The 115,343-nt window shown below is 59.0% G+C and carries 104 protein-coding genes and 3 pseudogenes (1 of these 107 running past the window's edge); 64 read left to right on the forward strand and 43 right to left on the reverse strand.

Annotated elements, in window-relative coordinates; all coding sequences use genetic code 11:
• The first annotated feature begins 59 nt into the window (after nt 1–59).
• From B9A95_RS00005 to tal, 12 genes are all read left to right on the forward strand, one after another.
• A complete protein-coding gene (locus B9A95_RS00005; protein ID WP_084044925.1) occupies nt 60–1,589 on the forward strand; it encodes a sugar ABC transporter ATP-binding protein in 1,530 nt (509 codons plus the stop codon).
• Nucleotides 1,576–2,592: an ABC transporter permease gene (locus tag B9A95_RS00010; RefSeq protein ID WP_084044926.1), complete on the forward strand. Its 1,017-nt coding sequence runs from the start codon at nt 1,576–1,578 to the stop codon at nt 2,590–2,592. The genes B9A95_RS00005 and B9A95_RS00010 overlap by 14 nt, the downstream gene beginning before the upstream one ends.
• A gap of 93 nt (nt 2,593–2,685) precedes the next feature.
• The gene (locus tag B9A95_RS00015; protein WP_084044927.1) at nt 2,686–3,639 is read left to right on the forward strand and encodes a substrate-binding domain-containing protein; all 954 of its coding nucleotides are present in this window, start codon (nt 2,686–2,688) and stop codon (nt 3,637–3,639) included.
• Between the two features lie 133 nt (nt 3,640–3,772).
• On the forward strand, nt 3,773–4,825 hold the full coding sequence (locus B9A95_RS00020) for a sugar phosphate isomerase/epimerase family protein (RefSeq protein WP_084044928.1): 1,053 nt from the start codon (nt 3,773–3,775) through the stop codon (nt 4,823–4,825).
• On the forward strand, nt 4,822–5,988 hold the full coding sequence (locus B9A95_RS00025; protein ID WP_084044929.1) for a 3-dehydroquinate synthase: 1,167 nt from the start codon (nt 4,822–4,824) through the stop codon (nt 5,986–5,988). The genes B9A95_RS00020 and B9A95_RS00025 overlap by 4 nt, the downstream gene beginning before the upstream one ends.
• Nucleotides 5,975–6,280 (forward strand): hypothetical protein, encoded by a 306-nt coding sequence (locus B9A95_RS00030; RefSeq protein WP_084044930.1) that lies wholly within the window; start codon nt 5,975–5,977, stop codon nt 6,278–6,280. Before B9A95_RS00025 ends, B9A95_RS00030 begins: the two co-directional genes overlap by 14 nt.
• Nucleotides 6,277–7,092 (forward strand): TatD family hydrolase, encoded by an 816-nt coding sequence (locus tag B9A95_RS00035; protein ID WP_084044931.1) that lies wholly within the window; start codon nt 6,277–6,279, stop codon nt 7,090–7,092. The genes B9A95_RS00030 and B9A95_RS00035 overlap by 4 nt, the downstream gene beginning before the upstream one ends.
• The gene (eboE, locus tag B9A95_RS00040) at nt 7,079–8,263 is read left to right on the forward strand and encodes a metabolite traffic protein EboE (RefSeq protein WP_084044932.1); all 1,185 of its coding nucleotides are present in this window, start codon (nt 7,079–7,081) and stop codon (nt 8,261–8,263) included. The genes B9A95_RS00035 and eboE overlap by 14 nt, the downstream gene beginning before the upstream one ends.
• Nucleotides 8,250–9,104, forward strand: coding sequence for a UbiA family prenyltransferase (locus B9A95_RS00045; protein WP_084044933.1), 855 nt, complete (start codon nt 8,250–8,252; stop codon nt 9,102–9,104). The genes eboE and B9A95_RS00045 overlap by 14 nt, the downstream gene beginning before the upstream one ends.
• The gene (locus tag B9A95_RS00050; RefSeq protein ID WP_084044934.1) at nt 9,105–10,487 is read left to right on the forward strand and encodes an alkaline phosphatase family protein; all 1,383 of its coding nucleotides are present in this window, start codon (nt 9,105–9,107) and stop codon (nt 10,485–10,487) included. It begins immediately after the preceding gene.
• A 264-nt stretch (nt 10,488–10,751) separates the two neighbouring features.
• Nucleotides 10,752–12,803, forward strand: a complete 2,052-nt coding sequence (gene tkt / locus B9A95_RS00055) for a transketolase (protein WP_084044935.1) — start codon at nt 10,752–10,754, stop codon at nt 12,801–12,803.
• Nucleotides 12,793–13,764: a transaldolase gene (gene tal, locus B9A95_RS00060; RefSeq protein ID WP_084044936.1), complete on the forward strand. Its 972-nt coding sequence runs from the start codon at nt 12,793–12,795 to the stop codon at nt 13,762–13,764. The genes tkt and tal overlap by 11 nt, the downstream gene beginning before the upstream one ends.
• A gap of 119 nt (nt 13,765–13,883) precedes the next feature.
• Here the strand turns inward: tal and B9A95_RS00065 are convergent, their stop codons facing one another.
• The 4 genes and pseudogenes from B9A95_RS00065 to B9A95_RS34900 all read right to left on the reverse strand — a co-directional run bounded on the left by B9A95_RS00065 (nt 13,884) and on the right by B9A95_RS34900 (nt 17,531).
• Nucleotides 13,884–14,810, reverse strand: coding sequence for an AraC family transcriptional regulator (locus B9A95_RS00065; RefSeq protein ID WP_084044937.1), 927 nt, complete (start codon nt 14,808–14,810; stop codon nt 13,884–13,886).
• A 33-nt stretch (nt 14,811–14,843) separates the two neighbouring features.
• The gene (locus B9A95_RS34370) at nt 14,844–15,044 is read right to left on the reverse strand and encodes a cyclophilin-like fold protein (protein WP_084044938.1); all 201 of its coding nucleotides are present in this window, start codon (nt 15,042–15,044) and stop codon (nt 14,844–14,846) included.
• An 82-nt stretch (nt 15,045–15,126) separates the two neighbouring features.
• Nucleotides 15,127–16,089, reverse strand: a complete 963-nt coding sequence (locus B9A95_RS00075) for an alpha/beta hydrolase (protein WP_084044939.1) — start codon at nt 16,087–16,089, stop codon at nt 15,127–15,129.
• A 662-nt stretch (nt 16,090–16,751) separates the two neighbouring features.
• Nucleotides 16,752–17,531, reverse strand: a pseudogene (locus B9A95_RS34900) (IS66 family transposase).
• A 100-nt stretch (nt 17,532–17,631) separates the two neighbouring features.
• On the opposite strand from B9A95_RS34900, the gene B9A95_RS33035 reads away from it, so the two are divergent.
• A complete protein-coding gene (locus tag B9A95_RS33035; protein WP_170928332.1) occupies nt 17,632–17,787 on the forward strand; it encodes a hypothetical protein in 156 nt (51 codons plus the stop codon).
• 233 nt (nt 17,788–18,020) lie between these two features.
• Nucleotides 18,021–19,079, forward strand: a complete 1,059-nt coding sequence (locus tag B9A95_RS00090; protein WP_084044942.1) for an NAD-dependent epimerase/dehydratase family protein — start codon at nt 18,021–18,023, stop codon at nt 19,077–19,079.
• A 467-nt stretch (nt 19,080–19,546) separates the two neighbouring features.
• On the opposite strand, the gene B9A95_RS31210 is transcribed toward B9A95_RS00090, so the two are convergent.
• The 9 genes from B9A95_RS31210 to xylA form a co-directional block, all read right to left on the reverse strand.
• Complete coding sequence (locus tag B9A95_RS31210) at nt 19,547–21,274, reverse strand: hypothetical protein (protein ID WP_139806300.1); 1,728 nt, start codon at nt 21,272–21,274, stop codon at nt 19,547–19,549.
• Between the two features lie 62 nt (nt 21,275–21,336).
• Nucleotides 21,337–22,209, reverse strand: coding sequence for a PilW family protein (locus B9A95_RS00100; protein WP_084044944.1), 873 nt, complete (start codon nt 22,207–22,209; stop codon nt 21,337–21,339).
• A complete protein-coding gene (locus B9A95_RS00105; protein ID WP_084044945.1) occupies nt 22,196–22,582 on the reverse strand; it encodes a type IV pilus modification PilV family protein in 387 nt (128 codons plus the stop codon). Before B9A95_RS00105 ends, B9A95_RS00100 begins: the two co-directional genes overlap by 14 nt.
• Nucleotides 22,579–23,070, reverse strand: a complete 492-nt coding sequence (locus B9A95_RS00110; protein WP_084044946.1) for a pilus assembly FimT family protein — start codon at nt 23,068–23,070, stop codon at nt 22,579–22,581. The genes B9A95_RS00105 and B9A95_RS00110 overlap by 4 nt, the downstream gene beginning before the upstream one ends.
• A gap of 61 nt (nt 23,071–23,131) precedes the next feature.
• Entirely contained in the window at nt 23,132–25,234 is a 2,103-nt protein-coding gene (locus B9A95_RS00115; protein ID WP_084044947.1) for an MDR family MFS transporter, read from the reverse strand.
• Nucleotides 25,235–25,298: 64 nt separating this feature from the next.
• On the reverse strand, nt 25,299–25,871 hold the full coding sequence (locus tag B9A95_RS00120; protein WP_245808074.1) for a VTT domain-containing protein: 573 nt from the start codon (nt 25,869–25,871) through the stop codon (nt 25,299–25,301).
• Between the two features lie 687 nt (nt 25,872–26,558).
• Nucleotides 26,559–27,515: a substrate-binding domain-containing protein gene (locus tag B9A95_RS00125; RefSeq protein ID WP_084044949.1), complete on the reverse strand. Its 957-nt coding sequence runs from the start codon at nt 27,513–27,515 to the stop codon at nt 26,559–26,561.
• 1,035 nt (nt 27,516–28,550) lie between these two features.
• The gene (gene xylB / locus B9A95_RS00130; RefSeq protein WP_084044950.1) at nt 28,551–30,101 is read right to left on the reverse strand and encodes a xylulokinase; all 1,551 of its coding nucleotides are present in this window, start codon (nt 30,099–30,101) and stop codon (nt 28,551–28,553) included.
• Nucleotides 30,098–31,309, reverse strand: coding sequence for a xylose isomerase (xylA, locus tag B9A95_RS00135; RefSeq protein WP_084044951.1), 1,212 nt, complete (start codon nt 31,307–31,309; stop codon nt 30,098–30,100). Before xylA ends, xylB begins: the two co-directional genes overlap by 4 nt.
• Nucleotides 31,310–32,260: 951 nt before the next feature.
• On the opposite strand from xylA, the gene B9A95_RS00140 reads away from it, so the two are divergent.
• The 4 genes and pseudogenes from B9A95_RS00140 to B9A95_RS36640 all read left to right on the forward strand — a co-directional run.
• On the forward strand, nt 32,261–33,445 hold the full coding sequence (locus tag B9A95_RS00140) for an ROK family transcriptional regulator (protein ID WP_084044952.1): 1,185 nt from the start codon (nt 32,261–32,263) through the stop codon (nt 33,443–33,445).
• A gap of 462 nt (nt 33,446–33,907) precedes the next feature.
• Nucleotides 33,908–34,207 (forward strand): transposase, encoded by a 300-nt coding sequence (locus tag B9A95_RS33040; RefSeq protein ID WP_084044953.1) that lies wholly within the window; start codon nt 33,908–33,910, stop codon nt 34,205–34,207.
• Nucleotides 34,208–34,213: 6 nt separating this feature from the next.
• Entirely contained in the window at nt 34,214–34,762 is a 549-nt protein-coding gene (locus B9A95_RS00150; protein ID WP_084044954.1) for an IS3 family transposase, read from the forward strand.
• 34 nt (nt 34,763–34,796) lie between these two features.
• Nucleotides 34,797–35,027, forward strand: a pseudogene (locus B9A95_RS36640) (transposase); the annotation flags it as partial.
• Nucleotides 35,028–35,107: 80 nt separating this feature from the next.
• Here the strand turns inward: B9A95_RS36640 and B9A95_RS00160 are convergent.
• Nucleotides 35,108–36,121 (reverse strand): tyrosine-type recombinase/integrase, encoded by a 1,014-nt coding sequence (locus B9A95_RS00160; protein WP_084044956.1) that lies wholly within the window; start codon nt 36,119–36,121, stop codon nt 35,108–35,110.
• A 412-nt stretch (nt 36,122–36,533) separates the two neighbouring features.
• Here B9A95_RS00160 and B9A95_RS00165 point away from each other — a divergent pair, with 412 nt between their 5' ends.
• Entirely contained in the window at nt 36,534–37,790 is a 1,257-nt protein-coding gene (locus tag B9A95_RS00165) for an MFS transporter (protein WP_084044957.1), read from the forward strand.
• Nucleotides 37,791–37,957: 167 nt separating this feature from the next.
• Here the strand turns inward: B9A95_RS00165 and B9A95_RS00170 are convergent, their stop codons facing one another.
• Nucleotides 37,958–38,191 carry a hypothetical protein gene (locus B9A95_RS00170; protein ID WP_084044958.1) on the reverse strand — a complete coding sequence of 78 codons (234 nt, stop codon included), beginning with the start codon at nt 38,189–38,191 and terminating at the stop codon, nt 37,958–37,960.
• A 225-nt stretch (nt 38,192–38,416) separates the two neighbouring features.
• Here B9A95_RS00170 and B9A95_RS00180 point away from each other — a divergent pair, with 225 nt between their 5' ends.
• From B9A95_RS00180 to B9A95_RS00230, 14 genes are all read left to right on the forward strand, one after another.
• Complete coding sequence (locus B9A95_RS00180) at nt 38,417–40,111, forward strand: AfsR/SARP family transcriptional regulator (RefSeq protein ID WP_139806302.1); 1,695 nt, start codon at nt 38,417–38,419, stop codon at nt 40,109–40,111.
• A gap of 132 nt (nt 40,112–40,243) precedes the next feature.
• The gene (locus tag B9A95_RS00185) at nt 40,244–41,083 is read left to right on the forward strand and encodes a methyltransferase family protein (RefSeq protein ID WP_139806303.1); all 840 of its coding nucleotides are present in this window, start codon (nt 40,244–40,246) and stop codon (nt 41,081–41,083) included.
• Nucleotides 41,080–41,850 (forward strand): iron-containing redox enzyme family protein, encoded by a 771-nt coding sequence (locus B9A95_RS00190; RefSeq protein ID WP_084044962.1) that lies wholly within the window; start codon nt 41,080–41,082, stop codon nt 41,848–41,850. Before B9A95_RS00185 ends, B9A95_RS00190 begins: the two co-directional genes overlap by 4 nt.
• A complete protein-coding gene (locus tag B9A95_RS31220) occupies nt 41,840–42,496 on the forward strand; it encodes a hypothetical protein (protein ID WP_139806304.1) in 657 nt (218 codons plus the stop codon). The genes B9A95_RS00190 and B9A95_RS31220 overlap by 11 nt, the downstream gene beginning before the upstream one ends.
• Before the next feature lie 714 nt (nt 42,497–43,210).
• Nucleotides 43,211–44,269: an acyl-ACP desaturase gene (locus B9A95_RS00195; RefSeq protein WP_084044963.1), complete on the forward strand. Its 1,059-nt coding sequence runs from the start codon at nt 43,211–43,213 to the stop codon at nt 44,267–44,269.
• A gap of 17 nt (nt 44,270–44,286) precedes the next feature.
• Nucleotides 44,287–45,357, forward strand: a complete 1,071-nt coding sequence (locus tag B9A95_RS31225) for a class I SAM-dependent methyltransferase (RefSeq protein WP_139806305.1) — start codon at nt 44,287–44,289, stop codon at nt 45,355–45,357.
• Nucleotides 45,358–45,526: 169 nt separating this feature from the next.
• Nucleotides 45,527–46,540 (forward strand): class I SAM-dependent methyltransferase, encoded by a 1,014-nt coding sequence (locus B9A95_RS00200; RefSeq protein ID WP_084044964.1) that lies wholly within the window; start codon nt 45,527–45,529, stop codon nt 46,538–46,540.
• Between the two features lie 410 nt (nt 46,541–46,950).
• Nucleotides 46,951–48,285 (forward strand): aminotransferase class I/II-fold pyridoxal phosphate-dependent enzyme, encoded by a 1,335-nt coding sequence (locus B9A95_RS00205; RefSeq protein WP_084044965.1) that lies wholly within the window; start codon nt 46,951–46,953, stop codon nt 48,283–48,285.
• Nucleotides 48,286–48,299: 14 nt separating this feature from the next.
• Nucleotides 48,300–49,628: an aminotransferase class I/II-fold pyridoxal phosphate-dependent enzyme gene (locus B9A95_RS00210; protein WP_084044966.1), complete on the forward strand. Its 1,329-nt coding sequence runs from the start codon at nt 48,300–48,302 to the stop codon at nt 49,626–49,628.
• Between the two features lie 160 nt (nt 49,629–49,788).
• Entirely contained in the window at nt 49,789–50,400 is a 612-nt protein-coding gene (locus B9A95_RS00215; RefSeq protein WP_170928337.1) for a 4'-phosphopantetheinyl transferase family protein, read from the forward strand.
• A complete protein-coding gene (locus B9A95_RS00220; RefSeq protein WP_170928338.1) occupies nt 50,397–52,187 on the forward strand; it encodes an AMP-binding protein in 1,791 nt (596 codons plus the stop codon). Before B9A95_RS00215 ends, B9A95_RS00220 begins: the two co-directional genes overlap by 4 nt.
• 31 nt (nt 52,188–52,218) lie before the next feature.
• The gene (locus B9A95_RS00225) at nt 52,219–52,473 is read left to right on the forward strand and encodes an acyl carrier protein (RefSeq protein ID WP_084044969.1); all 255 of its coding nucleotides are present in this window, start codon (nt 52,219–52,221) and stop codon (nt 52,471–52,473) included.
• A gap of 94 nt (nt 52,474–52,567) precedes the next feature.
• Nucleotides 52,568–54,067 carry a hypothetical protein gene (locus tag B9A95_RS31230; protein WP_139806306.1) on the forward strand — a complete coding sequence of 500 codons (1,500 nt, stop codon included), beginning with the start codon at nt 52,568–52,570 and terminating at the stop codon, nt 54,065–54,067.
• 104 nt (nt 54,068–54,171) lie between these two features.
• Nucleotides 54,172–54,396, forward strand: coding sequence for a hypothetical protein (locus tag B9A95_RS00230; protein ID WP_084044970.1), 225 nt, complete (start codon nt 54,172–54,174; stop codon nt 54,394–54,396).
• Between the two features lie 53 nt (nt 54,397–54,449).
• Here B9A95_RS00230 and B9A95_RS00235 read toward each other — a convergent pair whose 3' ends face one another.
• Both B9A95_RS00235 and B9A95_RS00240 read right to left on the reverse strand, forming a co-directional pair.
• Nucleotides 54,450–55,385 (reverse strand): tyrosine-type recombinase/integrase, encoded by a 936-nt coding sequence (locus tag B9A95_RS00235; protein ID WP_139806307.1) that lies wholly within the window; start codon nt 55,383–55,385, stop codon nt 54,450–54,452.
• Complete coding sequence (locus tag B9A95_RS00240; protein ID WP_139806308.1) at nt 55,382–56,164, reverse strand: hypothetical protein; 783 nt, start codon at nt 56,162–56,164, stop codon at nt 55,382–55,384. Before B9A95_RS00240 ends, B9A95_RS00235 begins: the two co-directional genes overlap by 4 nt.
• Nucleotides 56,165–56,259: 95 nt before the next feature.
• On the opposite strand from B9A95_RS00240, the gene B9A95_RS00245 reads away from it, so the two are divergent.
• The 3 genes from B9A95_RS00245 (at nt 56,260) to B9A95_RS00255 (ending at nt 57,752) form a co-directional block, all read left to right on the forward strand.
• A complete protein-coding gene (locus B9A95_RS00245) occupies nt 56,260–56,532 on the forward strand; it encodes an AbrB/MazE/SpoVT family DNA-binding domain-containing protein (RefSeq protein ID WP_084044972.1) in 273 nt (90 codons plus the stop codon).
• Complete coding sequence (locus tag B9A95_RS00250; RefSeq protein ID WP_084044973.1) at nt 56,529–56,960, forward strand: PIN domain-containing protein; 432 nt, start codon at nt 56,529–56,531, stop codon at nt 56,958–56,960. The genes B9A95_RS00245 and B9A95_RS00250 overlap by 4 nt, the downstream gene beginning before the upstream one ends.
• An 81-nt stretch (nt 56,961–57,041) precedes the next feature.
• Nucleotides 57,042–57,752: an IS6 family transposase gene (locus tag B9A95_RS00255; protein WP_084044974.1), complete on the forward strand. Its 711-nt coding sequence runs from the start codon at nt 57,042–57,044 to the stop codon at nt 57,750–57,752.
• A gap of 70 nt (nt 57,753–57,822) precedes the next feature.
• On the opposite strand, the gene B9A95_RS00260 is transcribed toward B9A95_RS00255, so the two are convergent.
• The 4 genes from B9A95_RS00260 to B9A95_RS00275 all read right to left on the reverse strand — a co-directional run bounded on the left by B9A95_RS00260 (nt 57,823) and on the right by B9A95_RS00275 (nt 65,389).
• Nucleotides 57,823–59,679, reverse strand: a complete 1,857-nt coding sequence (locus tag B9A95_RS00260; RefSeq protein ID WP_084044975.1) for a DUF262 domain-containing protein — start codon at nt 59,677–59,679, stop codon at nt 57,823–57,825.
• Nucleotides 59,680–59,777: 98 nt separating this feature from the next.
• Nucleotides 59,778–61,985, reverse strand: coding sequence for a DEAD/DEAH box helicase (locus tag B9A95_RS00265; protein WP_084044976.1), 2,208 nt, complete (start codon nt 61,983–61,985; stop codon nt 59,778–59,780).
• Nucleotides 61,982–63,334: an ATP-binding protein gene (locus tag B9A95_RS00270; protein ID WP_084044977.1), complete on the reverse strand. Its 1,353-nt coding sequence runs from the start codon at nt 63,332–63,334 to the stop codon at nt 61,982–61,984. The genes B9A95_RS00265 and B9A95_RS00270 overlap by 4 nt, the downstream gene beginning before the upstream one ends.
• Before the next feature lie 9 nt (nt 63,335–63,343).
• Nucleotides 63,344–65,389: a TerB N-terminal domain-containing protein gene (locus B9A95_RS00275; RefSeq protein ID WP_212648206.1), complete on the reverse strand. Its 2,046-nt coding sequence runs from the start codon at nt 65,387–65,389 to the stop codon at nt 63,344–63,346.
• A 537-nt stretch (nt 65,390–65,926) separates the two neighbouring features.
• On the opposite strand from B9A95_RS00275, the gene B9A95_RS33045 reads away from it, so the two are divergent.
• A complete protein-coding gene (locus B9A95_RS33045; RefSeq protein ID WP_170928340.1) occupies nt 65,927–66,253 on the forward strand; it encodes a hypothetical protein in 327 nt (108 codons plus the stop codon).
• A 347-nt stretch (nt 66,254–66,600) separates the two neighbouring features.
• On the opposite strand, the gene B9A95_RS00280 is transcribed toward B9A95_RS33045, so the two are convergent.
• Complete coding sequence (locus tag B9A95_RS00280) at nt 66,601–67,092, reverse strand: hypothetical protein (RefSeq protein WP_139806310.1); 492 nt, start codon at nt 67,090–67,092, stop codon at nt 66,601–66,603.
• Nucleotides 67,093–67,653: 561 nt separating this feature from the next.
• On the opposite strand from B9A95_RS00280, the gene B9A95_RS00290 reads away from it, so the two are divergent.
• From B9A95_RS00290 to B9A95_RS00305, 4 genes are all read left to right on the forward strand, one after another.
• Entirely contained in the window at nt 67,654–68,688 is a 1,035-nt protein-coding gene (locus B9A95_RS00290) for a type II toxin-antitoxin system prevent-host-death family antitoxin (RefSeq protein WP_084044981.1), read from the forward strand.
• Nucleotides 68,685–69,653 (forward strand): ParB/RepB/Spo0J family partition protein, encoded by a 969-nt coding sequence (locus tag B9A95_RS35990; RefSeq protein WP_139806311.1) that lies wholly within the window; start codon nt 68,685–68,687, stop codon nt 69,651–69,653. Before B9A95_RS00290 ends, B9A95_RS35990 begins: the two co-directional genes overlap by 4 nt.
• A gap of 227 nt (nt 69,654–69,880) precedes the next feature.
• Nucleotides 69,881–71,410: a hypothetical protein gene (locus B9A95_RS00300; protein WP_084044983.1), complete on the forward strand. Its 1,530-nt coding sequence runs from the start codon at nt 69,881–69,883 to the stop codon at nt 71,408–71,410.
• Between the two features lie 93 nt (nt 71,411–71,503).
• Entirely contained in the window at nt 71,504–72,277 is a 774-nt protein-coding gene (locus B9A95_RS00305) for an IS982 family transposase (protein WP_084044984.1), read from the forward strand.
• Between the two features lie 6 nt (nt 72,278–72,283).
• On the opposite strand, the gene B9A95_RS00310 is transcribed toward B9A95_RS00305, so the two are convergent.
• The 4 genes from B9A95_RS00310 to dinB all read right to left on the reverse strand — a co-directional run bounded on the left by B9A95_RS00310 (nt 72,284) and on the right by dinB (nt 74,487).
• A complete protein-coding gene (locus B9A95_RS00310) occupies nt 72,284–72,481 on the reverse strand; it encodes a type 1 periplasmic-binding domain-containing protein (RefSeq protein ID WP_245808062.1) in 198 nt (65 codons plus the stop codon).
• A gap of 43 nt (nt 72,482–72,524) precedes the next feature.
• Nucleotides 72,525–73,367, reverse strand: a complete 843-nt coding sequence (locus B9A95_RS00315; RefSeq protein ID WP_084044985.1) for an IS3 family transposase — start codon at nt 73,365–73,367, stop codon at nt 72,525–72,527.
• A gap of 6 nt (nt 73,368–73,373) precedes the next feature.
• Nucleotides 73,374–73,673: a transposase gene (locus tag B9A95_RS00320; protein WP_084044986.1), complete on the reverse strand. Its 300-nt coding sequence runs from the start codon at nt 73,671–73,673 to the stop codon at nt 73,374–73,376.
• A 76-nt stretch (nt 73,674–73,749) separates the two neighbouring features.
• On the reverse strand, nt 73,750–74,487 hold the full coding sequence (gene dinB, locus B9A95_RS00325) for a DNA polymerase IV (RefSeq protein ID WP_084044987.1): 738 nt from the start codon (nt 74,485–74,487) through the stop codon (nt 73,750–73,752).
• A gap of 87 nt (nt 74,488–74,574) precedes the next feature.
• On the opposite strand from dinB, the gene B9A95_RS00330 reads away from it, so the two are divergent.
• Nucleotides 74,575–74,850 carry an NAD(P)-binding domain-containing protein gene (locus tag B9A95_RS00330; protein WP_212648207.1) on the forward strand — a complete coding sequence of 92 codons (276 nt, stop codon included), beginning with the start codon at nt 74,575–74,577 and terminating at the stop codon, nt 74,848–74,850.
• Between the two features lie 135 nt (nt 74,851–74,985).
• Here B9A95_RS00330 and B9A95_RS00335 read toward each other — a convergent pair whose 3' ends face one another.
• The 3 genes from B9A95_RS00335 to B9A95_RS31240 all read right to left on the reverse strand — a co-directional run bounded on the left by B9A95_RS00335 (nt 74,986) and on the right by B9A95_RS31240 (nt 76,230).
• Complete coding sequence (locus tag B9A95_RS00335) at nt 74,986–75,339, reverse strand: hypothetical protein (RefSeq protein WP_084044988.1); 354 nt, start codon at nt 75,337–75,339, stop codon at nt 74,986–74,988.
• On the reverse strand, nt 75,299–75,556 hold the full coding sequence (locus B9A95_RS00340) for a hypothetical protein (protein ID WP_139806312.1): 258 nt from the start codon (nt 75,554–75,556) through the stop codon (nt 75,299–75,301). Before B9A95_RS00340 ends, B9A95_RS00335 begins: the two co-directional genes overlap by 41 nt.
• Before the next feature lie 464 nt (nt 75,557–76,020).
• Nucleotides 76,021–76,230, reverse strand: coding sequence for a hypothetical protein (locus B9A95_RS31240; protein ID WP_139806313.1), 210 nt, complete (start codon nt 76,228–76,230; stop codon nt 76,021–76,023).
• 142 nt (nt 76,231–76,372) lie between these two features.
• Between B9A95_RS31240 and B9A95_RS00345 the strand changes: the two genes are divergently transcribed.
• Nucleotides 76,373–76,675, forward strand: a complete 303-nt coding sequence (locus B9A95_RS00345) for a hypothetical protein (RefSeq protein ID WP_084044990.1) — start codon at nt 76,373–76,375, stop codon at nt 76,673–76,675.
• Nucleotides 76,676–76,769: 94 nt separating this feature from the next.
• Nucleotides 76,770–77,615: an ArdC-like ssDNA-binding domain-containing protein gene (locus B9A95_RS00350; protein ID WP_084044991.1), complete on the forward strand. Its 846-nt coding sequence runs from the start codon at nt 76,770–76,772 to the stop codon at nt 77,613–77,615.
• An 816-nt stretch (nt 77,616–78,431) separates the two neighbouring features.
• On the opposite strand, the gene B9A95_RS00360 is transcribed toward B9A95_RS00350, so the two are convergent.
• The 3 genes from B9A95_RS00360 to B9A95_RS00370 form a co-directional block, all read right to left on the reverse strand.
• The gene (locus B9A95_RS00360; RefSeq protein ID WP_342744547.1) at nt 78,432–78,935 is read right to left on the reverse strand and encodes a hypothetical protein; all 504 of its coding nucleotides are present in this window, start codon (nt 78,933–78,935) and stop codon (nt 78,432–78,434) included.
• A 1,615-nt stretch (nt 78,936–80,550) separates the two neighbouring features.
• Nucleotides 80,551–81,120: a TerD family protein gene (locus B9A95_RS00365; protein ID WP_084044993.1), complete on the reverse strand. Its 570-nt coding sequence runs from the start codon at nt 81,118–81,120 to the stop codon at nt 80,551–80,553.
• The gene (locus tag B9A95_RS00370) at nt 81,117–82,523 is read right to left on the reverse strand and encodes an AAA family ATPase (RefSeq protein ID WP_170928342.1); all 1,407 of its coding nucleotides are present in this window, start codon (nt 82,521–82,523) and stop codon (nt 81,117–81,119) included. Before B9A95_RS00370 ends, B9A95_RS00365 begins: the two co-directional genes overlap by 4 nt.
• Before the next feature lie 182 nt (nt 82,524–82,705).
• Between B9A95_RS00370 and B9A95_RS00375 the strand changes: the two genes are divergently transcribed.
• From B9A95_RS00375 to B9A95_RS00385, 3 genes are all read left to right on the forward strand, one after another.
• Complete coding sequence (locus tag B9A95_RS00375; RefSeq protein ID WP_084045068.1) at nt 82,706–83,389, forward strand: IS6 family transposase; 684 nt, start codon at nt 82,706–82,708, stop codon at nt 83,387–83,389.
• Between the two features lie 259 nt (nt 83,390–83,648).
• Nucleotides 83,649–84,260, forward strand: coding sequence for a histidine phosphatase family protein (locus tag B9A95_RS00380; protein ID WP_084044995.1), 612 nt, complete (start codon nt 83,649–83,651; stop codon nt 84,258–84,260).
• Between the two features lie 47 nt (nt 84,261–84,307).
• On the forward strand, nt 84,308–84,805 hold the full coding sequence (locus B9A95_RS00385) for a hypothetical protein (RefSeq protein ID WP_139806314.1): 498 nt from the start codon (nt 84,308–84,310) through the stop codon (nt 84,803–84,805).
• Nucleotides 84,806–84,826: 21 nt separating this feature from the next.
• Here B9A95_RS00385 and B9A95_RS00390 read toward each other — a convergent pair whose 3' ends face one another.
• The 5 genes from B9A95_RS00390 to B9A95_RS00410 all read right to left on the reverse strand — a co-directional run bounded on the left by B9A95_RS00390 (nt 84,827) and on the right by B9A95_RS00410 (nt 88,378).
• Entirely contained in the window at nt 84,827–85,213 is a 387-nt protein-coding gene (locus B9A95_RS00390) for a transposase family protein (protein ID WP_245808063.1), read from the reverse strand.
• 8 nt (nt 85,214–85,221) lie between these two features.
• On the reverse strand, nt 85,222–85,632 hold the full coding sequence (locus B9A95_RS00395) for a transposase family protein (protein WP_084045069.1): 411 nt from the start codon (nt 85,630–85,632) through the stop codon (nt 85,222–85,224).
• 175 nt (nt 85,633–85,807) lie between these two features.
• On the reverse strand, nt 85,808–86,338 hold the full coding sequence (locus tag B9A95_RS00400) for a hypothetical protein (RefSeq protein WP_084044998.1): 531 nt from the start codon (nt 86,336–86,338) through the stop codon (nt 85,808–85,810).
• Entirely contained in the window at nt 86,335–87,969 is a 1,635-nt protein-coding gene (locus B9A95_RS00405; protein WP_139806315.1) for a hypothetical protein, read from the reverse strand. The genes B9A95_RS00400 and B9A95_RS00405 overlap by 4 nt, the downstream gene beginning before the upstream one ends.
• A gap of 82 nt (nt 87,970–88,051) precedes the next feature.
• On the reverse strand, nt 88,052–88,378 hold the full coding sequence (locus B9A95_RS00410; protein ID WP_084045000.1) for a thioredoxin family protein: 327 nt from the start codon (nt 88,376–88,378) through the stop codon (nt 88,052–88,054).
• 526 nt (nt 88,379–88,904) lie between these two features.
• On the opposite strand from B9A95_RS00410, the gene B9A95_RS31245 reads away from it, so the two are divergent.
• The 5 genes and pseudogenes from B9A95_RS31245 to B9A95_RS31255 form a co-directional block, all read left to right on the forward strand.
• On the forward strand, nt 88,905–89,183 hold the full coding sequence (locus B9A95_RS31245) for a hypothetical protein (protein ID WP_139806316.1): 279 nt from the start codon (nt 88,905–88,907) through the stop codon (nt 89,181–89,183).
• 162 nt (nt 89,184–89,345) lie between these two features.
• Nucleotides 89,346–90,758 (forward strand): hypothetical protein, encoded by a 1,413-nt coding sequence (locus B9A95_RS00415; protein WP_139806317.1) that lies wholly within the window; start codon nt 89,346–89,348, stop codon nt 90,756–90,758.
• 911 nt (nt 90,759–91,669) lie between these two features.
• Nucleotides 91,670–92,962, forward strand: a complete 1,293-nt coding sequence (locus B9A95_RS00420; protein WP_084045002.1) for a hypothetical protein — start codon at nt 91,670–91,672, stop codon at nt 92,960–92,962.
• A 1,134-nt stretch (nt 92,963–94,096) separates the two neighbouring features.
• A complete protein-coding gene (locus B9A95_RS00430; protein ID WP_084045004.1) occupies nt 94,097–94,435 on the forward strand; it encodes a hypothetical protein in 339 nt (112 codons plus the stop codon).
• 269 nt (nt 94,436–94,704) lie between these two features.
• Nucleotides 94,705–94,866, forward strand: a pseudogene (locus B9A95_RS31255) (IS6 family transposase); the annotation flags it as partial.
• Nucleotides 94,867–95,103: 237 nt separating this feature from the next.
• Here the strand turns inward: B9A95_RS31255 and B9A95_RS00435 are convergent.
• Together B9A95_RS00435 and B9A95_RS00440 are read right to left on the reverse strand one after the other, a co-directional pair.
• Nucleotides 95,104–96,360, reverse strand: a complete 1,257-nt coding sequence (locus tag B9A95_RS00435) for a HAMP domain-containing sensor histidine kinase (protein WP_245808064.1) — start codon at nt 96,358–96,360, stop codon at nt 95,104–95,106.
• Nucleotides 96,357–97,040, reverse strand: a complete 684-nt coding sequence (locus B9A95_RS00440; RefSeq protein WP_084045005.1) for a response regulator — start codon at nt 97,038–97,040, stop codon at nt 96,357–96,359. The genes B9A95_RS00435 and B9A95_RS00440 overlap by 4 nt, the downstream gene beginning before the upstream one ends.
• A gap of 164 nt (nt 97,041–97,204) precedes the next feature.
• Here B9A95_RS00440 and B9A95_RS00445 point away from each other — a divergent pair, with 164 nt between their 5' ends.
• From B9A95_RS00445 to B9A95_RS00470, 6 genes are read left to right on the forward strand one after another with little or no spacing between them, the layout of a single operon-like run.
• Nucleotides 97,205–98,563 carry a TolC family protein gene (locus B9A95_RS00445; RefSeq protein ID WP_084045006.1) on the forward strand — a complete coding sequence of 453 codons (1,359 nt, stop codon included), beginning with the start codon at nt 97,205–97,207 and terminating at the stop codon, nt 98,561–98,563.
• The gene (locus B9A95_RS00450; RefSeq protein WP_084045007.1) at nt 98,560–99,594 is read left to right on the forward strand and encodes a TolC family protein; all 1,035 of its coding nucleotides are present in this window, start codon (nt 98,560–98,562) and stop codon (nt 99,592–99,594) included. Before B9A95_RS00445 ends, B9A95_RS00450 begins: the two co-directional genes overlap by 4 nt.
• On the forward strand, nt 99,591–100,985 hold the full coding sequence (locus B9A95_RS00455; RefSeq protein ID WP_084045008.1) for an efflux RND transporter periplasmic adaptor subunit: 1,395 nt from the start codon (nt 99,591–99,593) through the stop codon (nt 100,983–100,985). The genes B9A95_RS00450 and B9A95_RS00455 overlap by 4 nt, the downstream gene beginning before the upstream one ends.
• Nucleotides 100,982–101,725: an ABC transporter ATP-binding protein gene (locus B9A95_RS00460; protein WP_245808065.1), complete on the forward strand. Its 744-nt coding sequence runs from the start codon at nt 100,982–100,984 to the stop codon at nt 101,723–101,725. The genes B9A95_RS00455 and B9A95_RS00460 overlap by 4 nt, the downstream gene beginning before the upstream one ends.
• Nucleotides 101,722–103,029: an ABC transporter permease gene (locus tag B9A95_RS00465; RefSeq protein ID WP_084045009.1), complete on the forward strand. Its 1,308-nt coding sequence runs from the start codon at nt 101,722–101,724 to the stop codon at nt 103,027–103,029. The genes B9A95_RS00460 and B9A95_RS00465 overlap by 4 nt, the downstream gene beginning before the upstream one ends.
• A gap of 48 nt (nt 103,030–103,077) precedes the next feature.
• On the forward strand, nt 103,078–103,677 hold the full coding sequence (locus tag B9A95_RS00470) for a hypothetical protein (protein WP_245808066.1): 600 nt from the start codon (nt 103,078–103,080) through the stop codon (nt 103,675–103,677).
• Between the two features lie 436 nt (nt 103,678–104,113).
• Here B9A95_RS00470 and B9A95_RS00475 read toward each other — a convergent pair whose 3' ends face one another.
• The 4 genes from B9A95_RS00475 to B9A95_RS00490 form a co-directional block, all read right to left on the reverse strand.
• Nucleotides 104,114–104,587, reverse strand: a complete 474-nt coding sequence (locus B9A95_RS00475; RefSeq protein WP_245808067.1) for a hypothetical protein — start codon at nt 104,585–104,587, stop codon at nt 104,114–104,116.
• 55 nt (nt 104,588–104,642) lie between these two features.
• Nucleotides 104,643–105,833: a DUF1501 domain-containing protein gene (locus tag B9A95_RS00480; protein ID WP_084045010.1), complete on the reverse strand. Its 1,191-nt coding sequence runs from the start codon at nt 105,831–105,833 to the stop codon at nt 104,643–104,645.
• Between the two features lie 25 nt (nt 105,834–105,858).
• The gene (locus B9A95_RS00485; RefSeq protein ID WP_084045011.1) at nt 105,859–107,124 is read right to left on the reverse strand and encodes a DUF1800 domain-containing protein; all 1,266 of its coding nucleotides are present in this window, start codon (nt 107,122–107,124) and stop codon (nt 105,859–105,861) included.
• 892 nt (nt 107,125–108,016) lie between these two features.
• Complete coding sequence (locus tag B9A95_RS00490) at nt 108,017–108,382, reverse strand: hypothetical protein (protein WP_084045012.1); 366 nt, start codon at nt 108,380–108,382, stop codon at nt 108,017–108,019.
• A 688-nt stretch (nt 108,383–109,070) separates the two neighbouring features.
• Here B9A95_RS00490 and B9A95_RS00495 point away from each other — a divergent pair.
• From B9A95_RS00495 to B9A95_RS00525, 6 genes are all read left to right on the forward strand, one after another.
• The gene (locus B9A95_RS00495) at nt 109,071–109,406 is read left to right on the forward strand and encodes a winged helix-turn-helix domain-containing protein (RefSeq protein ID WP_084045013.1); all 336 of its coding nucleotides are present in this window, start codon (nt 109,071–109,073) and stop codon (nt 109,404–109,406) included.
• A gap of 716 nt (nt 109,407–110,122) precedes the next feature.
• On the forward strand, nt 110,123–110,584 hold the full coding sequence (locus tag B9A95_RS00500) for a hypothetical protein (RefSeq protein ID WP_084045014.1): 462 nt from the start codon (nt 110,123–110,125) through the stop codon (nt 110,582–110,584).
• Between the two features lie 373 nt (nt 110,585–110,957).
• Nucleotides 110,958–111,392 (forward strand): hypothetical protein, encoded by a 435-nt coding sequence (locus tag B9A95_RS00505; RefSeq protein WP_139806319.1) that lies wholly within the window; start codon nt 110,958–110,960, stop codon nt 111,390–111,392.
• Nucleotides 111,376–111,984, forward strand: a complete 609-nt coding sequence (locus B9A95_RS00510; RefSeq protein WP_084045016.1) for a hypothetical protein — start codon at nt 111,376–111,378, stop codon at nt 111,982–111,984. The genes B9A95_RS00505 and B9A95_RS00510 overlap by 17 nt, the downstream gene beginning before the upstream one ends.
• Nucleotides 111,985–112,427: 443 nt before the next feature.
• On the forward strand, nt 112,428–114,278 hold the full coding sequence (locus tag B9A95_RS00520) for a type IV secretory system conjugative DNA transfer family protein (RefSeq protein WP_084045018.1): 1,851 nt from the start codon (nt 112,428–112,430) through the stop codon (nt 114,276–114,278).
• Nucleotides 114,279–114,461: 183 nt separating this feature from the next.
• Nucleotides 114,462–115,343: the 5' portion of a hypothetical protein gene (locus B9A95_RS00525; RefSeq protein ID WP_139806320.1), read on the forward strand. The gene runs 66 nt beyond the window's last position; only the first 882 of its 948 coding nucleotides appear in the window; the start codon lies at nt 114,462–114,464; its stop codon lies beyond the right edge, outside the window.

The following is a 115,343-nucleotide window of genomic DNA, read 5'->3' on the forward strand; positions in this document are numbered from 1 at the left end:
CAACTTCACCGACCTTCGCCGAAGGTCGGGGAGCCACTCTGCCGCCCGAAGAGGAGACTATGCCTGAACCACACCCAAGCCACGACATCACCTTCGAGCGCATCGGTAAAACGTTTGGGACAGTCACCGTCCTGCAGGACGTCAGCTTCACCATCCCCGCGGGAACGGTGCACGCCCTCCTCGGTGAAAACGGCGCCGGCAAGAGCACCCTCATGAAGATCCTCAGCGGGTACCATACCCCCACAACCGGGGAAATTCGCCTGGGCAACCAGCCGGTGCACTTCCAGAGCAGCCGCGACGCCGAACACGTCGGCATCGTCTTGATCCACCAGGAATTCAACCTCGCCGAAGACCTCACGGTGGCGCAGAACATCTACCTGGGCCGTGAACCGGGTGGAAGGCTCATCGACGACAACAGCATGGTTCGGGGCGCACAAGAAGCGCTGAACCGTCTCGGCGTGGCCCTCGATCCCCGCACCCGCGTCCGTGACCTCACCGTTCCTCAGAAGCAACTGGTCGAGATCGCCAAAGCGCTCTCGCGCAACGCCCGCGTCCTGATCATGGACGAACCGACCGCCACCCTCACCACCCGCGAAACGGAAATTCTGTTCAACCTCATTCGCAACCTGCGCGACGAGGGCGTCACCATCCTCTACATCAGCCACAAACTCGACGAAGTCAAAGCCCTCGCGGATCACGTCACCGTACTCCGAGACGGACGGTACATCCTCAGCCAGGACGCCTCCACCCTCACCCCGCACGAAATGGCAAACCTCATGGTTGGTCGGGAACTGGAAGACATGTTCCCACCCAAAAATGTCCACCAGCAGGCAGAACTGCTCAGCGTGGAACGTCTCAGCGTTCCCGGCTGGATTGATGACCTCACCTTCACCCTGCATGCCGGGGAAGTGCTCGGCTTCGCCGGGCTGGTCGGCGCAGGCCGCACCGAAGCGTTCGAGGGGCTGCTGGGCTTACGGCCACACACCGTGGGGCAGGTGCGCATCAACAACCGGCTCACCCGCCTCGGCAGTCCGAGGCGCGGCGTCAAGGCGGGCCTCGTCTACCTCAGCGAAGACCGCAAAGGCAAAGGCGTGCACGTCGATTTCGACCTGAGGCCCAACCTGACCCTGATGACGCTCAAGAAGTACGCCAAACCGCTGCTGGACGCCAAATCCGAGCACGCGGCCATCCAGCGCGCCGCACAGGAATACAACATCCGCACCGGGCGGCTCGACGTGCCTGCCAGCGCCCTTTCCGGCGGGAACCAGCAGAAACTCGCGCTGGGAAAAATCCTGGAACTCGACCCGAACATCGTCATCCTGGACGAACCCACCCGCGGCGTCGACGTTGGCGCGAAGCGCGAAATCTACCACCTGATCCACCGCCTCGCCGAGCAGGGCAAGGGCGTCATCGTGATCAGCAGTGAAATGCAGGAACTGCTGGGCGTCTGCCACCGCCTGATCGTGCTTCACAACCGCACCATCAGCGGCGAACTTGTCGGCGATCACATGACCGAGCGGGAAGTCATTCAGTACGCCACCGGCCTGAAAAACCAGACGCAAAGGAGCACTGCGCATGTCTACGCCTAATACCCCCACCTCGTCCTTGCCCTCCCGAGCGTCATCCGGAAAGGGCCTCCTCACCCGTATCGGCACGCTCGGACCGCTGCTTGGACTGCTCGCCCTGATGCTGGTCGCCACCGGCCTGAATTCTGACTTCCTCACCGTAAGTAACCTCTCGAACGTCCTGACCCGCGCGGCCTTCATCGGCATCATCGCCGTCGGCATGACCTTCGTCATTATCTCCGGCGGCATCGACCTGTCCGTCGGTTCCCTGGCCGCTTTGATCGCCGGTTCCATGATTCTGACGATGAACGCCATCCTCTCCACCTTCGGAACAGGCTGGATGACCATTTTCCTCGGCATGCTCGCCGCCCTGATCCTCGGCAGCCTCGCTGGGCTCCTGCACGGACTGGCCATCACCAAAGGGCGCATCGAGCCGTTCATCGTCACGCTCGGTACGCTGGGGATCTACCGCGCGTTCCTCACGTACCTCTCGCAGGGCGGTTCCATCTCCCTCGACGCGACCGTGAGCGAACGCTACGGAAACGTGTACTACGGCGCGGTGCTCGGCATCCCGATTCCCATCCTGGTGTTTGCCGCGGTGGCGCTCGTCGGCGGGCTGATCCTCAACCGCACCCGCTACGGCCGGTACGTCCAGGCCATCGGCAGCAACGAGCAGGTCGCCCGGTACTCCGCCGTGAACGTCAGCGCCGTCAAGATCGGCACCTACGTCCTGCTCGGCATCTGCGTGGCCATCGCCACCATCCTGTACGTTCCCCGCCTCGGCAGCGCTTCCCCCTCCACAGGCCTGCTGTGGGAACTGGAGGCCATCGCCGCGGTCATCATCGGCGGCACAGCCCTCAAAGGCGGCACCGGCCGCATCTGGGGGACTGTCGTCGGCGCGATCCTCCTGGTCACGATCAGCAACGTCTTGAACCTCACCAACATCATCAGCGAGTACCTCAACGCTGCCGTGCAAGGCCTCGTGATCATCCTCGTCGCTTTCTTCCAACGTGGAAGTCGCAAGTAGATCCGCGTCCCTCAGGAGGTTGACGTCCCACCGCCACGCTCCGTCCGCTGCACCCATCCCGCCGCCCATCACCTTTCCAACCGGAGGAACCGCATGAATACCATTGCCCGCTTTGCCATCCTGACCGCCCTGATCGCCAGCAGCTCCAGCCTCGCTCAGAACAACAAGGTCATCGTTGGGGTCTCTATTCCCGCTGCCGATCACGGCTGGACCGCCGGTGTGGTGTACCACGCCAACGAAGCGAAAAAAGCGCTCGAGCAGCAATACCCCGGTGTGCAAATCATCGTGAAGACCGCCAAAGACGCCAACGAACAGGCCAACCAGATTCAGGACCTCCTGACCGTCAACAAAATCAACACGCTGGTGATTCTTCCCCAGGAGAGCGCTCCCCTAACGCGTCCCGTCGCAGCCCTGAAAGCCAAAGGCGTCTTCGTGACGGTGGTGGACCGCGGACTCACCGATCCGAAAGCGCAGGACGCCTACGTCGCTGGGGACAACCCCGGTTTCGGCCGCATTTCAGCTGCGTACCTGAACAGCCGTCTGGGCACCAAAGGTGGAAACGTGGTGGTGCTCCGCGGCATTCCCACGGTGATCGACAACCAACGCAACGACGCCTTCAGGGAGGTAATCGGCAAGAACCCCAACATCAAAATCCTGGATGCCAAGTACGCCAACTGGAATGCCGACGACGCCTTCAAAGTCATGCAGGACTACCTGACGCGCTTCCCGAAAATCGACGCCGTCTGGGCATCGGATGACGACATGGCCATGGGCGCCCTCAAGGCCATCCAGCAGGCCCGGCGCACCGACATCAAGATCCTGCTCGGCGGCGCGGGGAAGAAAGAAGTGATCAAGGGCATTCTCGACGGCAACACCCTCATGCCCGCCAACGTCACCTACCCCTCCAGCATGATTGCCGACGCTATGAAGCTCACCATCGCCAGCCGGGTGACCGGTAAGGCCATGAAGCCCAGCACCATCATTCCATCCGTTCTGGTCGTAAAGAACAACGCCAGCAAGTTCTACTTCCCCAACTCGCCCTTCTGAGCCTCACCCCGCAGGAGGCCCGTGTTGATGCGGGCCTCCTGCACTTCTCTACCGCAACGACCTGAACGCCGCCGCACCCGGCCTTGCCACAGCGCGCCCTCTATTCAGAGCAGCTGATGATCTCGGAGGAAATATGACTGCACCCGTCACTTTGTTTACTGGACAGTGGGCGGACCTGCCGCTCGCGCAACTCGCGCCCCTGGCCAGGGAAATGGGCTACGACGGCCTGGAACTGGCGTGCTGGGGCGATCACTTCAATGTTCGCGACGCGCTGCGCGACCCTGGCTACATCCAGCGCATCAAAGACCTGCTGGCCTCCCACGGGCTGCGCTGCTACGCCATCAGCAACCACCTGGTCGGTCAGGCGGTGTGCGACCCCATCGATGAACGCCACAAAGCCATCCTCCCCGAGCACGTCTGGGGTGACGGTGACCCCGAAGGGGTACGCCAGCGCGCCGCCCAAGAGATCATGGACACCGCCCGCGCCGCACAGAAGCTCGGGGTCAGCGTGGTCAACGGCTTCACCGGTTCCTCCATCTGGCACTCCATCTACGCCTTCCCCCCGACCAGTCAGGCCTTCTGGGACGCAGGTTTCAAGGACTTCAGCCGCCGGTGGCTGTCCATCCTGGAGGTCTTCGACCAATGCGGCGTGAACTTCGCGCTGGAAGTCCATCCCACCGAGATCGCGTTTGACATTGCCAGCAGCACGCGTGCGCTGGAAGCGCTGGGACACCACCCACGCTTCGGCTTTAATTACGACGCGTCCCACCTGGCCTACCAGCATGTGGACTACATCGAGTTTATCCGTCAGTTCGCAGACCGCATCTTCCACGTGCACCTCAAAGACGTCTGGTGGGGTCACGGCAACGGGCACGTCGGCGTGTTTGGCGGCCATACCAGCTTCGGCGACTCCAGGCGGTACTGGGATTTCCGTTCCCTCGGACGTGGAGACCTCAAGTTCGAGGACATCATCGTGGCGTTGAAAGACGTCCGTTACGCGGGTCCCCTCAGTGTGGAGTGGGAAGACAGCCGCATGGACCGGGTTCACGGTGGAACCGAAAGCGCCGCTTTCGTGCGCAAGCTCAATTTCCCCACCTCTCAAGTCGCCTTCGACCGGGCCTTTGACCGCACGGTTCAGAACGGGGAAGCGGAGGCTCCCCCCGTCCTGCCGAGGGAAGAGGTGTGAGCACGAGGAGCATCCAGCAGGACTTCACGGTGCGGCACCAGTACCCTGTGCACTTCACGCGCGGCGTGTTCGACCTGGAAAACCCGCTGCTGTCGCTGGAACTGCGGGGCCCTGAACAACCTGGCAAAGTGCTGTTCGTCCTCGACGAGGGCGTGGAGCGCGCTTTCCCAAGCGTTGTTCAGGACATCGAGAGGTACTTCGGGGCGCATGGTATTCCCGTGGTGCAGCTGTTGATCCTGCCGGGGGGGGAGCAGGTCAAAAACGATCCTTCGTTTCTGGTGAACCTCTACGAAGCCCTGGACGTCCATCACATCGACCGGCACGACCATGTGGTCGTGCTTGGCGGCGGCGCACTCACCGATCTGGTGGGCTTCGCCGCCTCCACCAGCCACCGGGGAATTCGGCTGATTCGTCTGCCCAGCACGGTGCTCGGCCAGAACGACGCTGCGGTAGGCGTGAAAACCAGCGTGAACCTCTTCGGTAAGAAAAACTGGCTGGGAACGTTCACGCCGCCCAAAGCGGTCATCAACGACCTGCTTTTCCTGGAAGGGCTCTCCCAGCGGGACTGGCTGTGCGGCCTTGCGGAAGCCGTCAAGGTGGCCCTGATTAAAGACCGGGCGTTTTTCGAATGGCTGGAACGGCACGCTGCGCAGCTCAACCAGCGTGACCTGGACGCCATGGAGTACGCCGTGTTCCGCTGCGCTGAGCTTCACCTCGAGCACATCGGGCGATCCGGAGATCCGTTCGAGCGCGGCTCCAGCCGTCCACTGGATTACGGCCACTGGGCCGCACACAAACTGGAGAGCATCAGCGCTCACCGCATTCGCCATGGGGAAGCCGTCGCGTTCGGAGTGGCCCTCGACGCCATGTACGCCCACCTGACGGGCATGCTGTCAGCCAGGCAGTTGGAGCGCATTCTGCATCTGTTCCGGGCGTTGCGTCTGCCGTACCTGTACCGCGAGTGCGCCGCACGGGACGCCCAGGGCGGGTGGGCCCTCCTGGAAGGTCTGCAAGAATTCAGGGAGCATCTGGGTGGACGCCTTACCATCAGCCTGATTCCAACCATAGGCGAGCAGGTCGACGTGCATCATGTGGACGCCGCCATCCTCGAGCAGGCCTACACGAACCTCGTCGAAACGGAGGTGCTTTATGCTCACCCGTGATGGAAAAACGGTCCTGCCCCAGAGGGGCTTGCTGGAGAAGTACTACATGGAAACCCGCAACCACCTGCTTGAGCTGGCGGCTTTCCTGGACCGGCTGGACCGCGCTGCCCTGCAGGATGCCCAGGACGATGAGCGCCTGCTGGCACTGCGCCGCGGCCTGAAGGTCCTCACGCGCGAAGAGGGCGGCCGGGTCAAAGACATTCAAATGACCCTCAGCGACCAGGACTTCCGAATCCTGGAGATACGGGACCGGCAGAACGCGGTGGGGGCTCCCCTGGTGGGCGAGGGATGAAGTACATCGATCTACACGCGCATATGGTGTCGCGCACGACCGAGGACTACGAGAAGATGACGCTCAGTGGATGCGTGGCCGTCACTGAACCCGCCTTCTGGTCTGGACGTGACCGCACTGGTCCAGAAGCCTTCCGGGACTACTTCGATCACCTCACCACCTTTGAACCGGAGCGTGCAAAGCAGTACCACATCCGGCATTACTGCTGGCTGTGCCTGAACCCGAAAGAAGGCGAGGACCGCACGCTCGCGCGCGAAGTTCTCGCGTTCATCCCCGACTTCCTCAATCGTCCCACCGTGCTGGGCATCGGAGAAATCGGGCTGAACCGAGTGACCCGCAATGAACTGGCGACGTTTCTGGACCACGTGGAGCTCGCCCTGGAACACCACCAGATGATTCACATTCACACTCCCCATCTGGAGGACAAGCACAAGGGCACCCGCGTCATTGTGGATACGCTGGCCAGGGAGAGCCGCATCGACCCTTCGCGCGTGATGATCGATCACGCCGAGGAACACACCATCGAGATGATTCTGGACGCTGGATTCTGGACGGGGCTGACCCTTTACCCGCGTACCAAAGCCAGCCCAGGGCGGGCCATCGACATGCTGGAGATGCACGGCCTGGACCGGATCTGCGTGGCCTCTGCGTGTGACTGGGCCCCAAGTGACGCCCTGGCCGTGCCGCACTTCATACAGGAGATGCGCCGCCGGGGCCACCAGGAAGAAGACATCGCGCGCGTGGTGATGGGCAACCCCACGGACTTCCTCTCCCAGAACCCCAAATTTGAGGCCGGGCATGCGGTTCGGTGACCTGCATCTCACGTACTGCATGAACGTCCACCCCACGGGAAATTTCGAGGATCTCCTGCACACCCTCCGCGAGGTGGTCTTGCCGCTCAAGGAGGACTTCAGCCCCGACCTTCCATTCGGTCTGGGCCTATGGATCCCCGGGGCTGAAGCCGCTGAGGTTCTGCGGCGCATCGGGGAGCTTCAGGAGTTTCTGCGCCGGCACGGCCTGTACGTGTTCACCATGAATGGATTTCCGTATGGGACGTTCCACGGCACACGGGTGAAAGAACAGGTTCACCATCCGGACTGGCGGACACGCGACCGAGTGGAGTACACCCTCCGCCTCGCGCAAATTCTCGCCACGTTGCTGCCGGACGGTGTGCAGGGCAGCATCTCCACCAGCCCGCTGTCGTACCGGACCTGGGTAGATGGGCACGACGCTGCCGTGTGGACGAACCTGCTGGAGCACCTGCTGGAAGTCGTGGTGGAGTTGCACAGGCTCCGCACTGAGCAGGGAAAAACGGTGGTGTTGTGCCTGGAGCCTGAACCGGATGGCCTGCTCGGCACCACGGCTGAACTCCTGGATTTCGCCGAAGACCATCTGCTTTCCTCCGGGGTGCAGCGGCTCTCGACCCTGCTGAACGTCGCGGAAGGGGAAGCGAGGACCGTGCTGCTGCGGCACCTGGGAGGCTGCCTGGACACCTGCCATCTGGCCGTCGGTTACGAGAAGCCGTTGCAGGTCTTGCAGCGCTACCGCGACATTGGATTCCAGGTCGGGAAGATTCAGCTGAGCTCCGCTCTGAAAGTCACCTTGCCGCAGGACCGTTCGCCGCTACGGGAGGCGCTGCAGTCCCTGGACGATCCCACGTACCTACATCAGGTGGTGGCGTTGAGGCAAAGCGGAGACGTGCAGGGCTATCAGGATCTCCCCAGCGCCCTTCAGCACCTGGACGACCCAGCGGCGGTGGAGTGGCGGGTGCACTTCCACGTTCCCCTTTTCGTGGAGCACTTTGGGAAGCTGACGTCCACACAGCAGGAACTGAGGGAAGTGCTGAACACCCTGCCCCTGTGGCAATGCAATCACCTGGAAGTGGAGACCTACACCTGGCAGGTGTTGCCCGAAGGGATGCGGCTCCCCTTGCGGGAGAGCCTTCTCCGGGAACTGAGGTGGGTGCAGCGTGTCCTCACTTGACTTGCGCCGCGTTTCCAAAGGGCGCAGTTACCTTGAACTCGCTCGGGTGTCGAATCTCCCCACTGTGCTGAGCAACGCTGTTGGAGCGGGCGCCCTGGCCGTCACCCTGGACGCAGCGGTCGTGGCCATTGTGGCGACTGCCATGGGTCTTTTTTACACCGCGGGTATGTTCCTGAACGACTACTGTGATCGGCACAGGGACCGTTTGGAACGGCCAGAACGGCCTATCCCCAGGGGGGACGTGTCGCCCGCAGAAGCGTTGGGCTGGGCCGCCGTCATGTTCACCGTGGGCCTGGGCCTGCTGGCCCTCACCGGCACGTTCTGGTGGGGCGCGGTCCTCGTGGCCCTCATCGTGCTGTACGACGTGTGGCACAAAACCAACCCCCTGAGTCCCCTGCTGATGGCCGGCACCCGCGTCTGCATCTATCTGATTACCGGTGCAGCGTTGCAGGTGGCTTTCCCAGACGTGGCCCTGTGGGGAGGGCTGCTGGGATGCTACGTCGTCGGCCTCACGCAACTCGCCAAGCTGGAATCCAGAGGTGCGCTGACCTGGTGGCCCCTGGCACTGCTGTATGTCCCCGCTGTGACGGCGATTGTCCAGCACCCGGGCCTCTGGACGGGGATCGCCGCCGTACTGTTTACCTTCTGGGTGACGGTGAATGTCCGGACGTCCCTGAAAGGCAAGCGGCACCTTGGGCAAGTCGTTGGAAATCTCATCGCCGGCATGTGCCTGCTCGACGCCATGGTCGCGGCGCAGGCAGGTCGCCCGGAGATCTTCCTGCTCTGCCTGGTCCTCTTTCCGCTGACCTGTTTCTGGCAGCGGTACATCCGGGGAACTTGAATGAAGCGCACCGTGGTGTTGAACGTTGTGGGCCTCACTTCAGATTTGATCGGGGAGCACACCCCGCACCTCCTGAAGTGGATGCAGGGCCGCCACCTCACAGTCCTGCGCCCCGTGTTTCCCGCCGTGACCTGCTCCGTACAGGCCACGTATCTGACGGGCAGAACGCCGGCGGAACACGGCATCGTGGGGAATGGGTGGTTCGACCGTCAGGACGGTGAGATCAAATTCTGGAAGCAGAGCAACCGGCTTGTCACAGGTGAAAAACTCTGGGACGTCCTCCGCTCCGTGCATCCTGAGGCGACGGTGGCGAATGTGTGCTGGTGGTACAACATGCACACCGATGTGAACTACGCGGTGACGCCCCGCCCGATGTACAAGGCTGACGGCCGCAAAATTCCCGATATGGCGACCAAGCCCGCCACCCTGCGGGACGAGTTGAGAAAAGAGTTGGGTGAGTTTCCCCTGTTTCAGTACTGGGGGCCGACGGCGAGCCTGAAGTCCAGCGCCTGGATCGTCCGGTGCGCGATGCACCTGGAACGGCACCACCGGCCAGATCTCAGCCTGGTGTATGTGCCTCATCTGGATTATCCCCTGCAAAAGCTGGGCGCTCAGTTTCCGGCCATAGCGCAGGACGTGCGGGCGGTGGACAGCCTGTTGGGCGAACTGCTGGCGTTCTACGAGGAGCGCGGGGTGGAGACGGTGGTGCTCTCCGAGTACGGCATTGTCGACGTGCACCGGCCTGTGCATTTGAACCGCGTGCTCCGGCAGGCTGGGCTCGTCACCGTGCGGGATGAAGGAGGTCAGGAGCACCTCGACACCTGGAATAGCCAGGCTTTCGCTGTGTGTGACCACCAGGTGGCCCACGTGTACCTTCAGGACATCAGCTACCTCCAACACGTTCAGTCCCTGCTGGAAGCTGTGCCTGGCGTGCAGCACGTCTTGACTCCAGAGCAGCAGCGGGTGTGGGGTGTGGATCACGAACGTGCTGGAGACCTGGTCGTGGTGGCCGAACAGGACAGCTGGTTCACCTACTATTACTGGTTGGACGACGGCAAAGCGCCGGATTTTGCCCGAACGGTGGACATCCACCGGAAACCCGGCTATGACCCCGCCGAGCTGTTCTTCGCACCAGGAGGGAAAACGCGTGCTGGTCTCCGACTGCTGCAGCGAAAGTTGGGCTTTCGTGCTCTTCTGGACGTGGTTGGGCTTGACGCCACGGTGGTGAAGGGATCTCACGGAGTGGCATCGGAAGATCGGCAGCCCGTGTATATCTCCAGCATTCAACGTGCTTCGTCTGGAGACGCCACCGACGTTTTCCATTGGCTTTTGAATACTGTGCTTGAAGACCGCGCTCCAGAATTACAGGTAAACCACCGGTAGCGGGCAGCTGGCCCACTGCCGAGCAATCTGGCAGGCATGGTGAGCGGCTGAGAAGGTCCCCAGGCAGCGCGTGGGAACGCTGGAGGAAGTGGCGGGGCCGGTCTTGTTCCTCGCTCCGAAAGGCGCGTAGTACAGGCAGGCCAACAACGTCGGTGGCCTGATCCACCCCTGAACGGGCCTGACCCAGCCCGACTGTAGAGCGCCCACTCGCCGAACCCAGCGGATTGCCCGCTGTTGCCACGCAGAACGAAGGAGTCCTCCTGTATGACGCAAACTGACGTAGAACCAAACACGGCTCTTGTTGAAGCCAACGCCCTGCGCATCCTCGCGATGGACGCGGTGGAAGCCGCCAACTCCGGCCATCCCGGCATGCCGATGGGCATGGCGGACATCGCTGAAGCCCTCTGGCGACACCACCTGCGGCACAACCCCCGTAACCCGGACTGGCCGGACCGCGACCGCTTCGTTCTCTCCAACGGGCACGGCAGCATGCTCCTGTACGCCCTGCTGCACCTCAGTGGTTACGATCTGCCGCTGGAGGAGCTCCAGAATTTCCGCCAATGGCACTCCCGCACACCCGGACATCCAGAACGTGGATACACACCCGGTGTAGAAACCACCACCGGACCGCTCGGCCAGGGCCTGGCCAACGCGGTGGGAATGGCGCTGGCCGAGCGCCTCCTCGCCAATGAATTCAACGTTGGTGAGCATGAGGTGGTGAACCACCACACCTACGTGTTTCTGGGCGACGGGTGCCTGATGGAAGGCCTCTCGCACGAAGCGTGCTCCCTGGCCGGCACCTGGGGCTTACACAAACTCATCTGCTTTTACGACGACAACGGCATCTCCATCGACGGGCACGTAGAACCGTGGTTCTCCCATGATGTCCCCGGCGTGTTCCGTGCGTACGGCTGGAACGTGATCGAAACGGTGGACGGGCACAATCAGCAGGCCATTCTGGCGGCGATCGAGGCGGCCAAGGGCCAGGCGGAGAAACCCACGTTGATCTGCTGCCAGACCGTGATCGGTCAGGGCGCCCCCAACAAGTCCGGAACGCACGATGTGCACGGCGCGCCCTTGGGCAAGGCGGAGGTTCAGGCTGTACGCGAAGCGCTTGGATGGCCTCACGCGCCGTTTGTGATTCCCAGCCATGTTCGTGCTGCCTGGAACGCTCAGCCACAGGGCGAAGCCCTCGAGCGGGAGTGGCAGGCCCGCTTCGACCGGTTCGCGTCTGCACACCCGGAGAGGGCGCAGGAGTTCCGGCGCCGCCTGGCGGGAGGAGTCCCTGACGGCTGGGATGAGGTGGAGCGGGCGCTCTTCGCGCAGGCCCTCGAAGTGCAGGAAAGCGTGGCCACCCGGAAAGCGTCGCAACTGTGCCTGGAGCAACTGGTGCCCGCGCTGCCGGAACTCATCGGTGGCAGCGCGGACCTTTCCCCTTCCAACCTCACCCGCGTTCGCGCTTCAGTGCCGGTCATGCCGCATGGTGACGCCCTCTCCGGCAATTACGTGCAGTACGGCGTGCGCGAGTTCGGCATGATGGCGATCATGAACGGCCTGGCCACGCACGGCGGGTTTTTGCCGTACGGCGGAACATTTCTGATCTTCTCGGATTACGCCCGTAATGCGATCCGCATGGCGGCGCTGATGCGTCTCAAGGTCCTGTACGTGCTGACCCACGACTCCATCGGTGTGGGTGAGGACGGACCCACCCATCAACCCGTCGAGCACGCCGCTGCACTGCGGTTGATTCCGAACCTGAATGTCTGGCGGCCCGCGGACCAGTTCGAGACGGCCACCGCCTGGACGCAAGCGGTGCGGGCGAACGGGCCAAGTGCGTTGCTGCTTTCCAGGCAGAACCTGCCACAGCTTCAGCGGGATACCGCAGCCTCACTTGAGGCCCACCGGGGTGGATACGTTCTTCAGGAGGCCTCAGGCGCGCAGCCGCAGTTGGTGCTGATTGCCACGGGATCCGAGGTACACCTGGCGGTGCAGGGAGCCGCGCAACTGGAAGCGGAGGGCGTGCCCACGCGCGTGGTGTCCATGCCGTCCACCACCGTCTTTGATCTCCAGGACGAGGCGTACCGCTCCGGGGTCCTGCCGCGTGGGGTTCCCAGGGTCGCGGTCGAAGCGGCGCATGTGGACGGCTGGTGGAAGTACGTGGGCCTTGATGGAGAGGTCGTTGGCCTGAGCACCTTCGGGGAGTCTGCCCCCGCGCCACGGCTCTATCGGGAATTTGGCGTGACGGTAGAGCATATTGTTCGTGCAGGACAGCGTGTGACTGCACGCGCTGAAAGGGGAGAAGCGTATGCCCAGTAAATTGGAACAACTCCGTGAGTTCTCGGTCGTGGTGGCGGATACCGGAGACCTGACAGCCATTTCGCAGTTTCGGCCCCGCGACTGTACGACCAATCCCTCCTTGATTCTCAAGGCCGCGCAACAACCGGAATCGGCGGGGCTGGTGAGGGAGGTCATCGATCAGGCCCGCCGTGCGGGCGATGGCGTGGACGTGCTACTCGACCGCCTGGCAGTGCGCTTTGGAGTGGAGTTGACGAAGCTTGTGCCGGGGGACGTTTCCACCGAGGTGGACGCGCTGCTCTCCTTTGACCGGGACGCCATGATCGCCAAGGCGCGCGCCCTGCTGGCACTGTACGAAGCGCAGGGCGTGGGGCGCGACCGGGTCCTGATTAAACTGGCGGCCACGTGGGAGGGCATCCGGGCGGCTGAAGTCCTGGAGCGGGAGGGCATCCGCTGCAACCTCACGCTGGTGTTCAGCCTGGAGCAGGCCATTGCCTGCGCGCAAGCGGGCGCTTTCCTGATCTCCCCGTTCGTCGGGCGCATCACCGACTGGCATAAAAAAGCTGAGGGGCGCGAGTCCTACGAGGTGGACGTGGACCCCGGGGTGCAGAGCGTGCGGCGCATCTACGAGCACCTCAAGGCACACGGGTACTCGACGGTGGTGATGGGCGCGTCGTTCAGGAGTGCCGCGCAAGTGGAGGCCCTGGCCGGATGTGATCGCCTCACCGTCAGTCCAGCGCTGCTCGGTGAGTTGGACCGAAACCAGGCGCCCCTGGTCCGCCGACTCACGCCTCCAGCCCAAACTTCAGATCAGGCCGAAGGGCGCCTGACCGAAAGCGCCTTCCGCTGGGCACTGCTGGAGAACCAGATGGCGGGAGAGAAATTGACAGAAGGGATTCGACTCTTCCACCAGGACTACCTCAAGTTGAAAGCCGATATGGAAGTCAAACTGGCGTTGAAAGAGGAAGAGCTCCCAACCTGAACGTCAAGCTCCGAGGATGAACGGGCGGGCCAGCCGTTCAGGGAGTGGGTCAAAGGCGAGCCGCCCCAGCGGGCGGCTTGCGCATCAGCGGGCACTCCAGCAGGCATGGCAGGTGGGCTTCAGGTCAGCGACATCTCAGTTCCGCTCTCCCGGAGTTGGTACATGTCCTGACGAGGCGTGTTGCTGAAAAACCGCGAGTACTCACGGGTAAACTGCGAGGTGCTGGCATACCCCACGTGGCGGCTTACCGTCCCGACGTCCATGCCTGTGGAGTACATCAGCCTCCGGGCCTCCTGAAGGCGCAGGCTCTTCTGGAATTGCAACGGGCTCAGGCCGGTCACGGCCTTGAAGCGGGCATGGAAGGTCGACAGGCCCATATGGCTTAACTGAGCCAGAGCCTCGATGTTCAGTGGATCACCGTAGTGCTGCTGAATCCATTCGATGGCCCGTTCAATGCGTTGGGTATTCGATTCCATGTGGCCCATCTGCGCGACCATCGGGCCCACCGGGCCAAGCAGGAGGCGCATCAACAGCTCGTCCGTGATCAAAGGCCCAATCCACTTGGCTTCGCGTTCGTCTTCGATGGTTTCCAACAGGCGGATAACCGCGTTCATGATGGCTGGATCCGTCTGAGTCACCTGTACAGCGCGACCTTCCAGAAGGCAGGGTAGCCCGTGGGGGTAGATTTTCAAGGCCAGTTGGGCGATGCGCTCAGGGTTAAGTTCCAGTTTGAATGTCAGGAATGGCTCGTCCGTGCTGGCTTTCGTCACCTGGAAGGCGACGGGCAGGTGAATGGCGTACACCATCATGTGCTGCGAATCGTACTCGTAATGCTCTGAGCCGATGTGCACGGCCTTGCGTCCCTGTGCAACAATGCAAAGCGAAGGCCTTTGTATGCTGTGTGCGCAGGCCCTATGCGTACGTTCTGTCTGAGCGACGAACACCCCAGGAACACGCAGAGGAAATTCACCTTCGTACGGGGTATGGCGCTGGATCAGTTCAGCGAGTCGGGCCGACGCGGTGGACGGTTTACTGTGCAGGCTCATTGGTGGTCTCGCAGGAGCATGGGCGTATCCTTTCTACTTCCATGAAAAGGTGACCATGACGTTCCCGGCACCCAACACCTTCGCCAGGCCCTGAGGGTCGTCGATTCGCCCGAGCTTCGTGTAACTGTACGAGGTCGGGAAGGTCTCGTAAAACAATACGACGGTCTTCGGGCCGTAGAGCAGAAGGTCGCCGTTGCGGACCGTACCGGGAGTGGCCGCCTTGACGGGCAGCACTCTGGGCGGTTGGGCGGGGAGACCTTGGAGTTGGGCGCAACGGTGAGCGTGGCTGGGGTCGTGGGTTCCTCGGGCGGCCGCGTCAGGCGAGATTCTCTTTGAAGAAGGCTTCGAGCCGGTCGAAGGGGATCTTGCCGATGTCGTCGTACAAGTCGATATGACGTGCGCCGGGCACGACCACCAGTTCGCTGTCGTCGGGCAGCTGGGTGTGAACCTTGTCGCTGAACCATTTTGAGTGGGCCATCTCCCCCGTGATCAGCAGTACTCTGCGGGGCGCGAGGTCCTGCAGGTTCTTCAACTGACCGAAGTTGATGTGGGCGGGAACGCTCGTGAGGGTGAATGCTCCGGTGGAGCGTGGGTGCCAGCCCCGGTTGTTGCTTTTGACGTAGTACTCGAAGAACTCGTGCGTGATGGGATCAAGGCCGCTTGCAGGCATCTCCAAGGGAAACTGAGGCTGCAGCTGTGCCTCACCCGTATCCACGTCCTTCCAGCGCTGCTCGGCAGCGTTCTGCAAAGCGCTCTGCCGCTGCGCGGCTGTGCCCTCGTCGTTCCAGCCTTCTCGGTGCATGCCGCTGATGTCGTACATCGCGCTCGTGGCCACTGCCCTGATGCGCGGGTCGATGCTGGCCTGACTGAGTACAAACCCACCACTGCCGCAGATACCAATGGCCCCGATCTGTTCCCGGCTGACGTAGGGCAAGGTGCCCAGGTAATCCACGCCTGCGCTGAAATCCTCAGCGAAGATCTCCGGTGAGGTCACGCGCCGCGGCTCACCGCCCGACTCACCAGTGTATGAAGGGTCGAAGGCCAGCACCACAAAGCCACGACGGGCCAGTTCATTGGCGTATACGCCCGGCCCCTGTTCCTTGACGCCACCGTGAGGAGGGCCGATCACCAGAGCTGGGTATGTGCGGGTTTCGTCCAGGTTGATGGGTGTGTACAGATCCCCGGCGAGCTCAATCCCATACCGGTTCGTGTAGCCAACTGGCGTACAGCTGACCGTTTCGTTGAGGATGAAGGTGTATCCGTCTTCGTGTAGGGGCATGGATTCTCCTTGAGGTGCGGTTCCGGACCAGGGAAGAAAGGCCTGGACTGCCTGGTGGCGCTCGTATGTGGCCCGACAGCCTTCCGCAGAGTTCATAGGGGTCAGCACCAGGGTTTTGCCCGAGCCGCCCGGCCAGCCGTGACCGTGCCGTAGTTAGCTTGGTGGCCTTTGACGGTGTAAGCCGTGTCCCGGGCACTGGTATCAGGGTTCATGGCCTGCACGGTGACGTTCCCGGTCGTGGTGAAGATGATCTGACCGGAGTACGGTCTGGCCGTTGGCTCGGCCACAAAACTCCAGCCTGGTCATCCGCCACGTGCCTATGAGCGTTGCGGGGATACGCTCTGCCATGCTGGTCTGTGTGCTCTCCAGGGCGGTGGTTTGCGCGAGTGAGGGGAGGGGGTCAGCAGCAAAAGAGCCGGGGTCAGCAGTGCGAACTTGAATGTGGTCGTCATGTCGTTTCCTTCAAAGCGAGTTGGCTTGGGCAGGACGTCTCTGCGGCGCCTAGGAGCCCTGAACACGCAGCGTTGCCGTGTCCTACGTTAAAAAGTGTAGGAAGTGCGCTTTCAAACTACTTGCCTGAAAATCTGAGTTTTTAGCCCAATCCTCCAACCGCTAATGTGGAGTTCAGGGGAGAGTGGCCCAGCCGGGACACCTGCAGGGAATCACAAGGGCCAGGATCGTCGGGCTGAGCGGCTCTGTAAACCCGCGGGATCTGTCCGGCGGTCAGAGCAAAAGCTACCGGAAATCTTGCGCTTCACGTATACCACGCGTATGTCTCGCTCGGCTTGATTGTTGCCGAACGGTACGACGTTCTGGTTGAGGAAGCACAACACCTTGTCTCGGTGCTTCTGACATGGCAGGGCTAGATTGCGTCCAGGAAACTGCTTCACCCATCCCCGCTGCTTCAGAACCTGCTTCCTTGTGGGGTTGGAGATCAAGCCTGCTTCCAAGAGTGCATCAAAGCGCACCAAGAATGCAGTTTTCTCTACCTGAGTGAGGGTGCCCGCCTTGCGGTGATGGTAGACAAGGTGCAGTGCGGCGCGTAGTTCTTCCGCCCAGTTGTTCGTGGAGGTAACGCAACTCCCAAAGTAGGTGGGCCTTACACAGCCCGTGTGGGGCACAGAGACGGAAGTACGTGAGCCAGGCATCATGCCTCAACCCTCCGCTGTACCGAGGGAAGCCACCCCCACCCCCATCGCCTGGATGGCCGCCAACCTGCGGTGGGGGTCGTGCCCGTAGAAGGTGAGCTGTTTGCCGCGAGTGGCATGCACCCAGGCGCGCTTGCCGCTTACCTTGCCCGTTTCGTCCACATGCAGGACGGGTTCTTCGAGGAGCGCTTCTTTCAGTCCAGCCTCAAATCTGGCCAACCGCTCTGTGGCGAGATTGAGATGCAGCGCGAGGGTCCCTTCACTGGGACGCTGACTGCAGAGCGTTTCGAGCACGACTCGTCGCGCAGAAGGACGCGAAGTAAAGTTTTCTTGACATTTTCGAGGCTAAGCCCCACAATTTGTCAAGGAATGTTTACATTCCTTTCCTCCAGAAATGTTGCTTTTCGCCTTCCTGGTCGGCATCGCTGTCGCCACTGTGCCGCTCGCGTCCTTTGTTTCCAAGGGACCCGGCGAACTGGAACAAATCCTCCACCATCACGCCGGCCTGATCATCCTTGCTTCAGCCTCAGCTGTATTCGGCATCCCGTAAGGCGAACATTTATTGATACTGGGGTTGATTTGAGACGCGACCTCAAGGGACGTGTTCTGTGAGGGCGATATCCCGCAAAAGGAGGATGATGGGCGTCCCAAACCTGAGCCGGTACCAATAATCCCTGAGTTCAGTCAGTTCTGGACGCTCGGTCTCATCATCGTGCCCTGGAGCATTCAGTTGATGCTGACGGACCTTCACTACAAATAAAAGATGTTCTCAAAGGAGCAATCATGTTTGAAACACAACAACAGGTCATGGTGACTGGTGCATCCGGCTACCTGGCTTCCTGGGTCGTGGAAGACCTCCTGCGTCACGGCCACACCGTTCATGGCACTGTACGGCACCTCAAAGATAAAGGCAAGACCCAGCACCTAATTGACCTTGCCAAGAGGTATCCACAGCGTCTCAAGTTGTTTGAAGCAGATCTCGTCAAGGAAGGCAGCTTCGACGATGCCATGAAGGGCTGTTCAGTTGTGATTCACACGGCGTCTCCTTACTTTCTGGAAAAACCGAAGGACGTGGAACAGCAGCTGATCAAGCCTGCACTTCAAGGCACTCAGAATGTTCTTGCCTCAGTCAACCGGACCGAAACTGTTCAGCGTGTCGTCCTGACAAGTAGTATCGCCGCGTTGTATAACGACGCCTGTGACGTGAAAGGTCGGGTTGGCCATCTCGTGCAGGAAGATGATGTCAATCCGAACACTCACAGTCAGCACAACCCATACGCGTACTCGAAAACCATGGCGGAACGGGCAGCGTGGGAGGTGTGCCGGCAGCAAGGGCGATGGGATCTTGTATCTATCCACCCGGGAGCGATGTTCGGTCCTTCCATGTCCAAACGCTCAGACGCGACCAGCGTGACGATGATGACGCAGTTTTTGAGCGGCTCCTACAGCAAAGGCGTGCCCCGTCTGTGGCTCGGTTTCGTCGACGTTCGTGATGTGGCGAGTGCTCATGTGCGGGCCGCAACTCAACCGCGAGCGCGTGGCAGATACATCATTGTGGCACAAAGTCTCAGGCTCTTGGAGATCGCTCAACTAATGAAGGTGCGTGAGTTCGGGTTGGAGGACCGGTTGCCGCGAAGCGAAATGCCCAAAATCCTGATGTGGTTGGTGGGACCGCTGGTAGGCATGCAGCGAAATTATATTTCTCGAAATGTGAATCATCCAATTCAGTACGATGGTAAACGTGTTCAGGCAGAGCTGAGTTTGCGCTATAGGGAACTTGGAGAGACGGTGAACGATCATATTCGACAACTTGTGAACGATGGTCTCGTTTCTGCACGATAGGCTTCGGGTATTCGAGGTTGCATAAGGGGACGGTAACTACTCTGCATATCAGCCGCGGTCGTGCTGGGCAGTTATATCGCCTCTGTGGCAAACTTTTTCCCCAGGTAATCAAGGCGCATCTCAGCCTAAACAGCACCACATCCCATCAGAGCTGTTGGGAATTGCATTCAACGAAGCCATAGCGTTCATCGGCTTGCAATGCACTGAGTTGGAGGTCCTTAGCGTGCTGATAATGGGTATCTTAAGCCTTCGATATCGCCCAGGGCGTCTATGCCAAACGTGTGCAGACCTGGAAGGACTGGGAAGTCGTATCCTGCGAAGCATAAGCGTCATCAGCTGTCGCCGATAAATCAAGTCAAGGCGTGGAGGTGCAATCTGTGCACCTCCACGCCTTGACTTATCCTCCTCAAGCGCTTGGTTTTGCGACATCACCATGCTGTATACCTTCCGTCAACCCCTATTCGGGGTTAGTACTCGCGAGCAAAGAGAACCTGACGGAGGTATACGAAGCGTGGGGTAAGGGGAGGCAGGGTGGCGGCATCATTAAAACGGAGATCGTAATCCCAGTCGCGTTGAGGAGGATTATAAAGAGCATTTCCCCATTGACCTCTCGCGTGCGAAGGCGTATCGAGGCTAACGAATGACCCACGGTAACGGAAGGTTTTTCCTCCCCAGTCTTCGTGAAAACGTGGGTAGTTCTCAAGACCGCCGTTGTAGGTGCTACCATTTGTTAGGTCTGTGCCAGCCATAAAAGCGGCATTTACTTCTGTATTGCTCGCCGCTGGTTTGACTCCTGCTGCAGGATCAGTGGCAGGCCAAGAATTAGAAAGGATATTTATGGAATCGCATATTATGGCAGCAGGTTTGATGTTATTGACATTGAAACTTCCTTGAACGTACGCAGCTTGATTTGTTACAATTGTAAGACCTTTAACCGCTGGAGCGATCGTATTGCTGCTTCCAAGTGTTGTGGCGTTCTTGACGCGTATGCCATAATTGGTCTGTCTTTTCGCGGCATAGTTGTTTGTGTCTGTATTGCCATCATCAAAGCTAAAATGCCAAGCCATCCCGTTACCTGTTGTGTCATCCAAGGTTAAACTGGCGCCAGTGGAATTTGTGAAGACTTCGGCGGGAGACCTGTATATGCAGTCCATCATTTTTTGCTGGTCGATTTCTATGAGTCTTTGGGTTGCGCGCTCTCGGTTGTCATAAAAGACATTGTCAATAGTCACCGCTCCTATGCAGCTAGGATCACCGAGTCGAGACGTTGCGGCTGCCATAATAATATTGTTCGCGTCTCGAACTTCAGGTACCCAGGTACCGCCCACCAGATGGGCCACAATACGAACGTCTGCCCCAGAAAACAGTTCGTTTTGTCTGTTTGGATCAAGAGAGGAAAGAGGGGGAACAGTAAGGCGGGGTACGGACATTTGAACGCGTCCGTTGTACTGCGTAATATCGGAGGAGGTAATGTCAGTGGTGCCTCCGGCACACGCTCTCAGTGTCTTTGTCGTCGTCGCGCTGTCGGAAAAATTAACTGCACCGCCATCGCACCTGGATGCGTCTTTTCTTCCTCTGCGAATGATGCCACCGGTCGTTACTCGTCCATTAATAGTCAAACCAGTTGAAGGCGAGACATAGAGATTGCCGTTTGTATGAACTCGTCCGTTCAAAGTCATCAACGGGCTGGGATTTATTTCAAGATCATTATTGTAGAAGGCGGCGAACTGGAAGATCGGGACGAGGCGGCTTTGGAATTCCATCTGGAGCTTTGCCTCTACGCCAGATTGCCCAGAAACCTTTGCCTCGCTTACTACACGGTAAGAATACTGTTGATAGTTTAATCCTGCGTAAGTCTCCCCAGAATTAACAACTCCAGTATTCTTGGCAGGGTCGGCGCTCGTCGTATCCAAAACGTACGTTGTGACAGTGCGTCCTCCAAGGGTGAGACTGCTATCGCAAGCAAAGTCTAACGTGCCAAGATTACTCCCTACACATGGGGAAGTGCTGCTGGGGGCTGTCCCTGTAGGGCGGTTGTAATCAATAAACTTTGCTCTTACCTTCTCTGCGCGGAGATTGAGTCCACCTTCGGCGGCATAGAAGCCAGTCATGCTACTGGTGACGTTGGCGGTGTCTCGTCTGTTTCCTAAGGTGATTGTGAGATAGACGAGCACAATTCCCATCAGTATAGTCATGGCAAGCATGACGCTAATGAGGGCATAACCTAAGTTATGATGCTTGGGAATCTGTGTAGTGCTCATTGATCCGCCGAGAATGCGTTGCGGAGAGAGACTTTATTCGACAAGGTGCGCGTTGTTGATCTTCCTGCAAAGGTTGAAGTTCCGGTAAGAGATAAGTTTACATCATTCAAGTCCTTCCAGTTGGCTGATAAAGTAGGGAAGTTTCCGGTAGCAACCGTTCCGTCTTTTAATACCAGGGAGGCTTTCATAGCGCTAATATTTGGTGCCACGGGTTGGTAGCCTGTCTTATTTTCATCCATAACTAAATCTCCGTCCAACACCCTGTATGTTCTTTCTTCTATTACATATAAGACGGGTTCATTGTCAATATCATAATCGTAGTCCCAGTGATCGCCCTCATGATGAATTTTCTGGCCAGAGCTATCCTCATCGTCATAGGTGAACATCTCCCCTCGCTTTAGTTTAGGATCATATATATAAGCTTTTATTTTTCCACCGTTGTCCAGTCTATATTTCTTCCATGTAGTAAGAAGATTTGGGTCGGCGTCTTTGCAGTTGGCTGGGATTTTTGAACTACCATTTTTCGCAATAAAAACGACATCCCGATTAGATCCACCGTTAATATCTTTGCAAACTGGTAGAACGACATCAAGAATATTGCGCCTTAGTATTATAGTGTCGCTAGTCCCAGTCACAACTTCAAGGGAAGGAAAATTGGCTGGGAGCCTCTCTCCTGCTTGGCGTAGATCATTAGTAAGTATAAGAAGGGCGCTCTGTAGATTCTGATTTACATCTACTCGGCGGCTATCTGTATCATATAATTTTCGATTTCCATCAACAAGTGTGAAAGTTAGGACTAGAATGAGACTACTGATGAACATTGCAACCATCAGCTCAACGAGTGTAAAGCCTTGGCTATGGTTTAGCATAATTCACCTCCGTGAAAATAGTTTCTGCACTTGCTATACTCCTATTGTTGAACAAAGCCTTGGCAGTTACCATCCGACTGTTATCAGTACATAGAGAAGCATTTCTACAGTAAGTCGCCTCTATTTTGTAGATAACTCCATTCACGGAGATATCCTCTTGGCCAACCCCACTTGTTGGTATTTTATTGACAGGTGCAGTTCTTAATTTATCAAAGAAACTTTCTATTGCGCTGGTGGCCTGAGATATTCGCTCACTTTCCGTATTCATCTTGAGATTATTAAGGAAGATTGGAACGAAGGCGGACATAATGACTCCCAGAATCAACAGAGAGACAATTGCTTCTATTAATGTAAATCCTTGAGACAATTTCATTGAGTAACCTCAACTGCTCCACCGAGAAAAATACTTATCGTATAAGTAGGAGAACGGGCATCCTTGATTTTTAAAATTGCAGTATTGCTGGCCAAGCCTCTGGAATTGAAGCATACTCTGAATGCTATAGGAGATGTGGCTGAGACTGTTTCAACCTGGCTATTGAGAGTAATGTTATAAGTGCCGGGGAAATTACTCCAGGTTGTTGCGGAGCAATTGGTACCTTGCTGTAGATTTAGAGTTCTTGTAGATGTATTAAAGATGGCCTGAACAGCGCTGGTTGTGCCAATGGCTTTGCTTCGGGCAACTTTTATAGCAGCGCTTATAGCCCTGGCATCACTAAGCGCGGGCTTCTGTAAGAGGCGTAGGCTGGAGGCTATAACTCCAGCCAATATTCCAATAATGGCTATCACCACCAATAGTTCAAGAATTGAAAATCCGGCATTACGGTGTGATGGTTTTGTATTATGAATAATTTCTGCTTGCAAAGGTAAACCGTCCTAAGGAGTAAGAAGTGAAGATTATTGATCCGGTTGCACTGTGAAATTCTTAATCAGCTATTCCTTTTGTGCTCCCCCGTAGACGTTTTTTCCTCCTGCGCTTCACCCCGTCTTCTTCTGCTGTAAGCAGTCGTTTGTGTGATCGCACCGGAGTTATGTCATTGGACGGCTGAGGAGGTTGGAGTAACTCGCCCCGCGCGACACGGGCCAGTTGCGTCTGCCGCTTCGTGCCTGGCAACGTCAGGGTGACGAGCAGTGCGAGAAGTGCGACGATCAGGCCTGCCTGGAAGACGTTCCGGAGCGCCAGCGTCAATGCCTCTTTCAGCCCAACTTCAAATACATCGAGCGCCTGCCTCACTTGTGAACGGGCAGCGTTGAGGCCGTACATGGCGCCGTCGAGGCGGGTACGCTGCGTGCTAAAAATCTCGTTGGCTTCGTTGTTGGGTCCGTCCTTGAGAAGACGCTCCGCGAGGGCGCGGCGTTGGCTGGGGGTACCGATCAGAAGCGCTTCCCGGACCTCAAAAGGCGTGTCATCTGCGCTCAACAGGCGCCGGATCGCGCTGGGTTCTCCTCCCACCAGGGCGTTCTGGAGTTGTTGCTGCTTGTGCCGGTGGCGTTCCCGTACCCAATGAACGATGCCGCCGCCGCTCAGCGGTTCGCGTAGAACCTGGGGCGTCCGCGGGTCGTTCAGAACAATGGCGACGCTCGCAGGGTCGTTGTCCATGATGGCTTTGGTAATGACGCGGCCCCGTTCATCGATTTTGCTGAGGACATCTTCACGAATGCGCTGAATGTTCAATTCGGTCTGGGTGGTCTGGTCGGTGTAGGTTGAAAACTCACTTCGGGTACTTGCAGGAAGTGAATTCAGGACCGTGGTTTTGGTGTGCTGTAAGTTGATGCCGACCGTGGAAGCGAAGATAGACCCCAGTAAGGCGACGCCGCAGACGTTGCCGAGCTGCCGTGCGAAAGTCACGACTGCCGTAGCGGCGCCCGTTTCCTCTGCAGGCGCAGCCTGCTGTGCCGTGAGGGTGTACAGCGGAATGGCTGGTCCTAAGCTCAGTCCCAGAAAGACCATCTTGAGGGTGATGTCCAGCACGCCGGTGTGAACGGTCAGGGTGAAGCCCAGGATGGTCAAGGCCGTGAGCATGAGGCCCAGCGTTGCCAGCATCAGGGACTTTGGTCTTTGGAAGCGGTGGAGCAGTTGGCCCGTGATGACTGTTCCCGCCACAATACCCAGGGAGAGGGGAATGATGGTCGCGCCGGCAGTCATGGCACTCAGCCCGACCACATTGACCAGGTACAGCGGGAGGAAGATCATCGGTCCGAGGAAGACCATGCCGACCAGGAACGCCGCGAGGGTGGCTTTACTGAACAGCGGACTGCGAAAAAAGGCGATGTTCAGCAGGGGGTTCGGTGCGCGCTGCTCCATGCGAATAAAGGCAATGGTCCCCAGGATGGAGAGGAGAACCAGCGCGAACGTAGGCCAGGACAGCCACAAAAAGCCTGCCTGCCCGGGTTCGAGGCGCGGACGCCCCTGCGCGAGCGCGATCAGGAGGGGTATGCTGCCAAGCAACAGTGCTGCTGCGCCCCAGGTGTCGAATGGGCGGCGCGGAGCAAAGGGTCGGTGCGTCCAGCGGGGCATGAACGCCGTAATAAAGATCAACGCCAGGCAAGCAAGGGGGACGTTGATCCAGAAGTTCCAACGCCAACCAAAGGTTTGCGTGATGATTCCTCCTGCCAACGGACCCAGGACACTGGAAAGTCCAAAGGTCGCGCCGATCAGGCCGGTCATGCGGGCCCGCTCTCCAGGAGGATACAGATCGGCGATTAACGCGAAAGCCGTGGTGAACAACGCGGCCGCGCCAACACCTTGTACGGCCCGCATAGCGATCAGGGCACTGACATTCTGCGAGAGGCCGCAGCCAATCGAACCCAGTAGGAAGATGGCAATTCCCGTGAGCAGCACGGGCTTGCGTCCGATTTCATCGGAGAGTTTGCCGTACAGCGGCACGAAGACGGTGGAAGTAATCAAATACGCTGTGGTCAACCACGCATACATGCCGGCGTTGAGGAGCAGGGCACGCTGTATGGAGGGACCAGCCGTTGCGATGATGGTGTTGTCCAGAGCAGCGAGGAACACCGCGAGCATCATGCCCGCGAGGGTGAACCGTATCGATGATGGGAACAGGGCGGACCGGGTTGGCGTCACGGGGAGATCAGGAGGTACGCGTCCTGGCGCGCTGTGTGAGGTGGCGTTGCAGGACGTACCCAGCCATCCAAACCACGCCGGCAATGGCAAGTACTGCGGCGAAAATGATGGCGCTGCTCTGCAGCTTGAGCGTTGCGGCTCCCGCAGCGGCGTACAGAATCGCCGCCGGGAGTGCTCCCGCAGCGGCGGCCAGCATGACGGACGTCCACCGCAGCCCACTCGTCCCGGCGAGGATCGCTGTGGTTTCCGCGAGTAGCGGAACAGGGCGAGTAATGATGATCGCCAGCAAACCCCAGCGCTGCAGGAGCTGCTGTGAGGTTTCGCGGGCATGGAGGGGGATGTGCCGCGTGAGGAAAGGGGAGCCGCGCTTTCCGAGAAAGTATCCGAGCAGGGTCGCACCTATGGTGCCCAGCAGCGACAACGCTGCGCCTATCACGGTGCCGTAGAGCGCGCCGTTGGCAACCATAATCAGGCTGGAAGGTACGGGGAGGACGACATCCGCAATCAGCAGGGAGACGCTCAGCGGCGCGCTGTACACACTGTGCTGGAGCAGAGGAGTCGGATCGGTGAGGAGCGGCACATGCAAGGCCTCAACGATGACAAATAATGCGAGAAAGAAGAAAAGGAAGGCGCTGACAAGAATTCCAAGCTGTTTCATATGAGCGTTCCTATAAGTGAGACGCGGCGGAGGATTTTCCCTGGTATGCTGCTTATATTGGGACAGATGCGTGTGAGGACCGGCGCGCTTACCTTAGAAGTGAAATAAGTATGGTCGCCTGCTTGTGAAGGAGCAAGATCAGACTTAGATCTATTTCAGAGCAGAGTGGAGCCGATGCATCACGAGACATCTTTCAATGTGGCGTCTAGACAAGCGTTCCTGACAATTACCTTGAGTCAGATTTTGCCCATTGACTACTGTGGCCGTTTTTCCCAAACATATTTGTATTGTGGAGGCGTGCTTGATGTAGTATTAAATAATTTAGAGCTGGTCGGTTTCTGAGAAAATGCGTTCGACATAGAGACATAGAAAGCATCAGCCGGTTTTTGGCTGATCTGACTCATTACTCTGCTTTACTCTACTTGGAAATAGGGTGAGGACTGGGTTGGCCTACCTTATCTCATTGTGTTTGCTTTACTTCGGGCCAATGAGCTGGGCAGTGCAGCCCGAGTCAAAGATTTAGACAACGGTGAATCATTCGTCACGTAAAGTAATTTCCAGAACGAGATTATAAAAACCGCTAAAGATAAATACGAAATTTTGTATAAGTTAATATGGCGACTGGGGAAAGTAGTATTTTCCTGCGTTCTCCTTCGTAATCAACACAGATGGGCGTAGCGTCTTGGGAGGTATGGGTTGTTCACCTGCCAGGCTCTTCAAGGTGAGGTGCATGGCATCTGCGATCATACTGGGCGAATAGGTCACGTCGGCAGTAACCAGTGGGTCACCGTCCATGATCTTTTTGACCATTTCCTTCATGCCGCTGCCACCCAGAACGACACGGACATCACGCCGTCCACTTTCGCGTAGGGCTTCTAGTACCCCGAGGGCCATGTCATCGTCCGAAGCCCATACAGCGTCAATTTTGGGGAACCGCGAGAGGTAGCTCTGCATAACTCGTTTGGCGTCTGGTCTGTTCCAGTTGCCGTATTGGTCATCAAGGATTTTGACAGCCGGATATTGCTTTAAAGCTTCCTGGAAGGCGCGGTTACGCTGGTCGTCAATGACGCTTTTCAGTCCTCGGAGCACCACCACATTTCCGCCCTGGGTGCCGAGTTTGGCACCGATATACTGTCCCGCTATTCGTCCAAAACCCACGTTGTCACCTCCAACATAGGCGTTCCGGGCGGTTTGATCGCTGAGGTTGCGGTCCACGACAGTGACAAATACACCTTGATCCACAATCTTCCGTACTGGTGCCGTGAGGGGCTGACTTTCATGTGGAAGAATGATTAGGGCAGCAATCTTTTTTGCAGTACTTAACTCCTGCAGCTGTTTGATTTGTTCGGTGGCATTTGCAGACGTCTTAATAGTGATGTGGTGACGAGGATATAAACGAGCAAGGTATTCTTTTGCTTGACTCGCGTGATAAAGTACGCCTGATGTCCAGCCATGATTTGCGGCAGGAATTGATACTACGACTTCGGCGATGTCTTGTGTCTGAGCTTGTACGCCTGAGCCAAGCGATAGCGAAAAAATCAAAGACAAAGCGAGGGTAGTTTTCAAGGTCTTCCTTCCTTTCCAATACAAGCAGGTTCGGATACAAGCTGCGCAGTTAAGCAGACACAGATCTAATTAAGTCCAACGCGTTAATTTATAGTAACTATCGTAGTCCACTGGAATCAAGAACTGAATGCCTGCTGTTAGTCTTTCTTTAGGCTTAGCAACCGACTTCTGTCGAAATCAAGCTTGAAATGGTCTGACAGATTTTTCGCGTATTTTCGCAGCCTGGCATTATCATATGAGAGGGTATGGAGATTTATTTCGTCCCCCCATATGCTGACCACAAAGGACCAATCGTAATTGAGTGCGAAGGCATTGGGAAGAATAATATCTTTATTTCTAAAAAACATCCAGCAATATTGTTCCTCTATATAGAAATCTTCATCCAAAGGATTTTTTATTATGGGGGATGTAATCGGACCCAGTACGTCCCACGCCGATTTTACTGCGATCCGCTTCGCTTCTTCTAGCTGAATGGTATTCAAGTTTCTCACTGGAAAGCCTTTCCTATCTGACCTGGCTTATATTGGGTAGATTTGGAAGTTTTAGCCCGGACAACCCACAAACTTTGCCTACGCCATATGAGGGAGATCATCTCGGAGAAGCAGTTCCTATGAGTAAAAGCTTCAACGCTATCAGTGGCGGGCCTAAAATTCATGCAATCACTTGGAATAAAAGTGAACCATCAAAATTATTTGAACCGAACGTATGGAATTTAATTGTTCTTATTCTGTAGTAATTAAGCTTCTTTGAGTTAAATGAACGCTTAATGCAGACCCTTAAGGTATTCGGTTCGTCTTTTGTATCGAAAGTCGTCTGGGTCTGCATTGAGCGTTGAGCAACGCTACCGAGCCGTGCAGTTCCAACCGATCCTGCTGTTTCGTATCAATCCTCGACAGTTGGACTGCACGGAAGTAGTGGCTCACTGGTGTTCGGGAGGGACGTGGGTGAGGCCGGGCGGCGTTGCGCGAGGAGGGTCCGGGCCCAGTGGAGGAGACGAAACGTGGGCAAGTTCGAGGGTTGATCCTGGCACGACCATCAGCCCTCAGTTCCCATCGCGCGGAGTAGATCATCCATGTAAACGCCTGCGCGAGTGGTCGGGCGAACGATGGAGGTGGGTTGGAGACGAGGGTAGAGCTGGGTGAGGGCGGCGGTGTGGTTGTGGTACGCGGGGGCAGTCTGGAGAGGTGAAACGGGAGTGCCGACCGTTCTGAGAGCTTGCATGGCCGAGGTCAGATCGGGATACAGTCCCGCAGCGGGCATCGCGAGAATGGCTGCACCGTCTGCTGCTCCAGGTTCATGGGCCGGTCGTTCGACGCGGCTCCCCAGCGCTCCCGCCACCAGACCCAACCAGAAGTCACTGCGGGCTCCACCCCCGGTGGCGAGGAAAGTGGTCACCTGCGTGAGGGGACGCATGACCTCATAGGTGTCTGCGAGCGCAAACGCTGTGCCTTCGAGGAGGGCACGGGTGAGGTGTCCCCGACCGTGGGCCAGCGAGAGCTCCAGCCACGCCCCCCGGAGGTCCGGGTCCATGTAGGGACTGCGTTCTCCCGCCAGGTAGGGCAGGAAAACTGGATTTCTCGGTCCCGCCGGTACCTGCTGCGCTTCGGTCAGTAGGGTCTCAAAGCTCACTTCCGGGCAGATCTTGTCCCTCATCCATTGCAGTGCTCCTGCGCAGGACAGTGTGACCCCCAGCAGGTGATATCCCCCGTCAGCATGCGCAAACAGGTGAACCCGTCCTTGCGGATCCGGCGTAGCCTGCGAGAGGGGTGCGAACAGCACCCCACTCGTTCCCAAACTCACACTGCCCAGGTCTGGACGCGCAGAACTCAGGCCCAGTGCGATTCCGGCTGCGGCGTTGTCGCCGCCTCCAGCGACCACCGGCAGATTCGTCGGAAGGCCTGTGAGAGCGGCCAGGTCTGCCCGGAGCGAGCCCGTGACGTCCCAGGACTTCACCACCTGCGGGAAAAGGTGAACAGGGAGGTTCAGGGCGTCCAGTACTCCGGCGTCCCAGTCCCGGCGATCCAAGTGAAGCGCACCGACGCCGGAGGCGTCACTGGGCTCCGTGGCCATGACCCCCGTCAGGACGTACCCCAGGTAATCCTTGGGCAGCAGCACATGCGCGAGGCGGGCAAATGCAGTGGGTTCCTCGTCCCTCAACCACAGAATCTTGGGCAGTTGAAAGCCCGTGACTGCCCGGTTGCCGGTGCGGGCAATCAAGTCAGCGCGCGGAACAGTGCGCTCGATGCGCTTCACCTGGGCGGCGGTGCGCTGATCGTTCCAGAGGGGAGCGGGACGGATCACCTCACCCTGGGCGTCTAGAAAGACTGCGCCGTGCATCTGCCCGCTCAGGCCCAGGGCAAGGGGGACGGCCCCTAGAGCCTGCAGTTGCGCAGCGATCTCCCGCAGGGCGTCCAGGCTGGCGTTTTCCCAGTCCTGGGGGCGCTGTTCGGTCCAGCCGGGGCGGGGTGTGAGCAGGGGGTACGTTCGGCTACTGTGCGCCACCACCTGCCCCTGCGCGTTTAGGGCCACGACCTTGACGCCACTGGTACCCAAGTCCAGCCCAAGAGTGACGGGAGGGTGGGTCACGCCGTCGTCACCATCTGCCGTTGAGCGGTGTTGGCCGCGTTGCCCCGCACGCCGAGGAGGAGTTCGGCAGTGAGCTGATCGAGGTGTTCGAGGCCCAAGCCACGCTGTCCCAGTGCTCCCCTGTCAAAGGTGCGGCCCTTAAGCGCCTGGGCATTCGCAGTCGAGTAGGACTTGCTGAGCGCTTCGAGTTCAGCGTCTTGCACCCTGTAGGCCTGCAACGCTGCCTGAATCTCGGGGTCAGCGTTGAACTGCGCCACCTTGTCCTTGAGGATGAGGTAGGTGCGCATGCAGCCCCGGGCAAAGGCCCAGACCCCTTCGGCATCTTCGGTTCTCAATGCGTGGGCGTCAAAGTGTCGGGGACCGCCGTACCCACTGTCTTCCAGCAGTTTGACCGTGAAAAACGCGCCCTTGGGGTTCTCGGCCCCGAAGCGCAGGTCCTGATCGAAGCGCCCCATCTTCTGATCGTTGAGGTCAATGTGAAACAGCTTGCCCGCGTCGATCGCCTGGGCGATGGCGTGAGGAAACGAGAGTCCTGCCATCGTCTCATGGGCAAACTCGGGATTGACCCCGAACAGCTCCGGTTGTTCGAGGGTGGCAATGAAGCCCAACGCCGAGCCGACGGTGGGCAGGAAGATGTCCCCCCGCGGCTCATTTGGCTTGGGTTCCAGAGCAAACCGGTAGTTGTACCCCTGGTCCTGGCTGTACTGCGCCAGAAAGTTGAGGCTGTCGCGGAACCACGCAAGGGCATCGAGCAGTTTGCCGCTGCCATCGACTTCGGTGCCTTCACGGCCGCCCCAGAAGACGTAGGTCTGCGCCCCGAACTCGGCACCCAGATCCATCGCCTGCATCGTCTTTTGCAGGGCGTAGGCGCGCACGCGGGCGTCCGCGCTCGTGAACGCCCCGTCCTTGAAGGCGGGATCGGTGAAGAGGTTGGTGGTCGCCATCGGGACGACGAGACCAGTTTCGTTTAGGGCAGCGCGGAAGTCGTTGGCGATGCGGTCACGCTCAGCGGCGGAAGCGTCGATGGGCACCAGATCGTTGTCGTGGAAGGTGACCCCGTACGCGCCGAGTTCGGCGAGCTTGCGGACGATATCAGGCGCGGAGAACCCGGGACGGGTGGCTTCTCCAAAAGGGTCGCGCCCAGTCTGACCGACGGTCCAGAGGCCAAAGGTGAATTTGTCAGCAGGTGTGGGTGTGTAGTTGGTCATGGCAGGTCCTTTCAAGGTCACAACGCGGAAAGCGTTTGAGAGTTACGTCTCCGCAAAGGTCTCGTGTAATTGCGAATGGAGTTTCCCCGCTCCGCTGGAATACGGCATCACCGACTCCGGCAAACCCGGGTGCATTTAGGCTTCTAGGGCGGTCCAGGAGGTAGGTGTAAAAGAGGTTTCCCGGATACGCGATGTTGATTACGCGCGGATCGTCGTGTCGGTCAGGCGAAGTGGTCGCGTTGTCCTGGGGCAGCACAATCTTGACGTTGCCTCACGCGTGATGACACTCTCAATGGACAACAGCCGCCTTTCATTGTTTCTCTGCAGTGATGCGCTTCGCTCTCACCTTGGCCAGCTGAGCTTTCACAGGCCTGTGATCGGTTTTCTATTGTTTCTCCTGAGGGTTTGATCAGCCCACACCACCGATTGAGTGGTCGTGCTGGGCGCGCGGGCGACGGTGGTGGCAAGCTTGAGGGCCGCCATGCTGGAGCTCTTCAAAAAGTCCTCCGGTATGCCTTCGCTGAGGCTCTGTTCAGGGCGCATTGACAGAATCTGTTAGTTAAACTTTTTTAACTAACCCGAGGGTAAGGGGCAGGCTCGTCAAAAGTCAAGAGTGATCTAGGGCGGAAAAAGCGGCTTTGATGGGGGGTAGGCGTCTGAAAGTCAGGAAATTTGTGGGCGACAGCGGCTGCTCTGCTGTATTTGGTTAAATCATTTAACTTTCTGTTGGAAAATTCACAGCCATGACCGCAGTGGATGAGGGAAAATGCGTCGTACACACTGGACGCCTATGACTGGTAAGGGACTTTGGCTGCCGTCCCTCGACGGTTTTCGCCCTCCTACCCGACAAGACTTTGCCGAGTGCGCGAATTTCCAGGTACAGCAGGACAAGAATTTTAAAAAGGCCACCGGAGTACAACCACTTTTCCGTCGACACGAGAGGATAGGCCCATGACCTTACCGCCCCTTCACTACCGCGCTGGAGACCAGGGCTTTCTCAAGCAGCTCAATCGGTCGGCTGTCCTGGATATGGTGCGCCGGGAACCTGGCATTTCCAGAGCAGATCTGGCGCTCAGGACGCAGCTAACCAAAGCCTCCGTTGGCATGATGGTGCAGGAGCTGCTGGAACAGGGTTGGCTGACTGAAGGGGGGTGGCAGCAGGGAAACGTCGGGCGTCCCGGGCGCGCTTTGCATCTCAATGAGGATCAGCACGTTTTGCTGGGCGCGGAAGTTGGGGTAGAAGGCCTCCGGGTTGTCGGCTGCACCCTGACTGGCCAAATCCTTGCCCACCTCGACGTCGTGGTCCCATCGACCAATCCCGAAGCTACCGCACAGTCTCTTGCGGGCCTTATCCGGGAATTGCTGGGTCAGCCCGAGCTCGCCGGCCGTGAAATCCTGGGGCTGGGTGTGGCAGTTCCAGGACCAGTCTCGTTGCACGCGCCTACCCTCCTGTTCGCTCCGAACCTCGGTTGGCGAGACGTTTCCTTTCTGGCCCTTCTCAAGCCTTTTCTGCCCGATCTGGGCGGCTTTTGGCTGTTAGAGAACGAAGCGAAAGCAGCCGCCTTTGGGGAGGTCTACTTTTCCGAACAGGAGGAGCCGGAACTGCTCGCTTATATCAGTTTGGGGACGGGGATCGGCAGCGGCCTGATGCTGGGGACTCCCGTTCCCCACCTGTTGCGGGGCGCTCAAGGCCTGGCCGGTGAGATCGGGCACTCCGTACTGCAGGTGTCTGGGCTGTACTGCCACTGCGGAAACCGCGGGTGTGCCGAAACGCTGGTCAGCGGTTGGTCGATTCGCGCCGCCTTGGGCCTTCCCTCCGGCCTTCTTCTGGAAGACGCTCTCGCGTCGCGCATGCAGGACGTGGATGTGCAGGTCACCCTTCAACGTGCAGGTGAAGCACTGGGAATGCTCCTCACGAATCTGCACCATACGTTCAACCCCAGCGATATCGTGATCGGAGGTGCCCTGACCCGGCTGGGCGACGCCCTTCTGCACCCCGCGCTGACCTTCTTTGAAAAGCATCAGCGCCACCTGTATGCATCGGCGTCTCCCGTTCGTCTGCACGTCCGTACGGACAGCACCTATATTTCTGCACGCGGAGCAGCGGCGCAGATTCTCGCCAAAGTCCTTCACTAAGGCGATGAAGCTGTGAATGGATTGGGAGGGGGTGAGGCTACTGGCGGTGAGGTTGGGGCGGCCAGCGAGGTAGGTGGTGACAGTGAGGCCGACGCTCGCCGCGTGGGTGCGGGCGGCCTGACGGGCCAGAACGGCAATCACTGCCGCGTGCAGGAGGTACAACTGAACCAAGGCGTTCCCGTACCGCCGCTTCACCTCCATAAGCACGGTGCCAGAGGTGGCGTAGAAGATGCCGATCGCAACAAGCAGCGCATCCATGGACAGATTGACAACCCAGGCCTTGTAGTCAAGGAGCACCAGTGTCGAAATGAGGTAGCTCACCGGCGGCCAATGCGCTTGCATTCCACGCGAGAAGAACAGGCGGGACGTTCCCGTGACTGGACTGACCCCTTAGGACCGGACCACGAGGTCAAGCACTTCGTCCCCGTCAGCCCGTATGCTGACGGCACCGAAGGAGCCCGTATGCCCGGGCGCACCCACGGCCGTGAGTTCAAGCTGGAAATCGTGAATCAAATCAACGGAGGTCAAAAGACAACCGCCCAGCTCTGCCGAGAACACGCTCTCTCGCCCAGTCTGATCCACCGCTGGCGGAAGGAGGTCGAGGCGCGAGGAGAAGCAGCGTTCACCGACCAGGCCAAACCCGACCAATCGTTGGAACAACGCATCGCTGAGTTGGAACGGTTTTGCGGGCAGTTGTCGTTGGAGAACACGATCCTAAAAAAGTCGTTGTCGACATACCGCTCGAAAAACGGCACCAAATGATTGAGGATGCGCGGAACGCGCCCAAAAGAGGTGTCGGTGCGTCGTCTGTGTGAGCTGCACGGGGTCAATCGCTCGTGGTTCTACGAACAACAGGACCGGGAGGAGGTGGATGCCGATCAGGCGTTGTCCCAGGACATTGAAGCCGTCGTGGTGGAATTCAATGGGTACGGATATCGGCGTGTCACCCGCGAGTTGGCCCGACGAGGCCGTCCGGTGAACCACAAGCGCGTGTTGAGAGTCATGCGGGAACGCCGGTTGCTCTGCCGCCCCAAGAGACGCTACCGGGCGACAACGAATTCGAATCACAACGAGAAACGCTTCCCAAATCTGCTGCGCGAAGTTGTCCCAATGCGGCCAGATCAGGTCTGGCAGGCCGATCTCACCTATGTGCGAGTCCGGCACGGCTTTGTGTACCTGGCCTGCGTGCTGGACGGTTTTACCCGTGAGGTGGTCGACTGGTCCATGTCAAAGTTCCTGGACGTGGATTTGCCGTTGGCAGGGCAGGGCAACGCGCTCGCGGCGCGTTGCCCTGCCCCTGGTCTGCTGCACCACTGATGACCAGGGCGTGCAATACGCGAGCCGGGTGTACGTGGACCGCTTGCGGTCCGCAGGAATCACGCCAAGCATGTCCAGGAAGGGCAATCCCTATGACAACGCCAAAATGGAGAGTTTCTACAAGACCCTGAAGACCGAGGAGGTCGATCTGCAAGAGTACGTCGATCTGGACGACCCTCGACGACACATCGAGTTCTTTATTGCGGACCTGTACAACCGCCACCGACTGCACTCCAGCCTGGGATACGTTCCACCTGCCGAGTTCGCCAACCGCTCCACTGCCATCCTGATGTGGCTTGCCCTGCGGTCCGCTCCATTGGGTTCACTCCAAGGAGAGCAGGATGTTCACCAGTCCGCGACGGCTTTCTTTGCCCTGTTCACCCCCACTCGAACGTATCCTCGCGTGGTGTCGACGCTGGCATGTCCCAACACCTCCGCGACAGCCGTGAAGTCGCCGAGGGTGTCATACAGACGTGAACCCATGAACTTGCGTATGGCGTGGAAGCCCCGAAAGTCGTTGCTGCCGTCCTCACGCTGGAATAAGGGCTTGACATGGTAGGCCGCCCCTCGCCAGGTCCGGTATGGGAAGAGCTGGTCACCCACGTGCCGCTTTGATCTCGGCAAGGCCTGGAAGCGGATGAGGGCTGCAGCGAGACGCGGTGAAACCGGTACTTCGCGCGATTTGCGCCCCTTGCCGGACCGGACCACCAGCCTGGCATCATCCTCGTCCAGGTGTACGTCACGCCATCCGAGGGACAACGCCTCATCGATCCGCAACCCCGTGTGGGCCAGGAGGAGCAGCAGCGCCCACACTTCCAGGTGGCGCGCCGCACGTTTCGGATCACGGCCCACCTGGTCGCGCGCTTTCTCCAGGACGTCCTCCATCCGTCGCCTCGGGTACGGTGCATTCTTCTCCAGCGGGTGCCGGCGGTCTTTGGGCACGCGAAGTCCTTCGAAGGGAACGGCCTTTGTCGCGTCGACCTCGCGCAGGGCGGCGTAGAGGGTGCGCCCGGCAGCGGCGCGGGCCTGGACGGTGGCGATGCTTTTGCCAGAAGCGAGCAGGCTGTTGACATACCCCTGCACGTCCTCGCGTTCCGGGGACAGGACATTCCAGGCGTGCTCAGCCATGAAGGCAACCAGCTGCCTGGTGCCTGTGCGGTAACTCAGCTGGGTATGTGGACTGACGAGCAGCCCAGCTTGAGCGTGCTGGGTGAGGTACCACTCGACGATCTCCCACAACACTTCTGCATCTTTTTCAGCGCAGGCCTTCACGGCCCGGCGTCGCCGCTCGTCACGGTGAAGGTTGGACCAGCTGCTGGTCCGGTGGTGGAGGTCTGCGTTATACTGCGCGAGCGTCATGGCCTGTCCTCCATCTTGCTGTGATTTTACCAATAAATGCTCTTATTGGTAAACCTCCCCAAGACTTGACCATCCCCCAGAAACTCGCCAGATCGTGACCTCTCCCGAGCTTGGCAGGAAGCGGGACACCTTTCCCGAACCTTCTTTTGTCCCAAAGCAGAAAGAGAACGGTCTTCTTTGCGATGGCCGAAAACAAGGTGGGCAAAACGCCGTCCCAGACGCGGCAAAAACCACTTGTCCACAGGAAGGCCAGGAAGGGGCCTCCAGCAGGTTCTGAGGGGTAAAGGAGGGGGACGTGGTGAAGCGGTCAATGGGAGGCATGCGACGTAATGGGTGCGGGGAATGGCACGCTTGCAGATGTGGAGTCAGGAGGCATGCTCAGGCTCCAAGACGCGCCCTATACTGACTGCACATGCCCTCCGCTGTTCTGCCTGCTCGCTCAGTCCCCAGCCCGTGGGTGCTGTCCGCGTTCTGGTTCGGCACAGCCTTTCACTGGCTCGTGCTGCTCTTAATCCTGATGCCCGCGAACGTGGTTCAGTTTGTGGGTGAAGCACAAAAGGGCACCTATCTGGGCGTACTGACCGCCATTGGAGCCGTGATGGCGCTCGTGCTCCCGCCCCTCATTGGCGCCCGCAGCGACCGCAGTGGGAAGCGATTGCCCTACATCCGCCTGGGACTGGGCGTGAACCTGGCAGGCCTCGTCGTGATGGCGTTGGCGGTCACCGCACTGAGCGGCATGACGGGATTCTGGATCTATGTGCTGGGCTTCCTGCTGGTACAGTTCGGCAACAATTACGCGACTGCGCCCTACGCCGCGCTGATTCCCCAGCTCGTTCTACCCGAGCAGCGGGGGCGCTATAGCGGAGTCATGGGAATGCTCCAAGCCGTGGGGCAACTACTGGGAGCCGTCTCGGCTTTTGCTGTCAGCACACTCCATCTGCCGCCCGTGGTGTCCTTCCTCCTGATCGGCATCGTTCTGGCCGTCCCCGCCCTGATTACAATTCGAGGTGTTCGAGAGGAGGCCCTCGACACACAAGAGAAGGCGGCCCGTACGTCCCCCTCCTGGCAACAATTGTTCGCTTATCAGCCCTTCTTGTGGGTCTTCGTGACCCGGGTGTTGTTCTCGTTGGGGCAATACTCCGTACAACCCTTTTTGCAGTTTTACAACAAGGACGTACTGGGACAGACGAATGCAGCGAACAGCACCTCCATCATGCTGCTCTGCATTATCGTGGGCGGCATTCTCTCGGTATGGGCTGGGGGACGGATCAGCGACCAGGTCGGCCGCAAGCCTGTGATTTACGTGGCCGGCACGGTGATGGCAGCGGCAGCGGTAATGTTGCTGATCGCGCCGAGTTATGCCGTGGCCCTGGCGCTTGCGGTCTTGTTCGGCCTGGGCTTCGGAGCCTTCTCATCGGTGGATTGGGCACTCGGAAGCGACGCCATGCCGAGTGCAGGCAGTTACGCCCGCGATATGGGCATCTGGCACGTCGCTTTCGTGGCGCCTCAACTGTCGAGCGCGCCACAGGGGGCCTTGCTCGATTGGGGCAACCAGCAAGGCCACAACTTCGGGTACACGCTCGTGTTCGGCATCGCGGCACTGTTTTTCCTGGCAGGCGTCGTGCTTGTGCGGAATGTGCCGGAGACCCGGCAGGTACGCGCGGCCTGACCCGCAGCAGCGCCGCCTGATTCCGACATGCCGACATTTCAGTCTCGTTTTGACACATGCCCTACGCCTGGATATTGGCCGCGGGTGACCGCGTGGCTCGTTCACCGTTCCTCTGCAATCGACGCCAGGTCATCTCGCCCAGCGCTTTAAAATCCACCAGCCCCGCCTCACTGTTCTCCACTGTCACCCGAACAGGTTTGGTCAGCACTGCAGAGCCGGACCATGTCGGGCAGGCTCACCCTGGTATGGTGGTCGGCCTGGAGGCCGTACAGGTACCCGGTGGCCTGCTGGAGGCTGCAGCCGAGTTCTTCAATGGCGAAAGCGGGACTGATGGGTCCATAAACGCGGTGCAGTTGACGAAGATGCTCCTCGCCCAACAGAGGGCAGGAAGGGCTGGGCATCAAGCTTTCATGGTAGCGGCTACAGGGGTGAAGTGCGGTGAGGTCGAAGAAAACGTCCTCGCCGTATTGCGTGTGCGCGTTTGTCCTAGATGTTGAGATCTGCGCTGGCCTGGAATGCTTGTACGGTAAGGTGACGGCACCTGTATGGAGGAGACGTCCGGCTTAGGGCGGTCCCGCACAGCATTGGAAGGTTCACAGCCCATTTCGCTTGCCTGAGGTGCATGAATGGTGAAGTTAGGGTCGGAGCGGTCAGAGGAAGCGACGGGAGACCCGTCTGGAATGGTACTGCGCCTGCTCGGTCGGCCACGGCTCCAGCTTGGGGAGAGCAAGATCGCGCTCGGTGGCGGGGCTCTGCGCGTCCTCGCCGTGCTGGCCCTGGACGGTCCACAGTCCCGCGCTCAACTCGCTGATACCCTCTGGGAAGGCACAACTACCCAGGTCCTTCAAAACCTCCGCGTCGCCCTCACGGACCTGAGGCGTTGCCTCACCGTTCAGCCGAACCTCGTGCAGGAAGTTGATGCCTCCCTCACCCTGGACCTTTCCCAGATCCACGTGGACGTGCTCTGTCCTCCCCGAGATCTGGACGCCCTTCTCCCCTTCTGGGCAGAATTCATGGTCGGCTTCCGTCATAAAGGGTGCGAGGCATGGCTGGAATGGGCGGAGCAGACCGAAATGCGTCTCCTCGAAGCGCACGTCCAAGATCTGCTGCGGAGTGCCGCGGAGCACCCCTCCAAAGCGCATACGCTGCTCGAGCGCGCCCTGCAGCTTGCTCCGGATCACCCGGAGGTCCAGTCCCGTTGGGCGGAGCACGTGCGTGCGCCCGCAGCGCCTTCAGAGGAGGAACTACTGCGCACGCTGGAACAGGTCACATTGCGCCTCTGGGTGACCGCTCAGGCCGCAGAGGTCTCCCCCGATCCCGACGCCCGACACCACCGGCAAGTGTTGCTCGACGGTGTGTCGGCCAGGATCGATACGGCCTTTATTCCCCGGCTGTCCCGGGAGCTGGCCGGAGCGGAGGAAGCCTTGAGCACGTACCGCCTGCGTGATCAGGTAGGAGCAGAATGGGCGGCCCGGCAAGTGCTCGACCGACAGACCAAAGGCACCGCAGCCGCCCTCGCTCTGGACGTTCTTGCGAACTTGGCGATGGACCAGGGGCAATACCAGCGCGGCCGGAAGTACGCGGAGCAGGCCCTCACGCTCGTCACGGAACCCAGCAGCGAGATCGCGTTCACAGCGGCCTCCAGCAACGTCATCCTGGGCCATCAGGAACGTGCTGCGGAGATTGCACTCGGGGCCTTGAAAACACTAGATGCGAGGGACTCCCCAGCGATGTTGTATGGGATTCTGGCGCGATCGTACGACGCGCGGCAGCGGTACCGGGAAGCGCGGTACTGGCATGACCTGGCGCTCCAATCCGCGTATGACCAGGGCGATCCCCTGGTGTTGCCGCAAGTGATCTCGTTCATGCTGTGGCACTTGAACATCACTGGGGATCCGGTGAGGAGCGCCGCGCTGGCCCGGGAAGGCCTGTCGCATGGGAACTTCTCAGCGCACTTGATCAACTCGCTGGGGTTTTCCAATCTGATTCGGCGGGAGTATGGGGCGGTGCAGGAAGTGCTGGCGCCGCAGTTGCGGGTGAACAATATGGCCATGGCTTCCACCGCGCATGCAGCAACGGCGATGGCGCTGCACCAAATGGGTCAGTCACATGAGGCGGAACAGGTGTTACGAGAGGCACGGCCGCTGCTGGACCTGACGGAGAACGGGAGTGTGCGGTACGAGTGGGCTGCTGCGGCGCTGGTGGTGAATCCTGGGGAATGGGCGGAGGAAGCGGACCGCCTCACAAAGAGTGCCCAACCCAATGATCCGACCCTGCCGCAGTGGTATGCCCGTCTCCGGGCCACGAAAGTTCAGGACTGAAACAGGACAAGCGCTCGCCTGCCATTTGAATTCCTCCTGATTCGTCCCCAGCGCGTGATTCAGCGTACGCACCCTGGGAGTACGTCAGAGCCCTCCTCTCATGAACGGCCTGAGTGCTGGACATGGGAGGGCGTGTCAGACGCTGTTTCTCGTCACGAGTTGCCTGACTCAAAATTTAACGCTTTTTTAACGTCTCTTCATCTAACCTACATGTACAAAGCCGGCGGCCTCCTCCAGCAAGGATCAGGCCAGGGGTTCCTGTCGCCGCCGGAAAGCGAGGCGAACTACGTGGCAATAGCGAAGGACATCCTTGAGCACTCCACTCTCCACTCGAACACCCTCCTGACCATGGTCTCCCAAGACCTCGCTCTACGCTGGTCCGCGTCACCACTGGAACTCGCCGTACTTGGTGGATTCACACTCTGTTTTGGTGCGTTCACCTGGGCGATGCAGGGCGGACTCTTTGCAAAAACCAGCGACCGGAACATTGGTATCACCGTTACGCGCGTCCTCGGTCTCGTGGGTCTTGTGGCGCACGGCACTGCACTCATCATGCATATTGACGGTCAAGCAAGTTGGTCGGAAGGTGCAGCGCTTCTCCTCTACGGAGCCTCGCTCACCCTATTCACCTCAGCCATGCGTACCTTGCGTGCCCGCCAACTGACTCTGGCGTTCTCCACCGATACGCCCAACACGTTGATCGCTAACGGTCCCTACCGGGTGATCCGCCATCCGTTCTACACCTCTTACCTCATCGCTTGGACCGCTGGCTTCGTCGCAACCAGTCAGCCCTGGTTGCTCTTGACCGTCCTCGCAATGGGCACTCTATACGTATTCGCCGCCAGACAGGAAGAAGCCAAATTCCGGGACAGTCCGCTCGCTACGGCATACGAAGCGTATGCCTCAATGACCGGCATGTTCTTCCCAAAACTCAACCGCCTGTTTCCCGCCCTCCGAGGAGGCACAACATGAATGAACGCGCCCTGATGGATCTCGGCTACGATCCCAAAACTCTCACCAGTGAGCAAGTCATGGAGCGTCTCGACCAGCGTGTCCAGCAATTGGTGGAAGAAGTGCAGCGGGAAGAGTTCTTCCAAGCAGTGACCAACTCCAACATGCCCGTCGCTACCCTGCGGGAAGTGTTGAAAGAGATCTACCTCGAAATCTCCCACTATCAGGAGCACATCATCGAGGCATCCATCGCTCTGATCGGTCAAATGCCCCGCTCGCTCGAAGTGCGGCTGATAGAGGAACTGCTCCACCATCAGGCGGAAGAGTTCAACCATGGAGAAATGGCCGTGAGCGATTACGTGGGTCTTGGTGGAGACGAAGCGCAGGCGCGGAGCAAGCGGATGACCCCGAGTGCTTTTGGCATCGCTGCTTTAAGGCGTATGATGGTCCACCTGCGGGATTGGCCCGCCTGGCTTGGCAGCCTCTACGTGGTGGAAACCAGCACACCCATCCTCAGCGGCATGGTTAAAGACAGCTTTCGTGCCCGCGGGATCCCCGGAAAGGGATTGTGGTTTATCGACCACCATGCTACAGCGGACCTTGAACACGCTGACTTGCTCCGTGGCGTGTTGCAGGAAGTGTTAGATGCTGTGCCAACAGCCAAAGAAGGCATGCTGTACGGCCCCGAATATTACTTACAACTGTACCCAAAAGCTTCCTGGCAAGCCGCGTATAACCGTGCCATCCGTCGGGTGAACGCCTCCCTGGAGGTCAGCAGTGATAACTGAATTTCAACCCCTTCCCTTGCTGGGAGAAGGCACTTTGTGGGAAGACGGAGATACGACGGTCAATCTCGTACGGCCCGGCTCTGCTGCCTTCGACGAGATCGTCCGCATGCGAGGTTTGGTAGCGTGCGCACCGACCAGTGATCCTATTGATGATTACTCCACCCATTACGCGTTGTATGACAAGGGCAAGCTGATTGTATGGTTGAGGGCAACACGACGTATACATGGAGTATTGGATTGTGAAGCATACTACCCTGATGCTTTGATTGAAGAATTCAAACCCGTCCTAGTTGCAAGTGGACGATTGGGGCGTCATCCTGAGGAACAAGGACGTAGCTCCTTGGTGCAATTGGCTTTCCGCTGTGGCTGGGGCCATCAATTCATTCATGGCGCGCGGATTGACATCCTAAACTCCCGTCAAGCTCTCGACTCTTTCTATCAACGCATCGGCTACTACGCCTTGCCAGGCTGGTCCTTCGTTCATCCACGAACCGGCGTAATGCACGATCTCCGAGGATTTGTGCCTGCGCGCGATGTGGTTGGACCTTGGGAAGATCTCTTTGCATCGGTCTCTCCAGAAGCTGCCTTTCCTTTACGTCAACGACTTCTCTCGTACGCTCGGGAGCTTGTCCACCAAATGCAGTGACGCGAGCTTCCAATCTCCTGTTGCTCTACGCTAGTACGTCGGGCCGAACGCGCGTCCTTTTCAAGGATCTCGCTATCCACAGTGTGACGAGCATCAATACCCTACTGATCGAGTTGGGACCTGAACCACCTATTCTGCCAATCACACCCATCAAGGTAGCTGTTTTCGGTTCACCTACCTATGGACAAGGGGAGCTCCATTACCGCTGGCAGGAGCACCTGCCAGCGGTAATGGATGCACTAGCTGGCATTCAAACAGTAGGCGTCATTGGGATTGGAGACAGCCGTTATCACGCCCGTACATACTGTCGTTCCTTAGAAATTTTTAGTGAGGCGCTGGGAAGGGGTCCGATGTCCAAGGCAACGTGTCACTTGCTGAGTCTAGATGTTCGTATGTTTCGAACGTGGAAGCAGCAATCTTTGCCATGGATAGATAGGCTTCTCGCCGCCGCCCTCGAAGAAGACGGCTGAGTCACAACAGAAATCTAAAAGCATTCCTGAGGAATCTCGAAATGCACCAAACGGGGGTACATAAAGAACGTAACCTTATATTTACTCAGTATATCAAGCTCACTAGAGAACTAAGAGGACGATAGGAGCTTTCATGGTGTTTTTAATTAACGGATTCTAATTGTGCCTTTGCTGTTTGATGTGGACGGTATCCATTGGATTTGACATATTTCCATTCACGGTGCTGTTTGAAAAGAGAGATAATATGACTGACCGGCAGCTTACTTTAGAACTCGAGGAACACCGCCCCCCAGTCTCTCCACACCGCCTGAGCAGACAAGAACGAGAGCGGCTGATTCAGCGCTCCTTCCACAGCCTGTATCGGTGGTATACCTCTCGCTCACAGAGTACCCGGAACTGGAATCCCGATACCAGTTTCGACTGGTCGGCCTTCCATACGAACCACAGCCCGGAGGTTGTTCGCATCATTGAAGGGTTCTACGCCGTGGAGCAGTACGCACCAGATTACACGTACGAATTGATTCGCCTCGTACGTCGGGGATATGGGCGCTCGCATTTCACGCTTCGTTGGGGCTCTGAAGAGGAAAAGCACGCTGATCTGTGGCGAAATGCGCTGCTCTTCTCTCGTGCACGCTCACCCGAGTGGATCGAGGACTACACCGACGAGTTGCGCCGCTCTGCATGGACCACACCTTGGGAAGATCCCATCCGCACCCTCCTATACACAGTGCTGCAGGAGCGTGCTACACAGGTGAACTACTTGAATCTCGCTCGCATTGCTCGTGGAGAAGGTAAAGGAGCTTTGCGGCGTGACGTAAATCCCATTCTAGCTGAACTGTCTCACGTCATAGCTGTGGATGAAGCTGCCCATTTTAACTTCTTCCTAGAAGGGGCGCGACTGTATATGTATTACTTTCCAGAGGAGACACTTTCTGGGCTGAAAGACGTATTGCAGAGTTTTGTCATGCCAGCAGCTAATATTGTACCCAACTACGAGTCTTTTGTTCAGGTTCTGTATGACGCTGACGTCTTCGGTAAGCGCAAGTACGCGAGGGACGTCGTGAAATACGCTTTGGAACAATTGGGAGTCAAGAGCCTGAAGGCACTTGACGCGGGCGTACACCAGTCTCGTCAAGTGCCAGGTGAAGATGGAGCACTATTCGAGACACGTGTTCCGGACGCCTTAAATATGACGTTCGTCGAAGAATCTCTTGAACGACTGTTTGGACGTTTACAACAATTCGAGGCGAATACGTATCTTGATCGAGTGTCTCCTAGCACTTTTGTAAGAGTGGTGTGGTAATGGAGGATGTAACTGGGATGCAAAAGAAAGGTGATGTAAAAGGTGCCAATGCATTGAAGAGCAAAGAAAACCTTTTCGCTGTAGATACTACAGAATTCGCCGAGTCTAGTGCAATCACCGTGGAGCCTCAGCCCGATCACGGCATTATTGCTGTATCACATTTATTGAACAGTAGTTATGAAAAAATACTTGATGGAGCTTACAATCAAAGCGTAGATGATTTGGCGATGGGATTAAATATAATTAGATCTTCTTGCAGCGATAGTTTATGGAAGACTATCATCAAACCTCTGGCACTGGGACATCCGATAAAAGGCTTACTCCATCAGTGTCCATATACAATAAGGGCATTTGATAAGCCGCGCGGGTATGCTGGTGATGCCGTTATGTTGGATTTTATTTATGAAGGGGTACCACCGATTGATACGACGGAAATCGGACGACGTATTTTTTCGTGCACCACAAGGAATACAAATGGGCTCAGCGTAATTCATCGTCGCGAGCACTTGGCAAAAATCATAGATAAAGTCGCTGTAAATATAGATAGGCCGGATATTTTATCAATCTCGTGTGGCCATATGCGAGAGATCGAACTGTCTTCGGCCTACCAGAATGGAGAATTGGGATCTGTGACGGCTTTAGATAGCGATCCTCACAATCTCGCTATCATTAAATCGTTTCATGGACAAAAGATTGAAGTTGCGTCTAGATCAATTAGAGCCCTCTTGAATAATCAAGATTTAAAAACATATGATTTCATATACACAGCAGGTTTATATGATTATATTCCAACTTCACTAGCTAATAGATTGACTCGATCTCTGTTTAATATTCTTAAACCTGGGGGAAAATTACTATACGCCAACTTTACTCCTAATAATTTAGGCAGAGGGTACATGGAGACTTACATGGATTGGAAACTTATTCTACGTACGCAATCTGAAGCAGAGTTGCTCACTCGTGGAATAGCTGCCAGCGAATTTATCTCTAGGTCATATACAGATGCATACGGCAACATTGTTTATGTTGAGTTAGATAGAATTGTGCCAACCGAGATTCGTAACACGACCAAGAGGGCTCGTCGGTGATAATAGCGAACCCACTTTATTTAAGAGGAGCACAATATTATGAAAAGCGTGCTTTACTGCTCTCGCTTTGAAATCACATTCCCTGAAGAACGGCATTGTCAATTCTCGACGTGCATATAAGAACGTCAATAACATTCACCATAAATCCTTTCCTCTATAGGAGAAACTAATGACAACACTCATAGACGCCCCCCATACCCCAAGCTTTGACCTGAGGTCGCTGATCTTAGCGGCTGGCGAGACTTTTGTAGAACGCGCGTACGCTTTAGAAAAGGATGCCAAACGGACGGGGCAGGGTATTCCCAGCCTCGGAATGCGCGAGGCGGTCGCTGCCGCCTACTGGCAAATGATCAATGAAGTGGAGCGTCTCGTGGTCGGAGCAGCCGCAAATCAGCATCGCGAAGAGCAGCGGGCACTGCTGGCACTTACCGCCCCCGTTCTGCTGCGCTCGGAATACTTTGCACGCTCGTACCTCAAGCCTCAGGGGTACGCCGGGGATTACCGCATGATGGAGATGATGTACGACCTCGAGCATCAGCCTGGCGAGGACCCGTATAAAGCTCCACTCGTAAACGCGCTCGATTACACCTTCTCGACCATCCATAGTGTTCGGGCCGTGTGGGAGCGTCGGCGCTATCTCCGTGACCTGATTGTGCAGGAGGCGAAAGAGCGCACGACACCACTGCGTGTTCTGGATATCGCTTGCGGTGGAGCCCGGTATATCGGAGAAGCGTTCGCTGCCCTTCCGGAAGGCGTTTTGAGCGTCCACCTGATTGACCAGGATCCTTCTGCGTTGGCGTACGCCGAGGGGCGCAACCTCAACCACTGGCGGGAGCACGTCCGAACCCAGTGCCTGCCGATCAAAACACTGCTCACGGCCCCGCTCGCGGAGACGTACGACGTGGTGATCTCGTCCGGACTCTTCGACTACCTGGACCAGCCGACGGCGCGTCACCTGGTCCACACGATGGGCCGCAGCGTCAACCCCGGGGGGGTCTTGGCCATTACCAATTTTCATCCCGAAGACGCTTCTGCCTTCTGCAAGGACTGGCTCGCGGACTGGCCCCTCATTCTTCGAACAGAAGCCCAGGTCGCTGAACTCTTTGAAGGTCTCGCTCCTGTGATCCTCTCGCGTTCCACTGAACGCTCGTTGGTCTTCGCCCAATCTAGAATCAACGTCTAAAGCAAATACCGCTCCACTTTCTAGGGTTTTCGTATGAATGACCTCATGACCCACTCCTGCTGTACGACCATCACGTTTTAAGGAGTCACAGGTGACGGGGAGTAGGAGGGCCTTTCTGGCCGAAGCCGCGTGCTTTTATCTCTCCCAACCGCTGGCACGGCTTCTGATCTGGGGATGTACTCTGCTCTCTGCCCAGGCGATGTGATGCTTATTGCTAACTTTCTCCCTGAAATTCCTGAGATCGTCTACATGGAAGCGTGCATAGACTGATGACTGATTCACTGCAACGATAGTGAGGTCGTTGACGCTCGATGCTTGAAACAACATTCTTTACGGAATAGCCTATCACTAGCTATCACCAGCTTTCCTTCAAGAGTTTTAGAGGCCCATATGTTTGATCTGAGGTTCCAATGAGTAATGAGTATGGCCAAGCCCTTTCGGGTTCTGTTGCTGATTTTAGGAATGCAGAGGGAGTAGATCTATTGGATCGCTGGATGAGTCATTACGATTGGTGGGAGAGGCGCTCTGAATATGGTGTAGACCCCTACTCTAAATATACTTTAGGTCGGATTACGACGGTTACTCAAGCGCATAGTCGGAAGGGTAGAGTCATTGGGAGTGGTAGATCGATAAACTTTGCTTCTCAAGACTACTTAAGTCTTGCTGGTCATCCGGCAGTATGTGAAGCGGCAAAAAACGCTATTGATAATTATGGTGTTCATAGTGCTGGTTCTGCTGCTCTGATGGGTCAAACATTAATGACCGAAGTCCTAGAAAAAAGAATTGCCGAGAAGCTAAAGTTAAATGATTGCACCGTCTTTCCTACGGGGTGGGGTGCAGCCTATGGGACTATTCGAGCACTTGTTTCTCAGAAGGACCATGTTGTTATGGATATTATCTCCCACGCCTCTCTAATTGAAGGGGCTCGTGCGGCGACGAAAAATGTACACTTTTTTCCAAATAATAATACTGACCATTTGGAGCGTAAGCTCAAGCGAATCAGGAGTGATGATCCGAGTTGTGGAATTCTTGTAGTCACCGAAGGATTATTCAGCATGGATAGTACTACTCCTGATATTGAGAAATTTCAAGAGTTAGCCCATTTTTATGATGCCACCCTTTTCCTTGATGTAGCGCATGATTTTGGGAGTATGGGATCTTCTGGAGGAGGGTCTCTTGAAATTCAAGATATGTTGGGCAAGGTTGATATTGTTATGGGAAGTTTTTCAAAATCCTTTGCCTCTAACGGGGGATTTGTTGCCACAAATCATCCTTCTTTAAAACTTGCATTGAGATATAACTCAGGACCGTTAACATTTACCAATGCCTTGTCTCCTGTCCAAGCTGCGTGTGTTATTGCATCTCTAGATATTATTCAAAGTAGCGAGGGCGCTATCAGAAGAGAAAAACTTATGTCAAATTCAATATCCCTTCGTGATAGATTGTCATCCAGAGGATTCAAGGTGCTTGGCAAGCCGAGCGCCATTGTGCCGGTTGTGCTAGGACCAGTAGATGAGGCCCGTATTATCACTCGAGAAATTCTTAACTCGGGATTCTTGGTAAATCTGGTTGAATATCCGGCCGTATCCAGAAACTCCGCTCGTTGGCGACTGCAAGTTATGGCGGATCATGATTCCTCTCAGATCAATGATTTGGTTGATGCAACCTCTAAGATAAAAGACTCTATTTCTGTATTTAGTTCAGATACATTTTCGTTAGTCGATGTCACGTCATTAGGCCGATAGCTTTCAGGAGAAATATGACTTTGCAAAAAAGTGTACTTCATTTTTCACGCCTCGAAGGGACATCCCTTGAGGAGCGTCATCAGCCGTTCTCGACGTGGATTCAGGAGCGTCGAAACCTTCAGGTCTTTCCATTTGGGCGTTCTCTTCTGTCTCAAGTCGGCTCGTCTGTTCGTGTCGCCGGCGAGGACGGTCAGGAACTCGATCCTACTTTCATCAATTTTGCCTCCCAGGATTACCTGGGGCTTGCTCAGGACCCTCGTGTCGCCGAAGCAGCGCACGTGGCCATTGCGGGGTTCGGTGTTCACAGCGCTGGCTCTCCCGTGCTGCTGGGGCGGCATCAGGCTTACCGAGCGTTGGAGGCGCAACTCTGCTGTGTACTGAATAGGGAGCGCTGCATTCTCTACCCCACTGGCTGGGCGGCAGGCTTCGGTGTCGTGACAGGGCTCGTGCGACCAGGTGACACAGTCGTGATGGACGCCTACGCGCACAACTGTCTCCAAGTTGGCGCACGCTCAGCCACATCGAGCGTCTTGCTGTTCCCGCACAATGATATGCAGCGTCTCGAACAGACACTCGCAAATGCCCGTCGCAAGAACGCGAGAAATGGCCTGTTCATCGTGATCGAAAGCCTCTATTCAATGGATGCGGATGGGCCAGACCTCCAGCAGGTCCACCAGCTGGCGAAAGAGTACGGGGCCATCACCATCCTCGATATGGCACACGATTTTGGTGCCACGGGTGAGCGGGGCCTTGGGCTTCTTGAGACTGTCCCCGATGACCAGCGACCCGACGTCATCATGGGATCGTTCAGCAAGACGTTCGCTTCCAACGGAGGATTTGTTGCTGCGAGTGCCTCCGTTCACGATTACTTGATGTGCAACAGCCATCCGTATGTGTTCTCCAATGCCCTGTCGCCGATGCAGGCCTCGGTCGTCCTCCAGTGTATGGACATCGCTTTTAGTGGCGAGGGAAACCACCTGCGCCACCTTCTGATGAAGTGCATTCTGAACCTTCGGGTTGCGATGGAGTCGCGCGGGAACACTGTCCTTGGTGACGCTTCACCTATTGTCCCGGTGGAAATTGGCGATGAAGCAACCGCGCGTGTGACGGGTCGCCTCATGCAGGAACGAGGTGTCCTCGCGAATCTCGTCGAGTACCCCGCAGTTCCTTTTGGGAAGGCCCGCTTCCGCTTTCAAGTGATGCCCACCCATGCCCCGGAAGCCATTGAGCGCGCCGCGGACATCATGACGGCAGCACATGCGGAGGCGAAGGACTTGGTCAAAGAACTGCTTGGTCGTCCTCAGGACGAACAACAGGAACGGGTCGAGGCGGCTCTTGTCTAAACGACGACCACCACAGCAAGTCCTTGAAGTCCGTCGTGTCCTCCTTCAGGCAGCATCCGAACGGAACCCCATCATAATCGACGTTCGGACTGAGGACTTGGTCCACTTCACAGTCCTAGGAGAGCAGTGGGCGAAGTCCCCTCGTGCGGAGCCATTAATCGTGCGGTTGCAGCTGGACAATCATGGCATAGGACTAAGGAGCAGCAATTCTCATCATGCCCGCCTCCTCGACGTGGCCGAGCGTCAGCGATTCGGTCAGGCCCTCCTCAAGATCCTCCTTCAACTGCATGCTCAGGTTGACGAGGGCGACGTCCAACTCTTCGTTCACGGAACGGGACAACCCTACGCCACCATCAAAGGATCTCCTTATGGCGTTAGCCTCAGTCATTCGCGGGGAAGCTGGTACGCCGCCGCTCTCCCTGATGCCCAAGTCGGGATTGATGTGGAGCGTCGCTGGGGCTTTCCCGCGACGCTTCCAGTCGAGAGGTTTACGTTGAGCGACTGGGAACAATGCCAACGCCTCATGCTTGAAGAAGAACCCGCTCAAGCATTCTTGCGGCGTCGGTGGACTTTAAAAGAAGCGTATGCGAAAGCCACTGGGCAGGGCCTGCATTTTCCCTTTCCCTCTCTGTCTTTCCAGCACCAGGAACATCTCAACTCAGCCTATTTCACGCCCGTCAATCTCATGGGAACCGACGGTACATGGATGTACTGGAGTGCAGAAGATATCCAGGACTGCACGTTTGGCTTGTGTTGGAGGAACGCCGTATGAACCTGAATCACGAACCTGAAGTGCAGGCCTTCGCCCAGGAGTCGGCTGCGCCTTTCGAAACCTTAACGGCACGGCTAGATGCATATGCCTTGAGCCGTCCCAACCAGCTTGCCTTCGTGTTCCTAGATGAGCGAGGCGAGGAGATGGAACGCCTCACTTTTGCGCAATTGGCGGATCGGTCGTCGCGCATTGCCCGCGGACTTGAGCCCTGGCGGGGACAGCAGGCTCTGATGCTGTATTCCCCAGGTTCAACCTTCATCTGCGCCCTACTTGCTTGTTTCCGAGTAGGTGTCATTGCTGCGCCGATGCCCCTTCCTGGACGACAGAAGGGTGGGATGGCGCGGGTGGCGCAGGTGGCCAGGAATGCGAGAGCCGCCCTCGTGTTAACGGACGACAGCGCTTTGGAAGTCTTGCGAACCGGCCTCGCTTCAACGGTCATTCATGATCTGCCCTGCTTTTCGACAGAGACCATGACCGACAACCCGCCCATCCAGCAGGTACAGGCCTTTGAAGCTGAGGATGTAGCCTATCTGCAGTATACGTCGGGGTCAACGGGGGAACCCAAGGGCGTGATGATCACCCACAGGGCCCTGATGCACAACGTCGAGGAGATTCGGCTGCTCTTCGGTCACTCGGACAGTACGGTCATGGGGAACTGGGCCCCTACCTTTCACGACATGGGACTGGTCGGAACCACGCTTCACCCCATTTATATGGGCATTCCAAGCGTGCAGATGACCCCCGCCACCTTTATTAAAAGGCCAGCCCTCTGGCTCCGCGCCATCAGCAAATATAGGGTGACCACGAGTGGAGGACCCAACTTCGCCTTCGATCTGTGTACGCAGCGTATTTCACCAAATGACCTGGAGGGAATTGATCTCTCCAGTTGGACGAGAGCGTTCAATGGGGCTGAACCTGTACGGCCAGCGACCCTCAAAGCTTTTGCACAGAGATTCGGCCCATATGGTTTCGATGTTCGTGATTTCTGCATCTGTTACGGGCTTGCCGAATCTACGCTGCTTGTCACGGCATACACATCTGAACAGGGCCCCAACGTACTGGCGGTCGATCCCGTCATGCTCGAAAGTGGAGTCGCACAACCTGTTAGAGAAGGCGAAGGCGGCCGTGAACTCGTAGGGTGTGGAGCCCCTGTGAACTTGGACGTGCATATTGTCGATGTAGAAACGTCCAGAACCCTGCCTCCAAACTCTGTCGGTGAAATCTGGGTCAGAGGAGGCAGTGTGGGTGCCGGTTACTGGGAGCGTCCCGATCTGACCGTCACAACCTTCCAGGCTCATACCTCCACTGGCGAGGGTCCATTTCTGCGAACGGGTGACCTCGGCTTCTTGTATGAAGGGGAGCTGTTTATGACGGGCCGCATCAAGGATCTGATGATCATCGGCGGGCGCAACATCTATCCGCAGGATGTCGAGGTGACTGCTCTGCAAGTGCAGCCAGCTTTGCGCGCTGCTGCCGCTTTCACCGTAGACACGGGTGTGCGCGAGGAGGTGGTCGTGGTTCTTGAAGTGGGCCGCACGGATGAAGCACTTCCGACTGGTTTGACGGAGGCAATCCGACAGGCGATCAGCAGGGAGTTTGGAGTCAGCGTCGCGGGTCTTGTCTTCGTGACTACAGCAAACTTTGCCAGGACGACCAGCGGCAAGGTGATGCGTAGCGAGATGCGCCGTTTGTTCCTGGGACGCAAGCTCGAAGCCCTACATGAGGACGTCTACGACGATTTGGATCAGGTCCGCTTGGCGCGCACCGACCAACCGTCACCGGTCTGAGCCCCATTCTTCTGAAAGGTTGAAAAACTCAATGACGCAACTCCTCCCTACAAAACAGCAGGAACTGTCCACCTGGCTCACTGAGAAGGTGGCTGAATATGTTCAGCGTGAACCGGGCGAAATAGATGCCTCCACGCCTCTTTCCAATTATGGGCTCGATTCCGTATATAGCGTGAATCTCTGCGGTGAATTGGAAGACAAGCTGGGTGTGTACGTCGACCCCCTCTTGCTATTCGATTATCCAACTATTCTTGGTATCGTAGCTCATTTCTATCCTGAAATCTAAAATCGTAGAACGGGAGCATTGATCTGATTGATTGAATACAGTGACTACTTCTAGGCTGATCGATATAGAAATACTTGTTGGAGGAGGAGTTGCAATGAAACTGTTTACCATAGGCGATAGTATCTCCCAGGGATACATGTCTCTCTCCGCCGCTCGAACTGATCTTTCTTTTTCGAATCTAATTGCTAGAAAGCTGGGTCTCAATATTGGGTATTGTCAATCACCAATTAACAACTTAGATTATACATATCCATTCTGGCCGGAAAATGGAATTGGAATAAATATAGAGGCTATTTTAAGGCGGCTCAATCAGAGATACGGCAGTAACATAAAGGGTCTGGAATGGCTCACCGTTCTCCAAGAAATCAATTCCGTTCTCGATGCATCAGAAGATTATTACGAGCGAGGGGGGGGAGCGCATTATCAACAATATGAAAATGGCAATGTCGAATATTTTAACAACATATCTATCTTCGGAATGAGGATATCTGACGCATGGCTCCTCACCCCAAAGATCTGTCAGAGTGAAATAAAAACAGGGAGCAGAGATGGTTTTCTTTCGGGTAGTGATTATTTTTGGTATCGTACTGCTTTAAAGGTATTAAACCCAAGTTTATCTCTTGTTCACTATCAGAAAACCCCTCTAGACTGGTTAGAATATCATTCGAAGAGGGAAGGGGTGGAAAACTTGGTGTTATGGTTGGGGGCAAATCATGCTCTTGGCACGGTAATTAGTTTAAGTGTCAATCAAACTCCTGACCTACCCAATATTGAAGGAATGCCATATTATGAGAGAAGGAATAAAAAATGGAACCTATGGCATCCTAATGACTTCAAAAGAGAATACGAAGAGTTAATAAATAGAACTGTTGAGGCTATTGGAAATAATAATGGTCAGCATTGCAGAATTTTTCTTGCAACTATACCCATCGTTACCATAGCCCCCTTAATAAGAGGCGTAGGAGAGAAGTATAACATTGAAGTAACAGATCATATGGATCAAAAGATCGAGTATACTTATTATAAGTATTATACCTACTTTCCCTTCGATGAACAGACAGCTATAGATACGGGAAAATACCTAACCGTAAGCGATGCAATCCATATAGATCGCTGTATTAGACAATTCAATAGAATTATAGTCGAGATCGTTAAAAATTTTCAACATACGAACATAACGCTCCATCTGGTTGACATAGCTGATTACCTTGAGAAGCTGGCATGGAAGCGCAACAATGCAAATCCAAGATCCAATTTGCCGGATGCGCTTGAGTTCATCTACCCACCTATTAATACGAAGTACTACGATGTAAATCCAGATGGAAGAATGATCCAGGGCGGAATTTTTTCTCTAGACGGTGTTCACCCTACGGCTATAGGACAAGGACTACTTGCATGGAAATTTCTAGAAGCTATGAGGGTTGCAGGTGTTGCAGATATAAATAATAATCTTGTCGATGAAGAACTTAATTGGCCAGAGATTATATCCAATGATACTCTTTATTCCAGCCCTCTTTCTTCCATGCAAGATATGCTCAGAAAAGCAGAATTGGCTGGACATATTCTCGGCGCAATAGAACGGCTTCGAAGGTGAATTTCATCGTAGCAACTTTCTGGTATTGAGAACGGTTATTACGCTAAGCAGTTGCAAAGTAAGCGTCAGGGTGCGGCGTTGAGCGTGCCTGATACGTTCCGGGCATGATTGCGCCGTTCGAGGTTGTTCAGCTCCGCCGATCCGACGACGTGCAGGAGCGCGAGGGGGAATGGCGGTGCAGCCCTGCCCGCGCCCGGTCCTTGATGCTCACGCCGGAAGCGGCTTCCACCGTGGACCGCCTGGCACAACTCTCCGCTGGGATCGATCAGCCCAACCCGCATGGGCGTCCGCAGGCGAGTGCCACGGCAGACATGCACACTTGCCGGTAAGCAGGCAGAGAAGGCGAGGTGGCCGCAGCAACAGTTGCGGTCACCTCGCTTCTTCACTGGCCCCGCAAGTGCTCTCTCAGCCGATCATCGGCCCATTTGCCGTATACCCGAGCCGTCTGCACGTCGCTGTGGCCTAGGTGTTCGGCCACGTCTTGGAGTTGAAAACCTGCACGGATCAGGCGCGTGCCCGCCAGATGTCGGAGGGCATGAAGACCCAGGTACGGAACGCCGACCCGGTTGCACAGGGTCCGCAAGCGCGCACGGGCCGCTTCTGGCGTTCGGCCAATCACAAACACGTCGGAAGCCCTAGGCCCCAGGTCGTGCAGGTCTGCCACCAGGGAACTGGAGAGCAGGACGCGCCGCGCCTTCCCGCCCTTCCCGTTCTGGACGGTGAGCGCTCCGCCATCGAGGTCCAGGTCTCCCCACTTCAGGCCTGTGATCTCAGAAGCCCGCAGGCCGGCGATTCCACCCAAGCGCAACAGCACGCGCATCTCGACAGGAGCTGCGTCGAGGAGTTTTTGCACGTCGCTGTCGGGATAGGGTTGCCGTTTGTCCCAGGCGCGGCGCTTGTCCTTGCGCGGTTTGACGTCCACGAAGGGATCGTCCCTCGTGGCCTTGGCCCAGCGCAGGGCGGCGTACAGGGCGCGTGCCCCAGCCAGCAGCACGCCGAGGGAAGCGGGGGATTTGCCAGCCTCCTCCAACCCGCGCACCCACAGGTCGGCGTATTCCGGGTCCGGGTGCAGCACCTTGACGGCGTTGCTGTACGCGTACCCCAGCCACATGCGGCCTCCCAGGCGGTACTTCCGCAAGGTCTCTTGGCTGACCTGGCCATGGGTCCGGACGTGGTGCGCTTCGAGGAGACCCAGCAGCGTGGCGCTGTCCTGTTCCGCCACAGCGGCCATGGCCCGGCGACGGCGCTCCTCCGACTGGAGGCTCACCCATTCCCGCGACGCTGCAAGTTGGCCGTGCTTATAGAGGTCGAGCGTCATTTGCCTTCTCCCTTCTGATCCTCGGCAAAGTTCTTCTTCAGGGCCGCTGCCCGTTCAAGAAGGTCCGCGGTGGAGTTCAAGCTGTGTACGCTCGCGCCCGCAAAGAGGAGGGCCAGAGCGCCCGCCAACAATCCACCTCCCACCGTGAGAATGTGGTTGACCGTGATCTTGGTGCCCAGAAGAGGCAAAGCGACGTCTTGGTCCTGGAGGTACTTCCCGGCGCTAAAAATCCCAAAGATCAGCAGGAGCGCTCCCAGAGCTCCGCCAGCCCGGTTGGGTCCCAGGAAGAAGGAGATGCGTGACCAGACCCGGACGTCCGCAGCACGAGCGGAGGCCGCGACGTGGAGCAGGGCCGCTCTGGAATAAGGCAGCAAGGCCTCCAGTAAAGGACGCTCACGGCTGAACCCCAGCTGTAATTGTTTCAGTGTGTCTGCACGGCGATCCTGCCACTCCCGAACGATGGAACTTCCCTCTGTCCAAATGCAGATGCTGATGAGCACCAACGCGATGAGCGCAAGGGCAAGGGTGACCCAAGTAGACCCGAACGGAATCAGGAGCAGCAGCAGACAGGCCCCCGTTCCCCACCAGGTCCAGAGGGTCCGACTGTAGGACGGGTCGCGCTGGGGCTGATCAGCTGCCCCCCTCCCCTCTTCGGCATCCTTGAGCAGCAACTTGTGGAGCTTCTCAATTTCTGTCAGGAGATCTTGGGTGGGATTGGTGGAGGGGGACTCGCCTGAGGTTAGTTCTTGAGGGTCTTGAGTGGTGACGGGTGTGGTCATGGAGATGGTGTGTAGTGTACACGAATGCTTTTTGGTAATACACCTTACCGGAAAGGTACCAAATTTGGGGGCACAGGGACTGATAAAGTGTCCCTATGACTGAAAGCGTCACTACTGAGCAAAAGGTGTACTCCGGGCAGCTCGGACCCAAGTATCGCGTGATCCTTCCCCGTGCCGTGCGTGATGCCCTTCATGTGGAAGAAGGGGACACCTTGATGTATGTGGTGGAGGGAGAGCGAGTTCAGCTCACTACAAGGCGGCAACTGGCCCAGGAGCTGTACGGGAGCTTGGCCGAAGGAGATGGGCGCGACTTTACTCAGGAACATTTGGAGGAGCGGCGTGCCGAGGCTCAGCGGGAGAAGCCTTGAGTCGTCCTGTGCTCCTGGATGCCAGCGCGATCATTGCCTACATCCGTAAGGAACCTGGTGGGGAAGAAGTGCTTCAAGCCCTGATGCAGGGCAAGCAGGACTTTCTGGTGTCTGCCGTTCAATTGGTCGAGGTGGAGGGCAAGTTGGTCAGTGACGGCAGCTTCACTCCAGAGCAGGTTCGCAGCCGGATTCACCGACTTGGACACCTGCTTGAGGTCGTGCCGTTCGAGGCAAGGGCACAGAAGGCCGCAGGGTTCTACTATGCGCGCCGCCGTCCCTACGATCTCAGCCTAGGCGATGCCTTGTGCCTCGGTCTCGCGGAAGTCCTGGGTGCAGACGTGATGACGGCGGAGCAGACCTGGGCGACCATCCCCGATCTCCCCTTTCAGGTCCTTCTGATCCGCCGCCCTTCTGGAGAAGGAGCCTAAAATGGGGCGGCATCCCTGTAACATCCCCCTCAACTCTGTTCCAGGCGTTCTGGCAACTTAATGCCGGTAGGCTGGTGAGTTGTGACTGACCGGAAGCCCTACCGCCACCGTTTTCCCCTGAACGTCATCGGTTACGCCCTGTGGCTCTACCACCGCTTCCCTCTCAGTCAGCGTGACGTTCAGGAACTGCTCCACGAACTTGGTATTCGGGTCAGCCACGAAACCCTGCGTCAGTGGAACATTAAATTCGCTCCCCTCCTCACGGAGGAACTGCGCCACCGGGAACCCCGCCGGGGTTCTCGGTGGCATCTGGATGAGATGTGCGTCCAGGTTGGTGGGGTGAAGCATTGGTTGTGGCGAGCGGTAGACGAGCACGGCAACGTGCTCGACCTCCTTCTTCAGGAACACCGAGATACCGAGGCGGCCAAGTCCTTTTTTGTCCGCCTGTTGAGGCAACACGACGTGCCGGAGGTCATCCACACTGACAAGCTGTGGAGTTACGGGGCGGCCCTACGAGAACTTCCTGTGCTCCACACCGTGGAGCACCTTCAGGTCGTGTCCACCGCCCGCTGTAACAACATTGTGGAACAGTCGCATCGCCCCACCCGGCAGCAGGAACGTGCTCAGCTCGGCTTCAAACGACGACGGCGAACGCAGGAATTCCTCGCCCTGCACGCCCGCGTCTCGAACCTTCACCGCCATACCCGAACGACCACCCCAGCTGCCCTGAGACGAAGCAACCAAACCACAGCACTGCTTCTCTGGCAAGAGGTATTGCAGCAGGCGGTTTGAGAATCAAACCGCCTGCTGAGCGACTCCGGCCCCCTTGAGGTTAAGTTGCCAGAACCGGCCAAAGTCATCCTCAGCTCCCTTCCAGAGCGGTGCTCCGGGGTAACAGGGCTCGAAGCAATGGCACCTCCGCTTTAGTAGTTTCTGCCTCAATTAGCTGCAAAATCTGTTCGGCCCGCGCGCGCAATGTGGCTTCCACACGAAAACTCTGCTGCTCATCTATCAATAGGGATTCGGGCACGAGGTGGCTGGACATGCTTTGCCGCAGGTTGGAATTTTTTCCTATTTTCGACGTACCATTCAGAAATTCATTGAGGTAAACAAATGGTTGTTTGTCGCTGGCCGAAAAATTGGCATCTTTGGGCATCAGCACGCGGTTTAGCACCGAATCCATGATGCTCTCTGGATCAGAGTCGTCTTGTTGCTTGGCTGTTTTTCGTAGGAAGGCGCGCGGAAAAAAGTGATGGTCATGCAAGTCTTTCACGGCTTCCACTCCGGTGCCAAGCAACGCATTGCTGCGCCAGTCCCGCAGGCCCTGTGTTTTCATGCCTTCTGCATTGAAGTGCAGCAGATTAAGCACGCCCCGATACACGGCGCTTGAAGAGCGGTTATAGCTGAACAGGTCGCTGACATCTAGCGTAGGCCGTAAGCGAGCAAAGGCGGCAGCCTCAGGCGGCTCGCGACGTGCCACCTGCTGTAAAGCGTGAGCATCTTGCACAATTTTGTCGTTAGTGGCCGCCGAATACCGCTCCGAAAATACGACAGACCAGTACCACCAGCGTAAAAGTTCCCACTGCTCCTGGGAGGGTGCAGATTGACCTTGCGCCTTCAATTCTCGGAAAAACATCATTAGCGGCAGCAGGAGGTTGTCATAAGGCAGCCACTTAATGGCCACGATCAGGCGTTGAGATTTCAAAAATTCCACTGTTTTTACCAGCAGATCCGTCATTTCATCCCAATGAGCCAGAAAGTCTTGCGCTCTGAGTTCTTTGAGCAGTGGCCCCTTGTCAATCTTATCAACCCCTTTGAGAAGCGCGACGCCACGCACCATCAGTTCACGGTTGTTGGGCAAATGGGGATATTGGTCGGCAAACTCTTCAAACTTTTCCCGTAAATTGAAGCTGCCGAACACCTTTGCGGCCAGAATATCCGTGAAGTTGAGTTGTACGCCTTTGCTGTTGCTGCGCTCGAAGAAAGTGGTGAACTTGTCCAGATTCATATCAAGCAGATAGTAAGAGAGTAGCTGCGGCTGCTCGAACATGGTTCTGAACTTGTGCAACAGTTGCAGGAATATCCGGAAGCCCTGCTTGTTTGCCTCTGCGTCGCCCTTTGCAATCAAAGCCACGCCATATGCCGTTTGGCCCTCAAAATAATCGCGGACTTCGTCGTCCATCGGGAGGTCTTTCATGAAAGAAAACGCGTAATCCAACGGTACGCTGAGCTGCTCGGCGCTATCATCGCCTACGATTTCACCCAGCAATTCTTCCAGCGATTTATCTTTAAGGATGGTTGCATCGCCCCAGTCTGGGCGTAACCGGAAGTACACCTTGTCGATACCCCGCAGGGCACGGTAAATGCTGGTCGTGCGCTGTTGGCCGTCTAACAAAATCTTTAGTCCGCGCATTTGACTGGCCTGTACCATTTCCACTTCGGTGTAGTGCTTGCGCTTGGGTTTTTCCCGGCTGCCTTTGCCTTTGCGGGGTCGCATGTCCACTTCGCGCAGCGTCATTTCGAAAGAAGGCTTGCCATAAATCACGCTACCTACAAAAATGCCGCGAATCAGGCTGTCAAAGAGGTCATAGGTCTGTTGAAGATCCCAGACAAAATCGCGCTGGAACTCGGGCAGTAGCACAACGGGCGGCTTGTGTTCCAGCTGATCTACAAGATTTTTCAGGCTTTCGCTGTTTGCGTTCTCATGTGCAGTTGTCATGCTGCCTCCTAGCCAACTGAGGTTTAAACGGCGCCGGACTCCAAAGTGCTCTTATGTGAGGTTTCCGAAGGGGTCGAAGAATTCGAGTTCCAACGCCTTCAGTTGATCCAGCCTCCCAGGCGCGCAAGGTCTCTGAGAGCCGTGGGGACATCCAGTTGATCTTCAACGTACGCCTCGGCCAGTAAGCCTGGAGGCACCAGCGGATCGAACTTCCCAGGACCTCCTGCGCCTGGTCGATTGAGGAACACCTCGCGGAGGCGCAAGCGCACGGCTTCTTCCGATGGAAGGTCCCTCGCGAAGGTCGCCAGTTCCTCCGGACGGGCACTTACGATTAAGGAGTACGGGGTGTCGCTCGACGCGGTCAAGGAGGCTCCCCCACTTTCTCCAATGGCAGTCATGAGCCGGAGCAGGGTTTCATGCACGCGAGTGCCGCGCCAGGGGAGCAGAAGGGTGTGTCGGTCGCTCAGCGCATGTACGTTTCCCTCGAGAAGATTCGTGGCTCGTGCCAGGGCACGGGCTTCTTCCAGGCGATCTTTCGCCCGAGCCTGCAAGTACGAATATGTCACCTGCCCTTCGAGTACGTCGCGCATCTTGTGCACCACGCGGTCATGCACTTCGCCTCCACTGCTGAGCCACACACTGGTATTGCGCCCCCGTTCTCTCCGCACGAAAACCTGCCGACGAGTCTCATCCACATCCATGACCCGCCAGGCTCGACCAACCAGGGAAATCACCCGGCCCACTTCCGGCGCACTACTCAGCGTTCCTATCTGCCCGGGACCGCTGAACACCGCGTACTCCGGTACATCGGGAAACACCGCGAAGAAATGCCAGTCGCTGACGAGCCGCTCGCCAGCCAGACCGAGGATGAGTCCACCCTCGTCCGTTCGTTGCACATGATCTCCCGCCAGGAGATGCAGCAGCAGAGTGCGGTACTGCTCCTGCGTGACGTGCCGGAAAGGCGTCAAGGTCAGCACCCGCGTCGCTAACTCTCGTGGAGCCATCTCCCCGTATTGCTCGAGTGCCCCGAGCGTCTGGTGAACCAAGAGACTCCAGGGAAGTTTAGGTTGCCGGGCCGGTTCCACCCAGCGCTCCTCCAAGTACAGCTGCACTGTCGCAATCGACTGAAGCAGGGACCAAGGCAGGCGTTTATGAGGGGGGTCCGTGTCCCGGTACGGGCGCTCCAGCGTGGAGAAAATCATCTCTCCAGGGTTGCCCCGCCTGCCTGTGCGTCCCAGACGCTGCACGAAGCTCGACACGCTCGGCGGCGGTTCCACCTGCAGTACGCGCTCAAGTTCACCCAGATCAATGCCCAGTTCCAGGGTCACCGTCGCGATCGTGCAGGCTGGCCGCCCCTCCTCACGCATGGCCCGCTCTGCATCCTCCCGGTAGGCTGTGGCGACGCTGCCGTGATGCACGTGGTAGATGTCCGGCGTGGCGTGACCCTCCGCGAGGTCGCGTAAGGTCACGCCCGTTTCCTCCACGTCATGCCGGGTGTTGCGGAAGATCAGGCTTTTACGCCCGAGCGTCCGCTCGTACAACTGCTGATAGAGTTCCGGCGTTTCGTCCAGCGGACCAAACTCTTCCTTCCCCTGAGCTTCATACCGGGGGAAATGCTCCAGCGCCAGGTGCAGGCGTCGCTTGCTGCCCGCGTCGTTCACCAGTTGAACTCCGCGCTGCGTCCCCGCCCGCAGCCAGTCCTGAGCAAGCCCGAAATCCCCTAGGGTTGCGGAGAGGCCCACGCGCCGCGGTGGCACGCGGGTGACACGCTCCAACCGCTCCAGCAAGCACAACACCTGCCGCCCCCGTTCGTCCCCCATGAAGGCGTGCACCTCATCGATGATGACGAAGCGCAGATCGCGAAACACATGGCTCAGCACTGAGGCCCGCCGCAGGAACAGGCCCTCAAGAGACTCTGGGGTGATCTGGAGGACCCCCCTGGGCTTCTCCAGCGTCTTCTTCTTGCGACTGACGCTGATATCCCCATGCCAGGCAGATGCGGGAATACCCGATTCCTCTAGAAGTCCGTCCAAGCGGTAGAACTGGTCATTGATCAGCGCTTTAAGCGGCCCGATGTACAGCACGCCAACACTCTGGGGTGGGTCCTGAGCCAGGAGCGTCAGAATCGGTAGGAAGGCCGCTTCCGTTTTTCCACTCGCTGTTCCACTAGCAATCAGGACATGATCGTCCGTATCCAGCAGGGCGGCGCACGCCGCTGCCTGCACCGCGCGAATCTCCGTCCACCCATGCTTCCAGATGTACTCCTGGATGAACGGTGCCAGGCGGGAGAACGGATCGGCCGTCACAGGTCGAACGCTGCGAACTCCGCGCTGGTCGGCGTTGGGACTTCCTCTTCTCTTCGCGCCTCACCCAGCACGTCAGTCTTCGAGGGCACGAAATCAGATCCCTTCACCATGCCGAGGAACGATTCCCCTGGGTTTTGCTGCAGCAGGTTGAGCACACTGACAAAATCTCGGGTGACGTCGCGTGGCGTGAGAAAGTTTCCGGCACCCAGTCGACCCAGCACCTCGGTCATGAACGCCAACAGGTCATCGTCGCTGATGGTGGAGGAATACCCGTAATGCAAGGCGTGTAGTCGCCGTAACGTGGTCAGTAGGGCGAACACTTCTTCATTGCTGAGTGTCTCCAGGCGCAACACTGGACCTGCGTAGTCCTGCAGGCCCTCACGAGCGAAGCGGCTCTGTTCCAAGCGACTGCGAAGCGCTTCATAGGAGAACAGCCCACGGCGGGTGTCCTCTACCAACTGCGGTGTTGCGCTGACCAGGAGCTGCAAGTACTGCGCCCGCCCTTGCAGGGTGTCGTTCAGCATCGTGAGGAGCTTTTCGTAGTTCGCATTGCGGGAGACGCTCTGCGTGATCTTGTAGAGGTTCACTGCCTCATCAATCACGACTACCAGGCCTGCGTAGCCGATGGACTTGACGAACTGGGCGAGCAACTTCACGTAGTCGTACCAAGTGTCATCGTCGATGATGACGCGCACGCCCAGCGCCTCTCGCGCTTCGGTCTTGGTGGAGTACTCCCCGCGCAGCCACTTCAACGCTGCATTCTTCAATTCATCATTCCCGAGTTGATGGCCTCGCCAGTAGGCACTGATCACGCGAGCGAAGTCGAAGCCGTGCACCAGCCCTTCGAGTTCATTCACCGCTTCATGAATACGTCCTTCAACGGCACTCCCGAAGGACGGGTCGTTCGGGGTGATGCCACTTGCGACGACCTGCCCCTGCACGCCGCTGATCCACTTCTCCAGCATGGCCGGCAGCGCACCACCATCCGGGCGAACGCGCGTGGATAGATTGCGTGCCAGTTCCCGGTACGTGGCCAGACCTTGACCACGACCACCGGTGAGGCGGCGTTCTGGGCTGAGGTCAGCGTCTGCCACCACGAAATTGCGGTTCATCGCGTAGTTGCGCAGGAGTTGCAATAGGAAGCTCTTCCCAGCTCCGTAGCGCCCGGAGATCACCCGAAATCCCGCACCGCCATCGGCGACGTTGGCGATGTCCCCCAGCAATGCCTCAATCTCAGGCTTGCGGCCCACGACGATGTGCTCGATGCCGATGCGGGGAACAACTCCGGCACCTAGGGAGCTGAAGAGGGCGGTTGTGATGCGTCTGGGGATCGTGGGGGGATGCGTCATGGGTCTGGGTTACTCCGGGAGGGTGAGGCTTCGCACTTGGAGTACGCGGCGGACATCATCACGGTACGCCACCTCAACCGTGAGGGGGTCGCCGTAGGGGTCAATCAGGATATCCCCGAGGGTGTCAAGGGCATGGGTGTTCAGATCTTCCAGGACGGCTGATGCGAGAGCGTGCCGAGCAGCAGTGAAGGCCTCCAGTTCCACCAGCGACAGGTCAGATTGCAGGAGGCGTGCCAGGATTTCCAGATGCAAGAGTGGCAGGACTTCGGCGAGGTCCTGCCACGGACCTTCGAGGCGTTTTGCGGGAGCGGTGAGGGGCTCTTCCTGCGGATACAGCAAGAAGTTCAGTTCCTCACGGTAATCCTCCACGGCGATGAGGAGCCCGCCTTCCTGCTGAAGTAGAACGTCACCCAGTGTGGATTCCGCGGCCTCATTCACCTCGTCCACCAGCGTACTGACGAAGGTGCCGAGGGGCAGTTGTACGTCACGCTCTGACATTTCCCAATCCTGATCGTGGAGTTGCCGCAGGAGGTCTTGCGCAGGAGGTGACATGGTGCCCAGAGCTGTGGCGAGAGTGTCCAGGTGAGCGGGGCGAGATCTAGGTGTATCCACCAGGAAAGGAGTGGTGGTCAAGGCCGATCCAGGTGAATCAAGAGCCGTCTCGGGCTGGTCTGCGGGTGGGCGTGGCGAAAGCGGTGCTGCTGCTGCTGAAGATTCCCCAGGCAGGCCTTCTTCGAGCAGGCGCTCCCGAATCTCCTCGGACTCCCGTTGCAAGATGGCCAGGCGGCTCAGGTCCAGCTGTACCCCGGTGGCAAGACGCTGCGGGGCAGGCAAGGTCGCCTGGGGGGCTTGCTGCTGAGGCAGCAGGTGGGCATCGAGATAGGCTTTGAGGTCTTCACTTAGGTCGATGTCGCGGAGGAGGAACTTGGTGCCTGCCTGCTTCCGAGCGAGATTCTCCGCGTGTCGGACACCTTGGGTGAGCAGCTTGGAGAGTTTCCCGTCCTGTGGGTAGCGCGGTACGGTGCCAATCGTGTAGGAGAAGGGAGGTCCCTCGAACACGGCGCCTGCGAACGCGCGTCTGTTGATCTGGGTGGCGGTTTTCGGTCCCAGGCGTTCGAATACCGATGTGCCGGTTGTCTCCCGGTAGAACTCGTCTATCAGGGTGATGGCGCGGTCGAACAAGGCATCGAGGGTGGCCTGGTCCTTGGCATCCCGGTAGAACTTGTTGGTGTTGGGGGTATACGTGATGAGGTGGCGGAACATCTCCTGGGGAACGTGCGTTCGGTCATCGCCTTCCAGCCAGTGCTGGATGAGCAGGTTCGCCCGGTCCTCCCCATGGTCCACCGTGAGATCGCTTCTCCCGTACGCCTTGGCCTCTTCCAACCAGGCTTGCTTTTCTGCTTCACCCAGTTCGTAGTAGTGAACGAAGTCCGTCAACCAGGATGGGAGGTAGTCGTCGAGCCGAGGATGGGATTCCCGGTACCTGTGCCAGAGGCGGCGGAGGTGCTGGAATGCGGCTTCTGGATGGGGAAAGCCCACGCCATGGATGACCTCATAGGCGTGAAGGAAGAGGTAACTCAAATCGGTTTCAAGCGCTTCTCCTGCGCGGAAACGTGCGCGCCAGAAGAAGTACCAGGCGGCCTGAGCTTGATTGAGGACGTGGTAGTTGGTCCAGTAGGACTGGAGTGGTACAGGCTGGGCGTTCTTGCGCGTCTCGTTCACACGGCGGCGGGCTTCTTCAAGGAATGAGCCGATGTAGGCGTGGTGGCTGTGCAACTGCTCCCAGCGGCCCTGCTGTCGCCCCGTCTGCCGTTTGAGGGCCTTGGCCTCTGACGAAGTTCCCGATGAGGTGGCGGTGATCCACGGCAGGGTTGGCATGGTTGGTGCGGTCGCCAAGCTTTCCGCTTCTGCAAGTGCTGGCATGGGTTCCCGAGGGGCACGAAAGGGTTGCCCTAAGCCCTCCAGGTGGTGGGGGACCTCTGGCACCATGTTCGAGCCACTGACTTTGGGTTGTTGTCGACGCACGTCCAGCGTGGCGACCAGGTAGCGGCGCATGTTCCGGAGAAGATTGGGGATGACGGCCAGGGGATCGTGCTGTGGCCCTTCCAATATGGGGAGGGGACCTTGCTTGGCAGGAAGGCTCGAAGTCCTTGACGTGTCTACCAGGGAGTTGTGTTCAGCGGGCAAACGTCCACTGGAGTCATGACAATGGGGAAATACCGGCTCTGGTCGGGCGGGTGCGACCAGATTGTGGGTGAATGGGGGGGGAGCGATTTGAATTGAACGGTTGGGCAGGGAAGGAGGGGGCCGAGAGGTATCGGAGCCGGACAGGCCTGGTTCTTCCAAGTCGATGACCGCGAAGTTGAGTTCTGGCGTGACTGTGTTATGACCGCCTTGTTCCTTCCTTGGCAGCTTTGAAAGGTCGGCTTCCAACGTTTCCTTCCGGCTTCCGTCAGGTGTGAGAAGCTCAAGCGTGACGGGGCCACACACCTGTCGTACCACCTGAGCGAGCTGATCGAATTTTTGCGTTACTTGTCTGCCACGGAAGACCTCCTTCTCATCGAATGTAATGCGGACATACCCTGGCTCGACGTGGAACTGGGCTGGCTTCAAGAACGCACGCATCTGCATGGTGCTTCGCTGGATGACGGCGCTTCCCCACTGATTCTGGGAGAGCGGAACGTTCCGGCGAGGCGGCGGCGCACTTGGGCTGGAGAGAGTTTCCAGCGGTCCTGTGGGCTGCTGAGTGTAGACGCCCTCCGGCGTGACGATTTCCAGCTCTACTGGTCCAAAGGTTTTGAGGACGGCCTGGGCGAGTTCGTTGAAGAGGCGGGTGATCTGCCGGGCATGAAAAAGGCTCTTCTCGTCATACGTGACGCGGATGCGGGAGTCATCGCCGTGCACTTCAGCCGGCTTTAGGAATGCGCGCACCCGCATGCTGGCCGTCCAGGTGAAGTTCTGCCATCGGGGGTCCAACCGAAGATCCGGGAGGGGTGCCGTGGTGGGTGTGGATTCCGGAGGTTCATAGGATGGGGGCACGTGTTGAACCTCCGACGAATGAAGGAACCCTCGCAGGTCAAGTGATGTTGCAGCTCGTCGGCGCTCCTGTTCAAGGAGTGCCGGCCCTTGTGGCTACGAACTTGCAGGGTATTTTCGCAGGATGTTTGCGAGGAGTACGTCGAGCGAAACGCAGCCGAGCTGGATGGACCGCTCCCTTACTTCTGTGCAGCCACCAGGTTTTACCAAGTGGCCGCACAGTCCAAATTCTACGAAAGATGTTGTTGGAGGAGCTCGACCGTATTCCTAAATCTCTCTCGATCGAAGCGATTGCGTTCATCCGTAAAAAGATCAACAGCCAGAGCCAAAGCGTCGTCTCTTATTAGCTTGAAGTCGTGTCGATCCGCAATATCCAGCATCTCCTGCTCTTTACTGACAGGAATCTCTAACCAAGAGTCAACTCTCCCTGAATTTATTTCCCCAAGGTCACTCAAAGCCCGGGGGAGATCATTGAGCATGACTAATTGCGGGTACTGATAGTATTCATCATCCCCGCTGAATGCCTTCGTACCCTCGAAGTCTTCCAGATCAAAGTGATCATCCCCGAGGATTCGACGTGCATCTTCATTCGTGAAGCCTTCTGGCTTGTTGGTGTAGACCAAGCTAGCTAACATGCTTTTTGCAGAAAGGCAGATGATTCTGTCTTCCAGCGGAGTTTCACTACGATGATCTGGAACGACCCCGTAAAAGTAAGTTGCCATGCACTATCCTACCTATTTTGGTGCTGCCCCCTGACGCTTTCTCACTCATCGAGGACGGGGAAGTTTGTTGAGAGGGAACCGGGTCTTCATCTCCTCCGCCAGCCGTGCGGCGGTGCCGGGCCAGTCCCTCAACCCGGGATGGTCGAAGTTCCCGTCCTGTCCACAGTCGAACGACGGATCGACCAGAGCACGGAGGTAGGTCAAGCCCAGCTGCCAGTCGAGCAGGCCGTGGGCGTGCTGGTTTCCGTAACGCAGCAGGCGGCGGTAGCAGGCGGCGTCGCAGTCCCGATGGTCCTCTGCCTATTCTGCATTTGGCTCGTTCGGTGGGTTGTAATTGGGTGGTCAGGCGCCCTGGGTGAGGCATGGTGGCAATGGTGACCGGGCAGATGTTGCCCTGGTGATACAGCTCGCTCAACAAGTCATCTGTTAAGTGGAAAGCCACAAGCTCAGGAGTTGGCGGGGGCACCAAAATTGCAAGTCCCTCTCCCTTGCAGACGCACCAAGTCCTGCTTGGAAAATACTCTTATTGCAAAGGTGTACACCTTTGTTTAAGCTCATTCTGTGACGAACGACTCCCGCACGCTTGTGAAGACCCGCGAGCTGCGCACGAAGTTGCCGGAATACCTCGCCCGCGTCAAGGCGGGCGAGCGGCTCGTAGTAGAGCGGCACAGTGAGGCTGTAGCGGCGCTCGTGCCACTCGCAGACTACTGGCGCCTGCATCACGACCGCGTTCGGGCACGTTTCGGAAAGGACTCCATGAACACGCAACGTATTGTCGTGACGAACGTCTCTGGCGGTGAGGGTAAGACGACAACTGCGCGCGAAGTCGCGTATGCCCTTGCCTCACGTGGTTACCGCGTCGGCCTGGTTGACCTCGATCCACAAGCTTCCCTGACCAAAAGCCTTGGGCTGCACGACCCGCAGGAGGACGGCACTCCTCCCACTGCCCTGCTGGAGGACGCCCCGGCGCTCAGCGTCTTCGCACGTGACGGGACAATGCTGCCCTCCCCCACCAGCGTCTACGGCGTAGATGTGTGGCCAGCCAACGCCTCCCTCGGCGGGGCTGACGCCCTGCTCGCCACGGACCCCAGCCGTCTGCATAACTTGCGCGACGCGCTAGACGCCCTCACGGGGTACGACTTCCTCTTCCTTGACACCAAGCCCAGTCTGTCCCACCTGCTCTACGCCTCTGTGGCCGCTGCCGATCACCTTGTGGTCCCGGTCAACGGCATCAAGGGCATGGAGAACCTGGAGGAACTCGGCAAGTTGCTCAAGCTCGCCCGGCCTGTGAGCCCACGGATCGGCGTTCGGCTCTTTGTGCCCAACCGTATCCGCCCCAACCTCAACCATCACAAGAACATCATGGCGACGCTGCAGCAGTACGCGGCTATCGCGCCAGTGAGCCGCGCCATTGGAGACCGTGTGCCTGTCGTGGGCGGCGCGTTGGAAGCGCGGCAACCCGTCGTGGTGCATCGCCCACGCAGTGAGGCGGCGCTTGAGTATCAGGCTGTGGCAGACGACCTGCTTGCCGCGCTGGGTGTGTCCCCTTCCTCCACGCTCTCCCCCACTGAGCCTGCAGTGGAGGAGGCGCTGTGACAAGGCGTCACACAGCGACGGTGCTGCCGGGTGTGCCGCGAGGGGCGGCCCTTGATGCCCTGGGAGGCGTAGAGCAAGCTGCCGCGATTCACGTCATGCCCAACCTCGTGCAGCCTCAGCCGGGCTTCAACCCTAGAGGCCGTTACCTGCGCCCGGGGCAGGACCCGTTCTCTCCGGAGGCCCTTGCAGATCTCACCGCGAGTATTCGGGAACATGGGGTGCTTACGCCCCTGCTGGTGCGACCCCGCCCAGGGGGTTATTGGATCGTCGCAGGAGAGAGGCGCTGGCGGGCATTCGAGGCCGCGCGGGCCCTCGACGCTCAGGAAGGCCTGCCAGAACGTTCGGGCCTGCGTACCCTTCCGGTAGTGGTGCGCTCCCTGTCGGACGTGGAGGCCGAGGAGTTGGCCCTGATTGAGAACGGCCAGCGTGAGGACCTTGACCTCGTGCAGGAGACGCTGTTGGGCTTCGACTTGCTTGCTCGTCACACGGGGCTGCCGCGCGATGAGCTGCCCGCCTATCTCACCCGCGCGCGCAATTACCCGGAGCGCGACGAGTTTGGTGTGGCCGACTTGCTCCGCCGGACTTTCGGCACGGGGCTGAGCGTGTGGGTACAGCAGAGATCGAAGATTCTGCGGTTGACCTCAGAGGAGCGAATGGCCGTGCAGACGGGGCGGCTTGATGCGAAGGTGGCGTATCAGCTGCTTGCCCTGCCTGAAGGAGCCGAGCGGCAGGGGGTTCTGCGAGCGGCAGTAGAAGAACACTTGACGAGCGCTCTGGTGCGTGAGCGGGTTCAGAGGGTACTGGGAGTGGCCCGTAGCGAAGCGCATGCGGAGGCGGAAGGCTTGCGCCGCATGTTGGGGCGCGTGGACCGTCTGTCTGACGACCGGGCGATCCAGGCTCGGGAATTGATGCAGCAACTCCGTGCCTTACTGGAGGAAGACAGTCCACGAAAGGCCCGCCGCTAACGGCAAATAGAGCACTTGCTAAGAACTGAAGAGGGCTTATCCACCCGGTGGATAAGCCCTCTCTCCTGTTGGCTACGGTTGTGAATCTCACAGAGTAAAGTCGCATTCGAGGCCACTGCCCACCATGCGTTTCCCACGACAATGCCCCTCCCTGTTCACGTCTGAGGGCATTGAGTTCGGAGATGTTCCCTCGCCTCCCGGCAGCGAAGACCTACCAAGGAGACCGTATGACCATACCCCCATCTCTTGCGTATTTTCTCAACATCGACCGCACAGGGGATTACGACAGTCAGAGTGGGAACTACAGATCGTCGCGTCTCGACCTGGATGAACGGCTGGCCGCGCTGGAGAAGGAGATTCGCGCTGCCAAGTCAGAGGCACCGCTTCACCTCGTTCTCTTCGCACACGGTGGCCTCAATACTGAGCGCATTGGGGCCGAGACTAACCTTGGGGTACAACAGAAGATTGTGGGCAAGCTGGGCAGCTCGGCGCACCTGTTCGCCTTGTTGTGGGAGAACGGCTTGTGCGAGACATTGCAGCACGTGGCCGGACAGACGGCTCTGACTGAACTGGTGGAACAGGCGAAGCGGTCCTACAACGCTCCACCCAAAGTGATCTTTGAAAACCTCAGCAGTCTCAAACGGCTTGACCCCCCTGGACTCAAGCCGCAGGGCTATGAACTGTACGCCTCCTCATCCAGACGACAACTGGTCCGGCTCATGCGCTCGTCCGGGCAAAGTGACACCTTGGAAACCTTGCCTGTATTCAGGTCGCTGACAGCCAGGAGCGATACCCCTTATCAAACGGTGGCGCGTTCCCTTATGGAGCAAGCGACTTCCGATGAAGTGGCCCGCCGTATCGTGCGGCGATTTGAAGCAGACGTGGCTTCCGCGCGGTTTGCTCCGCAGCGGCAGCTCAACACTTTTTCCTTCCTGAATTCGGGAGGCTCTTTTGACGGTCACGCACCTGACGAGGCTGCCTTCGCACGGTGGCTCAAGGGTTTGGTTGCTCGCGTGGTGAGTTCGGCGCGGCACGTCGTGGGTGCGGTGAACGGGTGGAGTCTGGAGGTGCGGCGGTACGTTATGGAAGAACTGGCACGCGCGCTTGGCCTGGTGGATATCGCGCGCAGTGGATGGCAAGCGATGAAAGACATGGCCAAGTGGACCTTTGGGGATGGCGTGAGTAAGGACGTCGCTCAGGGCCGTGAGATGCCTGGACGCCTTCTTGTTCAGCGGTTGATGGACTGGCGGCAGGCGTATCCGGAGCAGTTTCAGATGTCCTTGATTGGCCACAGCGCGGGCACGATTCTACATAGTCGTCTTCTCGAAGCGGCGAACGTCGTGTGGCAGGACAAGCCGTCCGGCCCTCCGCTGTTTAAAAACCTCGTGTTCCTCGCGGCCGCCATTTCCTACGCTGACTTCGAGAACCGTGTGCTGGCCCATCAACATTTGTTCGAACGTTTCCTTGCGTTGGGCCTCAAGGACGGGCACGAACAGGACAGTGGTGACGCACTGAACGGGTTGTACCCGGCATCCCTGCTTTACATCGTGAGTGACGTATTGGAAGCAGTCCCTGGAGAGCAGCTGGTGGGGATGCAGAAGTTCCTTAATGCCCCTGGGTACTCGCGCGCCAAAGCGTTCCTTAAGTCCTCCGACCGCATCTTGTGGACTCCCAAAAACGGAGTATCGGAACAGCGTAGCCATAGCGGCTTCGCGACAGAATCAGTAACAGCGGCGTACTTGGCGCAATGGCTTTGAAGGAACGCTGGGACTTATTTAGCAGGGAACGCCGTTTAGGGCTTGAGGCTGGGGTAGCCGAGTAGGACGGAGACGAGGAAAAATGGAGACGGTATGTGCAGATACCGTCACCATCATAGTTTAGGTCGTCGTGCGGTGATTCGTCAGCTCCACCGTTGGGCGAAGCGGCACTTCAGCGATCAGAAGCGATTTAAGCATCAGAAGCTGACGGATGCCCTGCTCGTGGCCCTCTTGCTCGCTCGCTTCGTGTTCAAGCAGCCGTATCGCTCGATCTGGTGGAACATGTTGAGGGAAGACCGCGTCGGTCTTCCCTCCTACATCCAGGCGTACATGCGAAGCGTGCGTCTGCTGGAACGCCTCGAAGCCTTGGTCAGCCCCGCCAAACGCTGTGCAGAAGTGATCATTGACTCCATGCCGCTCCCGGTGTGTCGCCCGAAACGAGGCAAGCGGTGCAAGTTCCCGGGAGCGAAATGGGGGTTTGGGACCCAGGGCGACGTGTACGGGTACAAGCTGCATGCCTGGGTGACACCCGCAGGGGAGATCGTCCAGTCCCTCCTCAAACCCGCCAATCTTCACGACACCACCGTCAGCGATGAGTTGAACCGGAGGTGGCCTGAGTTCGGCGGGCCAAAGATCATTGGGGACAAGGGCTATTGCTGCCTGGGCTACCTGTTCCCACCCAAGAAAAACACCCGCTATGACAACGGGTGGCGGCAAGACCGCCACCCAAAGCTCCGCAAACGCATTGAAACCGTCTTTTCACAATTGGTCGAAGCTCAAATTCGCTCCGTTCAGACCAAAACACTTCCCTCTCTCCGGCTCCGCGTCGTCCTGGCTGTCCTCGCCCATAACCTCGCTCAGCCCTAAACGGCGTTAGAAACTGAACTTGTCGATGTTGCTCTTGTCAAACACGGTCAAGGGTCCGAGGATGACCACACCGTCCTTACCAATGGTCCGCTGCCCGAGCTTACCGGCGTTGAATTTCTCCCCTTCTTTTCCAGTGATCTGGCCACTGACTAGGGCCGCTGCCGCGTAGGAGGCCAGGTACCAGAGTTCTTCCGGATTCCACAAGGCGAAACTGGAGTGAACCCAATCGAGCGGACCGCAGGGCAAGTCACATCTGGGCGGTAGTGTAGCGGGCGGCGAACTCGGCGGGTGGAACGTACCCCAGGCTGGAGTGCAGTCGGCGACGGTTGTACAGGTCCGCAATAAAGAACTCGATGTGTCGTCGAGCGTCGTCCAGATCGACGTATTCTTGCAGATCGACCTCCTCAGTCTTCAGGGTCTTGTAGAAGCTCTCCATTTTGGCGTTGTCATAGGGATTGCCTGTCCTGGACATACTTGGCGTGATTCCTGCGGACCGCAAGCGGTCCACGTACACCCGACTGGCGTATTGCACGCCCTGGTCCGAATGGTGCAGCAGACCGGGGGCAGGACAACGCGCTGCAAGCGCGTTGTTGAGCGCTGCCAGCGGTAAATCTGCGTCCAGAAACTTTGACATGGACCAGCCCACCACCTCACGGGTAAAACCGTCCAGCACGCAGGCCAGGTACACAAAGCCTTGGCGGACTCGCACGTAGGTCAGATCGGCTTGCCAGACCTGATCTGGCCGTACTGGGACGACTTCGCGTAGCAGATTTGGGAAGCGCTTCTCGTTGTGGTTGGAATCGGTTGTCGCCCGATAGCGGCGCTTCGGGCGGCAGAGCAACCGGCGTTCCCGCATGACTCTCAACACGCGCTTGTGGTTCACTGGGCGGCCTCGTCGGGCCAACTCGCGGGTGACACGCCGATATCCGTATCCGTCGAACTCCACCACTACGGCCTCAATGTCCTGGGACAACGCCTGATCGGCGTCCATCTCCTCCCGGCCCTGCTGTTCGTAGAACCACGAGCGATTAACCCCGTGCAGCTCACACAGACGACGCACCGACACCTCTTTTGGGCGCGCTCCGCGCATCCTCGATCATTTGGTGCCTTGTTTCGAGCGGTACGTCGCCAACGACTTTTTTAGGATTGTGTTCTCCAACGACAACTGCCCGCAAAACCGTTCCAACTCGGCGATTCGCTGTTCCAACGACTGGTCGGGCTTGGCCTGGTCGGTGAAGGCCATTTCCCCACGCACCTCGACCTCCTTCCGCCAGCGGTGGATCAGACTGGGCGAGAGAGCGTGTTCTCGGCAGAGCTGAGCGGTCGTCTTTTGACCCCCGTCAACTTGATTCACGATGTCGAGCTTGAACTCACGGCTGTGGGTACGTCCGGGCATACGGGCTCCTTCGGTGCCGTCAGCCTACGGGCTGACGGGGACGAAGTGCTTGGCCTCTTGGTCCGCTCCTAAGGGTTCAGTCCACCCGATACTTCCGGTCCTCACTCGGATCCACAGGGCGGTCATCCATTCCCCGCGCAATCTGGTACATATGCGCCCCATGCGATCCAAACTCACGGGTGAATCGCTCCAAGGAGACTTGCCGTAGATCCGCTCCTGTTTGGACGCCCATCTCCTGCAGTTTGGTCGCAGTTACCGGGCCAATCCCGTAGAACTCCCCTACCGGCAAGCACAGGATCAACGCGTCCGCTTCCTCAGGCAGGATGACCGTCAGACCATCCGGCTTGTTCATCCCGCTGCCGAGTTTGGCGAGCATCTTGTTGAAACTCACGCCAGCGGAGACGGTCAGCCCTCCCGTGCGTTCCTGCACCAGCCGCTTGATCTCCCGAGCGATCAACGTCGCACTTTTTGGTCCCTGTTTCGGGTCCGTGAGGTCGAGGTACGCCTCGTCCAAGCTCAGTGGCTCAACCAAGTCCGTGAATTCCAGGAAGACGCTCTGGATGATCCGGCTTGCTTCCCGGTACGCGTCCATGCGGGGCTCGACCACGATTAGTTGGGGACAACGGGCCAGAGCTGTCCGCAAGGACAGAGCACTCTTCACGCCGTACTGCCTTGCTTCGTATGTCGCCGTCGTCACCACGCTGCGGGGACCCTTGTACGTGACAGCCACCGGCTTCCCACGGAGGCTCGGGTTGTCCCGGAGTTCCACACTCGCGAAGAAGGCGTCCGCATCCACGTGCACAATCTTCCGCATGAGTCAGCGCAGAGTAGCGAGGACGGGCGGACGGGATGGTTACGCAGTCGCGCCCTCAAGGGACGCCGTCCCGGTGCGCCCGATCGGGTGGCGCTTCCCGTCGCGGGCGATGACTTGGCGGACAAGAAGGTTGTGATGCAACTGGTTGAGGATTCAGGGTTCGAGGCTGTTGACGCGGGAAGCCTGGCCGACTCCTGGGCGATGCAGCCGGGCTCTCCCGCGTACTGCACTGACCTGGACGCCACGACCCTGCGAGCAGCGCTCGCTCGAGCCGACAGGGCACGCATGGCCCACGACCAGATCGCTCAGATCCAAGCGGTGTATAATCTGTCTGAAGCGTTGCAAATCCTGCGTCCAGTCTAAAGGCAGCTGTGACCGTGTCACGAGCTGCGGCTGTGGTTTCCTCACTGGGAGATGGGCTGTCTGTCCGCATATACGTGATAAAGCTCGTCTCCTATAGGTTCTGCGCCACGTCCATCGTTCGCTTGAGGCTGAGCTTCAGTGACCGGCTCGCAGCCTGCTGGAGCTTCGAGGTGATGAAGGGCGCGGGTGGCCGGGCGGTGTAAGGCGACGTTCCATGGCCTTGACCGTCAGCGGGCGGGCCTTGAGGTAATCCACGATCTGCACGGCCTGCTCAAGGGTAATCAACAGGGAGGGGGAGTCGCCCTTGAGCTGCCCGGAAGCGTCGAAGTCCTTGGGCCCGGCGAGGGGTTGCCCCTTGATGCTCATGACCAAGGCTTGAAAGGGTTCGCCGTCAAGCGGCTGCACCAGGGCGGTGATGAGGTGGTCGTCGGCGGGCCAGAGCCACCAGTCACGGCAGACTGCACGCGGCCCGCGCTGAGGTGGGGGCAATGCTGTTCCAGAGGACCGCACTGACGCCGTAGCCGCACAGCCGGTTCAGGGCACGGCGGGCCTCCTGCGCGCCGACCAGGGCATAGTCGAAGGCCCGCGTCTGCTGGAACGCCTTGAGAATCGCGTCTTTGGTGATCTGCTGGAAGGTGATGCGTTCCGGCTTGCCCTTTAGAGAGAGGGCGTGGGCGATGTGCCAGGCGATGGCTTCTCCCCTCAACTTGGCCCACCGTGTTGTAAACCGCTGAAGGTCAACGCCTGGGCTCAAGCGTTGTCCATGGGGTGGGCGACCTCGCCGCGTGGGCGAGGTCGGCTTCGGAGCGCGTGCGCTCCTGCGCGGGAGGGGGCCGCGGCCCCCTTGACGCGCATGCGCGTCTGCACCCCCGTGGGAAGGTGGGTGAAGCGCAGCAGGGGAGAGGAGGGAGGCCAGGCCCGTGGCCCTCAGGGGGCCAGCAGCAGAAGGTCGCTCGCCGCGAGGGCAGAAGCCGAAATGTCAGAGGGAAAGGCGCCTCAACATTTCGGCTTCGCCGTCCACGATCCGGGGAGCCATTGCTGTCCAGGGCAAGCCCTGCGGGTGCACGAGGGCACTGCACCCTGGACAGCGCAGGGGCAGAGGCGGGGGGAAAAGAAGGCCCTGGTCATACGCGACTAACGACCCGGGGGGAGGCAGGGCAGGGGAGAGGCTCAGCCTTCTCCTTGTGCAGCGTCGAGCAACGCGTAGGCACGCTCAATAAAGTGTCCGCGCTCCTCAGCGGTCATGGTGCCAAAGCGGTCGAGAAGCGTTTCAGATGCCCGAACACGGTAGACGCGTGTGGCTTCTCCCGAGTTAAGGGGGGTTACACCAAAATTCTCAGGTTTCGCCCGCAACCCTCGATAACGATCCTTCTTGGTCATGTCTTGAACGTACCATAACATGGTGTAACGCCGTGATAATGCTTGACAACACGGTGTAACACCGTGTAATATAAAGGCACTTCGGAGGCGGCTCTTGGCGGAACGCCCCCGAAGAAATCCCACCCCGTTCCAGGAGAAGGATATGAGCGAGTTTAGCACCCACATTTCTGGCAACCCCCGTCCCGGCGTCGTTTTCGAGCACAGTGCAGAAGGCGCGTGCATCATTCTCAACCCGGACCTGACGTTTACCAGCGTCAAGGACGGCCAGGTCCGCACCTTCCTCCCCAGCCTCGATCAGCTCGAGATGTGGCAGCTCGACGCTTACGAGGCGGTGCAGGGCATCAACCCCGACGTGCGGGTCGGTGAGGTCGGGCGGCGCATGGCGCAGAACCTGGAGCTTCACCTAATGGACCTCCGCCAGTCGCGCGCCGATATGGCCTGCTGAGTTCGATCCGGCAGGGGCGGCCAACCTCGCCGCCCCTCACCCACCACGCACCGACGCACACGGGCCAGCTTCCACGCTTGCTCGAGGGGGACCCATGACCACCGACACCGCACCCGCTGCCCCAATTCCCGCCGCTGAACTCCTGCGGCAAGTCGAGCACCACGTGGAACACCTCGCCCAGGGAGGCAGCATCGAACTGCTGGCGTACCTGGCCTTTGCCGCCCGCTTCCACACCTACAGCGTCAACAACCAGGTGCTGATTCTCCTGTCCGCCCCAGAAGCGCGCTTTGTCGCGGGCATCAAGACCTGGAACCAGCAGGGACGCCGCGTCAGAAAAGGCGCGAAGGGCATCAAGATTCTCGCCCCCATGACGCGCCGGGTCGAGGAGAACGGGGAAGAGAAGCGCGCTTTGGTGGGTTTTCGTACCGTGACCGTTTTCCCTGACACGGCGACCGAAGGCGACCCGTTGCCGGAGACGTCATTTATGACCGCGCAGGAGGGCGGAGACCTGGCCCTGTTCGATCATCTCGTGTCGCACTGCCCGTACCCCGTGAAATGGGAACCGCTGAGCAGAGCGCACGGGATGACGGACGGGGGTGTGATCACCCTCGATCCGGACCGCTGCGCGACGCCCGCCCAGCGCATCCGGGTGCTGTTCCACGAGTGGGCGCACGCCGCGCTGCACTTCCAGGGGGCACAGCTGCGCGCGGAAGACCTGCCCGACCGCCAGACCCGGGAACTGGAAGCGGATGCGGCGGCCTATGTGCTGGCGAGCTTGCACGGGGTCGAGGCGACCGCCGCGGTCAGCGACTACCTCACCACCTGGGGTGGAAACGCGGAGAAGCTCCGCGCCAGCCTGGGCCGCATTCACCAGGCTGTGTCCAGCATCCTGGGGCGCTTCCAGAACAGCAGCCGCATGACGCCGCAGGCCGCCGACTGATCCACGGCGGGGGGTGGCGCACTCACCCCCCAGCCCGCCCGGCGCGTCTGGTGTGCCAGGCGGGCAAGAAGTGGAAACGCCCCCGTTGAGCAGGGGAGAGGCCGGGCGCTGCGGTGCTCCCCGGTTCGGCTCCGCCTCACGTCCCCCCCCCGGCCCCCGCCCCGAGGCGGGGGAGCCAAAGCGGAGCGGCCCTGATGGCCGCCTGTGCTCGATCGTCCAGCGCCTGCGCTGACTGGTCGGGGAAATCCAGCACAACGGTTCCATGCGGAGATCCAATCCAGAGCGGGAGGACCGGACAGGGCTTTTGAGCACGGCGAGCGGGGGTCGAGCCTCTGCTGCTGAAGAAGCACGTCAGGCCAGCGCCGCTCCTGGTGTCTGGCGTGGAGATCACGGACGTGGACCGGCAAGCTGAGCATAGCTTCAGTGACTCCGGCCCTCTGCCAGTCTTCGCATCTGCGTTCCCCTTTCATCCCCCGTTCCGATCTGCTGGAGTGGGCGCAGGAGCAGCCCATGGGCAAGAAACGCGACATCCCCAAGTACGAACAAACCCACCCGCCCCACCTCGCCACCGCGGACACACTCCAGGGTGAAGGCCTCAAACCCCACCGTGACCAGCTCCCTGCCGCCCTCTTCCTGCACAAGACGCGGGACCGTGAGCGCCTCTCCGCGCTGTACGAACGTGACCAGTGCGGTCCCCCTCGAGGACAAGAACGAAAGCTCTTCACCCCCAGTCGAGATCTGATACAAAGGCAGATCTGTTCTCAAGCACACCAAACCCCCGCACATCAGGCGGGGGTTCGCGTGACAAACGGGCGCTTACTTCTTGGTGGTGCGCTTGGCCTTGGGCTTGGGCGCTGCGGCCTTGCTCTTGCGCGAGTTGCCGAGGTTCTGGCCCTTCGCGTAGCTGTTCTGCAGCTTGCGGCGGGTTTCTTCAGCGAGGGCCTTGAAATCAAGGACGCCCTCTTCGAGGTTCTCCAGCGTGAGCCTCGGCTTGCCACGGCTACGGGTAGGTGCTGCGGCCAGTTCCTTCTCCACGCCTTCAAACCACTTGTCGAACTTGGAGGAGGTTTCAAACACCATGTCCTTCATGTCCTTCTCGTAGGTCTCGTCACTGCCACGACGCTTGAACTTCTTCGGCAGTGTGAAGCGCTCGGGAAGATCGATGGCGTCAAACTCGCCTTCTCGCACCGCGTCGCGGAAACGCTTGACGAAGGCATCGCTCTGCTGGGGGGTGGACAATTTCTGAACCTGCTCGCTCAGTTTCGAATAAGGCACAACAGCAAAGTACATCATCCTGTATGAGGAAGTCACCCCCTTCATACTTCACGGCTCCTGCCCTTAAGCGCTGTCCTTCCTTCATGGTTGGGTCCTCTCTGCCGTCGCTTCTCTATCTGGACTGGCAAGGAGGTGTGATCGGGAAGTTCATCGCTGTTCGCCTTGACCTTCGCTGCATTTTTCCACGGTCCCCCCAACTTCTTGGCTGGTGTTGCGCCGTCGTTTGTCTTTCTCTGTCATCGCTGAGGAAGCGCCGCCCTGCGCGGCCTTCCATGCGGTTTTCCCGGCAAACTGCGCCGGGAAACCAGAAATCCAAAGATGCGGGCTTCCTCACGGTCGCCCGCTGGATTTCTTACCGCATTCCAGTCCCTGGCCTCGTCTGGAAGGTGGGAGAGGCAGGGCGTGGAGCTGGAAGGCGGTCCACTTCACGGCGCAAGCGCCTGTATTCGCCGCTGAAGGGCGCGGCGAAGTGGGCGGAGCGGCCAGAGGCCGCCAGTCCCATCACGTCCAGCGCCTGCGCTGACTGGCCGGGGCGGCAGCCCGTCACCCACTTGGAGTGGTCCGGCGTGGAGGTTCGTTACCGTCCAGCCGCGCCTCGGTGGCTTGGAGAAAGCACGAAGAGGAGAGACCAGGGGCAAGGTGGCTGGGGGCAGGCCGACAAGTGCCCTGCGAATTAAGCTTCGCTGCCCCGGGTGATCTACAGAGGGATGCAGCGTCTTACTGGTCTGAACTGGTTGCGCAGTTGGCCCCTCCTGATCTGCTTCCTTCAACGGGCTGACGTGGTTCCGGCTGAACCTGACTTCGCCCAGGCCAGTTAGCGGGTGTTGCTCCAGCCAGGATGATGACGGCGGCCAGCCTCCAAGCAAAGCGATCCCGTTGAGAAGGCGGTGACAATGACGGTTCTCTCAGCGCAGGCTCGTTTGCACAGTTGCCGTGTCCAATGTCTCCCCTTGGACTGAACATGTGAAGCGACGCTGGACTTCGGCCCCGTTCAGGAATTCCCCCACGCTGCTGTGCCACGACCAACGGCCATCCGCGAATGCAGGTAAGTTTTCTGGGTCGTAGGACGCGCTCGGAGCCTCAACTTTCGTCCTAAGATTGTTGAGGCACTCTTCCCGAATCAGGTCGGCAGGTTGGACCGCCAGCGTGGCATTGCGCGGCGGATCAGGGGGAACAACGGGTGTTGCTTCTGTTGAGGCAGCATTTGATGGTTTCCCTTGTCCGAAACGTGGGAGAAAGCCGCGGAGGGCCCAAGCACCGGCGAGGACAAGGGCAATAAGAATCACCCGGACCACCACATCCTCTCTACGTCGGTCTTGTACTGTGAACTGCGCGCGCCGCTCCTGATCGAGTTGCCTTCTCTGGGCCGCCTCTTCTGCACACTTCTCCCTGATGGCCGTATTCCTCGCGATTGATGCCTCCAGCTTCTCCTTGGAGGCCCGGGCCCGTTCATCGGCTCGGGATTGAGCAAGTGTGCGTTTTCTCTGGAGCTCCTCAGCGTGGATTCGGGCCCGCTCCTCGTCACTGAGAAGCGGTGGCAGCGGAGGAAGAATCCGAGGTTCACCCTCGGATTGGGCTGCAGCGTCCTTGTCATCACTCATGCTTCCACCTTAAGAAGTGTCCTTCTCAGAACTTGCACAACCTATGCCACCACCAGATTTTAGTCGACATTCACTCCAAAACTCGATACCAAAGCACGTAAGCCACCTTCTAAACCCATTCCCAAAGCTCTAAACTTCCATGCGGCGTTGTGCCGATACACTTCCCCAAATAGCATGGCCGTCATGCCGAGAAAGTTCTCTTGTAAGTCAAAGCGTGCTATTTCCTCACTATTCTCCAGGTTTAGCAATCTGATGTAGGCTCCATTCACATTACTAAAGTCCCTCCCAACCGCTTCGTGGATTGTGGCACACAAGACAACCTTGGAGATCTCAACGGGAACTCGGTTGAGTTCAATGACGATTACCTCGTCATCTCCACTTGCAATTCCATTGAGACTATCGCCACCGTAGCGGACGCTCATATCGATATCTTCAGCATTATTATAAAATACAAAGTCGTTATCACTCCGGACTTGGCCATTGGACTGAACGAGGAGAGCACTCGCGTCGAGATCGAAAGGTTCACTACCTTCAGGAAAGTTCCATCCTAAGCCTACCTGGACGCGCTGTAGGCCTGGATGATTTGCGGTAAGAGAAGTGTTGTTGCCCGAAGTCAGCTGAATGGTCATGCGCGGCCCCTTTCAGCGAGCGATTTGGCTGGTCGTTCGAAGAGCCATGCAATGTCTGCTAGATCTATGAACGAGAGATCATCGGCGGTTGGCTGATTGATGGTGACCACACGTCCCGCCTGGTGCTTCAGGATCGTCTCAAAGATATTTCGGACGGTGCGGGCATTGCCAAAGTTTTGGTCGCGTTCGGCATAGAGGCTCGAAAAATGGGATTTGAGCTGGTACACGGCGATCTGCGTGGATGTGTAACCGTTGCTTGCGCACATGTACTGGAAGATATTCAGGAGTTCTTCGCCGGTGTAGTCGTCGAAGTGGATGTAACGATTGAACCTGGATCGCAAGCCAGGGTTCGTTTCGAGGAAGGCTTCCATCTGCTGGGTATAGCCAGCGACAATGACGACGAGGTCGTCGCGGTGGTCTTCCATGCTTTTGAGTAGGGTGTTGATGGCTTCCTGCCCGTAGAAGTCGTGCCCGTCGGTTTTCAGGGCGTACGCTTCGTCAATGAAGAGGATGCCCCCGCGGGCGCTTTGAACGACCTTCTGTACCTTGATGGCCGTTTCTCCAATGTAGCCTCCCACCAAGCCACTGCGGTCGACTTCTGTGAGGTGTCCTTCTTCGAGAAGGCCAAGTTCTTTGTAAATGAGGGCGATAAGGCGTGCAACAGTGGTTTTCCCTGTACCAGGGTTGCCGGTGAACACCATGTGAAGGCTCATGGGCATGGCAGGAAGGCCCATCTGCTCGCGCATTTGGCGGACACGAACCAAATTCGTCGCAGCTGTCACTTCTTCCTTCACACGGGCAAGGCCAACCATTGATCGAAGTTCATCGAGGAGACTTTCCAGCGTCCGTTCCTTGGGAGGGGGCGGGTTCTGCGCAGACGAGCTTGCAGTCACGGTCTTGGCGAGTGTCGCTCGAATGATCAAGCGCTCCTTCTCACTTGCTTCGATCAGCTGGAGGATATATTGACTCAGGGCGCGGACTTCTTCCTCTGTTTTCTTCCCATCTACTGCAATGCACAGTGTGCCAAACTGCTCGAGAAGACCAATTAAGGTGCGAGTTGTACCCTTTTGTTGACTTTCGTCGTACATGAGGGATGCTTTCAGGAATTCGGGAAGAGCTTCTGAGTCCTCAACAGCCTTGAACATTTCAGTGAACTCCCTCAAGGCTTTTACTGTCTCAGTCCGTGTCTTCTTATTTAAGAAGGCTTCGGCCAGGTCCACTTCTTTGGTATGCAGGTGCTGGTCCGCGTAGAAGAGGTGACTCATGAGACCGAGGGCGTGGACGTAGGCATCCGCCTCAATTGAATATTCCTCGTTTTTCCAGAGTTTGGCTTTTGCTACGGGCGCGAGATAGGCGTCGATGTGAGCGGCGATCTCTTGAGCCCGGGTGTGAATGGGATTCATGAAGAAAATATTAGCGGAGCTTTGCCTGATCGAATGACTGCTGATCTCACGGTTGTCCCTGTTGGAAGATCGAGTAGCCAGCTGATCCATTGGGTGTATGCCCGTGCGTAAGGCGTGACCGAGCATGTTTCAGAGGAGCTTTGCACGGTTGTAGCAAGTTGTTGGGGTAGGGTGACGCGGTGTTGAGTGGTCAGAAGCTCTCCGACTACCGGTTCCCCCTGACGGTCATCGGGGACGCTGTGTGGCTCTACCACCGATTTACCTTGAGCTCCCGCGATGTCGAAGAACTTCTGCTGGAACGGGGCATCTGCGTGACCCGTGCATCCGTCCGCACGTGGTGCATCAAGTTCAGCGACCTCTTCGTCCAAGGTGTACGCCACCGGGAACCACGTCGTGGTTCCCGGTGGCACCTTGATGAAATGTGCGTGGAGGTCGGCGGCGTCAAATACTGGCTATGGCGGGCAGTCAACGAACACGGAGCCGTGTTGGACGTCTTGTTGCAGCAACACCGAGACACAAAGGCCGCCAGATCGTTCTTCTACCCGCTGTTGGAGTACGACGTGCCGGAGATCATCCACACCGACAAACTCTGGAGCGATGGTGCGGCCCTGCGTGAGCTCCCCTTGCTTCACAGCGTGGAGCACGTCCAGGTGATCTCCACCGCCCGTTGCAACAACCTGATCGAGCAATCCCACCGTCCCACACGACGGCAGGAACGTCAGCAGCGAGGTTGCAGGTCAAGACAACGAGGACAGGGCTTCCTTGACCTGCATGCTCGAGTCTCGAACCTTCACCATTCCGCTCGCTCCACTCTCCCTGCTCCTCAACGCCGTTTTTACCAAGAAAAAGCCTTTAGGACGCGGTAGCAGGTCGTGCAACAGGCGGGCTGAACTTCAGGCCGTCTGCGTACTCGGTTCCCCTCTGCTTCCTTGAGGCCAACAAATTGCCACAACCGTTCTTGCCTGTCTGCTTGCTAAATAATATATACGACGAGGATAATCGCTTTCCCCCATCCCCGATCCCTCTCCCCACCCTGACCTCCCTCCTCCTGGCCTTGGCCGTCACGCTGCCACCTTGGGGAGCATTGCCATCTCGCCTAACCAGAAGCGAAAGTAAGATGCCAGTATGCACATCACCTTCCTCCGGCACGGACGTTCCCGAGCAGATGACGAAGGTGTGCATGAAGGACGCTACGACGCTCCGCTGACAGCAACTGGGCGCGAGCAGGCGCACCGTCTGGCGCAGTACTGGCATGCACGCCAGCCTGGGTTCAGCAGGATTGTCTGCAGCCCACTTCTCCGGGCTCACGAAACCGCCGCCATCCTGGCGAATGTCCTGGGACTGGAACTCCTGACGGATTCAGACTGGATGGAGTTCGACAACGGTCCACTCGCTGGTCTGAAACACGACGAAGCACTCAGGAAATACCCGGTTCCCAGCTCCCGCGGACGCTTCGAGCCCTTTACGCGGGACGGAGGGGAATCTGAGGCGGCGTTCCACCGCCGTGCAGGCGTCGCGGTCGAGCGGCTGGTTCAATATGAAGGTGAGCATCTCCTGGTGGTCGCTCATGGAGGCATTCTGAATGCTGCTCTGCGGGAACTGACGGGAGGCAGCCGTCTCTGGTTCGAATTTGGGGACACCGGGTTCACGACCGTGAAGTTCAACGCGTCCAGGGATACGTTGCTGGTGCTCGGCGTGAATCAACAGCCGCACCTCGCGGCCGACTCCGTTCAGTGAACGCGTACACCCACGGAGACGCCTCGCGACGAGGCAAGGAGCAGGCCGTGAAGCGAGGCAAGCGGGTGTTCGTCTCCCTGATCGACGCGGCACTCGTGGGCGTTCTGGTCGCTTGCGTCCTGGGACGGCTGGGCTTTTACACGACCAGCCGTCCCCCTCCCGAGGCCTATTACGGCCAGTTCGTGATCCACTGGCAAGAAGCCTTTTTCGGCATCTTTATTCAGTACCTGATGATGTGCCTGTTTCGGACGAACCTCAACAAGGCCAGGTCCACCACTTCCCCCATCAGTGTGATTGTCCACGGGGTATTCATCGCCGTGACTTCCGGTTTCTGGCCTGGGCTCGCTGCTGCTGCCCAGGAGTTTGTGCCCGCCACCAGCACTTCAGACCCGCTGGCCTTCCTGATTGCTCCACTCGTCGGATGTTTCGTCAGCTTCGTGGCCTGCCTCATGTCACTGATGTTTGTCGCCACGGGCTTTCTCTACGGGCGGACGCTCGCGTTTCTGGACCCCTTCCCGCTGAGAGGTGGGAGGCCGCTGCCCTGATCAGTAGACCTCTTGCGAAAGTCACGATCGGCAGGCTTGGGTGAGGTTGCACAGCGCTGCGATGAGCTGAACCCGGAGTGCAAACCGACGCCGCCGATGTCGGTACACGCCCTTCAGCACACGGAAGATCTTCATGCGACGGATCATATGCTCGATTGCCTGCCTGGTATGCGCGAGGACACGGTTGTCCTGGCGCTGCTCCGCGGACAGAGGCGACGCCTGCGTCGCCTTATGGGGGGTAAGGGCGTGCCTGTGGCTTCTCCACAGGCCCTGATACCCTGCATCTCCAATAAGCGCCGTTTGGTGAGGAAAACGAACGCCTGACTGACGAAACAGCTTTAGGTCATGAACCGCCCCAGCGCTCGTGGCGGTGCCCAGGATGCGCTGCGTCACTGTGCACATCAGCACCTGAAATTTCAGGGTGTGCCGCTTTTTCTTGCCGCTGTACCACGCGCGCTGCTTTTTTTGGGCCGTTCACAGGGCACTTCGGAAGCATCGACCGCGACGATGCTGTACACGAGTTGTGCTTCCTGAAACACGCGTTTCTTGGGCAGCTGGAACCGTGCACTGGCAATCAGAGCCGCTTCCACGCGTTCCACCGTGCGATGCACGGTGGCTTCGTGCACACCCCAGTCGTCACCCAGGTGGGCGAAGGTCCGGTACTCGCGCCAGAATTCCAGGGTCATCAGCAGTTGTTCCGCCACGCTGAGCGCGGCGGGGCGGCCTGATTTCTTTTTCTGTCCTTCGCGTAGGGTCAGCACCTCTTCCATCTCAGCAAACGTTTCCGGGTAGACCCCGGTGCGTCGACGGAACTGCTTGCGATTCATCTTCAGCGTGCGTGTCAGACGGTCTCGCTCCACCCTCCCAGCTTAGCCTACGACTTTCGCAAGAGGTCTAGTAAGCCCAGCAACACCAGGAAGTGCAGGATGGTAGACCGTGTACCGTAGCGCGTAACGCCCCGCTTCTATGACGTCTGGTCGTGCAATTTTAGGTTCCCTCCCGCTATAAGCGGGCCCGTAATCCTTCTATTTCCTCCGCCAAACGTTTCAGATCGCCTGCCACCTGCGCGTCCGTACCGTGACGCTCCGCCCACGCCTGAGTCAATTCGAGAAGCGTCTCCCGCTCTCTCAACCGTTCCTCTACCCCTTCCCGCTCTTCCTCGGCTTGCATTTTCGGCTCATCCGGGATGGGTGGGACATAGACATGGCCGAGCGCGTCGAGCTGCTCCCTGAGGTGCTGGATGCCCACTTCGTAGCGCTTCACCTGATCCTGAAGGTAGGTCACCCAGTACGGGTCGAGATCCGGCTTGGAGAGCTGGTAGTTCAGAGAATGAAGCCCATGGATTCCCTGGTCGAGCGAACGGGCGAGCGCCTCCGCATTCTGCTCCTGCGGGCCGCTCTGAGCGGAGGTCAGCGCCGCGCGTTCATACCGTGCGCGGGTCTCCTGTAAAAAGACCCGTTCCGATGGCGTGGCGTTCTTTTCCAGTTCCTCAATGGCTTCCAGTCGACGTTGTAACTTTTCCAGACGGCTCATGCGGTTTTGACCCCTTGCTTCAACATGCTCAATTGCTGGCGGAACTGCACCGTCGTGATTTGCTCATCGAGGAGCTGGGCCAGAAGCTCAGAAAGACGGAGACGTTCCATCCGTAAATTTGCCCCCATGGTGACGGGAATCAGGCCGTGTGAATTGGCAAGTTCCCGTCCTGCCATTCGCCACAGCGGCCCTTCCGTCTCAGCCAGACGCACATAGTGAAAAATGAGCAACGCAGGGGGAACGACGGGCAGCCTCCGCTGGCCTTGCCCCCACGGGACGGTCAGCGCAGAATTCATTCGTTCCCGCTCCACCGACTGGTCCCGGTGAACCGTCGCCTCAATGCCAAACGCCTCCAACGACAATTGCACGAAAGGCAGTCTGGAAGGAACGGGAACGCCATGAACCTGAATGGGTTTGCCGTCCACGAAGATCGCCGGCATCGCGGCATCGACGAGCTCGCTCGTCGAGTAGGGCGACATGGCCACAAAGGCCGCAGCCAGAGGTTGCCAGAGCGCCAACTTCTCCGCCAGGCCGTTCCGGGCCTCCGGTGACGCGGCGGTCCTCAGGACACGCTGGACCTGGCGGGCGAGGTCAGCCAGGGGTTCGGTTTCCACCCCTTCGGGATGAAGCGCGATCTCGATCTTGGTCGCGAGGGTCAGCACCTGCGCCAGTGGATACAGGGGCTGGGCCAACTCCAGGCGCTGGGCGGCCAAGAAGGGCTTTCCCTGTTTGAGAAGAGCACTGCTCTGTATCCACTGGGCCACGGCATCGGAGAACTGGCTCCTGGGCTGCCAGTTTTTCAGTTCCGCGAGGGTGTCCGCAAGCAGGCCCTTGTTGCGGGGATCAGTGGACTGAACCAGCAGTTGCAGCGCCCGGGTCAAGCGCTCCGTATCCCCTTCCGAGCAGCTGTACACCTGCTCGTCTGGAGGGAGGAGGCCGTCCACCGCCCGGAGGTACTGCCACGTGATCCGCACTTCTTCGCCGTCCCCGTGCTGTTCGCGCACGCGGTCCATCAGACGGGCGGCGCTGACGTCTTCGCCATGCGCTGCGTGGAGCGTGCAGCAGTTCAGTGCGGCCAGCAGCTTCTGACGCCCATTGGCGGTGGGGATGTTCATGACCCGCTGGTATTCCTGGAGGGCCTCATGCGTCTGACCAATGTTGAGTGCGGCGAGCGCGTAGCTCATGCGCGCAGCTGACGTCAGGTTCGTCGTCTTGAGCGGCAAACTGATATAGATGGCCTCTCCTGCCACCTGCATGGCTTTGCGGTAGTGGCGCGACATGGTGTACAAGCTGCACAAGTTGTACAACACGAACACTTCAGCCTCCAGGGAGAAGTCCGAACTGTCACGCCCTGATCGCAGGGCACTCAGCACCTCAAGGAGGGTATCGACCGCTGGATCGACCAGACTCGCATCGTGGGGTCCAGCAGTGCGGCGTGCTTTTGCCTCGTTGAACACCATCAGCGCAAGCGCGTAGGACCGAATGGCCACATTCTGGCTGAGCAGGCATACTTTCAGGTTTTCCAGAGCCTCGTCCCAGTGCCCGGCATACTCGAGCAGTGTGGCTCCCCGAAGATGGGCCATTTCCGTGCCGAAAGGCAGCACCTTGCGGGCGGAATCCAGAAAAGACACCTGGCGGCTGCGCTCAGAAACCCGCCACTGCGCCCACCGCTGAGGTGAACTCAGCTCTTCAGCACAAATGGTGTTCAGAGACTCAAGCATGGGTTGGGAGATAAGACAACAGCTCCTCGGCCCGGGATCGGAAGACCCGGGCAGGTTGAGCTCCATGGAGCACACTGACTGGACGACCATTCACATAGGAGATCACGGTGGGGAAGCTGATAACGCGGTTGGAAAGAGCCGTACGAAGTTCTTCCGTTGCCTCCACAGCACCGAACTTGATCTGGCCGTACTCGCGCTCCAGATCTTCCAGAATAGGGGTGACCACCCGACAGGGCGCGCAGGTTTTAGACCAGAAATCCACAATCCATAATCCCTGGGACACCTGCGCCTGAAAGGTCTGATCAGTCAGCTCAACCATAGAGTTCCTCTTTTATAGAAACGGTGATGTTTTTGTCCAAGGCCTTTGCTTCAGGGCTCATCAGGGCAGTGGTTATGGCATTCCCAAACGGGAGTAGAGGCCGCTCCTACCGTTCGGAGGTCGTCTCCCTGCAAGGATTGAGCGCCTGCGGTGGTGGCAATTAACAGCAGCAAAACGGACAGTAATTTATGCAGCATGATGTTCCTCCTCAAAGCAGGGGCGAACCGCAGAATACTATTCCCCGCTGTCTGGCTGGGAAAAGGTAGCATGCCACCTCCCACTGTTCGGGCTTTGTTGGCATTTTGTTGGGCTGGTGTCACAGGTTTGTTGAGTCAAGATGCAACGGGCCGTTTACCCTCGGAGGGTCCCAGGACGTCCAGCGCAGAAGAGGAACACCATGGGGCATGGACTTGATCATCAGTTGAACGACCACCAGACAGCGCGAGCCCGCTGCTGACAGTGCTAATTCTTCACTTAGAGGAGGCATCCAGTTATGGCGACGGCCCGACGAGAGACAATAACATGTGTGGAAATGGGGCCTGACGGCGAATCACTGCTGAACGAAATAGTCGAACTGGCCATTTATATCGACTTTCTTGTGGTAAAAATCGAAGAGTATAGCAGTTATCCTGCTGATACCATAAATTCGACAGTAAAAAATATAGCCTCAAAATTAGAAAAACTCTATTTTTGTGCCCTTCATCGTGGTATTCCTTTAAATACTGCCTTTAAAGTCAGCGATAAAAGAGGAAAGTTGTATGAGATGCACCTGACCGGAGAGGGTATCCAGTACCGTGTCCTATAGCGTGGGTGCTATCCATAACTTTGCACTTCCGAGAACAGCTCGGTTCGTTCCCCTGACTCCGCCACATCTGTACTCTGGCTCCTACGCTTACCGGACGCTGCGATGAGTGCTATTCAAGTCCAGTGGGGAGCGGCGCGCCTCCGTGGCCTCTACAATCGGGCCATGCCACGGCGTGCTGTACCCAGCGACTCTGACCGGGCCGCCTTTATCTCGCTGTGGCTGCGCCGCCTTGGCCGGGACGAAGCGCGGCGCGAAGCTTTGGAGGCAGGCAACCTGGCGAGCGCGTACCCGACCGCCGCGGACCCTCAAGCTGCACTCTCGGAAGAGCACACTGCCTTTGCGGCCCTCGCATGGCTCGACGCGCACGCCACGCGGCTCGGTGAGGGTGAGGTGGCAGCGCTCCTTCCAGACACCAGAATTCGCGCCGGGAACAGCGTGCAAAAACTCTTGTGGAAGTCGCGGGTGGCTTTCGTCGCGGCACTGGGCGCCCACCTGAAGTTGCCGTCGCGCGTCCCCAAATGGGTGGTCATGGCCTCCGTCGCAGCCGGTCACTTGCCGCCCACGGCCTTGCCCCCGGTCAAAAGCGCTCCTGATGCGCCGCCACCGCCACCGCCTTACCTGGTGACTCTGGCGAACAAGCCCAGCGTCCTCATTGACCGTGCCACGCGCGGCGCAACAGGCTGGGACGGCACGACCCTGCAGTACCGGGAGGCCTTCGAAGACGGCCTGGTGCTGAACTACTTCGAGAAGGAGACGACGCCCGAAGTGCTGCGCCAGCACCTTCAGCGCCTCGATCCCCGTACCTCGGACGTCTGGCGGCTCCTCACGGCGAAGGTCCTCGAGAGTGAGCGCGACGATGTGTTCGCGCCGGTGACCGTGCAACCGGCGGAACTCGCGCGGGCTCTGGGCCTGAAGCCGCACCCCAACGGCAGTGTGCGTCCGCGCGACATTGTGCGCTGCACGGAGAGCCTCTTTCATCTCGAGCGTCTCTGGCTCACGATGCCTGACGCGCGAGGCAAGGACGAGAAGGGAACGCGTAAGCGCGTGCTCGCGGTGATGGAGCGGGGGCGCTCGAAGATTATTGACGGTCAGGAGGTGCCGAGCTCGTGGACCATCGTCCTGGGCGACTGGGCACGTTACTTTCCACGCACGTACGCGCCTATCTTCCGTGGCCTCGTGGAGCTCCCGGCCAATTCGTCAACCAACGTGTGGACCAAGCAGATCGGCACCGAGTTGACGTACCTCATCCGCGAGACAAGCGACGCGCCGGGCAACGTACGCCTCGTGCACGTTGCTACCCTCCTCACCCGTGCCTCGGTGATGCCTGAAGTGCTCGAGATGCGCGAACACCGCAACCACCACCGGGCCATTGAGCGCCTTGAAGCGGCCCTCGACCTGCTCACGACCCTGGGCGTCCATGCAGGCTGGCGCTATGAGCCAGGCAGTGCAGCGGCCCTCGACGCGGCCAGCACGCACAAGTTCTTCGGGGTGTGGCTGGAATGCTTCGTGGAGATCACCGTCGCTGAGGAACTGCTCCGCTCCGTTGCCGCCCTTCAGGCCGACACCGTGGCCTAACGACACCTGACTGACGCAAAACGCCTTATTTGGGGAGAGTCCAGCGCTGTACCAGGCGAAACTGGCAGGGCCAGGCTGGGTCGCTTGTCAAAACACCGACACCTGACTGACGCAATATCCGTGGACACCCAGACGTGTGACACGGCAGCAACGGGTCTGCTGGTGTCTTATTTTCTGGAGAACGGGCATTTCATCCCCCACTTCATGGCGCGTCTGTCAAAAATACCGACACCTGACTGACGCAAATTGTAAAAAAACCGACACCTCACTGACGCGATTTGCACTCTGCGGCCGACACCTGACTGACGCAAATTGCAGAAAAAAGCGACACCTGACTGACGCGACTTGTAGAAAAAACCGACACCTGACTGACGCAATTCAGATAAGCCGCGAGTAGCCAAAAGACGTTGAGGACAACAAAAAAGCAAGGTTTTGCACGGTCCATCTCCCTTACCGCTGCACGCTGTTTTCACAGTCCCCGCTCAGCCTCGTTTTTTGACAAGTGGCGTTTTTTCGGCCTTTACACTGCCTTGTCGCGCTCAAATTCTTATCCATTGCGCACCATCGTCACCCGAGGAGGACCATCCCCACCCATACCTGGCCGCTACAACCCAAAAGCAAAGAAGTCCCACCTGCCAGTGGAACTTCTTCGAACGCTCGGTAGAGTGACCTCAAAAAGCAAGGTCATCGTACCGAGAAGGTCCCCTTGTATCAAGAGGAGCTTTCGTGATTACCTGCTCATCCTGGAAGGCGCTCGCCCACACCGCCTTCCCCCCTCAAGCAGAACGCGTCCCCCTGCCTCCTGAAGCAGGCCCCACGAGAGGCCCAGAGAAGGCCCAACAGCAAGCCAGAACAACTTACAGCTCATCCCCAGTCTTCAAGGCTGTTCTCCAGCCCTCAGGGAGCCTTTTGTGACGGCTGCCCTACGCCGGCCCATCGAAGCGGATGTGCTGGCCACTGAAGCCGCTCGGAAGCAACAACTGGCCGCTCAAGCTGCCGCTCTCCTGGCCGGTCATCCCGAAGCTGCACCAAAGTCCCAGCTCCCCCTGTTTGTGGGAAGTTCCCCCAGCAATACCCGCGCGCCTGTCTGCCCGAAGGAATCCCTCAAGACCCTGGGCTTGTACCGGAAGAGCGTCCGCGCCCAGCCTGTCATGACCGGCTACCGCCCGCAGAAGACCTTTCAGCCCATCACGTTCCCCTGGGCACCCACCCAGCATCTGACCAAACTCAGCCGGAGCGTGGGCCGTGAGTGGAGCCAGGTTCTCGAATCGGTCAGCACCACCAGCCTCGCCGGAGGGAAGCTCTACGCCTCTCAGGGGCGCAACCTCAAGCGGATCGTCGAGGAGCTACGGAAGCACTGCTACCTCAAGGTGGACGAGGCGGGCAGGCCCGCACAGGTCCGGGAGCAGGTCGTGCAGATCGTGGACGGGGAGCGGTACTGCTTCGCACGTTGCGAGTGCGGTATGTCCCCGGCGACCTTCTACCGTGCCCTGGAGCACCCACTGGCCCACCTGTTCATCCGTACCCAGAAGGTCCAGCGGGAAGAGGAGGGCACTCAGACCCGGCGTAACGTCGCCACGCTGTTCACGGTGGCGCTGTACGAGCCGGAGATGCCGGTGGACCTGGAGCAGGCGTTCTGGGCGGAGAGCGTTCAGGAGTTGGATATATTTTTAGCCGTCCCAGACAGCACCTCTCAAGATGACGGGACAAAAAGAAGCCCCTTAACTACTCAAAAACAAGGGAAGACTTGTGGAAAACTCACCGGTCACCTCGGAGGGGCTTCCGCAGACCACCAGAGCGCCGAGGACGCGAGGCAGAAGCTGCTGGGCTGGATTGACAGTGCCGCCCTAATCTCAAGGGCTGGAGACCGTATTGATCTCGATGACAACACCCTGGGGAGTTGTATAGACAGGTTACGAACGAGCAATCCGACCATCTGGGAACTCGCGGTGCAGATCGCCATTCACCACGACGAGAAGGAAACGCAGGCGGTGGCAGCCGTCGGGTACTACAAGGCCCTGGTCCACCTGGGCATCCCCACCGTGCGGCGCTGCATCAAGCGGCTGGAGAAGTGGCGCGCGAAGGGTCAACGGATCGACACGCCTGGTCGACTCCTCATGCACCACCTGAACCGCGAGGCGAGGGCCGCCACGGGCTTCCCCATCCGCGACCTTGGCACCGAGCCAGGACAGTTCGTGGCCTAGCTCTAGCGACCGCTCAGGCGCTGCAGTTCTCCAGCAAAGAGGCACAGATGTAACACCAAACTGAACAACCCACAAAACCAGGTAGGGAAGAGAGTCAACGGCGCAAAAGAAGAGCACGGAGGGCGCCATCCCCTATTGCCCCTTGATTCTATATATTCAGATGGCGAGCCTTCATCCCCAACAGAGCGTGTTCGCCCCTGGTGATTCAAGAGAGCGGCGGCAATCGTCCAACACAGCTTTAAAGTCCAACGATCGTGGCCACAGAACCACCCACAGTCACGATCACGGAGAAGCTCGACCGGTTGTTGTAGGAGGGCCTGCTCTGTTGTACAGGCCGTATACCTACCCTTTGCGGCAACACCTCTCGTACACCTGCAGGTAGACATCGCCATTCACGACGACAAGGAAACGCAGGCGGTGGCGGCCGTCGGCTATGACAAAGCCCTGGTTCGCCTGGGCGTGCCCACAGTGCGGCGCTGCATCAAACGGCTGGAGAAGTGGCGCGCGAAGGGCCAGCGGATCGAGACACCAGGGCGTCTGCTGATGCACCACCTCAACCGGGAGGCGAGGGCGGCTTCCCCATCCGTGACCTCGGCACCGAGCCGGGACAGTTCATGGCCTCGCCCAGGACCACTCCAGAAGCTCTGGCCTAAGCCGGGTCATGCTGGATTCTGCTGACAAGGTGGAAGTCTGAGGCAAGCCACACAAAGGGCTGACCACGCTTTTCACCAGCAACTCGGGAAGTTTGGGGGATTGACAGAGCATCTCTGTCTGGTTGAACCAATAAAACCGTTGTGGAGGGACTTCTGATGTTCTATACACCTCAGCCCGAGCTATCGGGGATTTTGGGGGAGTTGGGAGCAAAACTATCGGGGACTTTGGGGTATTCAGAGAAAACCGTGTTCTGGACGCTAGCTCTCGGAAAATATGCCTTTGAGCTAAACCCTCGGGGACTTTGGGGAATAAGACGCATGATCTATCGGGAACTTTGGGGGATTGGAGGGCAAATTATCGGGATCTTTGGGGGGGAAAACTCAAAATTTCTCGTCCAGTACACGTATGCATTCCCCCCTTGTTGTTGTTTTCTTTTATCTTTTAAAAACAAAAGAAACAACAACAGCTCAGGAGAGTCTCTTGAATAAGTCCATCCAGCGCCTGCCTCACTACACCGATGAGCGGTTTGTCGCTCAGCTGGGGATCGTGAGCATCCAGAGTCGCATCGACGAGGACAACCCCCTCAGCAAGCGGTGGACGAGTGAATTCACCATCGGCGGCGCGCAATACCACATTGAAGGCTTCGCCGCCGACTTCGGACGCCCACGCGGCATCGACACGGACATCCTGTTGGCCCTGGAAACCAAGTTCCTCCTCCTGGGCTGCCCAGATGACGATCAGGTCGTCACGACCCCCTACGAACTCATCCGGATGGTGGGTGACGATTATAAGATTCTCAGAAGGCGGTATGAGGACTGATATTTACAACTTACCCGATGACTTAGCTCGTTTGCGATCAGAAGGCGCATTCTTCAAGATGACTGGGAGATTAATGTCAGGATGTGAGGCTGCAGTTTATCTCGGCGAAGAAAAGAAGGAAATATTTTTTGAGATAAAACGTGATAGCGAACCACTATCTTATTACGTTTTTGTTCCAAAAGGGCTTCATAAATTCCAACTTGAACGGAATTATAGCAATTGTGGAGTAAATCTAATAGTTACTCATGGTTACTAGATAGCTTTCTTACGGCTTCAAACGACAAAAACGGACTCAAGAATTCCTGGCCCTGCACGCCCGAGTCTCGAACCTCCACCGTCACACCCGGACCACGGTCCCCGCCGCCCTCGGACGAAGCCATCCGTCCGCAGCCCTGCTTCGCTGGCGAGAGGCGATACAGCAGGCGGCTTGAGAATCAAGCCGCCTGCTGGGATCCTTCGGCCCCGCCGAGGTTAAGTTGCCAGAACCCTCAGGAGTTGCACCTTCATAGCCGGAAAAAATGCGCCTGGAGGGTAAAAATACTGATCAAAGAGACTCTGCCGGAAGCCGACAACCTCACCAGCGGCGAGTGGGGCATCATGTCGCGCGAGGAAAGCACCTGGCAGTGGCGGTAACTGCGCGTGGGCGGAGATGACGGGTACGGACGCCATCACCTCCTTATTGGGAGGGTGACGGTGAGGCGTGCACCACCCAGGGGACTGAGGCCTGCCGTGGTGTCGCCCCCGTGTGCTCCCGCGAGGGCGCGGACAATCGCCAGGCCCAGGCCGCTGCCTCCGGTGTGACGCGAGCGGCTTTCGTCCAGACGGGTGAAGCGGGTAAATACCGCCTCGCGGCTGGCTGGAGGAATCCCGGGGCCGTCGTCGTCGACATGCAGCCGCACCAATCCGCTCTTGCATTCCACTCCAATGTTCACTCGGCTACGAGAATGGATCAGGGCATTTTCCACGAGGTTGAGCGTGACCTGACGGAGTCGTTCCGGGTCCGCTTGCAGGGGAGCAGGGGAACCTTCCAGGTGCAGGGTGACGCCGCGCGCAGCAGCGCGGTCAGTCAGGTCGCAGACGACTTTGTCTGCCAGTGCCGTCAGATCCGTGGGCTGCAGGTTCAGCACCAGACGGCCCGCATCGGCGAGCGTGAGGGTCCGGAGGTCGCCCACCAGGTGGGTCAGGTGCTGCGTTTGGGTGCTCAGGAGTTTGATCTGCCGGGTATCCAGCGGGTATACGCCGTCTTCGAGGGCGTCAAGCCGCCCCTGCATTATGGAAATGGGTGTGCGCAGCTCATGCGCGATGTCCGCCACCGCCTGTTGCCGTTCTCGCTCCAAGATCTGCAGGTTGTCGGCCATCTCGTTGAAGGTTCGCGCCAGGTCGGCCACCTCGCGGTCCCCGGGCAGCACGGGAGCGCGGGAGTCCAGATTCCCCCGAGCGAGTTGGTTCGCGGCCTGCGCCACGGCACTCAGCGGTTGCGAGACCCGCCTGGCGATCAGCAGGCTGAGCAGGGCGGCCAGTGCGGCCGCCACCAGCCCGCCGTGCACCAGGCTGCGCTGCACATCCCGCACAAAGCTCTGGGTACGGGAGCTAAGCATCACGGGAAAGCGCCCGCTTCCCTTGCGCCGCTCGGCGATGCGGCGCGCCTGGGCCATGGCAGCCTCCGCTTCCGCCGCCCGTTCACTGTGGGCGCGGCTGGGCGGAGGTGGGGGCTGAGGCAGGGGCTCTCCCCGGCGCTCGGCTTCCTGACGGGCGCGCAGGTAGGCCTGCACCTCGGGAGGCAACCGCGCCACTTCCCGCCGCACCGCGAAGTTCGAGAACAGGAACGTCAGACCCACCGACAGCGCCACCACCAGCAGCATGGACGCCAGCAGCGTCAGGGCCAGGCTGGGGCCGCGGCGCACCGGGGGCCATGAAAATTTCAAGGTTGCGTCTCCAGCCGGTATCCCACGCCCCGAACGGTTCGCAGCAGCCCTCCGGCTCCACACCCGTCGAGCTTGCGCCGCACGCTGGCGAGGTGTGCGTCCACCACCCGCTCCAACGCGTCGCTGTCTGGCAAAGCGGCCGCCAAGAGGTCCTCTCGAGTGAACGCCCGTCCTGGGGCTTCTGCCATATGGGCAAGCAGGCGAAATTCCGCGGGCGTCAGGGCCAACGGCTGCCCACCCACCCGGACCTCCACCGCCCGGCGGTCGACTTCCAGTGGCCCGACCCGGAGGAGCGGTCCCGTGTCCTGCAAGGCCGTGATGGTCCGGCGAAGCACCGCCTTGACCCGGGCCATCACCTCGCGGGGCCGGAAGGGCTTCACCACGTAGTCGTCCGCTCCCAGTTCCAGGCCCACGATCTGGTCGGTTTCCTCGGCGTGGGCGGTGACCAGAATCACGGGCGTGGCGCCCTCGCCCCGCACAATCTTCAGCACCTCCAGACCACTGCGGCCCGGCAGCATCACGTCCAGCAGGATCAGGTCCGGTCGGCTCGCCCGAAAGGCGGTGAGGGCGACGTTGCCGTCTCCAGCCCGTTCAGTGCGGTAGCCCTCCTGCTGTGCATAGGCTTCCAACACCTCCGCGAGCTGCGGCTCGTCCTCCACAATCAGGATCAGGGCACTCATCTGCTCCATGGTATGGAAGGTCTGTGAAGGCATTGCGAAGATGCACAAGGGGTTTTTTGAGGTCTTGGAGCAATTTTCGTGCTGCAGGACAATTCGCAGGCGTCTTCGTCAAATCTTCGAAAAAGGTGCACAGTACCTTCGACAACCGCTGAAAGACTCAGTCGATGCGAGTTGCCTCCCCTCCCCCCGTCCGCTGGCCGCGCGTCTTGGCGCTGAGCGTTGGCCTTCCCCTGAGCGGAGCGGCTCTCGCCCAGCCCCCCCGTGACCTGACCCTCGAAGCCGCCCTCGCTCAGCTGGCTCAGGCCCCCAGCGTGACCCAGGCCCAACTGAGCGTCGTGACCGCCGAACAAAACCTCAGGGCGGCCCGCAGCGCCCTGGGCCTGACGGTCAGTGTGACGGGCAACGCAAGCTACGCGGGCGCCAACCTGGCTACGGACGGCACCGAAACGGCGTCCACACTGAATGGCAACGTGGGTGTCAACGTTTCGCTGGGGTTGTTGCCCTGGTCCAGCAGCCAGGCAGGGCTGCGCAGCGCCGAGCGCAATCTGGCGCTGGCGCGCGCTCGGTCCAGTGAGACACAGGGCACAGCCCGCCTGAACGCCGTTCAGCAGTACCTCGCTGGTGTGGTGGCCACCCAGGACGTGGCCCTCGCCGACCGAACCCTCGCCCTGCGGCAACGCCAGCTTGCCGTCGAGCAGGCGCAGCTGGAGAACGGCAATGCCACCGCCCAGAGCGTGCTCAGCGCCCAAGCGAACGTGCAGGCGGCCCAGGGCGCACAACTCCAGGCCGCTGCCAACCTGGACGCCGCCCGGCGCAGCCTGGGTGCAGCCCTGGGCCAGGACCTCAGCCTGGTGAGCTTCAGCAGCCTGCCCGAGGGGGCCTTCACCCTGCCGGATGTATCCGCGCTCGTCACCCAGGCCCGGATGAGGCGCCGCGAAGTCCTGGAGGCTCAGAACGCCCTCGCCTCAGCGCAGGAAGCCCTGGAGACGCAGCGGCGCGACGCGACCCTGCCCGACGTGACCGCCAGCGTCCGCTACGGTCCAGGCACGGGCGGCCTGCAAGCCAGCCTGAACCTCAAGCAGGGAACCGTCGGCGCCGCCTACACCCTGCCGGTGGGGACGTCCGGCAGCACGGTCAACCGCCTGACGGCCAGCCTCAGCGGAAGTTACGTCATCTACTCGCCGAGCGTGAAAGCGCAGGTTTCGGCGGCCGAGGCGACGGTGACCCAGGCGCAGCTTTCGCTGAGCACCGCTCAGCAGAACGTGGAACTTGACGTGCGGACGCGTTACAGCGCCCTGCAGGCGAGCCTGATCGCCATTCAGAGCCGCGAAACGCAGGTTCAGGTGGCCCAGGCGGGCCTGGACGCGGCCCGCACCCGGCTGGAGGCTGGGACGGGTACTGCCGACGACGTGACAGCCGCCGAACTCAACCTCCTGCAAGCACAGCGCGATGTCCTGAGTGCCCGCGCCACCGCCCAGACCACCCTCATTCAACTGCAAAACGCCGCTGGAGGCCCCGCATGAAAACCCTCTCTCCCCTGCTCCTGACCGCTGCCCTGCTGCTTTCCACCGCTGGTGCCCAGGGTGCCGTCAGCCTGACTCAGGCCGTCACCGCTGCGCTGACCAACAACAGTGACGTCAAGACCGCCCAGGCCAACCTGCAAAAAGCCCAGGCGGCCAACAAGGCCGCGCAGGCCGATCCCAGCACCTTGGCGGCCGCCAAACTCTCTGCCCGGAGCAGTGAGGCGCAGGCGGAGGCGCAGCTGCACGGCGCGCGGCTGAGCACCCTCCAAAACACCATTACCGCGTACACCGCGTTGCTCGAAGCGCAGGAGAACATCGAACTCCAGACCCTACAGGTGCAGGTGGATCAGAAGGCGGTGCAGGTCGCGCAGGTCAAGCTCAAGGTGCAGAACGCCACCGCGCTGGACGTGCAAAACGCCCAGAACACCCTCTCCGGCAGCCAGCAGAACCTGGCCGACGCCCGTGCTCAGGTTAACCTGGCCAGCGCCAAGCTCAGCACCTTGACCGGGTTGAGCAGTGGAGTTCGCGCTTCGGGCATCAGTTCCGTCCCCAAGCTGTCCACCACGCTGGCGAAATTGCAGCAGGGTCTGCCGGAACTCAGCAGCGTGATCTCGTCCACGAACGATGTGGCCGCTCAGCAACTCGCGGTGAAGCTGGCGGACAATGACTTCACGCCTGCGCGCACCCTGAGTGATGCCCGCACAGCCCTGGCCAACGCGCAGCGCAGCCTGGACAGCGCTCAGAAAAGCGCAGGTCAGACGCTGGCCAGCGCCTACCAGAGCGCGCAGAACAGTCAGGAGCTTTTGAGCGTCGCCCAGAGCCGCGAAGCCGCCGCTCAGAAGACCTACACCCAGGATGCTGCGCGCTTGAAAAGCGGCACCATTAGCGCCGTCGAGCTGCAAAACAGTCAGTTGGCGCTGAAGAAAGCCCAGTACGCCCGATTGCAGGCGCAGAATAACGTGCTCGAAGCCCTCGCGGCCCTTTCCGTGGCTGCTGGGCAGAACCTGACCGGCATTGGGGGCAACCTATGACCACGCCTGCTGCGGCCGCCCGGTCTTCCCGCCCCGGGAAGCGCCGCAAGCGCTGGCCCTGGGTCGTGACCAGCCTGCTGCTGCTGGGCGGCGTGGGCGGCGGGGTGTACTACAACCGCACGCGGACCACTCAGACGGTAACCGAAACGCAAACCGTGACCACCCAGGCGGTCCGGCCCGGAACCGTGCGGATCAGCGTCAGCGGTCCTGGTACCCTCGAAGCGAACGCCACCCGGACCGTGGGCGCAGACCTCACGGCCACGGTGGGCCAGGTTCCCGCCGTGGGCGAGCGGGTCACGAAGGGCCAGCTCCTCACCACCCTCAACAGCGACGAGGTGGAAGAAAATGTTCAGACCGCGGAGCTGAATCTCCGCAAGGCACAGGCCAGTCTGGACGCCACGCGCGCGGGCCAGTCTTCCAGCCGGGCCGGGCGGCAGAGCAGCGTGACTCAGGCTCAAGGCAACGTCGCCGATGCTCGCCAGGCGCTCACGGAGGCCGAGCGTACCCTGAACGCGCAGGAGCAGCTCTACGCGATTGGCGCAGTGAGTGGACAGGCCTTGAATGACGCCCGCAATACTGCCAACAAGGCCCGGTTGACCCTTCAGAGCGCCCAAGCCAGCCTCACGGCGGCTCAGACGCAAGCTGAAACCGGAAGCAGCAGCGACGCCGAGAACTTGAGGAGCGCGCAGATTGCCGTGCAGCAAGCTCAGGCAGCCCTGGAGACCGCGCAGAAGGCCCGAACGGACCTCAAGGTGTACGCCCCCATCGGCGGGGTGGTGAGCGCCGTGAACGCGACCGAAGGGACTGTGGTCCTGAGCGGCGCGACGCTGCTGACCATCATCGACGACGCCACCCTCAACCTCCCCGTGCAGGTGGACGAGACCGAGATTGCGGGCGTGCAGGTCGGTCAGGCGGCCGAAGTGACCCTGGATGCCTACGACGGAGAGACGTTCGAAGGCGAAGTGATCCGCGTCTCGCCGGGCGCCACCCAATCCAATGGCATTAGCGTCTTTACGGCCACCGTCAGCTTGAGCAATGAGGAGGGCAAACTGCGCAGCGGCATGACCGCCGAGGCGGAAATTATTCAGAGCGAAGCCAGGGGCCTCCTGGTGCCGACGGGAGCCATCGAAACGGTCCGGTCCCGCAGCTACGTACAAGTGCCTGGCGAGGGTGAGGGAGCGGAACCCGAGCGGGTCCGCGTGCAGACCGGGCCCTCCGACGGCACCAATACCGTCGTGATCGAAGGCCTGGAAGCCGGGCAGGAAGTGATGGTGCCGGGCAGCGCCCGGAACGGGACCTCCGGAGCTTCTGGCGCTTCATCCACTCGCCCGAGCAGTGGTTTCGGCGGTGTGGGTAGGCGCGTGCCTGGGGGTTTCGGAGGAGCGCCGTGACGCAGGGCCCCCCTGTGGCCGTGCCCGTCGTGGACATTCGCGACGTTCGCCGGGTCTACGAGCAGGGCGACGTGGTCTTCGAGGCCCTGAAGGGCGTCAGCGTACAGATCAATCAGGGCGAGATGGTGGCCCTGATGGGACCTTCGGGCAGCGGCAAGACCACCCTGATGCAGATTATCGGTCTGCTCGACCGCCCCAGTAGCGGGACGTATCTGCTGGGAGGACAGGACGTGACGGCGCTGAGCGAGAACGAGCGCGCGGAGGCCCGCAACATCGAGATCGGGTTTGTCTTCCAGGCGTTTCACCTGTTGCCCCGACTGAACCTGCTGGAGAACGTGGAGGTGCCCCTCACGTACGCTGGGGTGCCGCCCCGCGAACGGCGGGAACGGGCGTTGCAGGTCCTGGAGCGGGTGGGATTGGCGGACAAAGCGGGGAACCTCCCCTCTCAAATCAGCGGTGGGCAGAAGCAGCGGGTCGCGGTCGCCCGCGCCCTGGCCGGCAGTCCACGCCTCCTGCTGGCCGACGAACCCACCGGCAACCTCGACACCCGCACCAGCGAGGAGGTGATGGGCCTGTTTTCCGAACTCCACGCCGAGGGCACCACCGTGGTCCTCGTGACGCACGAGCCGGACATCGGGGCGTACGCCGAGCGGGTGGTCCGCGTGCGGGACGGCCTGATCGAAAGTGATACTCGGCAAATTCCCTACAGGAGAAGCGCAGATCTGGGGGCGCCCGCATGACGGTCACCCACTCCACCCCTTCCGCAGCCGCCACGGCGAGCGCTCCACCCATGCGCCGGGGAGGCGGCATTGGCCTGGGCGGGGCGCTCACCATCGCCTGGAGAGCCATTGTTGGAACGCCTATGCGCTCGGTCCTGACAGCCCTGGGCGTCATCATCGGCGTGGCGGCTGTCGTCGCCCTCACCGCCATCGGGCAGGGCAGTACCGCGGGCGTGACGCGCAACCTTCAGTCCCTGGGCACCAACCTGCTCACCGTGCAGAGCGCCCGCGGTGGTCCGGGCGGAAGCCTGGTCCGGTCTGGTCCCCGTCAAACCATCACGGTCAAAGATGCCGAGGTGCTTGCGACCGCTTTTGGTTCCCGCGTTGCTGGAATAGCGCCGTCCGCCCAGACCAGCGTTCAGGCGAAGATGGGCAGCAACAACACGCAGGTCTCGGTGGTGGGGACCTGGCCCGCCTATGAGTCGGTCCGGAACAGTCCGGTCGCTTCCGGAAGCTACTTCACCCAGGCCGATGTGGACGGCAGAAAACGGGTGGCCGTGATCGGCGCGCAGGTGGTCACCGACCTGTTTGGCGAGGACGCGGACCCGGTAGGGCAAAAACTGCGGTTGGGGAGCGTGAGCTTCACGGTGGTGGGCGTGTTGCCCGACAAGGGCAACAGCGGCTTTGGCAACGCCAACAGTCAGGTGCTGATTCCCCTCAGTACCTACCTCCGGCGCTTCTCGCGGACCAACAGTGCGCGTGGGCAACCGACCGTGAGCAACGTCTACCTCCAGGCCAGCGACGCCAAGGACCTCACGCAGCTGCAGGCAGACGTGACGGATCTGCTGGCCGTTCGTCACGAACAAACCGACCCCGAGAACCTTGACTTCCAGGTGCAGAACCAGGCCGATGCCCTGGAGAGCCTCAGCAGCGTCACCACCACGTTGACCCTGCTCGTGGGCGCCATCGCGGGCATCAGCCTGCTCGTGGGCGGCATCGGAATCATGAACATCATGCTCGTGTCCGTCACCGAGCGCACCCGCGAGATCGGCGTGCGAAAGGCGCTGGGAGCCAAGCCACGCGACATCCTCACGCAGTTCCTGGTGGAGGCCAGCCTGCTCTCGGTGGGCGGTGGAGTAATCGGCCTGCTGCTGGGCGTAGCCGCCGCCTACGCCGGGAACGCTTTCGGGATTGCCCCCGTCTTCAGCCTCACGCCGATGCTCGTTGCCTTCGCCTTCAGCGCCGTAGTGGGCGTCTTCTTCGGGTACTACCCCGCCGCCCGTGCGGCCCGGCTCGATCCGGTGGACAGCCTCCGCTACGAGTAGGACCGTCCGCTTCCAACCCTCTTCCCCTTTTCCCCTAAGGAGTTCGACATGCGCTTCAACCACACCCGTACCCTGCTGTTCGCCCTGCCCTTTACCCTGACCCTCGCCAGTGCACAACAGGGAGGTGGGCAGGCCGGTCAGCGGCAGATGACGCCCGAGATGCGCGCCCGGATGCAGCAGATGCAGCCCATTCTGGACCTCTCTCAGACGGTGCGCCTGCTCCCCGACCTGGAGAAGAACAAGGCCACCGCCCTCACCAAAGCCCAGGCCAAGAGCCTACTCACCATCCTCACCACCCTGCAAAAAGCCAGCGCGGTGCAGCCGAACGACGCGAAAAAGTACCTCACGCAGATCGAGGACAAAATCCTGACTGACAAGCAACTTACGGCATTGGACGCTGCGATGCTGAAGGCGGAAAAGGAACGTGAGGCGCAGCGCGCCAGGCGGCAGAGCGGCCAGGGCGCGGGAGCCCGTATTCCCGGCGTACCCGGCGGCTTTCTGCCCGGTGCAGGCGGGCGGCGGCCGGGCGGACAAAATGCCCAGGGCCAAAACGGCCAGGGGGGGCAGCCAGGCCAGTTCAATCCCTTCAAGCAGGGACGTGGAGCAGACGAGCTCAAGAAGTACATCAGCGCACTTCAGAAAAAGTAAGGGTGATGTAGGGCTGGAGAGGGATATCCGCCGAAGGCCACCATTGAGGAAACTCTGCCCGTACCTTGATCACTCCGCCGAATCTGCCTGAGCGACGAACCGGACCGGCTGAGGAGAACGATACAAAGAAAGGACGCTCTGGGCATAACCCAGAGCGTCTTCGGCGTTTCTGATTGGCGCGGCGTCAGCACGTTACATCTGTAAGGAATACAAGCGGAATCCGCCTGACTCTTTTGTTGTGTATCCGACGCTACGACAGGCGTGCTCAAGCGCTTTCACTTCCCAGAAAGGATCCGCTGTCCACCGTACCGCTTGACTCAGTTGCTTTCATCCCTGACTGGTTTCGTGGAGGGCGACCCTGCTTGTCCAGGCTGCACCTGGCTTACCCGCACTGCACAGGCCTTCTGAAGGGAAGGGCGACACTCCCCCGCTTGGCCTATGGCTTTGGCGTGTACTGCTTCATTCCCCCCGCCTGCTCGAAGGCCTGTTGTAATTCGGGAACGGGCTTCTCCGGTTTACTCTTAGGGTCACCGGGAAGGGTACGGGCGAAGAACTCCAGCGCATCGGAGTAGTTGTCCGCGTCCGCGTCCGCATTCTTGGCCAGAACCGAACCCAGGACCACGCGGAAGTTGGCTTTGGGTTGCGCTCGGAATTCGGCCTGAAGGCTTTGGCCGAACGCATTCCAACCTTTCCCCCCCTGGGGCTGAGTGTGGCAGGTCGTGCAGGGCATGACCTTTCGGGTCAGCTCCCACAGGGGGTCGTCCTTATCGTGACCCAGCATGCGGGCAGCCTCCGTGCGGTACTTGGGCAGGGCCACCGCCGCTGGGGCCGAAAGCAACACGAGCCCAGCCAGCAGCAAGGCGCCCAGTCGAGGATCTTTGACGCCTCCCCTCATCCAGCGTCCGCTCATTTCCCAGTGCCTCCAGTGCAGAGTTCTGAGCGCTGGATCCACCGCTTCATTGAAGTTACGCCACCCACGCTGGCCCCACGAAGCTGCCGTTCAGAATATCGTGGGCGTTGAGCCCCAACCAGTTCGTCAGCGCCCCGGCATACACACCCCGGAAGTCCTGCTTGTAACGGATGTCCCCGTCCGCGAGGTTTTCCAGGTCGGGACTGGCACCGTGGATGCCGCCCTTGACACCTTTGCCCAGGGCAAACATAACGCTGCCTTGCCCGTGATCGGTGCCTGCGCTGGCATTCTCAGCGACCCGGCGCCCGAATTCGGAAAAGCCCATCACTATGACCCGGTCTGCCAGGCCTTGCGTCTCCAGGTCAGCCTGGAATGCGGCGAGGCCAGAAGCGAGGGTCGCGAGCAACTCGTCCTGATCGGCCCGCTGGCCCGCGTGGGTGTCAAAGCCGCCCAGCGACACGTACAGGACCCGCTGTCCCGTTCCAGCAGCGATCAACCGCGCCGTATCCTGCAGATTGGTTCCGAAGCGGCCCTCCGGGTATTTCGCACTTGGACGGTATCTCGCTGCGTTCGCCTGCACCTTCTGGGTGTTCGCCACCATCTGCCGGGTCGCGCGGCTCAGATAGTCGGCCTCACCCTGACGGGGGGCGTTGAGCAAGCGCTCAAATACCCCGTCCAGTCCCGCCGGGAGCCGCACTTGAAAGCCATCGACAGTGTCGATGGAAGGGAGGCTGAAGTCGGCGGCCCGTAATGCCTGCGGGGTAGTGCCGCCGATATTCGACGCGCAAAATGGATCCCCTATCTTCTCAGCCACGCGCCCAATCCACCCCTCCGCTTGCGCCTGGGTGGGATCAGCGGTGTGCCAGATCGCCATGGAGGCGAAGTGACTGCGGTTAGGATTGGGATACCCCACGTTCTCCATCCACGCGAGGTGCCCGCTGTCCCAGAGCGGCATCAGGGGTTTCAGCCCTGGATGCAGTCCCAGGTCAGGCGTGACGGTGAGCACATCCTTTTTGGGAATGGCAATGTTGGGCCGTGCTGCGTAGTAGGCCCCGTTGGTATAGGGAACCAAAGTATTCAGGCCGTCGTTGCCTCCGGTCAGCTGGATGACCACCAGCGTTCGGCCATTTGAAGCGGGTTCGGCAGCGGCCTGGGCCGCTGCACGGGCCAGGAAGCCGGGCATTCCGCTCGTGGCGGCTACAGCGAGGGCAGAGTATTTCAGGAAGTCGCGTCGGTCCACAGGCATGGTCACCTCGTGAGTGATTCAGGGTTCAGGCCAGCCCATATTCTGGGCTGATGAGGGTCAGGTACAGGCGCTGCTGAGGCGTGAGGCCTTTTGTAAAAGCCTCGAGAGGCGAGCGTTCGGCACCGAGCAAGGCAAGGTCGGTCGGCTGGGTCTCCAGCTTCGGGGCGTTGTTGCCCAACGTGAGCGAGGCCGCCAGTTGCATCCGCAGCAGCAGGGCAGTATCCCCGACCCACTCGCGGCCTCCATCCCAGCCCTTCACTGTGTCGGGTTGCAGGAGAAACTGCCCCATGCGCCCTGCCGTCTGCGCAAGGTTCAAAATCTGTTTGGCCTCCAGCTTTGGCTGTCCCAGCGTTCGGATCGTCCCCACGATGTAGGCCACTGGACCGCGGATGATGGCGGCTCGGCGGGCATAGAAGTGATCGCTGGCCAGGAGTTCTTCGAGAACCGCATGAATATCGCCGTTCGTACGGCGGAAGGTTTCAGCGCTGGCTTCTACCGCCTTCTCATCGGGCGTATCTGCGACGAAAGCGCGGTGCAACTTCCGGGCGACAAACGTGGCCGTTGCGGAGTGGCTGGCGGCAATCCGGACGACGTCTTCGCCACTCAGGTTCCCATTCTGGCCCAGGTAGCTCTTGCGGCCCCCGTCGTGCTGATTCGAAATGAAGAAGAACTCGGAACTCTCGAGGAACTTCATGTTGCCGCGCCCACCCCGGAAGGTCCACCCAGTCAGGGCGCGGGCGCCCTCTTGCACGTCCTTCTCCGTGTAAGGACCGATTCCGGTTGTGAACAGTTCCAGCAGTTCGCGGCTGAAATTCTCATTGGGCTTGCCCTTGCGGTTTAAGTCGGCGTCAAGATAACGCAGCATTGCGGGTGACTGCGCCACATCCAGTGCGAAGCGGGTGAAGTCGGTGGTGGCGGCGTGGCGGCGCAGCAGATTCAGGTACTCCGCCAGCACGGGCACGTTCCGGACCTTGTCTGTGCCGACCACGAAGTGGTTACTCCAGGTGAGGGTCAGCACTTCGCGCAGGGGCTGGGAACCGTAGAGCAGTTCGTACAGCCACGCTGCCCGCGTGAGCTGAACACCGGCAAAGGGGGTGGCCGCTTCGGCAGGCTGAAAGGGGTTGTCTGCCGTGAGCCGCTGGTCGAAGGTCAGCCGCTCACGGGCGACTTCACGTGCGTCTCGCCCCACCAGGGCACGAATCTGGGCGTCTGTTCCACCAAAGGCTGTGCGGCGCAGCAAGTGGGCAGCATCCTCAGGGGTGAGTTTGCGGGAAAGCGGGATTAGGGACATAGTCACCTCTTAGAGTCAATGCGGATCAAAAAAGTTCCGGGCGGAGTTGCCCTCACAAGGCTGGTGGAGGGTTGCTCCGCGTTGATGCAGGTGTCCTGCCAGATGTATACGCACAGCCAAACGCGTTCCTGGGGCGAAGGCGGCGTCTCATTCCCAAAGACATTGGGACCAGTGCATGCGTTGGCTTATATGGCTTTCCCCGCTTTTACAGCCATGCGCGTTTAAGTATCACCTGGTTAAATCTGGAATGTGGCAGCTTCAGGAGCTTAACCAATGTAAAAACAGAGGTCTGCATAAACGACAGGAACGGTATCAGGTGTTCATCAAGATTTGATGCATGAAGGCAGAATCCACGCTACTGTCGGTTCTTGCTTCCCTTTTCGTGGTGATGCCTGGCTTCAGCGATTTTCAACCTCTTGAATCCGCTGCCGAAGTCTCAGTCTGCCCGCTCTGGAGCTGCTCCTGCTTGACGGTGTCGCCTGACCTGCCCTCCTACCCGCGCCACCCTTCTGGGCGTTTTCTCTGTCCCTGATACACAATCGAATACAAACGACACACCAGCCGGGGGTGAAGCAGGGCGGACATACACCCATGTTCAAGAGCAACCACCCCCGCCACACCAGCCCAGCAGACACCCTCGAATTCGTCACCCTGACCGACCCAGAAGGGTGGGACGGCAAGTGCACCATCCACATTCAGACTGCCGAAGGTGACGAGGCCTGCCTTGCCAGACGAGTCAGAGCGCATCAAGGTGGTGACTTTCATGTCACTCCGCGTTCTTCGTTTGGTGTTGCTGGTAGAAGTCGGAGGTCACGCGATGACAGAGAAAACAAAACCCCTGCGTAAGCAGGGGATTCGGTGACGCGAGCGAGGTGCTCGGCCGTGCGGGAATTCATTCAAGGCTAAGGGCAGGAGCGTAGACGCCGTCAGTTCCCGAGGAGAAGGTCATCGTGTAGGCATAATTCTCGAATCCAGCTTCAGGAACGGTGAGGGTCGTGCGCATGAGGTCCTGCTCACCTGGCTTCAGGTAATTGGGCGTGACGACCACCTCGTGTTCACCAGCCAGGAGCTCTTTGGGAAACATCATGCTGTTGTCAGGGAACACGTCATCAAAGACAAGTTGACCATTGACGTACACGTCCACCACGCCGCTGGCGCCAGAATCATTGTGAAAGTAGACGGGTGTGGCAGAAGCGCCGGTGGTGAGGGTGGTCGCAGCGACAAAGGTGGAGAGCAGTATAGCTTTGATGTGACGCATGGAATCTTCCTTTCGGGGTGCCAGGAGCACCAGAGCGAGGCTTTGAAGACGTACGAAGGAGGAGCTTTAACCTGTTGTGGCGTTACGGCTCGTTCATGGGGCGCAGTATGCGGACTGTCTGTTCAGACTTCGCGCAGAACTTGTGCAGAACTTGTGAATGTAAAAAAGGCGTGTGACTACTCAGCTAGGCACCCTGCAGCGCCTTCTTCCCCTCGCAGGCGCTGAACACGAGGATCTGCCCTGGTTAACGCTCTGGGAGGAGGTGCGGCTCGCCGGGCCGGATGGTGCGGTTGTACATAACGTGTAGAACACGCTAAAACAGAGCAAGAAGTACAGAGTGTCTCCGAAAAACGTCGGCTAGGACACACAATAAGGGTCAGGACTACCGAGGCCGGAACGCGCCGTTTTTTCTAGCATCGGGGATGCCGCTAGTTTTTGCCATGCTCGACGACGGACACATAACGGCCAGTGCAGCCGCAGCATCGGGTGGAGCCAGGAGGGCTTTTAGTGCAACGGCGGCCCCTCAGGGCATCCCAGGAAAAAGCCAGTGGGTGGCGAAGGCCAGGGCCACGATCGTGAGTGCTACCGCCACCATCACCAGCGGCAATGTCGATGCTCTCTGTGGACAAGCACAGTCGCCGAGACTGGGCAGTCAAACTAAGTCGGTTTAAGGGGGAAAGGAGAGGTTTTGGTCAGTAGACCTCTTGCGAAAGTCGTGGACGACCTGCTCTCCATTGAGGCGCTGGAATTGCATCCACAACTCCGGCTGTGCCTCTATACGGGCCATGAGGTCCACCTCTCTCCCAAGGAGTTTGAGTTGCTGCTCTTCCTGACCCGTGATCCTGGGCGGGTGTACTCCCGAGAAGACCTGGAACGCGAGGTCTGGCACGGCGCTCTACTGCCAGGGTCCAACACGCTACACGTTCATGTCGGGAACCTCCGCCACAAGTTGCGTGATGTAAACGGAGACGGACTGATCCGAACCCTGCGGGGCAGTGGGTACGCTTTCAGCCCCTCCTCCTGAAAACGCACCAGCGCCAAGAAGGCCGCTCGTGCGAGCGGGGACACTCTCTGAAGAGCGTCCGGTCACTTCCTGTTGTCCGATTCGTTGAAGGGTCGCCAGGTTTATGGCTGCGCCCGCCCTTGTCGCAGTCGCCCCACGTCGAAGAATGGCAACGCCCGCCCAGTTCTGGGGAAGGTCCCAGGCGACTGCGATGGAAGGCGGGCAGCGGACACCCAGCCGAAGTAGGGAGCTGAAGAGGCCGAAAGGTGGCCCAGCTCGTCAGGGATCACAGCCCGACAAGCGGTCTGTTGGGAAGCCAACCGCCCTCGCGAGTGGCAGATGCCAGAGCAAGGCAGCATCCCTCACGACAAGAGCCAGAGCGGAGAGCCAGGGACACTGCCCATTCGAGCGGGGATTCTCCTCAGAACGTGTCCGGTCATCACCCGTTGCTCGGTCTGCTGAAAGGTCGCCAAGTCCATGGCTGCCCCCGCCCGTGTCATCGCCCTCGCCACGTCGAGGTGAGGCCAGGCACGCCCAAGTCTCGTGAGGGTCCCAGGCGGACGGTGATGTGAAGGCGGGAAGCGGACACTCGCCCGAAGCGGCGAACCAGAGGGGCCGAAGAGTGGCCCAGCTCGTGACGACCACAGCCCGACAAGCGGTCTGTTTGGTCAGTGTGGCCACATGACATATATCCGATACAAATATCGCGGTCATTCATAACGTGATACAAATTAACCATGACGCAAATCCAATACCGGAAACTGTCAGAGGTCATCGCGTCGGTGGGCGAGGACCATCGCCTGGGGTATCTCAAGCTGTTCCTCGCAGCGGTGGAAGCCGAGACAATTGACGCGGTGCCGAACGAGGCGACCTTCAACATCAAGAAGAGAGTGCAGCGGGACCTGACGTTCGATGCCAGCCCAGCCTTTGAGGACTGGCATGAGGTGACGGTCCGGGCGTTGGCCTTGAAGCGGAAGGGGCGAGGCCTGGCAGTGCATAGCGATGACGTGGTGACAGGCAAGGTGGACTTCAGAGCCAAGGCTAAAGCCTTCCGCCAGGAATTGAAGAGGCGCAAAGGCCGAGTCAAGCCCAAAGCTGGACCCGCGAAACTCAAAACGGAGACGCTACAGGAAGCCCAGCCAGCACCCGCAACACCTCAGAAGGCAAGGCAGCCCAGAGCGGAAACGGAAGCGGAATAAATGCCTCGGCACTCGGCGAGAGCAGACCTTCAAATGGGAGGCTTCATTCTGAGCTTGGAAGGGGCCACCAACAGGGGGGGAGACAAGCAGGTCTGTCATCCCAAGTTGGAAGAGGGCGGCCAGGGAAAATTTTGCCTTCTCGACGCATTTCCTCCAAAGCGGCAGGATAAGAATCTGATTCCGATACCCAAAAATGCTGTGCCACACAAGGCTTTTACGGAATCTGTTATTTTTTGCAGATTCCGTCAATATCACCTCGCAGATGACGTGCAAATCAAGCCTCACATGACAGCGCAGATCACACGGAGAGCACCGGTGTCCTCAGACCGAAGAAGCCATCGAGGGGCAGATGCCTAAAGCACCCTCGAACACCGTGAAAGTACAGGTGAGGGTCAGCAAAGAAGACGCCGACCTTCTTCAGGCAAGGAGCGTCGCTGTCGGTATCCCTCTCACCGAGTATGCGGGAACGCTCCTCACGCGAGCCTTCTATCAACGGGAAGCCGAAGCTGGCGAGGAAGTCCTGATACCGCTGGTGCGCCGGGCCGTGCGCGCAGAGTGCAACCGCTTCCTGGACCGAATCATGGAGATGATGGTCCGCAATTACATGGAAGCGGGCACCGCACGCCGCCTCATCGAAGCCGCGATGGTGTTCCCCGCACCGCAGAGCAAAGCGTTCATCAAAGAGCTGGAAAGCATCAACTGGGACGCCGCGTATGACGACCTCCGGGAGGACATTCGCGGTATTGGGGACTGGCGTGCGCTGATACCACCTGAAGGTGAAGGCGAACAGGATGGCCACGGTCGTTAAGGCCCGTTACCGCCGTGTGTCGTCGGCATCGGGGAAAGCCGCCGCAGGCATGAGCAGCCTGGACTACTTTGCAGGTCGTCCTGACCGCGACATGCAACGTATGGACAGAGAAATCTTGACTGCCGAAGGACGTTACCGACTGGAGCGTGATGGAGAGCAGGCCAGGCAGCAACTCAGCAAAGAATTGGAGGCGTCCAAAGGGCAATATCTGCACACACTTGTGTTGAGTAGTGGCAACCAGGACATGACGCGCTTAGAGACGGAGAGGTGGGCGCGGAACGTGCTCGAACAGAGCAAGATCGACAGTTACATGCTGGTGGTCCATGCAGGAAAAGAAGGCCACACGCAGAACCCTCATGCCCACGTTCTTGTGCCGACGAATAGACCACTGACCGTTCCCCAATTGGAGGAGATGAGACGTGTAGGAGACCGTGAGCAAGACCTCATGCTCAAGGTCGAGTACGGCTTGAAGAGGGACGTACAGGACGTAAGCAGCACACCGAAAGGTGGCGGCGGCAAAGAGATCGAGAACACCGCAGCGGACGACACACCGAAACGCTCAACACAAGTTGATCTTCAGTTCGGAAGTTAAACGGAAATCAGAGGTGATGTGATGCGGTTCCAGACCATGTACGTCGACATGAGGCCCGTTGCCGTGAAATGGCTCGGAATCCTCTCGTGTCTCGCGTTTCTCTTCCTGATCCTCACAAGTATGCAACCTGACTTTCAACGCGCCGTACAGCAGTTTGTGAAGGTGTACGAGCAGTCGCACGAATCGGTGAGGAAAGGGGCAGGGATACAGTTCTGGACGACGTGCGTACAGGCGTCATCATGTTGGAAAACAATCCTGTTCTCCTGGTCCGCGTCACTCCTCATCAAAAGCCTCTATCTGGGCTGTCTGACCTTCGGTCTCATCTGCACGTTCTTCGGGATGTACTGGCGTCCTGAAGTCGTCGCAATGCGCGATGTTCGGATCAACTCCGCGCGTGTGGAAGAGTCGAAAGTCAAGTCACCTCGCGCGCCGGGGAGAACCCTATGATCGTCAACTACAGCCGCTTCTTCATGCGTTACCTGTTGGCGCTGGGCGTGTTCTGGGTCGTCGCGTATCTCCTGCTCAGTCAGCAGCCTGCACTGGCCCTCGCAACCCTGATTCTTGGAGGTGTATTCGTCTACGCCTTCAAAGACTCCAAACAGCAAGTTCGGTACAACGCACACTTCGCTACGCCACAGGAGATCAGGCCGCTGACACGCAACGTACTGGAAGGAGATGGCGTCCTTCTCGGCTTCGCGTACAAGCAGCCCTTAGCCGTGCGTCCGGGCCTCGCAGGGAAGAAGGAAATAGGACACTTCCTGTGGATCGGACCGAGCAGAAGCGGCAAAGGTCTGAGCATTGCCAGCAATCTGTATCACTGGGAAGGATCGGCCATTGTCGTCGATATCAAAGGGGAGATCGCAGAGCAGACGGCAGGCTACAGAGAGGAGGTCCTGGGGCAACAAGTCTTCATCATCAACCCGTCGAGCGGAGAGAAGAGTCACCAATATGACCCCTTCTTAGAGCTGGAGACCGACGAGCAGATCTTCTCGGCGGCACTCGCGTTCATGAATCCAGATTCGGACGGAGATAACGCCATTTTCGCCCAGCGTGCCAGCTCGGCATTGGCCGCGATCATCAAGGCCGCAAAGGTGCAGGGATTCCCCGTTATTCCCACGCTGGACGCGATGCTGTACCACCCGCAAGGACTGCCCGGAGCCGCCATCACACTCCACAAGCTCGGGCATCCGCAAATCACGAAATGGCTCAACGCATTCCTGTCCAAAGACCCCGACAAGATGGATTGGGACGCCGCATCGGGAGACCGTTTTCTCAACAACTCCTGGCAGCGTCTCATCACGGCGGCCAGCTACCTGACCACCGAAGGTGTCATGCACATGACGGGCGGCAGTGACTTCGTGGCCGCTGACCTGATGCGCGAGAGGACAACCGTTTATCTCGTGTTCCGCGAGTCGGAATTGGCGCTCAACTTGCCGCTCTTTAACCTCGTGATTGACGCGATCTTCCGCAGCATCATGCGGCAGTACGACCTGGACAAGAACCTGAAGGGTCAGAAACTTCTGGCCGTGTTCGACGAGGCGTTTAGGGCCAGGCCCAACCTGCTTCCGGAGTACGCCGCAACCGTGGCCGGACGCGGCATTTACATGTGCGTGTACGTGCAGTCCATCGCGCAGATCACGGACATCTGGGGGAAGGAAGGGAAGACCTCCATCATGGAGAACATCCACACGAAGGTCTTTCTTCCCGCCGTAGACAGATCAGAGGTGGACAAAGAGGGCACCTCGTCGTTCGTCGCGGCGTCGTGTGGGAAGTACATGGTGGAAGACCGGGGCATCGCCAAAGGCGAACATCAGCACGAGTTGAACAGCAATGTTCGGTTGACGGAGAAAGAGCTGATCTCAGCCTCGGAGTTCGCCATGTTGGAAGTGGGGCAGAGCGTCGTGCTGACCAACAATCTGCCGCCGATCCTGGCGTACAGGTTGGAGCCGTGGCGCTTCCGTGAGTACAAGGAAGCTCAGCAGCTTCCACCACCGCAACCACCAGCGCGACCTGTTCAAGTACAGCCCGCTCAGGCCGCAGTAGAGAACGACAAGAAGACGCCCGTTGCGGCACTGCCTGAGCCATCACGACCGCTGACTCCCCAGGTCACGGCACCGCAGACGGAGCAGGCCCCTACGCCTGCTGCCCCCGCGCCTGCTGCTCCCACTTCACCTCCCCAAGCCGCACCGCCGGTTGCCCCTGGTGCTGCGCCCCTAGACCTCGGGGGAGCAGGGGAAGCTCCAGCGGCCCCAGAGCCGAAACCTGCCGCGGACCGGAGCCGACTGCGCTTCTAAGCCCCATCTTTAACTCAGTCACTTTCTATGGGGATTTAGTACCAATAACCTGTATATTCATGTTATTTTTCTGGTATGACGTGTAGGATACTTGTGGGTCTGGTGCTTCTAACTTCCTCCCTGGCTTCTGGGGCGGCGAAAACCAGCGCTGTCGCCTCCAACGCCCCCGTCGTGAAGACGGGGGTGCAAACCGTATTCAGCACGGCAGACCTGATGAACAACAAAGTGGTCAAGGTGGTGGCGAGTAGCGAGTATCAGATTTCGATTGTTTTTCCGCGCAAAGTCCAGAGCGTCGGCGTCAATGCCGCGAAGCAGAGTGCCCTCATGGCCACCATTGACCAGTACGACGGCATGGTGGTGTACCTGGACGTGATCAGGCAAGGGGGGACGGCAAACCTCAATGTTCGGCTTCTGACCCCTGCGGATGAGGCCCCCAAGCCTGGCGGTGGCTCCCGCGACCCCGTGATCCTCAAGTTGCTGGTGGACTTGACGAAGAAGCCGAGTGGCGTCCTGGCATACACCATCCGGGACGCCACGCCTGCGCCTAAGCCTGCCCCAGTTCCGGCTCGCCGGTCAGTAGTCGTGACAGCCTCCAAACCCGCTCCGGTCAAGGCTGCCCCGAAGCCAGTTGTTGCAAAGCCTGCGGTGGTGAAGCCAGTTGCGATGAAGCCGGTTGCAGCGAAGCCCGCTCCGATCCTGGCAACCACGCCTAAACCTGCGCCCGTCAAGCCCGCTGCCCCCAAGCCTGCTCCGAGAGCCAAGCCCACGACCTTCTACGGCTCGAATGATGGCCTCAAAGTCGAAGCCAGGGTGGACAGCACAGCGGGGGACATGGTGACGGTGAACTACACCATCTCTCAGACCCAGGCCAAGGACCGGACCCTCTACCTGTTCGACAACCAAGCCGTGAACCTCCGCATCCGGGACGATGTGTCCTCCGCTTCGCTGGAGCGTGGACAGCCGCGGATGGCCCCACTCAGCACGAGCGCCCCTATGACGGGGAGCATCCGCATTCCAAGGAGCGAGATCAACAAGAAGGGGGCCAAAATCCTGATGTTTGCCCTT

The organism is Deinococcus hopiensis KR-140, assembly GCF_900176165.1.
Lineage (GTDB): Bacteria > Deinococcota > Deinococci > Deinococcales > Deinococcaceae > Deinococcus > Deinococcus hopiensis.

Coding starts and splice junctions, on each gene's coding strand:
- B9A95_RS00005 (WP_084044925.1), top strand. CDS start 60: ATGCCTGAACCACACCCAAGCCACGACATCACCTTCGAGCGCATCGGT.
- B9A95_RS00010 (WP_084044926.1), top strand. CDS start 1,576: ATGTCTACGCCTAATACCCCCACCTCGTCCTTGCCCTCCCGAGCGTCA.
- B9A95_RS00015 (WP_084044927.1), top strand. CDS start 2,686: ATGAATACCATTGCCCGCTTTGCCATCCTGACCGCCCTGATCGCCAGC.
- B9A95_RS00020 (WP_084044928.1), top strand. CDS start 3,773: ATGACTGCACCCGTCACTTTGTTTACTGGACAGTGGGCGGACCTGCCG.
- B9A95_RS00030 (WP_084044930.1), top strand. CDS start 5,975: ATGCTCACCCGTGATGGAAAAACGGTCCTGCCCCAGAGGGGCTTGCTG.
- B9A95_RS00035 (WP_084044931.1), top strand. CDS start 6,277: ATGAAGTACATCGATCTACACGCGCATATGGTGTCGCGCACGACCGAG.
- eboE (WP_084044932.1), top strand. CDS start 7,079: ATGCGGTTCGGTGACCTGCATCTCACGTACTGCATGAACGTCCACCCC.
- B9A95_RS00050 (WP_084044934.1), top strand. CDS start 9,105: ATGAAGCGCACCGTGGTGTTGAACGTTGTGGGCCTCACTTCAGATTTG.
- tkt (WP_084044935.1), top strand. CDS start 10,752: ATGACGCAAACTGACGTAGAACCAAACACGGCTCTTGTTGAAGCCAAC.
- tal (WP_084044936.1), top strand. CDS start 12,793: ATGCCCAGTAAATTGGAACAACTCCGTGAGTTCTCGGTCGTGGTGGCG.
- B9A95_RS00065 (WP_084044937.1), bottom strand. CDS start 14,810: ATGAGCCTGCACAGTAAACCGTCCACCGCGTCGGCCCGACTCGCTGAA.
- B9A95_RS00075 (WP_084044939.1), bottom strand. CDS start 16,089: ATGCCCCTACACGAAGACGGATACACCTTCATCCTCAACGAAACGGTC.
- B9A95_RS33035 (WP_170928332.1), top strand. CDS start 17,632: ATGTTGCTTTTCGCCTTCCTGGTCGGCATCGCTGTCGCCACTGTGCCG.
- B9A95_RS00090 (WP_084044942.1), top strand. CDS start 18,021: ATGTTTGAAACACAACAACAGGTCATGGTGACTGGTGCATCCGGCTAC.
- B9A95_RS31210 (WP_139806300.1), bottom strand. CDS start 21,274: ATGACTATACTGATGGGAATTGTGCTCGTCTATCTCACAATCACCTTA.
- B9A95_RS00100 (WP_084044944.1), bottom strand. CDS start 22,209: ATGCTAAACCATAGCCAAGGCTTTACACTCGTTGAGCTGATGGTTGCA.
- B9A95_RS00105 (WP_084044945.1), bottom strand. CDS start 22,582: ATGAAATTGTCTCAAGGATTTACATTAATAGAAGCAATTGTCTCTCTG.
- B9A95_RS00115 (WP_084044947.1), bottom strand. CDS start 25,234: ATGATGCTCGCGGTGTTCCTCGCTGCTCTGGACAACACCATCATCGCA.
- xylA (WP_084044951.1), bottom strand. CDS start 31,309: ATGACCAACTACACACCCACACCTGCTGACAAATTCACCTTTGGCCTC.
- B9A95_RS00140 (WP_084044952.1), top strand. CDS start 32,261: ATGACCTTACCGCCCCTTCACTACCGCGCTGGAGACCAGGGCTTTCTC.
- B9A95_RS33040 (WP_084044953.1), top strand. CDS start 33,908: ATGCCCGGGCGCACCCACGGCCGTGAGTTCAAGCTGGAAATCGTGAAT.
- B9A95_RS00150 (WP_084044954.1), top strand. CDS start 34,214: ATGCGCGGAACGCGCCCAAAAGAGGTGTCGGTGCGTCGTCTGTGTGAG.
- B9A95_RS00160 (WP_084044956.1), bottom strand. CDS start 36,121: ATGACGCTCGCGCAGTATAACGCAGACCTCCACCACCGGACCAGCAGC.
- B9A95_RS00165 (WP_084044957.1), top strand. CDS start 36,534: ATGCCCTCCGCTGTTCTGCCTGCTCGCTCAGTCCCCAGCCCGTGGGTG.
- B9A95_RS00170 (WP_084044958.1), bottom strand. CDS start 38,191: ATGCCCAGCCCTTCCTGCCCTCTGTTGGGCGAGGAGCATCTTCGTCAA.
- B9A95_RS00180 (WP_139806302.1), top strand. CDS start 38,417: ATGGTGAAGTTAGGGTCGGAGCGGTCAGAGGAAGCGACGGGAGACCCG.
- B9A95_RS00190 (WP_084044962.1), top strand. CDS start 41,080: ATGAATGAACGCGCCCTGATGGATCTCGGCTACGATCCCAAAACTCTC.
- B9A95_RS00195 (WP_084044963.1), top strand. CDS start 43,211: ATGACTGACCGGCAGCTTACTTTAGAACTCGAGGAACACCGCCCCCCA.
- B9A95_RS31225 (WP_139806305.1), top strand. CDS start 44,287: ATGCAAAAGAAAGGTGATGTAAAAGGTGCCAATGCATTGAAGAGCAAA.
- B9A95_RS00200 (WP_084044964.1), top strand. CDS start 45,527: ATGACAACACTCATAGACGCCCCCCATACCCCAAGCTTTGACCTGAGG.
- B9A95_RS00205 (WP_084044965.1), top strand. CDS start 46,951: ATGAGTAATGAGTATGGCCAAGCCCTTTCGGGTTCTGTTGCTGATTTT.
- B9A95_RS00210 (WP_084044966.1), top strand. CDS start 48,300: ATGACTTTGCAAAAAAGTGTACTTCATTTTTCACGCCTCGAAGGGACA.
- B9A95_RS00220 (WP_170928338.1), top strand. CDS start 50,397: ATGAACCTGAATCACGAACCTGAAGTGCAGGCCTTCGCCCAGGAGTCG.
- B9A95_RS00225 (WP_084044969.1), top strand. CDS start 52,219: ATGACGCAACTCCTCCCTACAAAACAGCAGGAACTGTCCACCTGGCTC.
- B9A95_RS31230 (WP_139806306.1), top strand. CDS start 52,568: ATGAAACTGTTTACCATAGGCGATAGTATCTCCCAGGGATACATGTCT.
- B9A95_RS00230 (WP_084044970.1), top strand. CDS start 54,172: ATGATTGCGCCGTTCGAGGTTGTTCAGCTCCGCCGATCCGACGACGTG.
- B9A95_RS00235 (WP_139806307.1), bottom strand. CDS start 55,385: ATGACGCTCGACCTCTATAAGCACGGCCAACTTGCAGCGTCGCGGGAA.
- B9A95_RS00240 (WP_139806308.1), bottom strand. CDS start 56,164: ATGACCACACCCGTCACCACTCAAGACCCTCAAGAACTAACCTCAGGC.
- B9A95_RS00245 (WP_084044972.1), top strand. CDS start 56,260: ATGACTGAAAGCGTCACTACTGAGCAAAAGGTGTACTCCGGGCAGCTC.
- B9A95_RS00260 (WP_084044975.1), bottom strand. CDS start 59,679: ATGACAACTGCACATGAGAACGCAAACAGCGAAAGCCTGAAAAATCTT.
- B9A95_RS00270 (WP_084044977.1), bottom strand. CDS start 63,334: ATGACGCATCCCCCCACGATCCCCAGACGCATCACAACCGCCCTCTTC.
- B9A95_RS00275 (WP_212648206.1), bottom strand. CDS start 65,389: ATGCGCCGCTACCTGGTCGCCACGCTGGACGTGCGTCGACAACAACCC.
- B9A95_RS00280 (WP_139806310.1), bottom strand. CDS start 67,092: ATGGCAACTTACTTTTACGGGGTCGTTCCAGATCATCGTAGTGAAACT.
- B9A95_RS00300 (WP_084044983.1), top strand. CDS start 69,881: ATGACCATACCCCCATCTCTTGCGTATTTTCTCAACATCGACCGCACA.
- B9A95_RS00305 (WP_084044984.1), top strand. CDS start 71,504: ATGTGCAGATACCGTCACCATCATAGTTTAGGTCGTCGTGCGGTGATT.
- B9A95_RS00315 (WP_084044985.1), bottom strand. CDS start 73,367: ATGCGCGGAGCGCGCCCAAAAGAGGTGTCGGTGCGTCGTCTGTGTGAG.
- B9A95_RS00320 (WP_084044986.1), bottom strand. CDS start 73,673: ATGCCCGGACGTACCCACAGCCGTGAGTTCAAGCTCGACATCGTGAAT.
- dinB (WP_084044987.1), bottom strand. CDS start 74,487: ATGCGGAAGATTGTGCACGTGGATGCGGACGCCTTCTTCGCGAGTGTG.
- B9A95_RS31240 (WP_139806313.1), bottom strand. CDS start 76,230: ATGACCAAGAAGGATCGTTATCGAGGGTTGCGGGCGAAACCTGAGAAT.
- B9A95_RS00345 (WP_084044990.1), top strand. CDS start 76,373: ATGAGCGAGTTTAGCACCCACATTTCTGGCAACCCCCGTCCCGGCGTC.
- B9A95_RS00350 (WP_084044991.1), top strand. CDS start 76,770: ATGACCACCGACACCGCACCCGCTGCCCCAATTCCCGCCGCTGAACTC.
- B9A95_RS00360 (WP_342744547.1), bottom strand. CDS start 78,935: ATGAAGGGGGTGACTTCCTCATACAGGATGATGTACTTTGCTGTTGTG.
- B9A95_RS00365 (WP_084044993.1), bottom strand. CDS start 81,120: ATGACCATTCAGCTGACTTCGGGCAACAACACTTCTCTTACCGCAAAT.
- B9A95_RS00370 (WP_170928342.1), bottom strand. CDS start 82,523: ATGAATCCCATTCACACCCGGGCTCAAGAGATCGCCGCTCACATCGAC.
- B9A95_RS00380 (WP_084044995.1), top strand. CDS start 83,649: ATGCACATCACCTTCCTCCGGCACGGACGTTCCCGAGCAGATGACGAA.
- B9A95_RS00395 (WP_084045069.1), bottom strand. CDS start 85,632: ATGAATCGCAAGCAGTTCCGTCGACGCACCGGGGTCTACCCGGAAACG.
- B9A95_RS00400 (WP_084044998.1), bottom strand. CDS start 86,338: ATGAGCCGTCTGGAAAAGTTACAACGTCGACTGGAAGCCATTGAGGAA.
- B9A95_RS00410 (WP_084045000.1), bottom strand. CDS start 88,378: ATGGTTGAGCTGACTGATCAGACCTTTCAGGCGCAGGTGTCCCAGGGA.
- B9A95_RS00415 (WP_139806317.1), top strand. CDS start 89,346: ATGCCACGGCGTGCTGTACCCAGCGACTCTGACCGGGCCGCCTTTATC.
- B9A95_RS00440 (WP_084045005.1), bottom strand. CDS start 97,040: ATGAGTGCCCTGATCCTGATTGTGGAGGACGAGCCGCAGCTCGCGGAG.
- B9A95_RS00445 (WP_084045006.1), top strand. CDS start 97,205: ATGCGAGTTGCCTCCCCTCCCCCCGTCCGCTGGCCGCGCGTCTTGGCG.
- B9A95_RS00450 (WP_084045007.1), top strand. CDS start 98,560: ATGAAAACCCTCTCTCCCCTGCTCCTGACCGCTGCCCTGCTGCTTTCC.
- B9A95_RS00455 (WP_084045008.1), top strand. CDS start 99,591: ATGACCACGCCTGCTGCGGCCGCCCGGTCTTCCCGCCCCGGGAAGCGC.
- B9A95_RS00465 (WP_084045009.1), top strand. CDS start 101,722: ATGACGGTCACCCACTCCACCCCTTCCGCAGCCGCCACGGCGAGCGCT.
- B9A95_RS00470 (WP_245808066.1), top strand. CDS start 103,078: ATGCGCTTCAACCACACCCGTACCCTGCTGTTCGCCCTGCCCTTTACC.
- B9A95_RS00475 (WP_245808067.1), bottom strand. CDS start 104,587: ATGAGCGGACGCTGGATGAGGGGAGGCGTCAAAGATCCTCGACTGGGC.
- B9A95_RS00480 (WP_084045010.1), bottom strand. CDS start 105,833: ATGCCTGTGGACCGACGCGACTTCCTGAAATACTCTGCCCTCGCTGTA.
- B9A95_RS00485 (WP_084045011.1), bottom strand. CDS start 107,124: ATGTCCCTAATCCCGCTTTCCCGCAAACTCACCCCTGAGGATGCTGCC.
- B9A95_RS00490 (WP_084045012.1), bottom strand. CDS start 108,382: ATGCGTCACATCAAAGCTATACTGCTCTCCACCTTTGTCGCTGCGACC.
- B9A95_RS00500 (WP_084045014.1), top strand. CDS start 110,123: ATGACGCAAATCCAATACCGGAAACTGTCAGAGGTCATCGCGTCGGTG.
- B9A95_RS00510 (WP_084045016.1), top strand. CDS start 111,376: ATGGCCACGGTCGTTAAGGCCCGTTACCGCCGTGTGTCGTCGGCATCG.
- B9A95_RS00520 (WP_084045018.1), top strand. CDS start 112,428: ATGATCGTCAACTACAGCCGCTTCTTCATGCGTTACCTGTTGGCGCTG.